Genomic DNA, 89,504 nt, shown 5'->3' on the forward strand with positions numbered 1-89,504 from the left:
CTCGGGATCATAGGCGAGTCCGGCGACGATGCCGATGCCCAGGCCAATCTCGACGTAGGTCTTGATCACGTCGGCGTCGATCGCTTCGAGCACGATGTCGGGCTGCAGCTGGCGCAGCTCGAAGGCCTTGTCGATCTTGGGCCGGCCGGCGAAATTCACGTCGTAGGTAATCAACGGGAAGGTCGCCAGGTCTTCCAGCGTCAGGTGTTTCTTTTCCAGCAGCGGATGATCGGGTGGCGTAATCACCATATGCTGCCATTGGTAACCGGGCAACGACACCAGCGCCTTGTCGCCGGAGATGCCCTCGGTGGCGATGCCGAGATCCGCCTGGTCGTGCAGGATCATGTCGGCAATCTGCGACGGGTTGCCCTGCTGAATCGACAAACGCACCTTGGGGTAACGCTTGGTGAACTCGGCGATCACGCGCGGCAACGCGTAGCGCGCCTGCGTGTGGGTGGTCGCAATCGTGAAATTGCCCTGGTCCTGCGCCGCGTAATCCTTGCCCACGCGCTTCAGGCTTTCCACCTCCTGCAGGATCTTCTCGACCGATGTCAGGATGCGACGACCCGGCTCGGTCAGGCTGCGGATCCGTTTGCCATGCCGCGTGAAGATATCGACACCCAGCTCTTCTTCCAGCTCGATGATGGCTTTTGAGACACCGGGTTGTGACGTATAAAGCGCTTTGGCGGCTTCTGTCAGGTTGAAGTTTTGCCTGACGGCCTCACGCACGAAGCGGAACTGGTGAAGATTCATATAACTTGGGCCGTATAAACAAACAACTTCTTATTAGTTTGAGATATGAGGCGAGTTTATTACGATTCTCGAACTTTGTTAAACGTTCGCCTGCCCGTATTGCGTCCGCGCCCGGCCTGAAAAGGTGAGGCCGGGCTCGCAGCGGCGCCGGGCGCAGTCGAGAAAAGCCCCCGCATGTCCCTTGCCTATACCGTTTCCGGTCTGCTGGTAGGCCTCCTGGTCGGTCTGACCGGCGTGGGCGGGGGGTCGCTCATGACGCCGTTGCTGACGCTGCTTTTCGGTTTTTCTCCGGCCACCGCCGTGGGCACCGATCTGGCGTTTGCGTCGATTACGAAGGGATTTGGCACGCTCGCGCACCGCGCGCACGGCCATGTGCAATGGCAAGTGGTGCGCCGCCTGTGCCTGGGCAGCCTGCCGGCCGCGCTGGCCGCGATCCTGGTGCTCAAGAGCGCCGGCGAGCTCGATGCGCGCTGGCTGCACGCGATCCGCCTGACGATCGGCGTGTCGGTGCTGCTGACGGTGGTGTCGTTGCTGTTCCGCAAGCAGATGCTGGCCTGGCTGGCGCGCAATCCGCGCTACCAGCTCGAAGGCCGCGCGCAGGTGGTGGCCACCGTGATCGTTGGCGCCGTGATCGGCGTGCTGGTGACGGTGTCGTCGATTGGCGCGGGCGCCGTCGGCGCGACGCTGATCCTGCTGCTGTATCCCCATATGAAGCCGGCCGAAGTGGCCGGCACCGATATCGCCTACGCCGTGCCCCTCACGGCGGTGGCCGGGCTGGGCCACGTGTGGCTTGGCACCGTTGACTGGAATTTGCTGCTGGCGCTGCTGGTGGGTTCGATCCCCGGCATCTGGCTCGGCGCGCAACTGTCGCGGGCGCTGCCCGAACGGCTGCTGCGCGCGGCGCTGGCGACGACGCTGACGCTCGTCGCCATCAAGCTCGTTTCGTGAGGTCGGCCATGGATGAACGTGTCGCCATGTCGTGTCGTCATACGGCCCTGCCGCGCTGACGGCTCATCCCTGACCCGCCTTCTCAACATTACCGAATACTGAACGGACCCACGCCATGTATCAGTACGATCAATACGACCAACGAATCGTCAACGAGCGCGTCGCGCAATTCCGCGACCAGGTACGCCGCCGCCTGTCCGACGAGCTGACCGAGGAAGAATTCCTGCCGCTGCGCCTGCAGAACGGCCTGTACATGCAGCGTCACGCCTACATGCTGCGCGTGGCGATTCCGTACGGCCTGCTGGCCTCGAAGCAGATGCGGATGCTGGCCCATATCGCGCGCGAATACGACCGCGGCTACGGCCACTTCTCGACGCGCCAGAACATCCAGTACAACTGGATGGAACTGGAGCGCGTGCCCGACGTGCTGGCCGATCTGGCCAGCGTGGAAATGCACGGCATCCAGACTTCCGGCAACTGCGTGCGCAATATCACGACCGACCAGTTTGCCGGCGTGGCGCCCGATGAAAGCGTCGATCCGCGCGTGCTGGCCGAACTGCTGCGCCAGTGGAGCACGTTCCAGCCGGAATTCGCGTTCCTGCCGCGCAAGTTCAAGATCGCGATCTCGGCATCGAAGGATGACCGCGCCGTGGTGCAGATGCACGACATCGGCATCTATGCCTACCGGAACGCGCAGGGCGAAACGCGCCTGCGCATCCTGGCCGGCGGCGGCCTGGGCCGCACCCCGATCCTCGGCACGGTCATCAAGGAAGACCTGCCGTGGCAGCACATGCTGACCTACGTCGAGTCGGCCATCCGCGTGTACAACCGCTACGGTCGCCGCGACAACAAGTACAAGGCGCGCATCAAGATCCTGGTGAAGGCCATCGGCGCCGAGAAGTTCGCCGCCGAAGTCGAGGAAGAGTGGCAGCACAGCAAGGACGGCCCGGGCACGCTGACGCAGGCCGAATTCGACCGCGTGGCGCAGTATTTCCAGCCGCCCGCCTATGAAAAGCTGGCCGATACCGACGCGACGTTCGAAACGCATCTGCTCGAGAGCAAGGCCTTTGCGCGCTGGGTCACCCGCAACGTGCATGCGCACAAGGTGCCCGGCTACGCCGCCGTGACGCTGTCGACCAAGCCGGGCCCCGCGTCGCCTCCGGGCGATGCCACGGCCGAGCAGATGGACGCGGTTGCAGACTTCGCCGACCGCTTCGGCTATGGCGAGCTGCGCGTCGCGCACGAGCAGAACCTGGTGCTGCCCGACGTCAAGAAGCGCGACCTGTTCGCGCTGTGGGAAGCTGCCCGCAAGGTGGGCCTGGCCACGGCCAACATCGGCCTGCTGACCGACATCATCGCGTGCCCGGGCGGCGATTTCTGCTCGCTGGCCAATGCCAAGTCCATCCCGATCGCGCTGGGCATCCAGCAGCGCTTCGACGATCTCGACTACGTCTACGACCTGGGCGAGATCTCGCTGAACATCTCCGGCTGCATCAACGCTTGCGGCCACCACCACGTCGGCAACATCGGCGTGCTGGGCGTCGATAAGGATGGCTCGGAGTGGTATCAGGTCACGTTGGGCGGCGCGCAGGGCAACGAGTCGGCGATCGGCAAGGTCATCGGCCCGTCGTTCAGCGCCGAGGAAATGCCCGATGTGGTGACCCGCATCATCGACACGTTCGTGGCCAACCGTGCTGGCGACGAGCGCTTTATCGACACGTTCGCCCGTATCGGCATGGCCCCGTTCAAGGAGCGCGTGTACGCCGACAAGCAGCGTGAAGAACGCGCCGAAGCCTGACGAACGAGAGAGACCGAACATGGCAAAGATCATTCAACTGCAACGCGACGCCGCCGACCAATTCCGTCCCGTCATCGTCGAAGACAACTGGACCGTGCTGCGCGCGACCGAAGCCGAGCCGCTCGACGAGGCACGCATTGCTGCCGCGGCGCAGGGCAGCGACGCGGTACTGTTTCCGCTGAGCGTGTGGAAGGCGCACGAGTCGCTGCTGGCCGGCCGCGACAAGGCGATCACCGGCGTGTGGCTGGCGCCCGAGGACGAGCCCGGCGACGCCGAAGCGCTGTTTGCGCGCGTCAGCGTGGTGGCCGTGGATTTCCCGGTGTTCCGCGACGGCCGCGGATTCTCGTCGGCCTACCTGCTGCGCACGCGCTATCACTGGGCCGGCCAGTTGCGCGCGATCGGCGATGTGCTGCGCGATCAGCTCAACTTCATGAAGCGCTGCGGCTTCGACGCATTCGCGGTGCGCGCCGACAAGAACATCGAAGACGCGATCAAGGGTTTCACCGAATTCACGGTGGCCTATCAGGCGTCGGTGGACGAGCCGCTGCCGCTGTTCCGCCGCGCGCGTGCCGATGTGACGGCAAGAGGCTCGGTATGAGCAGCGTGATCTCGGCAATCCCCGTGGTCGAGGAATCGGCCGCCGTGTCGTCACTGCGCCCCCCAGCGCTGTGGACCACGCCGGCGTACACGGGATCGATCGAAGCGCTCGAGGCGAAGGAGCGCGAGCTGGCCCAGCGCCTGGCCGGTATCGCCGCGCGCTTCTACCGCGCGCGGTTTGCCACGAGCCTGGCGGCCGAGGACATGGTGCTGACCGACGCGATCCTGCGCGGCGGCGAGGCGGTGCGCGCCGGCATCCGCGTATTCACGCTGAACACCGGCCGCCTGCATGCCGAAACGCTGGCGGTGCTCGACCAGGTGAATACGCACTATGGCTACACGATCGAGCAGTTCACGCCCGATCAGGAAGCCGTGGACAACTACATCCGCAACAACGGCCTGAACGCGATCTACGACAGCGTGGACCTGCGCAAGAGCTGCTGCGCGATCCGCAAGGTCGAGCCGCTGAACCGCGCGCTGTCGCACGCCGACGCCTGGATGACGGGCCAGCGCCGCGAACAGGCTGTGACGCGCGCCGAGCTGCCGTTCGAAGAACTGGATGAGGCGCGCGGCATTCCCAAGTTCAATCCGCTGGCGGACTGGACCGAGGCCGAAGTGTGGGCGTACCTGACGCGCCATGACGTGCCGGTCAACGCGCTGCATGCCAAGGGCTATCCGAGCATTGGCTGCGAGCCGTGCACGCGCGCCGTGAAGGCGGGCGAAGACCTGCGCGCCGGACGCTGGTGGTGGGAAGGCCGCGACACCAAGGAATGCGGACTCCACGAGCAGAACATCAAGCACTGAACAGAACAATCGAGCAGAACAATCGAGGCCAGAACGACATGGGCATCATGAACGACATCGCAGACGCAGGCGTGGCCGCCAACGTGGAACACCTGCTGCAGGTCCAGAACGATCATCTGGATCGGCTGGAAGCCGAATCGATCTACATCATTCGCGAAGTGGTGGCCGAGTGCCGCAACCCGGCGCTGCTGTTTTCCGGCGGCAAGGACTCGATCGTCATGCTCCATCTGGCGCTCAAGGCGTTCCGGCTGGGCGATCGCAAGGTGGAACTGCCGTTCCCGCTGGTGCATATCGACACGGGGCACAACTATCCCGAAGTGATCGCGTTCCGCGACCAGCGCGTGGCCGAACTGGGCGCTCGCCTGGTGGTGGGCCATGTGGAGGACTCGATCAAGCGCGGCACCGTGCGCCTGCGCAAGGAAACCGATTCGCGCAATGCGGCACAGGCCGTGACGCTGCTGGAGACCATCGAGGCGCACAAGTACGACGCGCTGATGGGCGGCGCGCGTCGCGACGAGGAAAAAGCGCGCGCCAAGGAACGCATCTTCTCGTTCCGCGACGAATTCGGCCAATGGGATCCGAAGGCGCAGCGTCCGGAACTGTGGAGCCTCTACAACGCACGCATGGGGCAAGGCGAGCAGATGCGCGTGTTCCCGATCTCGAACTGGACCGAGCTCGATGTATGGCAGTACATCGCGCGCGAAAACCTGGCGCTGCCGCCGATCTACTACGCGCACGAGCGCGAAGTGGTGCGCAAGAACGGCCTGCTGGTGCCGGTCACGCCGATCACGCCTAAGCAGGATGGCGATGTGAGCGAAGTGCTGTCGGTACGCTTCCGGACCGTTGGCGACATCAGCTGCACATGCCCGGTGGCCAGCACCGCGGCGTCGCCAGTCGAGATCATCGCCGAGACCGCCGTGACCGAAATCACCGAGCGCGGCGCCACGCGCATGGACGACCAGACCAGCGAGGCGTCGATGGAACGCCGCAAGAAGGAAGGCTACTTCTGACACCGGACGCATTCGCGGGCACAGCGCGCCGTGACGCGCGCGACCGCGTACCGATGCACACGTCGCCATCCCGCGCCTAGCGCTGTATCCCGTCTATGCGCCGGAACATGCGGCGTCGAGAATGAACAGGAAAGATCATATGTCTCACCAATCTCAACACCAGGGCCTGCTGCGTTTCATCACCGCGGGTTCCGTCGATGACGGCAAGAGCACGCTGATCGGCCGCCTGCTGTTCGATAGCAAAGCCGTGCTGTCCGACCAACTGACCGCGCTGGCCAACGCCAAGAACAAGCGCACCGCCGGCGAGCAGATCGACTTCTCGCTGTTGACCGACGGCCTTGAAGCCGAGCGCGAGCAGGGCATCACGATCGACGTGGCCTATCGCTACTTCTCGACTGCGCGCCGCAAGTTCATCATCGCCGATACGCCCGGGCACGAGCAGTACACGCGCAACATGGTCACCGGCGCGTCGACGGCCCACGCGGCCATCGTGCTGGTGGACGCCACGCGCGTCACTGTCGAGAACGGCCGCGCGCAGTTGCTGGCCCAGACCAAGCGTCACTCGGCCATCCTGAAGCTGCTGGAACTCCAGCACGTGATCGTCGCCGTGAACAAGATGGACCTGGTCGACTACAGCGAACAGCGCTTCAACGAGATCCGCACCGCGTACACCGAACTGGCCACGCAACTGGGCCTGAAGGATGTGACGTACGTGCCGGTGTCGGCGCTGCGTGGCGACAACATCGTCTACGCCAGCGACGCCATGCCGTGGTATCAAGGCGAGCCGCTGCTGCCGCTGCTGGAAGCGCTGCCGGTTGAGGACCCCGCACCCGAGGGCGACGCCGCGCTGCGTTTTCCGGTGCAACTGGTGGTTCGCCAGGATGGCGCGCAGTCGGACGATTTCCGCGGTTACGCGGGTCGCGTCGAGGCGGGCACCGTGCGCGTGGGGCAGAAGCTGCGCGTGCTGCCGGCCAATCGCGAGGCGGTCGTGGCCGAAGTGCTCACCCCCAACGGCGCGGCCGATTCGGCAAGCGCTGGCGATACGGTGACCGTGCGCCTGTCCGAAGATGTCGATGTGTCACGCGGTGACATGTTCGTGGCGTTCGACGCGGCCGCCACGGCGGCCAAAAAGCTGACCGCCGACCTGTGCTGGTTCGACGACGAATCGCTGAACCCGGCGCGCAAGTATGTGCTCAAGCACACTACGGCCAGCGTCTTCGCGCGGGTGTCCACGGTCGACCGCGTGCTCGACGTACACACGCTGTCGCAGGAAACCGGTCGCCGCGACATCCACCTGAACGATATCGGCTCGGTGCAGATTTCGCTGCAAAAGCCGATCGTTTGCGATACCTACGGCGATAATCCGGCCACGGGCGCATTCGTACTGATCGACGAGGCCACCAACCATACGGTGGCGGCGGGCATGATCCGTGCGTATGCCTGATATCGTCCCGAGCGGACAGCCAGCGCAATGGTGAGCGAGATGAATGGGCAGCAGGGCAAGTCGACAGGCAAGGTGTACCTGATTGGTGCGGGACCGGGCGCGGCCGACCTGATTACGGTGCGTGGCGCACGGCTGTTGGGTCAGGCGCAGGTCGTGCTGCACGACGCGCTGGTGTCGCCCGAGATGTTGTCCTGGTGCGCGCAGGCCGAACTGATCGAGGTGGGCAAGCGCTGCGGACAACGGTCCACGGCCCAGTTGTTCATCAACCGCCAGATCGTCGACCTCGCCACCAAGTATGAACGCGTGGTGCGCCTGAAAGGCGGCGATCCGATGCTGTTCGGCCGTGCCGACGAGGAGCTGCAGGCGCTGGAAGCGGCCGGTATCGAATACGAAGTGGTGCCGGGCATTACCGCGGCGCTGGCCGCGGCCAGCGCGATCGCCAGGCCGCTGACCAAGCGCGGCGTGTCGCGCAGCGTGGCCTTTGCCACCCAGGCCAAGGCGGCCGACGCGATCGACGTGCAGGCCGATGTAAAGGCCGACACGATCGTTTACTACATGGGCCGCGACCAGGCTGCGCATATCGCCGCGCAACTGATTGCGCACGGCAAGCCGGCCAGCACGCCGGCCTGGGTCGTCGAGGCGGCGACCACGCCCAATCAGCGCAGCCACCAGTTCACGCTGCGCCAGATGGCGGCAGGCGAGGCTTCGCGCTGGATGGATCCGGTGCAGCCAAGCCTGCTGATGATTGGCGAGGCGCTGGCGACGCGCGCCTCGGAATGCGCCGATGCTGGCGATCTGGACGACGCGGGCCCTGCTCACGAACGGGCCGCATAGAGACTGCGAAAGGCGCTGGGTGTAGGCGCCGGGTGTAAAGGCAAAAAGGCCAGAGTTCATCGCTCTGGCCTTTCTTTTTTCCGCATTCGGGCTGGATCCGGCCCTGCGAGTCCCGCGCGCCTTACCCGGACGCGGCCGGTGCCACCACTTGCACGCAGTACGCCGCGATCGCATCGAGCACGCTGTCCACTTCGCCCACCGCGGACGACACGCGGATGTCCAGCGATGGATGCCGTGCGCGGCATGCGTCGATCAGCAGCGGAAAATCGCGCCGCAGGTGTCCGCCCTGGCCAAAGAACACCGGGACCACGGTCACCACGCCAATCCCTTCGGCCGCCAGTTCGGCGATCGCATCGGCAAGCGTGGGCGGCATCAGTTCGAGAAACGCCAGACGTACTGCGCAGTCGGGCCGCAGCGCCGACAGCCGGGCGTGCAGGCGGTCGAATGGTTCGCGCCAGCGCGCATCGCGCGCGCCGTGGCCGAACAGGATGATGGCTTGAGTGGTTGTCATCGGCTCAGTGTCGATCCACCCAGCGCAGCGCCGACAGCGCCACCATCAGGTACAGCGTGCCGGGCACCAGCGCGGAAACGATCGGCGGCCACGTGTGCAGCAGCCCGACATGCGAAAACAGCGTGTTGGACAGGTGGAACGACAAGCCCAGCATGATCCCGCCAAACACCTTGACGCCAACCGCCCCGGCCCGCGCATGCAGGTATGCGAACGGCAGCGCCAGCGCCACCATCACGAACAGCGTGAGCGGATAGACCACCTTCTTCCAGAACGCGATCTCGTAGCGCTGCGTGTCCTGCTTGTTGTCGCGCAGATGGCGGATATAGCGGAACAGGTCAAGCGTCGACATTCGCTCGGGCGTGACCAGCAGCACCGACAGGATCTGCGGCGTCAGTTCCGAATGCATCACCATGTTCGGGAACAGAACCTGCTCGGCGCGGAAATCGGGCGCCAGCGCATCGCGCGCTGCGGCCACCTGCGCCGTCGTGCCGGCGGCCTCGCGCAGTTCGATGAAGCGGGTCTCGTTGACATCGTTGAGTTGCCATTGCTGCGCGCCCTGGTAGCGGCCTTCCTTGGCAACGCGGATCACGCGCAGGCGGTAGTCCTTGTCGAATTCGTAGATTGTGATGCCCTGGATCGACTGGTCTGCCTTCAGCCCCTGCACGTTGACAAAGCGCGTGATCTCGCCCGAATTGTCGCGATCCCGGTCCTTGACCCACACGCCGGAGCGGAATCCCGCCGAAACCGTCGCGCCCACCGCTTCGAGCTTGATCTTCTGCGCGTACTGTTCCGCGGCCGGGCCGATGAACTCGCCGAAGATAAACGTGGTGAGGGCCAGCGGCACCGCGAGCTTGAACAGCGAAAACAGCGCCTGCCGCGTATTCAGCCCGGCCACGCGGAAGATCGTGTATTCGGACTGGCTGGCCAGTTGGGAGAACACGTAGATCGCACTGATCAGCACCGCGATCGGCAGCACCTCATAGATGCGCGTGGGCGCCTGCAACATCACGTGGAAAAACGCCACCAGCGATGTGTAGTTGCCCTGTACGCTTTCCAGTTCGCTGAGCATGTCGAAGAACACGAACAGCGCCAGCACCGCAAACAGGATGAACGCGAAGACGCCGTAGATCAGGCGCGCGAAGTAACGCTCGTAGACCGACAGGATCCTCATGCCTTGCCCCCGGCCGCGCGCTTGCGGGGTCCCAGCCCGAATACCGCCCGCCAGCCGCCCAGGCTGCGGTTCTGCCGGTAACGGAACAGCATCAGCGCACAGATGAACACGATCACGTGGATCGGCCACAGCGCCATCCAGAACGAGAGCGAGCCGGATCGCACCCAGGCCTGCGCCAGATTGATCATGTTGCTGTAGGTCAGGTAGATCAGCACGGCGAAGACCAGCGGCGTATAGCGGCCCAGACGCGGATTCACATAGGCCAGCGGAATGGCGATCATCACGAAGTTGAAGGCGAGGATCGGCAGCGAGAGGCGCCAGAGCAGTTCGCCCAGGTTGTCGCGCGTGGGATTGCGGATCAGGTCGATGGTGTCGCGGCTCTTGGCGGGGAGGTCCGCCTCGGTCTCGGGCGGCTTGTTGTCGACCTTGACCGCATATTTATCGAATTCGAGGATGCGATAGTCGAGCTGGCCCGGCACGCCTGCGTAACGGCGGCCGTGCTCCATGACCACCAGGCGGTCGCCGTTGGGCTGGGTCTCGAACTGGCCTTGATGCGACAGCGCCACGCCGATCTTGCCCGCTTCGGCATTGGCGACGAACACGTTGCGCGCATGCTTCATGTCGGCGTCAATGCCTTCGATGAACAGCACGTAGTTGCCGTTGGCCGGCTCGATAAAACGCCCCGAGGCGATCATCGACAGCACGCCGCGCTGCTGGAAGCGGTCGCGGAACAGCGCACTCTGCTGGTTGGCCCACGGCCACGCGAACACGCCCAGCAGCAGCGCCATGACGAAGAACGGCGAGGCGAACTGCAGCACCGGCTTCACCAGGTCGCGCAGCGAGATGCCGGCCGAGAACCACACCACCATCTCGGAATCCTTGTACCAGCGCGTCAGTACGATCAAGGTCGAGATGAATAGCGTGGCCGACAGCAGGATCGACAGATAGCCGATGGTGGCCAGGCCGATCAGCATCAGCACGTCGTTGGGGCTGGCCTTGCCATTGGCGGCCATGCCCAGAATGCGGATCACGAGCGACGTGAGCATGAACGTCAGCATCACCAGGAACACCGCACCGGCGGTGTAGGCGAGTTCGCGTCGCAGGGCTTGTTGAAAGATCATGCGGGATCGCTTCCGGCTTCCGGCCGGAACGGGCGATGCGCCGGGGGCCGAGGGACTGGCAGGACCGCGGGCTGTCAGCTTGCAGGATCGGCGGCGGCAGATCGCGGATGAAAATCGCGGATAATGGGGGCTTTCTTTTCGACGAGCCCCTGGAAGGAAGCGCGATGGAATTTAGCACAAAAGCTCTGGATCTGAGCAAAGCCGGCCAAAATGGTTTCCTGGCCACGAAGACCGACTGCCTGGTGGTCGGCCTGTTCGAAGGCCAAAGCCTGGCCGGTGTGGCCAAGGTGCTGGACGTGGCCACCAAGGGGCTGGTGGCACGCCTGGTCAAGCAGGGCGACTTCGAAGGCAAGCGCGCAACGCAGCTGATGCTGCATGAAGTGGCCGGCATCGGCGCGGCCCGCGTGCTTCTGGTGGGCCTGGGCAAGGAAGCCGACTTCACCGACAAGGCGTTTGCGGAAGCGGTGCGCACCGCGATGCGTGCGCTGGGCGGCACGCGCGCCGCGTCGGCACTCTGGTGCCTGGCGCAGCAGCCGCCGCTGCAGCGCGACGTGGCCTGGGCGGTCATCACCACGATCTCGATCGTGCGCGACGCCGGCTATCGCCTGCTGGAACGCCATCCCGAACTCAAGCGCGCGCCCAAGGGCCCGGCCGCGGCCGACAAGCCCGCGCTGCGCAAGATCGTGCTGGCGGTGGACGCCAGCGACGCCAAGGCGGCCACGCAGGCTGTGGTGCGCGGCACCGCCATCGCCAACGGCATGGAGCTCGCGCGCGACCTGGGCAACCTGCCGTCCAACATCTGCACGCCGACCTACCTGGCCAACGCCGCGCGCGGCATCGCCAAGCGCCACAAGCTCAAGGCCGAGATCCTGGGCCGCAAGCAGATCGAGGCGCTCAACATGGGCGCCTTCCTGGCCGTGACCAAGGGCAGCGTCGAGCCGCCGCAGTTCATCGTACTGCGCTACGACGGCGCCAGCGCCAAGCAGGCGCCCGTGGTGCTGGTGGGCAAGGGCATCACGTTCGATACCGGCGGCATTTCGCTCAAGCCCGGCGAGGGCATGGACGAGATGAAGTACGACATGTGCGGCGCCGCGTCGGTGCTGGGCACGATCCAGGCCGTCGCCGAGATGGGCCTGAAGCTGAACGTGATCGCCGTGGTGCCCACCTGCGAGAACATGCCGGCTGGCAACGCCACCAAGCCGGGCGACGTGGTTGTGAGCATGTCGGGCCAGACCATCGAAATCCTCAACACGGACGCCGAGGGCCGCCTGATCCTGTGCGACGCGCTGACCTACGTGGAGCGCTTCAAGCCGGCCGCCGTGGTGGATGTGGCCACGCTGACCGGCGCCTGCATCATCGCCCTGGGCAACGTGAACAGCGGCCTCTACGCGCGCAGCGACATGCTGGCGGACCAACTGCTGGCCGCCGGCAAGACGGCCATGGACACCGCGTGGCGCATGCCGCTGGACGACGAATACCAGGAGCAGCTCAAGTCGAATTTCGCCGACATGGCGAATATCGGCGGGCGTCCGGCGGGCAGCGTGACGGCGGCGTGCTTCCTGGCCCGCTACACCGAAAAATACGACTGGGCCCACCTTGATATCGCCGGCACCGCCTGGAAGAGCGGCGCGGCCAAGGGCGCCACCGGCCGTCCGGTGCCGCTGCTGACGCAGTTTCTGATGGATCGCGCGTCGTAAACCGACCGCATCAAGGTAGCCAGCGATGACGCGAATCGACTTCCACAGCAACGTGCCGGACACCCTGGCCTACGTCTGCCGACTGGTCCGCAAGGCCTATGGGGCAGGGCAGAAGGTGGTGGTGTATGGCGCGCCGCAGCAGCTCTCGCAGCTTGACGCGCGGCTGTGGTCGTTTTCGCCGCTCGACTTCCTGCCGCATTGCGGGCTCGACAACCCCAATGCGGCAGTGACGCCGATCATCCTGGCCGCCACGCTCGAAGGCGTGCCGCATCACCAACTGCTGGTGAACATCGCACCGGAAGCGCCGCCGCAGTTTGCCAGTTTCGAGCGCCTGATCGAGGTGATCGGGGCCTCGCCGGACGCGCGCGAGGCCGGTCGCGAGCGCTATCGTTTCTATCGCGAGCGCGGTTATCCGCTCACGCACCATGACATCGGGCAGGCCAAAGGAGAATCGGCATGAGCGAACGCACGACATCGCGGGTGATCCCGCGGCTGGGCCCGCATGACAGCGTGCCGCTGCTGACCGAGGTCGTCGAGCTGCCTGACGAGGTGTTCGCGCCGACCCAGCCGCCCACGCAGTCACCCACGCAGCCACCCACTCAGGCGACTGCGCAACACGCGCAAGCGCAGCCGCCGCGCGCGGCAACGGTGATCGACACCGCGGACATGCCGGAGTCGGGCATGGTCACGTCAGTCGGCGATACGGAAGCGATGGCCGACATCGCAAATGTTGCCGACATCGGCGCGGCGGCCGATGTGCGCTCGCCGCAGGTCGACGCGGCCCCGTTCATGCCGGGCGAAGACGATTTGCGCGCGGTGCGCACGGAACTGCTGACGCGTGTGATGATGCGCTTTCGTACCGAATGGCCACAGGTGGTAGAAGCCCACACGGAGGCGACGCTGCAGTCGCGGCTTGCGCCGCTGACGGCGCAGTTGGCCAGCGAGCTGACGCAGGCGCTGGAGGCGCGACTGGTGGAATGGCTCGATGCAACGCTCGAGGAGATCGAGCGCGATCCGGGCGGCGTTTAGGCGGGGCGCGGCCGCGCTGCCGGTTTCTGAGACGCATAAGGCAAGGCCCGCACTGGTTGCGGGCCTTGTCATTTGCTGGCGTCGTTTGCGGACGTCGCTCGTGTGGCGTCGATTGCGCAGGCTCGCTCGGGCGGGCCTCGCGACGGTGGATCCCGTCGCGCATCCGCAATGTCAGTCCGTCACGGCGCCCTTGCTGGCGGTGGACGCCAGCTTGGCGAACTTCGCCAGCACGCCGCGCGTGTAACGCGCCGGCGGCTGGGTCCAGCTGGCGCGGCGCCTGGCCAGTTCCTCGTCCGGGACGTTCAGTTGCAGCAATAACTGATGGGCGTCGATCGTGATCGAATCGCCTTCCAGCACCAGCGCGATGTTGCCGCCCGCGTACGCTTCGGGCGCGACGTGGCCGACCACCATTCCCCAGGTGCCGCCCGAGAAGCGGCCGTCGGTGATGAAGCCGACCGATTCGCCAAGCCCCTTGCCGATGATGGCGGAGGTGGGCGCCAGCATTTCCGGCATGCCCGGTCCGCCCTTCGGGCCCAGATAGCGCAGCACAAGAATGTCGCCAGCGTTGATCTTGTCGCCAAGGATCGCCTCCATCGCGCTTTCCTCGTTTTCGAACACGCGGGCCGGGCCGGTGATGACCGGATTCTTCAGCCCGGTGATCTTGGCCACTGCACCTTCCTCGGCCAGGTTGCCCTTCAGGATCGCCAGGTGGCCTTGCTTGTACAGGGCCTTGTCGATCGGCATGATCACGTCCTGATCGGCGCGCGGCTGGTCCGGTACGTGTTCCAGTTCCTCCGCCAGCGTGCGGCCGGTGATGGTCAGGCAGTCGCCGTGCATCAGGCCCGCGTTGAGCAGGATCTTCATCACTTGCGGAATGCCGCCGGCGCGATGCAGGTCGGTGGCCACATACGCGCCCGACGGCTTCAGATTGCAGATCACCGGCACACGTCGGCGGATGCGCTCGAAATCGTCGATGGTCCATTCCACTTCGGCCGAGTGCGCGATGGCCAGGTAGTGCAGCACGGCGTTGGTCGATCCGCCGGTGGCCATGATCAGCGACACCGCATTCTCGATCGACTTGCGCGTGATGATGTCGCGCGGCTTGATGTCCTTCTTGACCGCTTCGACCAGTACACGGGCCGATTCGGCGGCGCTGTCGACCTTTTCCTGGTCGGGGTTCGCCATGGTCGACGAATACAGCAGCGACATCCCCAGCGCTTCGAACGACGAACTCATCGTGTTGGCCGTGTACATGCCGCCGCACGAACCGGTGCTCGGACACGCATTCCTTTCCACGCCTTCGAAATCTTCCTCGCTCATGCGTCCGGCCGTGAATTCGCCGACCGCTTCGAACGACGACACGATGGTCAGGTCCTTGCCCTTCCAGTTGCCGGGCTTGATGGTGCCGCCATAGACGTAGATGCCGGGCACGTTGGTGCGCGCCAGCGCAATCATGCCGCCGGGCATGTTCTTGTCGCAGCCGCCAATCACCACCACGCCGTCCATCCACTGGCCCTGGGTCGCGGTCTCGATGCAGTCGGCGATCACCTCGCGCGAAATCAGCGAGTACTTCATGCCTTCCGTGCCCATCGACATGCCGTCCGAGATGGTCGGCGTGCCGAAAATCTGCGGGTTGGCGCCAGAAGCCTTCACGGCATCGACCGCCGCATCGGCCAAGCGCTGCAGGCCGGCGTTGCACGGGGTGATGGTGGAATGACCATTGGCGATGCCGACCATCGGCTTGTCGAAGTCTTCCTTCCGATAGCCGAGCGCGTAATACATCGAACGATTGGGGGAGCGCGCCACGCCTTGCGTGATGTGCTGCGAACGCTTGTTGAATGCCATGGGTGTCTCCGGGGGAATTGTCGGCGCGCGGCACAACGGGGGGGCGCCGGGCGTGTTGTGCGGACAAGCATGCCGCTTGCGTTTTATCGTGTCAAATATATTATTTGAGGCCTATTGAGTCGAAAAACATATCAAAAGGACGGGTGCTTTACGGTGGATCTGCGCCAATTGCGTTACTTCGTCACGGTGGCCGAGGAGCTGCATTTCGGCCGGGCGGCGCGGCGGCTGGCGATGACCCAGCCGCCGTTGTCGCAGCAGATCCAGGCGCTTGAGGAGGAAATCGGCGTGCAGCTGTTTGTGCGCACGCGCCGCTCGGTGATGCTCACGCCTGCCGGCCAGCAATGGCTGCCCGAGGTGCGCCGTGTGCTCGGCGATGCCGCGGCGCTGCCGGGGCTCGCGCAGCGGCTGGCGCGTGGCGAGGTGGGATCGCTGGCGCTGGCGTTTGTCAGCACGGCCGACTACGGCATCCTGCCCGACCTGCTGCGGCACTTCCGCGCGCGCCATCCGGAAGTCCAGTTGCAGCTGCGGGAAGCCACCAGCGACGTCCAGCTCGAGGCGCTGGTCGAAGGTACGATCGACGCCGGACTGGTCATCCGTCCGCAACTGGCGGTGATGCCGCCAGGCTTGTCCTACCTGCCGCTGGTCCGCGAACCGCTGGTGCTGGCCGTGCCGGACGGGTGGCAACCGCCCGGCGGCGCACCGGCGTCGGCGCAATCATCGGCCCGGGGATCGGCACCGACCGCAGCGCCGACATCGGTGCTGCTGCGCGACGCCGCGCACGAACCGCTGATCATTTTTCCGCGCCGAAGCGCGCCAGCGTTTTATGACATCATTACGGGCTACTATGCGCGCGACGGGCTGACGCCGACGATTGCCCAGGAAGCGATCCAGATGCAGACGATCGTCAGCCTGGTGTCGGCGGGCATGGGCGTGGCGCTGGTGCCGGCATCGTTGTGCAACCTGCGCCGGACCGGCGTGTCATACCTGCCGTTGCGCGATGCCGCGCCGGAGATCGAAACCGGCCTGGTGTGGCGCAATGGCGGAGCGGGCGTGGCGCCGGTGCTGCGCTCGTTCATCGAGATCGCCAGCGGACTTGCGCAGGCCATCGGGCTTGCGCATGACGACGGCATCCACGCATGACGCGGCACCATCGCGCCGTATCCGCTGCAAGGTGGCCGTCGTCCGCCGACCGTTACGCCCGAATCGTCACGTATCACCCGTACACTGTGGGGCCGCCGCAGACCCGTCAGGGCCGCACCGGATCGCCATGACACATCGCGGCACGATGCCGCTCCAATCACCGACTACCGCAAACTTTTCGCTACGCCATGCTCGTTCATCCGCAATTCGACCCGGTCGCCATTCATCTGGGGCCGCTCGCCATCCGCTGGTACGGCCTGATGTATTTGGCTGGCTTCATCATGTTCCTGTGGTTTGGCCGCCTGCGCATCAAGCAGCCGCATATCGCCGCGCGCGGCTGGGTGTCGCGCGATCTCGACGATATGCTGTTCTATGGCGTGCTCGGCGTGATCCTGGGCGGTCGACTCGGCTATGTGCTGTTCTACAAGCCCACCTACTACCTGACGCATCCGCTCGAGATCTTCAAGGTATGGGAAGGCGGCATGGCGTTCCACGGCGGCTTTCTGGGCGTGCTGATCGCCATGTGGGTGTTCTCGAAGGTGCGGCGCCGTCATTGGACGGAAGTGACCGATTTCATTGCGCCGATGATTCCCTGCGGGCTGGCGGCTGGCCGCATCGGCAACTTCATCAACGGTGAACTGTGGGGACGTCCCACCGACCTGCCGTGGGGCATGATCTTTCCGCAGGCCGGCGACAACATCCCGCGCCATCCGTCGCAGCTGTATCAGTTTGCGGGCGAGGGCGTGGCGCTGTTCATCATCCTGTGGCTGTTTGCACGCAAGCCGCGGCCGATGGGCGCGGTGTCCGGCGTGTTCCTGATCGGCTATGGTGCATTCCGCTTCCTGGCCGAGTTCACGCGCGAACCCGACAGCTTCCTGGGTTTGCTCGCGCTGAAGCTGTCGATGGGCCAATGGCTGAGCCTGCCGATGATCCTGGCGGGCGTGCTGATGGTGGTGTGGGCGTATCGCCGGCAGGCGAACGGCGCCGCGGCGGGCGCCGCGCGCTGACATGTGTGGCGCTCTCCGGCAAGCCGGGGAGCTTCGTGTAGACATGGTGGCCGGCGGCATGGCGCCGCAGTCAGCGCGCCTGCTGCTGCCGGATCGCTTCGATGCGCTCGCGCGTCAGCGGGTGACTCGAAAAGAAGCTGGCTTCGTCGTCCTCGTCGGCGGCAGGCTTGCGCGCTTGTCCGCGACCATGCGCGTCTTCGAGTTGCTGGAGCGCGTCGGCAAATGCCGACACCGGCAGGTGATTGTCGCGCATGACCTCCACCGCGAACGCATCGGCTTCGCGCTCGTGCTCGCGTGAATAGCGCATCGACATCATCGCGGCCGGCACCGCGGCAAGCAGCGAAGACACGTCCCCCAGGAAATACGCCGCCAGCGCGCCCACCGCGGACGCCTGGAAGGCCTGTTGCAGGCCATGGCGCTGCGCCACATGCCCGGCCTCGTGCGCCAGCACGCCCATCATGCCCGGGCCGCTGCCGATCGCCTTCACCAGTTCGTCCGTGACGACGATGGTGCCGCCGGGCAGCGCCAGCGCATTGGCGCCCAGGCGCTTGCCCTGGCGAAACAGGATCTGGTAGTCGTGATCCGGATCTTCGGGGCGCCGCAGCGCGGCGAAGTCATTGCGAATGCGCTGCTGTTGCGCGCTGGGTAGCGTGCTCGGCGCGACCATGCCTTGGTCGAGGCTGTCGAGCGTGGCGCGTCCCAGTTCCGTTTCGATCGAGGCCGGTATCGTGCGCGCAACCAATGCGGCCGTCCAGGGCAGCAGGTACACATAAGAAAACACCAGGAACAGCAGCAGCCCCGCCAGCGCCAGGCCGGTGAGGCGCCAGCTGTTCTGCGCGCGCGACACCAGCCCTTCGCGATGACCGGTGGCCGCCAGGATCGCGTCGAAGGCGGCGTGGTCGGCGATTTCGCAGTACGCGCCGTCGTCGAACGTCACCAGCCGCGGGCCGCGCTTGATGCGCTCCGATACCCGCACCGACGACAGCGGTGCGCGGCGCAGCTCCAGGCCGTCCGCGCCTTGCAGGATCGCGTGCCCCTCGCGAACCGTGAGCATCACCGGATGCGCGCGCGACGAGCGCGTGTCGAAATATTGCGCGGCGACCATGGCAGATTCTCCGAGGCTCCCGATCAGAGTGCGATGTCGATGTCGTACCAGTCGACCGCCGCATCGCCGAGCGCACCCACGTGCTGCTGTTCGCCCGCCACGAAATCGTCGAGCTGGCCCACCGCGATCATCGTCATCGATTCCACGCGATAGCGCACCGACCGCACGCGCGCGAACGGATAGAAGAGCCCGAGCGTCAGCATCGTCAGGATCAGGTTGGTCAGCACAATCACGAACAGGCGGCCGGCGCGCACATCGCTGGCAAAGCGATGCGGCGCCAGCGTCGTATGGTTCCACAGGAGGTTTTGCATCTTGGCCTGGAAGTACGGTCCGATCAGCATCAGGCCCGCGTACATGCCAAACACCATCAGTGCAATGCCCAGCGCCACCGCACCTGTCGACGAGCCTGAAAACAGCCCGAGGGTGCTGCCGACGATGCCGCCGCCGATCAGCAACGCCAACACCATTCCCACCGTACGCAGATACACGCCATAGAACGCGCCGGCCGTGGCGTCGAATGCGAATGGCGCCGTGCCGAAGCGAGTGTTGCGGTGCTGGTATTGCTTGAAGCGCTGATGCGCGAACGGCGCCAGCAGATAGAGCGACAGCACCGTCAGGATCGGCCAGAGCAGAAAGACCAGATAGCCCTCGCTGTCCTTGCCGGTGAAGGCGAAGCGCAGTCCACGATAGCTGGAATTGGCCATCCGGAACCGCAGCGAGCGCACCAGCAAAAAGGGGAAAGTAGCCGCCGCGACCAGCGCGATCAGCGCGCCGAAGGCGGGGGATGCTGCCATCGCCGCCTGGTAGCCGAGGATCAGCACGAAGATGATCGCGCGACCCTTCAATATCGCCTTGGCGCTGCCGTGATAGTCGAAGCTGGCGCCATCGAGCGAGGTGTTCCGATAGAAGTACTGCAGCGTGCGGACCTTGGCCCACGCCGAATAGATGCCGAACGTGACGATGGTGAGCAGCGTGTTGACGATCCAGATCCGGAAGTATTCCGAGCCCGATCCCACGAAGGAAAACTTCAAGTGCCGCGGCGTGGCGTTGGCTTGACCGCCGAAGTCGGCGCTCAGGGTGAATCGATCTTCCCAGTCCATCAAATGACCTCTCCGTGTTTGGATTTGCTTGGCGCCTGTTCGGTTGGCTTTCGGCGCTTGTTTCACAATTGCAACCACTTGGTGCGTGGCGTTCATGCGCTGTGCGCCGCATTCTCGCATCGCAGCGTGAGGTTTTGGCCACAATCGGTGAGCTGACGGCGTCAGATGCCATTCGCAGCGTCCGCGAGGTCGTAACGACGAAGAAACATCCTGTTACATAAACCGTCATGTGTAACAAGTATAGAACCGTCCACGTCAATAAAATCAACGTCTTACAGACGATGGCACGGTCCTCGCTATAGATCCTGTTACAAGAAAGCGAGGCGGCAAGCAGCCGCTTGCGGCGATACCACAGGGTGAGCGCGCAGATAAAAGCGCGGGTGTCGCGGCAACCGACGAAAGCGAAAACGGGAAAAAGCGCGGGAAAATCTGCACCGGAAACGGTGCTTGAACGGGGCGGGCGCAGGGCAACGCCGGAAAACAATCTGACCCACATGCGTCCGGCGCGCCTGGCCCGACGCCAAAGAGATCGTCGCGGCTGTTCTTTCACGTGCGGGCAATTCTTCTGCAGGGAGGCAGGGGAATTGCCCGCCGCACCTCTGGCCACACGTCCCCTTTTTCGATTCCCCTTCATCACGGCCGCGGCGCGAGCGCTCATGTTCGATGGCCCGTCGCGCGCATGACGTCAGCACGCCACGGCAGTGCCCCGATTCCGCGGCGCAACATCGAAACCGCTTGCGGCGCGCAAGACCTTCTCCATAATTATGAATTATTGCGGCGAATGCGCCGCTCGGAGCAGGTATCTTCCGCCCAGGAGGCGTGATGCGAATCGTCCGGCAGGCGCTTTATCTGGAAGTGGCCGACAGGCTGCGCGCAATGATCGACGAGCGCGCGCTGATGCCGGGCGCATGGATCGACGAAGTCGCGCTCGCCGCCTCGCTCGGAACGTCGCGCACGCCAATGCGCGAAGCGCTCAAGGTGTTGGCCGCCGAAGGGCTGGTGCGGCTGGAGCCGCATCGCGGCTGCTTCGTCAATGCGCTGTCCGAACAGGATCTCGACGAGATCTTTCCGCTGATGGCCTTGCTCGAAGGGCGCTGCGCCTACGAGGCCGCCCGCAATGTCACGCCGGCCGATCTCGATGCGCTGGAAGGCTTGCACGCCGATCTGTCGCGATACGCGCAGGCCGGCGACATCGACGCGTACTACGAAACCAACTACCAGATCCACGAGGCCATCCAGCGCCTTGCCGGCAATCGCTGGCTGTCCGGCGTGGTCAGCGATCTGCGCAAGGTACTGCGGCTGTCGCGCCACAAGAGCCTGAAGTTGCCGGGCCGCATTCATGAATCGTGCGCCGAGCACCTGTCGGTATTTTCAGCCCTGAAAGCCCATGATCCGGAGGGCGCCGAGGCGCTCATGAAAACCCATGTGTTGCGCCAGCGCGGAGCGCTGCGCGCGCTCGACAGCGCCGAGCATGCCGGCGATGCCGCCACCGACGCCGCGCAACCGGGCGGCAACCATCTGCGCGTAGCCGGGCAGGGTTGAGCCTGCCGTCGATGCGAATTCCCGTTGCAGTTCTCACCGTCAACCGATTGAGCAGGATGCCCACATGATCGTCCTCGATCCCGCAGACCAACAAAAAGTGAGCGCACCGCTGGAAGCCAGCGAGCCCGTCAGCGATACGCTGTTCTCGCGATTTGGCCGGTGGTGGGGCCGTAAGGGCGACGATGCGCAAGCGCAGAAAGCGGCCAGGGTGGAGCCCGCGCCGACGTTGTCGACGCGCGCCGTCAAGCGCCAGCGCGATCAGTTGCGCCAGTGTTTCGATGCGAGATTGACCGATGGCGCCGCCAATGCCGCCGCGCAATCGTGGCAGGACGAATACCAGGCCGCCCCGGAGCCGTTGCGCCAGGCGATGCTTGGCGTACTGGCCGAAGTGGCCGCCGGGCGCGACGCCGCCGGGACACAGGGTGGCAGCGCTTCGGGCCTGTCGCAGGCGTTGTCGAACGCGCGCATCCGCTTTTTTAAGCGCTTTGCCGCGCAGCATGGACAACGCGGCGACAGCGCATGCGGCCTGCATTTCCTGATCCAGCTGCGGGCCGATATGCTGCGCTGGCACAAGCGCATTCCCGGTCTGCGAGAACTCGACGAGGACCTTGAGGCGCTGTTCTCCAACTGGTTCGACGTGGGACTGCTCGAATTGCAGCCGATCACGTGGGATTCCCCGGCGTCGTTGCTGGAAAAACTGATTCGTTACGAAGCGGTGCACGAAATATCGTCGTGGAACGACATGCGCAACCGACTCGATTCCGATCGCCGCTGTTACGCGTTCTTCCATCCGCGCATTCCGCGCGAGCCGCTGATCTTCGTCGAGGTGGCCTTCGTGCCCGAGATGGCGGCCAACGTGCAGGCGCTGCTCGACGAAGCCGCACCGCTGGAGGACCTGCGGCGCGTCAAGTGGGCGATCTTCTATTCGATCTCGAATACCCAGGCGGGCCTGCGCGGCGTCAGCTTCGGCAATTTCCTGCTCAAGCGCGTGATCGAGGAATTGCAGCGCGAATTTCCCAAGCTCAAGCAGTTTGCAACGCTGTCGCCGATTCCGGGGTTTGCCGATTGGCTGCGCAAGCAGGATGGCGAAACGATCGCCCGTATTCTCGGCGACAAGCGGCTGTCGCGCTGGCGCGAGCGACATGCCGACGCGCCGGCCGATGGCGCCGCGTGGCTCGCCGCCTTGCCTGCCGATGCGCAGGACCCGGTGATCCGCGATACGGCGCTGACGCTGGCCGCGCATTATCTGGTGCGCGCCGGCGACAAGGGCATGCCGACCGATCCGGTGGCGCGTTTCCATCTCGGCAACGGCGCGTGCGTCGAACGCTTGAACTGGGCGGCCGATCTGTCGCGAAAAGGCCGCGCGCAGGCGTGCGGCATGATGGTGAACTATCTTTACGTGCCGGATGCGCTGGACGACAATCTGGCTCGCCTTGGCGACGGCAATCCGCGCATCAGCCGGTCCGTCGCCAAGCTGCTGTGACCCCGGGGTCGGGCACAGCCGGCAGGCATGACAAGCCGGTGACACGATTCAAGCCGGCAGATGATTTTTTGTCGGGTGATAGTTGGGTGAAGTACTTCGATTGACTTTCCACGCAGTGAGTAGAGAGAGGAGACAGTACATGAATCGTCAGCGCAGTCTGACCGCGTTCGCGCGTGTCTTTGCAGTAGCCGGCCTGATTGCCGGCACCGGGGCAACCCTGCATGCGCCGGCCGCGCACGCCGCCGATCCGTGGCCGAACAAGCCGATCACCGTGATCGTGCCGTTCCCGGCTGGCGGCGGCACCGACGCGTTTGCGCGGCCGCTGACCGCGCAGCTTTCCAAGCAGCTCGGCAAGCAGTTCGTGATCGACAACCGCGGCGGCGCGGGCGGCACCGTCGGCGCCAGCATTGCGGCCAAGGCCGCGCCCGATGGCTACACGGTCTTCATTGGCGGTGCGCACCATGCCATCGCGCCGTCGTTCTACAAGAAGCTCGACTACGACATCGAGAAGGACTTCATCCCGATCACCGTGATCGCGCAACCGCCGCAGGTGCTGGTGGTGAATCCGACCAAGGTGCAGGCCACCACGGTCAAGGAACTGATTGCCTATGCCAAGGCGAATCCCGGCAAGCTGAACTACGCGTCGGCTGGCAACGGATCGTCGCACCATCTGGCCGGCGAGCTGTTCAAGCTGCAGACGCAGACCGATCTGACCCACGTGCCGTATAAGGGCGCCGGTCCCGCGCTGTCGGACCTGATCGCGGGCCAGGTGGACCTGATGTTCGATGGACTGGGATCGTCGGCGCAGCATATCCGCGCGGGCCGCATCCGGGCCCTGGCGGTGGCATCGAAGACGCGCTCGGCCGCATTCCCGAATGTGCCGACGGCTGCCGAAGCGGGCGTGCCGAACTACGAGGTCTCGACCTGGTACGCGCTGTGGGCGCCCAAGGGCACGCCCAAGGAAATCGTCGACAAGCTCTACGCCGAAACGGCCAAGGCGCTGCACAGCCCCGAGCTGAAGGCGGTATGGCTGCAGAATGGTTCGGACACGCCGCAGTTCACGCCCGAACAGTTCGCGCAATTCCAGCATGCCGAGATCAAGCGCTGGGCAGACGTGGTGCAGCGCTCGGGCGCGAAGATCGACTGATGGGCGGCACTGTCACGTTCGCGCGCGACGGGGCCACGGCCCTGGTCACGCTATCGCATCGGGGCAAGCTCAACGCGATTTCGGCCAGCATGTGGCACGCGCTGGCGACCGGCTTTGCCGAGCTGTCGGCCGATACGTCGCTGCGCTGCGTGGTGGTGCGCGGCGCCGATGGCAACTTTGCCGCGGGCGCCGATATTGCCGAATTCCCGACCGTGCGCGGCGACGAGGCCGCGGTGCGTCGCTATCACATGGAAACCATCGCGCCCGCGTTGCAGGCGATCGCCGAATGTCCGCATCCGACACTGGCGGCGATCGAAGGCGTATGCGTGGGCGGCGGCCTCGAAATCGCCTGCCATTGCGATCTGCGCATCGCCGCGTCGGGCAGCCGCTTCGGCGTGCCGATCAATCGGCTGGGATTTCCGATGGCGCCGGGCGAACTGCGCGGACTGCTGGCGCTGGCCGGGCGCGCGGTGGCGCTGGAAATCCTGCTGGAAGGCCGCGTGTTCGACGCCGACGAAGCCGCCCGCAAGGGACTGATGACGCGCGTGGTGCCCGAAACCGCGTTCCATGACGAGATCGCTGCGACCATCCAGCGTCTGTGCGCGGGCGCACCGCTGGCCGCGCGCATCAACAAGGCGACGATCCGCCGCCTGTCGCCCGAGCCGGCGCCGCTCACGCAGGCCGATCTCGACGCGCATTTCCGTTACGCCACGAGCCGCGACCATGCCGAAGGCGTGGCGGCCTTCCTGGCGCATCGTCCTCCGGATTTCACCGGGGAGTAATATCCCGGCCGGCCCGCTATCATGGCCGGCTGCCACCGACGCCGTTGCCTGGCGTCAGCCATCCTTGCCACATCGGGCACGCCATTTTTCTTGCCTTGCACCATGAACGCCAATCTGTTCGCCCTGTTCGAAAGCCGTTTTCCCGCCGACCGCAGCGCCTGCTGCATCGAGACCCATGACGGGCTCTACTACACTTGGGACGACCTCGACCGCGCTACCGCCAAGCTTGCCAATCTGCTCACGGCGCTGAAGCTGCCGGCCGGTGCGCGCGTGGCCGTCCAGGTGGAGAAATCGCCCGAAGCGCTGTTCCTGTACCTGGCCACGCTGCGCGCCGGCTATGTGTATCTGCCGCTGAACACCGCGTACCAGGAAGCCGAGATCGATTACTTTGTCGGCAATGCCGAGCCGTCGGTGGTGGTTTGCAGCAGCAGCAATTTCGGCTGGGTCTCCAAGGTTGCATTTGCGCATAACACCGCGCACGTGTTCACGCTCGACGAAAACCGTACGGGATCGCTGTTGCAGCGCGCCGCCGCGCAGCCGGACACGTTCGAGACCGCGCAGCGCGGCGACGACGATCTGGCCGCCATCCTGTACACGTCCGGCACCACAGGCCGCAGCAAGGGCGCGATGCTGACGCACCGCAACCTCGCATCGAACGCCCTGACGCTGCACGAGTACTGGGGCTGGCGCAGCGATGACGTGCTGCTGCACATGCTGCCGATCTTCCACGTGCACGGGCTGTTCGTCGCCTCGCATGGCGCGCTGCTGGCCGGCGCGAAGATGATCTGGGCGCCGCGACTGGACATGGCGCAGATCCTCAAGTTCATCCCGCGCGCCACGGTGATGATGGGCGTGCCGACGTACTACGTGCGCATGGTGCAGGAGCCGCGTTTCGACAAGGAGCTTTGCCGCAACATGCGCTTGTTCGTGTCCGGCTCGGCACCGCTGCTGCTGGAAACGTTCGATGCATTCCGCGAGCGGACGGGACACACGATCCTGGAGCGCTACGGCATGAGCGAAACCATCATGCTGGTTTCCAATCCGTACGATCCCGCGCAGGGCGAGCGCATCGGCGGCACCGTGGGCATGCCGCTGCCCGGCGTGTCGGTGCGGGTGGTCGATGGGGAAGGGCAGCCGTGCGATGCGGGGGCGATCGGCAATGTGGAAGTGAAGGGTCCGAACGTGTTCAAGGGCTACTGGCGCATGCCCGAAAAAACCGCCGAGGAGTTCACCGCGGATGGGTGGTTCAGGACCGGCGACGTCGGCCGTTTTGGCGGCGCGATCGTCAGTCAGGCGGGTGAGCGTCGTGTGCCGGACAACTATCTGACCATTGTCGGCCGTAGCAAGGACCTGATCATTTCCGGCGGCTATAACGTCTATCCGAAGGAAATTGAGAGCTTTATCGACGAGATGCCCGGCGTGGTGGAATCGGCCGTGATCGGCGTGCCCCATGCGGATTTCGGCGAGGCCGTGGTGGCCGTGGTGGTGCGCAAGCCCGGTGTCGAGATCGACGAGGCGGAGATGATCGGCACCCTCAAGGGCCGCATCGCCAATTTCAAGGTGCCCAAGCGCGTGCACGTGGTGGACGAACTGCCGCGCAATACGATGGGCAAGGTGCAGAAAAACGTGCTGCGCCAGCAATATTCCGCCCTGTAGGCAAAGCATTGGGCGCTGTCCTCGCCGATGACCGGCGCAGGACAGCGCGCGGCGCGCGTTACTTCGCCATTTGCACCGACCCGTTGACCGACACGGTCACCTGGGTCTTGCCGCCTTCCACCGGGATCGGCGCGCCGGCATCGGCGGCCATGGCCTTGGCCGCGTACATGCGCGGCATCGGCGGGATCATGCCACCCGATTCATTGATCGAGACTTCCCGGATCGTGTAGCTGCTGTAGCCGAACAGTGCCGTGCTGGCCTGCGCCTTGTCGCGGAACGCCGCTACGGCCTGGTCCGCCAGTTTCTTCTCGGCCGCAAGGCGCGCCTCGCGCGACAGCGAGAACGCGATGTTCTGCACCTGCATCTGGTTGGCAAGTTCGCCGGCGAGCTTGGAGACGGCGCCAAAATCCTTCGACTTCAGGATGATTTCGGAGCGGCCGCGCCACGTACTGATCTTGCCGTTGCGGTCGGTGTTCGGATGAATCGTGAATCCGCCCGATTGCGCTTCGACGCCCGCGGTGCGCTTGGCTTGCGCCAGTGCCGCCTGGGTGCGCGACGACAGCGCGTTGGAGATGGCGGATGGCTCGGCGCCTTCCTGCTCGGCAGCGAGCGTGAGCTGGACGACGTCGGTCGGCACTTCGGTGACTGCCTGCGCAGACAGCGACAACACGCCCGAGGGCGCCGGCACCGTCTGGGCGCCAGCGATTGCAGCGGTCGTGCCGAGCAGCGACGCAGCCAGAAATTTCTTCATGGAGTTCTCCCGATCAAATGTGATGGCTGTCAGACGCGTGCCCCTGCAAATCGTTCCCGTGCGGGAGGTTGCGCGCGCCGTGCGGGACATGCAACGCGGCATTGTGCGCGGCGCTGGCCCGGCACGGCGGTCCGGCTTACTTCATCAGTTTTTCGGTGATATAGCGCCACTCGGCCGGCGTCACCGGCGTGATCGACAGGCGGTTGCCGCGGCGTAGCACGACCATGTCGGCCAGCGCCTCGTGCTCGCGCAGCGTCGCCAGCGGAATCAGTGCGCTCTTCTTCACGAAGCGCACATCCACCAGCGACCAGCGCGGCTCTTCCTTTTTCGACGCCTTGTCGTAATAGCTGCTTTTGGGATCGAACTGCGTGGCGTCGGGATAGGGCTGCGAACATACCTCGGCAAGCCCGGCAATGCCGGGTTCGGGGCAGGACGAGTGATAGAACAGCACGCCGTCGCCGATGCGCATCTGATCGCGCATGAAGTTGCGTGCCTGGTAGTTCCGGACGCCGGTCCAGGGCAGGGTGCCCTGTTCGGCAAGATCGTCGATACTGGCCTCGTCCGGTTCGGACTTCATCAGCCAGTACTGGCGGGCGCGCTGGTCAGTCATGGATGACGAACGTGCTGGGTTGATCCGCGGCGATGCGCGGCAAATGCGGAAATGAAAAGGCGGTGGTTCGAACCACCGCCTCTTCACCACTTGAAGGGGTCCCCGCCTCGGCCGCTGGGTCGGCATCCTGAACCCAAGTGAGGTTCAGAGTGGCTGCGGAAGTCGTATTTCGGGTACATCGCCCACTCAGGGAGTCCAGGCTGGGCCCAGACTATGAATGCGGTAACGCGCTCGCCCACACGACATAATCCCGCACCATGCAATGCATATCGGTTCAAGGAGTTTATGACCCTCACGAACCAGGCAGGGAAACTGTCAAACGTCTGACGTTGGTTCCTGTGCGTGCAATACGCTTGGGATGTCAGACGTTTGCCGTTTCAAACTAGGATGGGATGGAAACGGCGGCCAGGCACGATAACCCGACCATCCAGCTGCTTCGGTCGCATGCACCGCGCAGTGGCTCCACTATACACCGCGACGTCAGGCATACCAAGTCGGACGTGCCGCGTCGTTACATTTTCCACAACGCCTGGCAACGCACCGCATGGCGCGCGGCACAGGCTTCACATGCACGTGATATGTGGCCATGGCCGCGCAATTCAAGCATGCGCCGACGTTTGCCCGCTGCAGCCGGCTAGCGCGTGCCGACGTGCGCGTATTGCCGCAGCGCCTCGTCGGCGCGCTCGTTCAGTTCGCGGATACGCGCGCGCACGGCGTCCACCGGGATCGCGCCGTCTTCGTCCTGCTTGCGGCGCATGGCCAGCAGATCAGACGCAATGCTGATGGCGGCCATCACCGCCACGCGCTCCACGCCCTTGGACGCGACGCCGCCCTTGAGCTTGTTCATCTTGTCGTCGACCAGCGCCACGGCTTCCAGCAGCGCGGCTTCGTTGTCCGCGGAGATCGCGAAGCGGTAGGGCTGGCCCGCGATGTTCACTTCCACTTGCTTGTTGCTCATGCATGTTCTCCAGGGGCTTGCTGCGAGCCTTCCGATGCGGCGCGCGGCGCGCGGTCGCCAAGCAGGTCCAGCTGGCGCGCATCGCTGGCGGTGGGCAGCTTGTCCAGGATGGACTGGATGCGCAGTTGCGCTTCCTCGATCTTGATGTTGAGCAGTTCGCGGTCGGCCGCCATGGCTTCGCGGTCCGCGCGCAACTGGCTCGCCTCGGCCTGCAGGCGGTCGATGTCCGCGCGCAGCCGCTGGTTCTCGGCAGCCAGGGTGTCTGCGTGATGCAGTACGCGCCCGATCTTGGCGGCCAGCTGTTCGAGTTCGTTGAGCATAGTGCCTGTCGTGTCCGGTAGGAGTAAGGGTCAGGTTTTGGGGATTCTAGCCGATGCTCGCGCAACGGCTACCGGCAACGCCGCCGGTTCGGACCGGCGTGTCGCCCCGAAGTTGCACGGATCTGCGGCGATTGGCGCAATTTCGCGCGTCAAACACGGTTATCGGCATACCGGACCTCCGCATTGACGATAACTTTGAAACTCCCTACACTCGCGCACGTTCCAGGTGCTCGCGGACCTTGCCCAGTCGGGGCCGCAGTTCAACGGGAAACAGGGAGCCGGCGCTCGACGTGGAGGTCGGGGCGGGCCAACCTGTGCTGCCCCCGCAACGGTAAGCGACCGCGGCCGCGCATCGAGCGCGTCCGCAGGGCCGGCCAATCGCCACTGATCTTCTCGTCACGATTCTTCAGTTCTGAGGTGTCGCGCGCCGATCGGGAAGGCGGCCAGCCTGATGTCGTCAGCCCGGATACCGGCCTGAAGAACGCGGGCGCCTGTCCCTTCGGGACGGCGCGCCACATCGCCATCTGGCCCGCGGGGGAACGGGCCCGGCCGTTCTCTTCCATCCTTGCTCATGCGTTCCACGCCATTGAGGTCGACCGTCGCGGCAATGCCGCCGGTTTGCCCGTCCACGCCCGCCATCCTGGCGGCCATCGCCGTATTGTCGTACCCGTTCTGCGCTGCATCGGCGCTGGCTCAAGGTGCCACCGCCGACGAGGCCACGGCCACCGCGCCGTCTCCAGCCACATCCTCGGCCGCGTCTGCCTCGACGCCAGCCACATCGTCGCCCGCGCTGACGCCAACGGTCGTCACCGCGTCGCGCACCGCGCAGCGTGTCACCGACGCGCTGCCCCACACGACGGTGGTCACGCACGAGGACATCGTCAATTCCCAGGCGCCCGACCTGCGCTCGCTGCTGCGCGGACAGGCCGGCGTCGAGTTCGCGGCAAATGGCGGCATGGGCGCCAACACCACGCTGTTCATGCGCGGCGCCAATTCCAACCAGGTGCTGATCCTCGTCGATGGCGTGCGCATTGCCGGCGCCAGCGGCGGCACGGCGCAACTTGCCAACATCCTGCCGGACCAGATCGACCATATCGAGGTGGTGCGCGGCAACGTGTCGGCGCTGTACGGATCGGACGCGATCGGTGGCGTGGTGCAGATCTTCACCAAGAATGGCGTCGGACAGGCGCCGGCGGCCAATGCGCAGATCGAATACGGCAGCAACAACACGCGCCAGGGCACGGTGGGTTACGGCGGCCAGGTGGGCGATACGTCATTCAACGTGACCGGATCGATCTTCAAGACCGATGGCTTTTCGTCGATCAACGCCGCGCAGTGGAATGCCGACAACCCGCGCAGCGTCGCGCGTGGCGTGGGTCCCAATCCCGGCGACAACCCGTACGAAAACAAGAGCGTGTCGGGGCAGGTGCGACACAAGATCACGCCGGACTGGGACGCCGGGTTCGCGGCGTATTACTCGAATAGCCAACTGTCGTACGACACCACCAGCGGCAAGCCGACCGACGACTATCGCATGGACAGCGAGCTGTACACGCTGTCCGCATTCACCAATGGCAAGGTGACGTCGAACTGGACCACGCATTTCAAGATCGCGCAGAGCCAGGACCGCAGCGAAGGCACCAAGAACGGCCTGTTCGACAGCCTGTTCAGCACGCGCACGCGCCAGTTCAACTGGCAAAACGAATACGCGTTGACTCCCGACCACAAGCTGCTGTTCGGCACCGACTGGCTGCAGCAGGCGCTGACATCGAGCGCCTACAACGCGCCGGTACGCAACGTGTTTTCGGTCTACGCCGGCTATGAGGGGCGCATCGGCCGCAACCAGCTGCAGCTCAACGCGCGCAACGACCACTATTCCGATTTCGGCAACCAGGGCAGCTTCTTTGCCGGTTACGGCTTCGACCTTACCGAACAGCTCAAGCTGATTGCCAACGTCAGCAACGCGTTCCGTGCGCCGACCTTCAATGAACTTTATTACCCCGGGTTCGGGCAGCCCAACCTGAAGCCCGAACGCGCGAAGTCCGCCGAGGTGGGCGTGCAGCTCGATACGGCCGGCGCCGGGCTGCTGCGCGTGACGGCATTCGAAACGCGTTACGACGACCTGATCGTTTCCACGCTGACCGCGCCGGGCCTATATCTGGCGCAGAACGTCAACAAGGCGCGGGTGCAGGGCGTCGAGGCGTCGTGGCGCGCGACAGTGTGGGGCACGGATCTCGGCGCGAACGTCACGTTCCAGAATCCGCTCGATGAAACCAACAACACGCAGTTGCTGCGCCGCGCGCGCCGTCATGCGTCGTTCGACGTCGGCCGCAACTTCGGCAACTGGCGTTTTGGGGGCGAATGGCTGATTTCTTCGTCGCGGCTCGACAGCGGCTCGCGCACGCTGGGTGGATACGGTATCGTCAACCTCAACGCCCGTTACAACATCGACAAGCAATGGTTTGTGGCCGCCCGCGTCGAAAACCTGTTCGACAAGAACTACATGCTCGCCTATCCGTACAACACGCAGGGCCGCGCCGGGTTCATCACGCTGGGGTGGCGGCAGAAATAAGCGATGAGTGAATTGCGCCGCGCGCTGATCGTCTGGAGCGTCCTGGCCCTGGCCGGGTTGGCGGTGTTCGCGCTGTCGCTGGCCGTGGGCAGCGTCGCGCTCGACGCGCGCCAGCTCTGGCAGGCGCTGACCGGCGCGGATACGGGCACGGCCGGCGCGATCGTGCGCGAACTGCGGCTGCCGCGCGCGGCGGCGGCATTCGCGTGCGGCGGGCTGCTGGCCCTGTCGGGCGCGCTGATGCAAGTGCTGCTGCGCAATCCGCTGGCCGAGCCCTATGTGCTGGGCGTATCCGGCGGCGCCTCCACGGGCGCGCTACTGGCGATGCTGCTGATGCTACCGCTGTGGCTGGTGCAGGCAGGCGCGGCCGGCGGCGCGCTGGTTTCCATGCTGCTGGTGGCCACGCTGGCGCGCCGCGATCTGCTGCATCCACAGGTGCAGGGCGGCCACCATGAAGCCGGCGCGCGGCTGCTGCTGACCGGCGTGATCCTCGCTGCGGGCTGGGGCGCGGTGATCACGCTGATCCTCGCGATCGCGCCGGAGTCACGCCTGCGCGGCATGCTGTTCTGGCTGACCGGCGACCTGAGCGGCACCGCCGTCTATGGCTGGGCGTTGGCCACGCTGATCGCGGCGCTGGCGCTGGCCATGCCGATGGCGCGCGCGCTCAACGTGATGCTGCTGGGCGAAACCGTGGCGCAATCGCTCGGCGTGCGTGTCGGGCGCGTGCGGCTGGCCACTTTCCTGATCGCGTCGCTATCGATTGCGGCGGCCATTACCACGGCCGGGTCGATCGGCTTTGTCGGCCTGGTCGTGCCGCATATGGTGCGTCTGGCGTGGGGCAACGACCAGCGCCTGTTGCTGCCGGCGTCCGTATTGCTCGGCGGGACGCTGCTGATGGCGGCCGACCTGATCGCGCGCACGATCATCGCCCCGGCGCAACTGCCGGTCGGTGTCATCACGGCATTGCTGGGTGTGCCGACATTTCTCTATCTGTTGCTGCGGAGGCCGCGATGAGCGATTGGTCCGAGCCGCTCGCGGCGTGTCCCGTGCTGGCGTTGCACGACGTGCGGCTGCGCACGCCCGGCCGCATGCTGGTCGATCGCCTGTCGATGTCGATTGGCGCGGGCCAGCTGTGGTGCATCGTGGGGCCGAACGGCGTGGGCAAGTCCACGCTGATGAACGTGCTGGCGGGCCTGCGCGCGCCCGACGACGGCGCGGTGGCGCTCGATGGCGCGGCCCTCGCGCATATTCCGCCGGCCGTGCTGGCGCGACAGCGCGCCTATCTGCCGCAGGCGGTGCACGACACGTTCTCGATGAGCGTCGAGGATGCGGTGCGCATTGGCCGACATCCGCATCTGAATGGCTGGGGATGGGGACGCCGCGATGACGACCGCATCGTGCGTGACGTCATCCACGAACTCGATCTCGACACGCTGGCGGAGCGCGATGTGCTGACACTGTCGGGGGGCGAGCGCCAGCGCGTCTCGCTGGCCGCCGTGCTGGCGCAGCAGGCGCCGCTGCTATTACTCGACGAACCCGTGGCGCATCTGGATCTGCGCCATCAGATCCAGGTGCTCGATTTGCTGCGTCGCCTGACGCAGGCCGGCCGCCACGCCGTCGTGGTGATCCTGCACGACCTGACGCTGGCGCTGCGTTACGCCACGCATGCGCTGCTGATGGCCGAAGACGACCACGCGCTGCATGGCCCGGCGCAAGATGTACTCACTCCCGCACAGTGTTCGCGAGCACTGCGTACCCCTATCATCCGCATCAGCGACGGTTCGCATGTCGCTCTGGTGCCTGACGGAAGCCATTCATGAGCGATATCGAATCCACACCGGCCGACGACGGCCGCGATGAACGCCACAAGACGCGCATGGTGCGCAAGAAGGAAGTGGTCGATGCCAAGATCGCCGCCGCGCAGACCGAACGCGGCGTGATTGTAATCACCACCGGCAACGGCAAGGGCAAGTCGAGTTCGGGCTTTGGCATGGTGATCCGGGCGATGGGGCACGGCATGCGTGCCGGCGTGGTGCAGTTCATCAAGGGCGCGATCCCGAGCGGCGAGGAAATGTTCCTGCAGCGCTTTCCCGATCAATGCGAGTTCCATGTGATGGGCGAGGGCTACACGTGGGAGACGCAGGATCGCGCGCGCGACGTTGCCAAGGCCGAAGCCGCATGGGAACTGGCGCGCCGCATGCTGCGCGACCCATCGATCGGGCTGGTGCTGCTCGACGAACTGAACATCGCCCTGAAGTTGCACTATCTTGATGTCGACGCCGTGATCGCCGATCTGCGCGCGCGCCCCGCCATGCAGCATGTGGTCATCACGGGCCGCGGCGCGCCGCCGGCGCTGGTGGAGGCGGCCGACACGGTCACTGACATGACGCCGGTAAAGCACGCATTCCAGCAAGGCATCAAGGCCCAGCGCGGCGTTGAAATGTAATCCGAACCTGTAGTCATGACCCATATTTCCGAATTCGCCCTTGCCCTGCCACCGATCGCACCGCTCGATGAATCGCTGCGCGCCGCGCTGCAGGCCGCCATCGACGACAAGACCAAGCCGCCCGGATCGCTGGGCCGCCTGGAATCGCTGGCGATGCAGATCGGCCTGATCCGCGGCGAAACCGTGCCCGAACTCGATCGTCCGGCCATCATCGTGTTTGCCGGCGACCACGGCGTGGCCGATGCTGGCGTCAGCGCATTCCCGCCCGAAGTCACCGCGCAGATGGTGCTGAATTTTCTCGGCGGCGGTGCGGCGATCAACGTCTTCACGCGGCTGCACGGCATGGCGCTGGAAGTGGTGGACGTTGGCGTGCGCGCGCCGCTGCCGGCGGCGCCGGGGCTGGTCAACTGCCGCGTGGCCAATGGCACGCGCAATTTTGTCGATCAGCCGGCCATGACGCCGGCCGAGGCGGGCGCGGCGATCAACGCCGGCATCGCCCGCGTGCTGCGCCACGCGCAGCAGGGCACCAACGTGATCGGCTTCGGCGAGATGGGCATTGCCAATACGTCGGCGGCCGCCTGCCTGATGAGCCGGCTTGTCGGCCTGCCGCTGGAGGCATGCATCGGTCGCGGCACGGGGCTGGACGATGCGGGCCTCGCGCGCAAGCGAGAGGTGTTGTCGCAGGCGCTGGCGCGTCATCCCGATGTGACCGATCCGCTCGATGTGCTGGCCACCTTCGGCGGCTTCGAGATCGCGGCGATGACGGGCGCCTATCTGGCCGCCGCCGCCAGCCGCATGGTGATTCTGGTCGACGGTTTCATCGCCTCGGCCGCTTTGCTGGTGGCCGCGCGCATTGACCCCAACGTGCTGCAGTACTGCGTGTTCTCGCATTGTTCGCACGAGCAGGGGCACCGCGCGTTGCTGGCCGAATTCAAGGCCGAGCCACTGCTGGCGCTCGACCTGCGTCTGGGCGAGGGCACTGGCGCGGCGCTGGCATGGCCGCTGGTGGCATCGGCCGTGGCGTTCCTGCGTGAAATGGCGACGTTCAGTGGCGCGGGCGTCAGCAACGCACCGGCATAGGCGACGACCATGGCTGACGAATTCCGTTTTTTCCTGACCGCCGTCGGCTACTTCACGCGAGTGCCGTTGCCGCGACGCCTGTCGGCATGGGTGGGATTCGAGCCGCATTATCTGAACGCCGCGGCGCGATATTTCGCGCTGGTGGGATTGCTGGTGGGCGCAGCAGGCGCGCTGGCAACCTGGGCGGCATGGCAGGTCTGGTCGCCGCCGGTCGCCGTGGTGCTGGGCATGGCCGCCACGCTGCTGCTGACTGGCGCATTCCATGAGGACGGCCTGGCCGATTGCGTGGATGCGTTCGGCGGCGGCTATCGGCGCGAAGACGTGCTGGCGATCATGCACGATTCGCGCGTGGGCGCGTTTGGCGCCATCGCCATCGTCATCGCGCTGTTGCTGAAATGGCAGTTGCTGGTCTCGATCGGCGAGGCACAGGGCGTGGAAGCCCTGCTCGCAGTGCTGATCGCGGCCCACGGCGCCAGCCGTGCGATGGCCATCACGTTCCTTGCCACGCACGACTATGTGCGGCCCGAAGGCAAGGCCAAGCCCGTGGCGCAGCGCTTGGCCGGCCCGGGCCTGCTGCTTGCGCTGGCGTGCGGCGTGCTGCCGCTGCTGTGGGTGTCGCCGCTGTTCGCCGGCGTGGCAATCCTGGTGCTGGCCGCGCTGCGCGCTGCGCTGGGCGCCTACTTCGTCCGACGCATCGGCGGCTACACCGGCGATTGCCTCGGCATGGCGCAGCAGCTGGCCGAACTATCGATTTACCTCGTGGCGGCCGCATGGAAGTGGTACTGATCCGCCACGCCGCGCCGGACGTGTCGCCCGGCATCTGCTACGGCAGTCTCGATGTGCCGCTGGCCTCGCCGATGTCTCCTGCGGCCGCGGAGATTGTCGCGAAGCTCGCACCCCCCGATCGCATCGTCGCCAGCCCGGCCGCGCGCGCCATGCAGACCGCGACGCGTCTGGTGGCCTGCATGGACAACGCGCCCGACATCGAGATCGAGCAGCGTCTACGCGAACTGCATTTCGGCGCTTGGGAAGGGCTGGCATGGGAGGCGATCGGGCGCGATGCGCTGGACCTCTGGGCCGCCGACCTGATGAACGCCCGCCCGCACGGCGGCGAAAGCGCGACGCAGGCGATGGGGCGTATCGGCGCATGGGCCGACTCGCTCGACGCAGCGTCTGACGAGCGCATATGGGTCATCACGCACGCGGGGCCGATGCGCATGCTGGCAGCCCGATGGCTGGAACTGCCGCTGGAAAAAACGCTCGGATGGCGCCTCGCATTTGGCGCGAGCTGCGGATTTCAGGTGACGCCTGCATCGGCGTCGTTGTCCTGGTGGAATTGCCGCTGAACCTGCGCCCAGCCCCGGTGCGGCCGACAGCGGCGCGTGCGCTTTACAGGCCCGGCGGCCGGGACGGAAAGCGAATGTCTATATAGGCCTTGGCGCAGACGTACACGGGGCGGTACGGCCAGACTTCCGCACCGTACAGCTTCGCCATATGTTCCAGTTCTTCGTTGATGATGGCTTGCGGCAGCGAAGACCGGCGCCGAAGCGCACGGCGTATCAGCGGCCGCGACGCGACCTTGCGATATCGAGATCCTTGCAGATCTCCTCGGCGCCTTTCACCACGCGCGGCCCGGCGCGATTGATCAGATCGCCGTCGATCACGAACAGGTTGTTGCGCGCCACGGCTGTCACCTGTTTCCACTTTTCCCACTGCGAAAAATCGGCCAGCGGCTTGTCGGGGCGCGTGGCGCCCATGCCGGCCGTCAGCATGACCTCCGGATTGCCGGCGATGACCGATTCCACCGTGACAGTCGGCACCAGCGGCGTTTCGCTGGCAAACAGGTTGCGGCCGCCGCACAGTGTCAGCAGATCGCTGACCAGATGCCGGCCATTCAGTGTCATCAACGGTTGCTGCCAGACCTGATAGAAAACCGTCACGGCGGGCCGCTGCGCATACGTCCTGCGCAGTGTCTCGACCTGCTGGCGAAACTCACCGGCGGCGCGATTGGCCACCGCTTCCGTGCCCATCAGCGTGCCGAGTTTTTCCAGGTTCTCCGGGATCGATTCGAGCTTGCGCGGCTCGCTGAAGAACAGCGGCATGCCAAGCGCGCGCAGCCGATCGGTCTGCTTTTGCGCATTGCCATGACGCCAGACCACGATCAGATCCGGTTTGAGCGCGGCGATACGTTCGAGGTCAAGCGCCTTGTTGTCGCCGACGCGCGGAATGTCGCGTGCTTGTGGCGGGTAGTCGCTGTAGCTGACGGTGCCCACGATGCGCTCGCCGCCGCCGGCCGCGTAGATCAGTTCGGTCACGTGCGGCGCCAGCGAAACGATGCGCCGGGCGGGCTGCGCAAGCGTGACGGTCTCCCCGGCATCGTCCACGACGGAGACGGCCGCGTGCGCGTGAACGGTGGCGAGCAGCGTGGCGAAAACCAGCAGGGCGGACGTGCACTTCATCGGATTCGGTTCAGGATGTGATCGAGCGCGGCGTCGAGCCGTTGCCACGCGTTCGGATGGTCGGGCGGTAGCCCGAAGCGAAGGCTGGCCGGGCAGTCGCCGGCCGCATCGAACAGGCGCGTCCAGACGCCCAGTCGTGCCAGTTCGTCGTGCAGCACCGATGCGCGATCGTCGGGCACCCAGCAAAACAGCGGTTGCGAAACGGTGCGCAGCCCGTGGCCGGTCAGCAGCGCGGCCAGGCGCTCGCCCTGTACGCGCAGCGCGGCACGCGTGGCAGTCTGCCAGGCATGGTCGGCCAGCGCGATGCGGGCGATGGCACGGGCCGGACCCGAAACGGTCCAGTGCCCAAGCCGCGCGGACAATGCGTCGAGCAGATCGGGCGCGGCCAGTACGAAGCCGCAGCGGATGCCGGCCAGGCCGTAGAACTTGCCGATCGAACGGAGCACGACCAGCCCCGGCTTGTCGCTGTGCGCTGCCAGCGATGCGGCGGCGGTGCAATCGATAAAAGCTTCGTCGACGATCAGCGTGGACAGTTGCGCATGCCAGCGCAGCAGGATGTCGGCCGACACGCAGCGCGCGGTGGGGTTGTTGGGATTGACCACGACAAGGTGATCGAGCCCTTGCGGCAAATCGGCGCGCGCGAAATCGGCTTCATCGAGCGGCACCACGGTGTGCCCGGCCTGTGCAAAGGCGGGGGCGTATTCGCTATAGCCCAACGCCGCGACCCCCACGCGCCCCGGGCGCAGCAGTGCCGGGAGCGTGCGGATCGCCGCCTGCGAGCCGGCTACCGGCAGGGCGCGCGGTGCGCCGTAGGCGAGCGCCGCGATTTCCGCCAGGCCGTCGTCGTCCTGCGGCAGCCGTTGCCATGCATCGACCGGAAGCGCTGGAATCGGATAGCAGGTGGGATTGATGCCGGTGGACAGGTCGATCCAGTCTTGCGCCGGACGGCCGTAGCGCTTCACGGCCGCCAGAAGATTGCCGCCATGGCGAATCGGTGTGGCGCCGTTCATGCCAGACCTCGCAGCGTCGCCAGCAGCGCAGGCCATTGTGATACCAGCGGCGCGCTCAGCATCGCCACGCCGAGCCAAAGCCACAAGGTGCGCTGCACCAGCCGCAGGCACGCGCGGACGTGCGCAGCGTTGGGGGGGGCGCCGATGCCCAGCGGCGGCCGCTCTTCCCATGCGCCGTGATAGTGCGCGCCGCCGCCCAGCGCCACGCCAATCGCCCCCGCGCCGGCAGCCATGACCGGTCCCGCGTTGGGACTCGACCACGCACGCGCCTGGACACGCCAGCAGCGCAATGCCGGCGCGGTGGCGCCCAGCAGCGCGTAGGACAGCGCCGTCAGACGCGCGGGGGCCAGGTTCAACGCGTCGTCGATGCGCGCGGCCGCCCAGCCGAACATTTCCCAGCGTGCAGTGCGATAGCCCCACATTGCATCGAGCGTATTGGCCAGCCGGAACACGATCACGGCGGGCGCGCCGCCCACCAGGAACCAGAACAGCGCGCCGAAGATCGCGTCGTTGCCGTTTTCCAGCGCCGATTCGCACGCGGCGCGCGCCAGCGCTTCGGCGTCGGCGTCGGCGGTGTCGCGCGAGACGATGCGCGCCGTCAGCCCGCGTGCGGCAGGCAGGTCGCCGCGCGCCAGCGCATCGGCGATCGGCGCGATGTGCTGGGTCAGGCTGCACGCGCCCAGCGCGCAGTACAGGGCCGCCACATGCAGCAGCCACGCCAGCGCGGGATGCAGCGCGGCGGCCATGGCGAGCAGCCAATACGCGGCCGCGGCAGGCACCAGCACCATCGACGCCCACGCGGCAAGACCGGCGATGCGCTGACGCGCCGCGCCGCTTGCGGGACGATTGAGTCGATTGGCCAGCGCCGTGGCAATGCGGCCGAATCCGACCAGCGGATGCCAGCGGCGCGGCTCGCCCAGCCAGCGGTCCAGCAGCACGCCGGCAAGCGCGGCCGCCACGCAGGCCGGCCAGGACAGCATGATCATCGTGTGTGACTGCCTCGCGGCGAGGGGTCCTTGATGGCCACCGGAATGCCTGCCACCAGCAGGCGCACGCGATCGGCGGCGGCGGCGAGCTTCTGGTTCAGGCGGCCCAGTTCGTCGACATAGAAGCGGGTGATCGCGCCCATCGGCACCACGCCAAAGCCGATCTCGTTCGAGACCAGGATCACATGGCCCGGCAGCATCGGCAGCGCCGTCATCAGCGCGTCGATTTCCTCGGTAAATGCGGGCGGCGGCGTGATGACGCCATGCTCGGGGTATTCGCGATGGTCGCCGAAAAGCAGGTTGTTGAGCCACAGCGTCACGCAGTCCACCAGGATGCAGCCGTCATGACGCGCGTGCGCGTACAGCGCGTCGGCCAGATGGACGGGCTCTTCGACCAGCGTCCAGTCCGCCGGACGCCTGGCGCGATGCAGGGCGATGCGCACTTCCATTTCCTCGTCGGCCGGCTCCGCATCGTGTCGCGCCGTGGCGATGTAGGTCACCGGGCCGCGCGTGGCGGCCGCATGATCGGTGGCCAACTGCTCGGCGAAATGGCTCTTGCCGGAGCGCGCGCCACCGAGCACCAGCGTCAGTTCGCGCGGCGTGGCGCTGCCGGTTTGCGGCTGCGGGGCGGGTGCCGTTTGCGGTTCGCTGGCCGTGGCGGCGCCGGTCGATGCGACGTCGGCGGCGGCTGCCAGATTGAGCGCCTGAGTGGAGGCCGTGGAGTTCATGCGGCGTATTGTAGCCGCCGCATCCGGCGCCCGCATGCATGGATCTTGCAGATTGGAACGCAGATAACAGCGCAGGTTGCGGCCGGGCGGCAGGCCGTGCTGCGATAATCGCGCGATGCAAAATGCCACCTCGAACCAGCCAGTCTTTCCGTATGCCGCGCGTGCGCTGCGCGGCACCCTGATGATCCAGGGCACCACCTCCGACGCCGGCAAGAGCACCGTCGTGGCGGGCCTGTGCCGCGTACTGGCGCGCGCGGGCGTGGCGGTCGCGCCATTCAAGCCGCAGAACATGGCGCTGAACAGCGCGGTGACGGTCGACGGCGGCGAGATCGGACGCGCGCAGGCATTGCAGGCGCAGGCGGCCGGGCTGCAGCCGCATACCGACATGAACCCGGTGCTGCTCAAGCCCAGCAGCGATATCGGCGCACAGGTGATCATCCACGGCCGCGCGCGCATGGATCTCGATGCGCGCGCCTATCACGCCTACAAGCCGCGCGCGATGGCCGCCGTGCTGGAAAGCCACGCGCGGCTGCAACAGGCGTACGGCGTGGTGGTGGTGGAGGGCGCCGGGAGTCCCGCCGAAATCAACCTGCGCGACCGCGACATCGCCAATATGGGTTTTGCCGAGCGCGCCGATTGCCCGGTGGTGCTGGTGGCCGACATCGATCGCGGCGGCGTATTCGCGCATCTGGTGGGCACGCTCGATTGCCTGTCCGACAGCGAGCGCGCTCGCGTGACCGGCTTCATCATCAATCGATTCCGCGGCGACATCGGCCTGTTGCAGCCAGGGCTGGACTGGCTCAGCGCCCGTACCGGCAAGCCCGTTTTCGGTGTGCTGCCCTACCTGCACGGGCTGCACCTCGATGCCGAGGACGCGATCGTCAGCGCCCAGGTCGCGCGCCGCGCCGGCGCAGAGGGAGAGCGTCTGCGCGTAATCGTGCCGGTGCTGCCGCGCATCTCGAACCACACCGACTTCGACGCGCTGCGCGCGCATCCCGATGTCGATCTGCAGTTCATTGGCCCGGGCATGCCGATTCCGCCCGCGGACCTGGTAATCCTGCCCGGCAGCAAGAGCGTGCGCGCCGATCTGGCATTCCTGCGCAGCCATGGCTGGGATCGCGCGCTGCTGCGCCATTTGCGTTACGGCGGCAAGCTGATCGGCATCTGCGGCGGCATGCAGATGCTGGGCCGTCGGGTGCATGATCCGGACGGCCGCGAGGGCCCTGCGGGCGCAAGCGAGGGGCTCGGCCTGCTCGATTTCGACACCACGCTGGCGCCCGACAAGCAGTTGCGGCGCGTGACGGGGCGCCTGGCGGTGGACATCGGGAGCGACGAAATCGATGTGGATCGGTTGGCGGGCGGCGCGGCGGTCGATGGCTATGAAATCCATCTCGGCGTGACCGCAGGGCCGGGGCTCGATCGTCCGGCGCTATGGCTCGACGACAACGGCGTCAGCCGGCCCGATGGCGCGGTATCCGACGACGGGCAGGTGCTGGCCACCTACGTCCACGGCGTGTTCGACAATCCCGCTGCGTGCGGCGCGCTATTGCGCTGGGCGGGGCTTTCCGGGGCCAATGGCGTGGATCTCGATGCGCTGCGCGAGGCGTCGATCGACCGGCTGGCCGACAGCATGACCGATCACCTCGACCTTCGGGCGATGTTCGCGCCGCTGCAGTCCCGCTAGAATCGCGTCCATCTGCTGGATGTCGGAGGACTTTCATGCCGGTCGTCGTCATCGCCAATCCCAAGGGCGGCGTGGGTAAAACCACGCTTGCCACCAATCTGGCCGGGTATTTCGCCCGCCACGGACACGCCGTGATGCTCGGCGACACCGATCGCCAGCAGTCGTCGCGCGCCTGGCTGGGCCTGCGCCCGGCATCGGCGCCGCCGATCCGCAGCTGGGACATCGACGCCGACCACATCGCCCGTCCGCCCAAGGGCACCACCCATGTGGTGCTCGATACACCAGCGGGCCTGCACGGCTGGCGTTATGGCGACGTGATGAAGCTGGCGCACCGCGTGGTGGTGCCGCTGCAGCCGTCGATGTTCGACATCCTGGCCACGCAGGACTTTCTGGAAAAACTGGCCGATGACAAGCGCGTCCGCCATGGCGAAGTCAGCGTGGGCGTGATCGGCATGCGGGTTGACATGCGCACGCGCGCCGCCGAGCAGTTACAGCGCTTTGTCGAGCAACTGGGCCTGCCGGTGCTGGGCTACCTGCGCGACACACAGAACTACGTCCAGCTGGCAGCGCACGGGCTGACGCTGTGGGATGTGGCGCCATCGCGCGTGGCGCGCGATTGGGAGCAGTGGCAGCCGATCCTGCGCTGGCTCGATGGCCATCCGCCCGCCGCAGCTACGGGCCCGGTGCCAGGCGGCTGACCAGCGCGTCGACGTCGTCCCACGTGACGCGACGGATCGCCACCATCAGGTCTGTGCCGGGAAACGGATCGTTGAAGCTGTCCGATTCCACCCCGCCGAGGCGCCGATAAAATTCGCGCGCTTGCGTATTGCCTTCCAGCACGTACAGAAACAGCGGCTTGCCCGGCCACTGGCTGGCCACGCGCGCCGCGCAATGGGCCATCAACTGCTTGCCATAGCCCTTGCCATGGTGCGTGTGGAGCACATGCAGATTGTCGACATAGACGCCGTAGCCGGGCTCGGCAAGCGGCATCAGGCATGAAAATCCCGCCGGCTGGCCGTCGATGCGCAGGATCGTGACGTCGAGCGGCGCTTCCGCTCCTTCCAGCATCCGGGCGCGCCAGGTGATGCGTCGTTCATTCGCGGCGTGGTGTTCGAGATATTCGGCGGGAATCAGGCCGGCGTAGGCATGACGCCAGCTATCGGCGTGCATGGCGGCAAGCAGGTCGGCGTCGGCAGGCGAGGCGGGAACCAGTTCGATCAGGGGCATGGCGGAAGCAGGCAGCGCGTGGGCGAAAGATGGCAGGGGGCGCGACTACGATCTTAACGTCACGCTGCTAGAATCGCGAATTCTTCGCATTTGCGTTTGCGTGTTGGCGCACAGATGTGATTTCCACGCCTGATGCGGCGCCGCAGCATCGCATCCCAAGAGAAAGTTTCCAAGCATGGTCACCGGTCGTCTACGCGCCGTCCTCGTCAAGCTGCACCTCTACATCGGCCTGGTGTTCGGCTTGCTGTTCATCCTGATGGGCCTGAGCGGAACGGCCATCTCGTGGCGCGACGAAATCGACCAGTGGCTCAATCCGGACCTGCTCCAGGCATCATCGGCCACGCGCATCCCGGTGGGCGCCGCGACGGTGGAATCGATCACCGGCAAGCTGATGGCCGATCCGCAGTATGGCAAGCCGAACCTGCTGATGCTGCCGATCGACCAGCACGACGTGTTCATCGCCTATTACCCAATCAAGGGCGAGCAGGCCGGCGCGGGACGTTTCCGGCAGGTGATGATCGATCCCATCACGCTGGCCGTGAAGGGCGAGCGTCTGTGGGGCGAGCCCGGCCTGTCGCGCCAGCAGATCATGCCGACCGTGTTCCACCTGCATCGCTATCTGCTGTCCGGCGACACTGGCAAGACGATTACCGGCATCACCGGGATGATGCTGCTGGTGGCCGTGCTGTTGGGCGTGGTGCTGTGGTGGCCCAAGCTCAAGCTGCGCGCGTTGAAGCAGTCGGTCCGCGTCGCGCATGGTGGCTCGTGGTCGCGCTTTGTCTATACGCTGCACCGCGCCGGCGGGATCTTCGTGGCGCCCGTGCTGGCGACCATCGCGTTTTCGGGCTGGTATCTGAATCTGCCGAAATGGGTCACGCCGATCATTGCCAGCGTGATGACCGTGAGCCCGCCTGCCAAGCACCAGTCCGATACGCCGCCGCCGGGCGTGCATGCGATCACGCCGGCGCAGGCCATGACGGCCGCGCAGCAACAGTTCCCGGGCGCGCTGGTGACGCGCGTCAGCCTGCCGCGCAAGCCGGGCGATGCGTACGAAGTGCGCTTGCGTCAGGAAGGCGAAGTGCGCGCCGACAGTGGCGCCACGCGGCTCTGGCTCGATGCCTACACGGGGCGCCCGCTCGGTGTGCGCGATCCGCACGATGCGCAGCCGGGCGACACATTGATCAACTGGCTGTTCCCGCTGCATACCGGCGAGGCATTCGGCGTGTGGGGACGCGCGTTCATCACCGTGTTCGGCCTGGTGCCGCTGGTGTTCGCGCTGACGGGCGTGCTGATCTGGTGGAAACGCCGCAGCGGCCACCGTCGTCATCTGGCGCGCGAAAAGGAGCGGTCGGCGCGCTCGGCGCGCGCCTGAGCGGCGCGCGATCGCCATCGCCAGAAACGACGAGGGCCGGAGAGAATCCGGCCCGTTTCATATGTGCGGCGCCGATCAGCGCCGATCAGCGCCGACCGGCGAGTCCACGGTCAGATTTCGAGATTGTCGATCAGTCGCGTATTGCCGAGCTTCGCGGCGCTTAGCACGACGAGCGGCTCGCCGGCGGCGAATTCTTCTCGCGTCGGCGCTTGCAGGTTGCTGCGCTTGCGGATCGACACATAATCCGGCTGCCAGCCGCGCGCCTGCAGGCGCGCCACGGCGTCGGCCTCCACCTTCAGCAGATCGAGGTTGCCATTGCCCAGCACGGTGTCGCGCACTTCGTGCAGCGTCTTGTAGAGCATCGGCGCCTCGGCGCGTTCGGCCTGCGCCAGATAGCGGTTGCGCGACGACAGCGCCAGGCCGTCGTCGGCGCGCACGGTCTCGGCCGGAATGATGTCCACGGGTAGCGCGAACTGGTTGGCCATGCGCCGCACGATCATCAACTGCTGGTAATCCTTCTTGCCGAACACGGCCACGCGCGGCTGCACGCAGCAGAACAGCTTCATCACCACCGTGCAGACGCCCTTGAAGAAGCCGGGACGGAACTCGCCTTCGAGGATGTCGCCCAGGTCGTGCGGCGGCTCGACGCGGTATTCCTGCGGCTCCGGGTACATATCCGCCTCGGTGGGCGCGAATAGCACGTACACGCCTTCTCTTTGCAGCTTTTCGATGTCGTCCTGCAGCGTGCGCGGATATTTGTCGAAATCCTCGTTCGGGCCGAACTGCAGGCGATTGACGAAGATCGACGCCACCACCGGGTCGCCATGCTGGCGCGCCAGACGCATCAGCGACAGATGGCCTTCATGCAGATTGCCCATGGTGGGGACGAACGCCACGCGGTTTTGCCCGCGCAACTGGTCCCGCAACTCCTGGATGGAAGAAATGACTTTCATGAATGTGGTGTGCGGTCGTGGTAGGAGCCTGCCCGCTGCCATGGGACAAGGCGGACGGCGCGCCGGACTCTATGAAAAGACGTTGGCCGGCTGTCGGCGGATTGTAGAGCATCCGCGCGGCTTCATGCCCGCCCGGGCGCCGGGAAATTGACCGCGATTGTCCGCCCTGCGGAACGATCAGGCCGGCGTGTACGCCAATCGCACATAAATCGGTGCGAACGGCTCGGCCTGCGTGATTTCCACCAGCGATTCGCGCGACAACTCCAGCATGGCAATGAAGTTCACCACCACCACGGGCACACCCTTGCCGGAGCGGATGGCGTCTTCGAAGAGTTCGCTGAACTCCATGAAGCGGGCGTGCTGCAGGCGCCGCAGGATCTGCGTCATGTGCTCGCGCACGGACAGTTCCTCGCGCGAGATCTTGTGGTGCTGGTTGAGCTTGGCGCGCTTGAGCACGTCGGCCCACGCCGATTGCAGGTCGATCGTCTCCACTTCGGGGAAACGCGGCGCCAGACTCTGCTCGATATAAACCTGCGAACGCAGGAAATCGCGGCCGAGTTGCGGCACGGTTTCCAGCCGCTGCGCTGCCAGCTTCATCTGCTCGTATTCCAGCAGGCGGCGCACCAGTTCGGCACGCGGATCCTCGGCTTCCTCGTCGCTGTCGGCTTTCTTCACCGGCAGCAGCATGCGCGACTTGATCTCGATAAGCATCGCCGCCATGAGCAGGTACTCGGCGGCCAGTTCCAGGTTGGTCCTGCGGATCTGATCGACGTACGAGAGATACTGGCGCGTCACCTGGGCCATCGGAATGTCCAGGACGTTGAAGTTTTGCTTGCGGATCAGGTACAGCAGCAGATCGAGCGGGCCCTCGAACGCTTCCAGAAACACTTCGAGCGCATCGGGCGGGATGTACAGGTCTTGCGGCAGCTTGAACAGCGGCTCGCCGTACAGGCGCGCGAACGCCATGCCGTCGACCATGTCGGCGGGATTGGTGCCGCCGCCGGCCGGCGCCACGCTGGGCAACGGTACCGGCAGGGTCAGCTTGTCCTGCGCGGCGGGCTCCAGCGGGTCGCTCGGGTGCATTGGGGAGTGTCCGGGAGGGCGGGGCGGGCGATCAGTTGTCGGACGAGTAGACGTACGGCTTCTGGGCCACGCGCGATGCGTTGGCGCGGGCGCGCTCTTCCAGGTCGATCGGGGCCTTGTCCCACAACAGGCCGCGGCCTTCGCGCTGTTCTTTCTCCAGCGACGGGCGCTCCTGCTTCAGTGTCTTCAAGAACTGCGTGATTTCGGATTCGTACATGGCCATGGTGAAACCTGTGCCCTGGGGGCGGCGTTGGGGATGACGGGTCAGGATTTTACCGTATCGGCAAGGCGAGCTGCGGGCGGTCGCCGGCGAATCCTGAATTTTGCTCGTGCGATGGCCTTGGGCCGTCGGTGGTGTGGTCAAATAGCGACTTGATTTTGGACCGCAAGGACGGATGACGATCGCTTTGGACCGCACGGCCGCACAGCTCGGCGCCGCCATGGCACACCGCATCGCGCTGGGTGTCGGACGGCTTGCGCGCGCCGGTCGGTTTGGCGCAGTCCGGGTCGTGGCGATCGCGCTGCTGGTGCCGCTGCTGATCGGCATGCCCGGCGCCCACGCGGCGAAGGCCGCCTACAAGGTCGAGATCGACGCCCCCAAGGCGCTCAAGGACATCCTCGAGGAACATCTCGATCTTGCGCGCTACGCCACGCGCACCGATATGTCCGAAGACCAGTTCCACTACATGGTGGAAACCGTCGGCGATCAGGTGCGCCAGTTCGCGTCGACCGAGGGCTGGTTCGATCCGACCACCAAGGCCACTGTGGAAGGCGAGGGCGCCGATCGCGTGGTGAAGATCGTGGTGGACGCCGGCGCGCGCACGCTGATCCGCCGCGTGGACGTCGGTGTAAGCGGTCCCGCCGCCACGCAGTCCCCCGAACAGGTGGCCGAGATGCGCACGAAGTGGGGGCTGCCCGAAGGCAATCCGTTCCGTCAGGCCGACTGGGACAAGGCCAAGGAAGACGCGCTGGTCCAGTTGCAGAGCAAAAGTTACTACGGCGCCAAACTGTCCTCCTCGCAGGCGCGCGTGGAGCCCGACGAGCGCGCGGCGGACCTGAGCGCAAAGTACGACAGCGGTCCGGCCTATGTGCTGGGGCCGGTCGAGATCGAAGGCACGCGCCGCTATCCGCAACGGATCATCGAGAACGTCAATCCGCTGCGCGAAGGCGAGCCCTATCGCGTGGAGCGGCTGCTCGAATTCCAGCGCGCGATCCAGAATCAGCCCTATTTTTCGAACGTCCAGGTCGATCTCGAGGAGCCGCCGCCCGCCGAGTCGGCCGAGGCCGCGGCGCAGCGGCAGACCGTCACCGCGCCCGTGCGCGTCAAGGTGCGCGAATATCCGACGCATCGGCTCAGTTCCGGCGTTGGCTACACCACCGATACCGGTGCGCAGGTGGAAGGCCGTTATTCGTACTACAACCTGTTCAATCGCGCGTGGGTGTTCGATTCCCAGGCGCGCATCGAGCAGAAGCGCCAGTATGCGTTTGTGGAAACCGCGATGCCGCCCGATTCGCGCACATTCCGCAACAGCCTCTACAGCAGCTATGAGCGGACCATCGATATCGAAAGCACCGATGTCACGAGCTACCGTGCCGGCCTGAAACGCTCCCGCTCGCGCGAGAAATACGATACGACGGTCTCGCTCGATTTCTACTACGACAAGCTGGTGCCCTACGGGCAGGCAGCGCAGTACTCGAAGGCGCTCGTGCCGGCATTTGCGTGGGCGCGGCGCGATGTCGACAACCCGGTGTTCCCGCGCCGCGGCAACGTCATCACCACGCAGATCGGCGTGGCCGGCAAGGGCCTGCTCAGCGATGCCACGTTCCTGCGCCTGTATGGGCGCATTCGGCAGTACGTTCCGGTCGGCAACCGCGACCTGTTCGTCGCGCGGCTGGAGCTTGGCGCCAACATCACGTCGAACGATCCGGCGTTGATTCCGGCGTCGCTGCGCTTTCGCGCCGGCGGCACCGACTCGATCCGCGGCTACAGCTACCAGTCGATCGGCACGCCCAACGGCGCCAGCGTGCTGCCCGCGCGATTCCTGGGCACCGGCAGCCTCGAATACCAGCACTGGTTCAAGCCCGAGTGGGGCGCGGCGGTGTTCTGGGACATGGGCACGGCCAGCAACAACCTCGACGGCGTGAAGATCTATCACGGCGTGGGCGTGGGCGCGCGCTGGCGCAGTCCGGTGGGGCCGGTGCAGCTCGACATCGGCTACGGCATCCAGCAAAAGCAGTTCCGCCCGCATATCTCGCTTGGGGTGGCGTTCTGATGAACATGCCCGATATGCCGCCGATGCCGCGCGAGAGCGGCGACACTCCGCGCCAGCCGCCGCGCAGGCGCCGCCGCGTGTGGAAGGCGCTGGCGTGGATTGTCGGCGTGATGCTGGTGCTGGTGATCGCGCTGGTCGTCACCGCCGTGGCCGCGCTGCGCACCGAATCCGGTACGCGGCACCTGTGGAATCTGGCGACGCGGCTGTCGGCCGGCACGCTGGCCGGCAAGCTCGACGGCGGCACCGTCGCCCACGGATTGCGGCTGCGCGATGTGGTGTTCGCCAGCGGCGACACGCATGTGACGATCGATCGCGTCGACGCTCGGTGGCAGATGTCTTGGTCGCCCACGCGGCTGCATGTGGAATGGCTGCGCCTGGGCAAGATCGACGCCAGGCTGCCGGCGTCGCCGCCGAGCACCGAGCCGGCGCGCATGCCGGCGTCGCTGGAGCTGCCGCTGGCCGTCGATGTCGATGTGCTGACGATTGCCGAATTGTCGTGGCTGCAGGGGCCGCCGGCGACCTCGAGTCCGATCGTGCTTTCGGACCTTTCCGGCGCGCTGCACAGCGATGGGCTGCGCCACCGCGTGGTGATCGACAAGCTGGCGACGCCCTACGGCAAGCTGCAGGCCAATGCGCAGATTGCTGGCCAGACGCCGTTTGCCCTGTCGGCAGAGGCATTGCTGGAGGGCCAATGGAAAGATGAGTCGTATGCGGTGTCGGCCACCGCCAGCGGATCGCTCGATGCGCTGCACGCCGCGCTCGAAGCCAACGGCGACCGGATCCGCGCGCGCGCCAATGCCGATGTCACACCGTTCGGCAAGGTGCCGTTCACGCATCTGGTCGTCGACGGTGAACGCATCAATCCGCGCTTGTTCAGCGCGTCGGCGCCCCAGGCCAACCTGACCGTGCACGCCGAATTACGGCCCGTCGATGCGGTGCCGCCGCCGCCCCGGGTGGCCGCGCCAAAGCCCGGCGAATCGACGGCCAGCGCGGTAGCTGCCGCATCGGCGGCCTCGGCTTCCGCGCCGGTGCCCAAGCCCGCCGCGCCGACGCAGCATCCGCTGGCCGTTGCCGGCGAGGTGATGGTGCGCAACCTCGATCCTGGTCCGATCGACAAGGAGCGCCTGCCCGTACATAGCGTGCAGGCACGCGTCGAATTGAGCGAGATGACCCAGACCGTGCGCGATCTGCGCATCGCCCTGCCGGGCAAGGCGGAGATCGTCGGGCAAGGCACCATGCAAGAAGGTCGCGGCGGATTCGATCTCGACGTGCGCCGCCTCGATGTGGCCGCGCTGTATACGAGTCTGGTGCCGACCAATCTGTCCGGGCCCGTCATCCTGAGGCTGGAACCGGGCCGCCAAAGCGTGGCGCTCGATGTGGCCGGTGGCGAGCTCAAGCTGTTTGCCGACGCCAGTGTCAACCAGGATGCGGTCACGCTGTCGGCACTGCGCGCGGGGCTCGGCAAGGGCACGTTGAATGCCGAAGGCAAGCTCGGGCTCAAGGACCAGCAGGCGTTCGATTTCAAGGGCAAGCTCGCCAACTTCGATCCGTCGCGACTGGCCAAGGTGGCGCCGGGCCGCATCAATGCCGATTTCTCGGCCCGCGGGTCGCTGGCGAAGGTGCTGCGCGTGGCGTTGGACTTCGCGTTGAATGAAAGCGAATACGCCGGATTGCCGATGACCGGCAACGGCAAGGTGCGCGTGGAGGGCGAGCGCCTGATGCCTAGCGAGGCGTCGCTGCTGATGGCGGGCAACCAGGTGAACCTGAAAGGCAGTTTTGGCGCGCGCGGCGATCGCCTCAAGGTGAACATCGACGCGCCGCAACTGGATCGGCTCAAATTCGGTGTGGGCGGTCGCGCCCGCGTCGATGCGGAGATTTCCGGCACGCTCAAGCGGCCCGAGGTGGTTGGCGACTACGCCGCGCAGGCGCTGGTGATCGGCCCGCACAAGGTGGCCAGCGCGTCCGGCCATGCGGAGCTGCGCGGCGGGCTGGACGGCACGCTGTCGGCGCAACTGTCGGCGCGCGACTACCAGGGGCCGCAGGCCAGCATCCGCACGCTTGATGCGACCCTGGCCGGCACGCAGGCCAATCACACCTTCGATGCCAAGGCGGCGGGCACCATGAACGGCCGGCCGTTGCAACTGGCGCTGGCAGGTCAGGGCGCGTGGCGCGGCGAGCAGGGCTGGAGCGGCACCATCCGCACGCTGGAAGAGCGCAGCACGGTGAATCTGCGGCTGGCCGCGCCGACGACGCTCACGGTAGCCAACCAGCGCATCCAGCTGGGCCAGGCGCGAATCGTGTTCGACCGCGCGAACATGACCATCGACGGCTTCGATTTCGATCACGGTCGCATCCGCACACAGGGCAATTTCAGCGGCGTACAGGTGCTGCATATCCTCGAATTGATGGAAACCGTGACCGGCGAGAAGCAGCCGGTGCGCTCTGATCTGGTGCTCGACGGCAACTGGAACCTGAATCTTGCCGAGACGGCAAGCGGGTTTGCCGAGATCCGCCGCCGCAGCGGGGACGCCTCGGTCAACGCCGGGCGCGGCTGGACATCGCTCGGCCTGGGCGACACCCGGCTGCGCGCCGAGTTCAGCGGCAATCGTGTCACGCTGCGCGGCGGCACGTCGGCGCAGCGAATCGGTAAGCTGGCAATCGATGCCTCGGCTGGGCTGATCAGTGAACAGGGCCTGCTGACGGTCGGGCCGGCGTCGACGCTAGGCGGCACCTTCAGCGCCGACATCCCGCAGTTGAAAGCGCTGGAAGCGCTGAGCGGGCCGCAATACGCGCTGGAAGGCAGGCTCGCGGCCCAGTTGCAGCTTGGCGGCACCGTTGGCAATCCGCTGCTGACCGGATCGATCGATGGCAGCGGCATCGGCGTCACGCTGTTCGACCTGGGCATCCGCCTGACCGACGGCGTGGTGCAGGTGGCGCTCGACCAGAACACCGTGGAACTGAAGCAGGTGCGCTTCCGCGGCGGCGATGGCACGCTGACGGCCACCGGTGCGGTCAAGCTTGGGGAGACCGATCCCAACATCACCGGCAAGATCGTGGCCGACAAGCTGCAATTGTTCGCGAGCCCCGAGCGCACGCTGGTGGTATCGGGCGAGGCCGGCATCGCCAACGAAAACCGCCAGATCGCCATCCGCGGCAAGTTCCGCGTCGATCGCGGCCTGTTCGATCTGCCCAAGGCCGGCGCGCCGGTGCTGGGCGACGACGTGGTGGTGGTACGCCGCAGCGACCAGCGCGAGGTCAAGACGGCGGCCACGCCCGTGGTGCCGGAATCCAAGCCGGCGAGCCGCTTCAGCCCGCTGATCGACGTCACGATCGACCTCGGCGACAACTTCCGCTTCCGCGGCGCGGGCGCCGATATCCTGTTGGCGGGCCAGCTCGGCATCAAGAGCGAGCCGCTGTCGCCGATGCGCGCGACGGGCACGGTGCGGGTGGTCGATGGCACCTACGAAGCGTTCGGCCGCAAGCTCGAGATCGAACGCGGCGTGATCAACTTCAACGGCCCGGTCGACAATCCCAACATGAATATCCGTGCCATGCGCCGCAATCAGGAAGTGGAAGCCGGCGTGGAAGTGACCGGCACCGTGCGGTTGCCGCGCGTGCGGCTGGTGTCGGAGCCGAACGTGCCCGATGAGGACAAGCTGTCGTGGCTGATGTTCGGTTATGGCGCCGAAAGCGCCGGATCGAGCCAGCAGCGTCAGCTCAGCGCAGGCGCGCTCGGCGGCGCGGCGCTGGGCATGATCGGCGGCAAGGCCGGCAAGAGCGTGGTGTCCCATTTCGGCATCGACGAGTTTTCGATCGGTCCCAGCACGGCGGGCCTGAATGACCAGCAGGTGGTCAGCATCGGCAAGGCCGTGTCGGACAAGATTTCCGTGGGCTACGAGCAAAGCCTGACGTCGGCATCGAACGTGGTGAAACTGACCTATGCGTTCTCGCGGCGCTGGTCGTTGATCGCCAAGGGCGGGTCGATCAACGGGCTTTCCGTGCTGTTCAACCGCCGATTCAACAACTGGAGTACGCTGTTTTCCAGCGGCCCGAACCGGCGTGCAAGCGACGGCGCTGGCGCAACCGCCGATGCCAGCGCGCCGGCCGGCGATCCGGTGGAGGCCATCAAGCGATGAAACCGATGTCGAACCGATTCAACCTGCGATTTACGGAAGCGTCCAGGAGACGCCTTGCTGCCATGGGAATGCTTGCAAGCCTGCTTGCGCTGTTCGGATGCGATCAGCAGAAAGTGGACGAAGCCATGAAGAAGGCCGGCAACGTCGCGCGCGATACGTGGAACAGCGTGAAGCCGGACAGCCAGCTGTTCAAGGGCATCGAGATCGGCAAGTCCACCGAGGACGATGTGCGACGCCAGGCCGGCAAGCCGGAAATCGTCTGGGAAGAGCCGGACGGCGGCCGGCGGCTCGAATATCCGCGCGGGCCGGAGGGCGCCACTACGTGGATGGTGACGACCAATGCGGACGGCACGGTGCGGACGATCGAGCAGGTGCTGACGGCCGAGAGTTTCGCCAAGGTGCGTCCGGGCATGAACAAGGACCAGATCCGCCGCATGCTGGGCAAGCCCACCAAGGTGGAAGCGTTCCGGCTCAAGCAGGAAGAGGTGTGGGGCTATCGCTGGTTCGAAAGCCCGACCGACCGGGCCTTTTTCAACGTGCATTTCAACAACGAAGGCATCGTCACGACCACCTCGCGCAGCGACGATCCGTCGAAACGGCAGGGCGGCTAGCCCCGCGGCGACGCATAAAAAAACGCCGGCGGCCATTGAGGCCCCGGCGTTTTTTGTGGGCGCAGGACGCTGCGATCAGCGGATGCGCATGCCCGGCACCGCACCGCTGTGCGGCTCCAGGATGTAGAGGCCCGGGTTGGCCTTTTCATCGGCGGCCGACGCGGCCAGCACCATGCCTTCGGACATGCCGAACTTCATCTTGCGCGGCGCCAGGTTGGCCACCACCACGGTCAGCTTGCCGACCAGCTGTTCGGGCGTGTAGGCCGACTGGATGCCCGAGAACACGTTGCGCGTCTTGCCTTCGCCCAGATCGAGCGTCAGTTGCAGCAGCTTGTTCGAGCCTTCCACCTTGTTGCAGGCGACGATCTTCGCCACGCGCAGGTCGATCTTCGCAAAGTCGTCGATCGTGATGGTTTCGCCGATCGGCTCGATCGATGCAGCCGCGCTGTCGCCGGCGGGCGCGGCGGCTTGCAGCGATTCCTTGTTGGCCGCCAGCAGCGCGTCGATCTGCTTGGTGTCCACGCGCGTCATCAAGTGCTGGTACGGCTGGATCGGACGGTCGGCGGACAGCTGGCGGTCGATGGCGCGCCAGTCGAACGGATCGACATTGAGGAAGCGCTCCACGCCGGCCGCAAGCTCCGGTACGACCGGCTTCAGATAGACGGTCAGTAGGCGGAACGCCTCGAGCGAAACCGAGCACGCCGCGTGCAGCGCATCGCGCTTGCTTTCGTCCTTGGCCAGTTCCCACGGCTTGTTGGTATCGACAAACGCGTTCACCGTGTCGGTCAGTTCCATCACCAGGCGCAGCGCCTTGCTGTATTCGCGGCCTTCGTAGAACGCGGCCACCTGCGGCGCGGCCTGGCGCAGTTGCTCCAGCAGCGGATGTGCCAGCGCCGCCTCGTTGACCTTGCCGTCGAAGCGCTTGACCAGAAAGCCTGCGGCGCGGCTGGCGATGTTCACATACTTGCCGATCAGGTCGCTGTTCACGCGGGCGACAAAGTCATCCAGGTTCAGGTCCAGATCTTCCATGCTCGCATTGAGCTTGGCCGCGAAGTAGTAGCGCAGCCATTCCGGATTCATGCCGGTGTCGATATAGCTCTGCGCGGTGATGAACGTGCCGCGCGATTTGCTCATCTTGGCGCCGTCGACGGTCAGGAAGCCGTGCGCAAACACGTTGGTCGGCGTGCGGTAGCCCGAGAACTTCAGCATCGCCGGCCAGAACAGCGTGTGGAAGTACAGGATGTCCTTGCCGATGAAGTGGTACTGCTCGGCGGTCGAATGCGGGCCTACCCAGGCGTCGAAATCGATGCCGCGTTTGGCCGCGAGGTTCTTGAAACTGGCGTAGTAGCCGATCGGCGCGTCGAGCCAGACATAGAAATACTTGCCCGGCGCGCCCGGGATCTCGAAGCCGAAGTACGGCGCATCGCGCGAGATGTCCCAGTCGGACAGCGTCGACGCTTCGCCCTCGGCGCCGAGCCATTCCTGCATCTTGTTGCTGGCTTCGGGCTGCGCCAGATCGCCGACCCATTCGCGCAGGAACGTTTCGCAGCGCGGATCGGACAGCTTGAAGAAGAAGTGCGTCGACGACTTGCGCACCGGCGTGGCGCCGGACACTACCGAATACGGGTTCTTCAGGTCGGTCGGCACGTAGGTGGTGCCGCACACTTCACACGAATCGCCGTACTGGTCCTTGGCGCCGCACTTCGGGCATTCGCCCTTGATGAAGCGGTCCGGCAGAAACATGTTCTTGACCGGATCGTAGAACTGTTCGACGTCGCGCTCGGCAATCAGGTCCTGATCCTTGAGCGCGAGGTAGATTTTTTCGCAGAGTTCGCGGTTTTCCTCGGCGTCGGTGCTGTAGTAGTTGTCGAAAGACACCAGAAAGCTGTCGAAATCGCGCTTGTGCTCGGTCCAGACACGGTCGATCAGTTGCTTCGGGGTGATGCCTTCCTTTTCCGCGCGCAGCATCACAGGCGTGCCATGGGTATCGTCAGCGCCGACGTAGTAGACCTCGTTGCCCATCATTCGCTGAAAACGAACCCAGATGTCGGTCTGGATGTATTCCACCAGATGGCCGATGTGGATCTGTCCGTTGGCGTACGGCAGGGCGGAGGTAACAAGAATGCGGCGTGCGGTCATGAAAAGAGCCGTTCAGAGGGTGGAATGCGGGCGGCGGCGGCGGCCGGCGCCAGGGGGAAACGGCTATTTTAGCAAGTGCACTCGCTGAGTGCTCGATTCGGGACCGAATGGGCCGCAATGTCGTCGAATTGGCGGCACGAAGCGTGCGATCGACGATCGATCGGCGGCAATTTGATGCAAATCGGCCAAAAAAAAGCGCCGGTTGGACACCGGCGCAGCTTTCCACAACGGAAAAGGAGGAGAAATCAGGCACCGCCCGGGAGGTCAGCCACCTATCGCGAGCCAGCAACGGTGGCAAGCGGTACCTGAACTCTATGACTGATCACCCCGAAATTGGTTTCAAGAAAATTTCAACGCGACGATTTTGGGCGCGTCCGGCCTCGGTGGCGTTGTCCGCCACGGGCTGCGTCTGGCCCCGGCCCTCGGCGCTCAGGCGGTTGCGTGCCACGCCGCGGTCACCCAGGTAACCGGCCACGCTCTGGGCGCGGCGCTGCGACAGTTGCATGTTGTAGCTCGGGTTGCCGGTGCTGTCGGTATGGCCTACCACGTTGGCCGAGACGTCCTGGTGCTGGCCCAGCGTCTGGGCGACTTGATCCAGCACGGTGCGGAACGACGGCTTGATCGTGGCGCTGTCGGTATCGAAAGTCACCTGGCTCGGGATGTTGACCTTGAGCGAGCCGTCCGGCTGCTCGGTGATCTGCGTGCCGGTGCCCGCCGTGTCCTTGTTCAGCTTGCCCCGGATCGCGTTCCAGTTGTAGCCGGCAGTGCCGCCCAGCGCGCCGCCCACGGCCGCGCCGACCAGCGTGCCAGTGGTGTTACCGCCGATCAGGTTGCCAAGGCCTGCGCCGACCGCCGCGCCAACGCCGGTACCGACTGCGGTATGGGTTTGCTGTTCGGTGGCGCAACCGGCCAGGGCCGCTGCGGCCACGATCGAGACGGTGACGAGCTTGAAGTTCATGCTTTCTCCTTGCGGTGAGACCCGTAAATGTTTTGCCAACGGCATGTCGCATGGTAACGCCAGCCGCACGTTGGCGGACAAGCTGCGACAAAGTTTCATGGTTACGTCTGAAAACGCTAAGTTCGACCCGTCAGATGACAGTTGCGATGACAGGTCGTCCGCGCTTGGCGCACTACAATATGGATATGGCGCTACGCGCACAAGCGCAAGAATGTGAGAAATGTAAATGTCTGTAATCACCCACTTGGCGTGGGGGCATCGGCGGCGAAGGCGGCGCACGGCGCGCCCGGCCTGCTACTGTGTTCGGACTTTGCTACATTACGCGCCTTGTCATCCCACACCCATTTCCGAAAGCGGAGTCTGTCTTGAGCCTCACCATTGAACAGGTAACCGAAGTGCTGCGCACCGTGATCGATCCCAACACGGGCAAGGACCTCGTGTCCACGCGCTCGGCGCGCAACGTGCGTGTGGACGGCGGTAACGTTTCCGTCGAAGTGGAGCTTGGTTATCCTGGCAAGAGCCAGTTCGACCTGATCCGCAACCTCGTGATCGACGCCGTGCGTCCGCTGGCGGGCGTGACCAACGTCAGCGTGGCCGTGACGATGAAGATCGTCGCTCACGCCGTGCAACGGGGCGTCAAGCTGCTGCCGGGCGTGCGCAACGTGATCGCCGTGGCGTCGGGCAAGGGCGGGGTCGGCAAGTCCACCACCGCGGTGAACCTGGCCCTGGCGCTGGCTGCCGAGGGCGCGCGCGTCGGCATGCTCGACGCCGACATCTACGGGCCGAGCCTGCCGATGATGCTTGGCATCAGCGGTCGTCCGGAGTCGACCGACGGCCAGACCATGGCGCCGCTGGAAGGCCACGGCCTGCAGGCCAATTCGATCGGCTTCCTGATCGAGCAGGACAACCCGATGGTGTGGCGCGGGCCGATGGTGACGTCGGCACTGGAACAACTGCTGCGCCAGACCAACTGGAACGACCTCGACTACCTGATCGTCGACATGCCGCCGGGCACCGGCGACATCCAGCTGACGCTATCGCAGAAGGTGCCCGTCACGGGCGCCGTGATCGTGACCACGCCACAGGACATCGCGCTGCTCGACGCGCGCAAGGGCCTGAAAATGTTCGAAAAGGTCGGCATCCCGATCCTCGGCATCGTCGAGAACATGGCCGTCTATTGCTGCCCGAACTGCGGCCATACCGAGCATATCTTCGGCGCCGGTGGGGCGCAGAAGATGAGCGCCGACTACCATGTGGACGTGTTGGGCAGCTTGCCGCTGAACCTGTCGATCCGCGAGCAGGCCGATTCCGGCCGGCCCACCGTGGTGGCCGATCCCGACGGCCCGATCGCCGCGATCTACCGCGAGATGGCGCGCAAGGTGGCGATCAAGGTCGCCGACAAGGCGCGCGACATGACCAACAAATTCCCGAGCATCGTGGTCCAGAACACCTGAGCCGGCGAAAAATCCGCACCTGTCCGACATTGCCGCAGTCGACACCTGACCTACAATCCCCACGGCAGGCGTCGCACTCACTCGCGTTCGCCGGCGCTCATCGAGCTGCGCCGGCGCTCACAAGCAAAAAAGGGAGGAATGGCATGAAACGTGTAACTTTCGGCCTGGCGGCCGTGGCAATGGGCGCCGCGGTCCTGACGGCGGGATGCGCGAACTGGGGCAAGCAGACAACCAGCGAGGCACCGGCCGGCGCCACGATGGCTGCCTCCGGCGCGACCAGGGCCACGGCTACGCTGGCGCCCAAGAGCGGGACCAGCACCGCGGGGCGCGTCACGTTCGAACAGCAATCGGGCGGCGTCATGGTGGTGGTTGCGGTTACGGGGCTGCCGCCGGGCACCCAGCATGGTTTCCACATCCATGAGAAGGGCGATTGCTCGGCCCCCGACGCGATGAGCGCGGGCGGTCATTTCAACCCGAGCGGCCGGCCGCATGGCCAGATGTCGATGCCGGACCACCATGCCGGCGACATGAACAACCTGACCGCCGATTCGGCCGGCAACGCGCGCGCGCAGTTCGTGATGCCGGACGTCACCGTTGGGCCGGGGGCGAACAGCGTGGTGGGCCGCGCCGTGGTGGTTCACAAGGATCCGGACGACTATCGCACCCAGCCAACCGGCAATTCTGGCGGACGCATCGCCTGCGGCGTGATCGCCGCGTCGTAGGCGGGGTCCTGCGGGCCGGGCTGTCGAGGCCGATGGAACAGCGGGAGCGAGTGCGCCGGGTCGATCCCTGTGCGCCGCCCCGACACTCGGCCGGCAGCGTGTCCCGCATCCGGCAACGGATTGCGCCCCAGATCCCGCATCGAATCCCAGGCCGCCACCCGCTTGTCCTCCCGCCATCCCGCACCGCGGCAACCACGCCGCCAACGGGCGCGGGCGCCGCGCGGATTGGTTGTACAATGCGCCCCAATCAAGCGGCGTGCCCGGTATGGCCGGCCAGCCGTCCGTCCATACTGCCACTCCTATATGAGCATCAAATCCGACAAGTGGATCCGCCGCATGGCGGAGCAGCACGGCATGATCGAACCGTTCGAGCCCGGCCAGGTACGGGAATCGGATGGCCGCAAGATCGTCTCGTATGGCACGTCGAGCTACGGCTACGATATCCGCTGCGCCGACGAATTCAAGATCTTTACGAATATCAACAGCACGATTGTCGATCCGAAGAATTTCGACGAGAAGTCGTTTGTCGATTTCAAGGGCGACGTCTGCATCATTCCGCCGAACTCGTTCGCGCTGGCCCGCACGATGGAGTACTTCCGTATTCCGCGCAGCGTGCTGACGATCTGCCTGGGCAAGAGCACCTACGCCCGTTGCGGCATCATCGTCAACGTGACGCCGTTCGAGCCCGAGTGGGAAGGCTACGTCACGCTGGAGTTTTCGAACACCACGCCGCTGCCCGCCAAGATCTACGCGGGCGAGGGCTGCGCGCAGGTGCTGTTCTTCGAGAGCGACGAGATCTGCGAAACCTCGTACGCGGACCGTGGCGGCAAATACCAGGGCCAGCACGGCGTCACGCTGCCCAAGACCTGACGATCTGTCATCGTCTCGCATTAGAATGCCGGCGTCTCAAGCACGCCGGCGGCGCGCCGGGGCCGACCCGGTCCGCGCCAGACCTGACGAACGAGCCACATGCCGCCGCTGCGGGGAACCTTCCGCCGGCCATGTGGCTCAAGTCTTTCCAAGCCTTCTCATCAAGGATGCCCGATGAAATTCCGCTTCCCTGTCATCATCATCGATGAAGACTTCCGCTCCGAGAACATTTCCGGCTCGGGCATTCGCGCGCTGGCCGAGGCCATCGAGCGCGAAGGCATGGAAGTGATGGGCCTGACCAGCTACGGCGATCTGACGTCGTTCGCCCAGCAGTCCAGCCGGGCCTCGACGTTCATTGTGTCGATCGACGACGACGAATTCGTGCGCGCCGACGACCAGCCCGAGGCAGCCGCCATCGAGAAACTGCGCGCGTTCGTCAACGAAGTGCGCCGCCGCAACTCGGATCTGCCGATCTTCCTGTACGGGGAGACGCGCACTTCGCGCCATATCCCGAACGACATCCTGCGCGAGCTGCACGGCTTCATCCACATGTTCGAGGACACGCCGGAATTTGTGGCGCGCCACATCATCCGCGAAGCCCGCGTCTATCTCGATTCGCTTGCGCCGCCGTTCTTCAAGGCGCTGATCGACTACGCGCAGGACAGCTCGTATTCGTGGCACTGCCCCGGCCACTCGGGCGGCGTGGCGTTCCTGAAGAGCCCGGTCGGACAGGTATTCCACCAGTTCTTCGGCGAAAACATGCTGCGCGCCGACGTCTGCAATGCGGTCGAGGAACTTGGCCAACTGCTGGACCATACCGGGCCGGTGGCTGCGTCAGAGCGCAACGCGGCGCGCATCTTCAATTCGGACCACATGTTCTTCGTGACCAACGGCACGTCGACGTCGAACAAGATGGTCTGGCACGCCAACGTGGCGCCGGGCGATATTGTGGTGGTGGACCGCAACTGCCACAAGTCGATCCTGCACGCGATCATGATGACCGGCGCGATTCCCGTGTTCCTGATGCCGACGCGCAACCATTACGGCATCATCGGCCCGATCCCCAAGAGCGAATTCGATCCCGAGACGATCCGCAGGAAGATCGCCGCGCATCCGTTCGCCAGCAAGGCGAAGAACCAGAAGCCGCGCATCCTGACGATTACGCAGGGCACGTACGACGGCGTGCTCTACAACGCCGAGCAGATCAAGGAAATGCTCGCGTCGGAAATCGACACGCTGCACTTCGATGAAGCATGGCTGCCGCACGCGGCGTTCCACGATTTCTATCGCAACATGCACGCGATCGGCCGCGATCGCCCGCGCAGCAAGGATGCGCTGGTGTTCGCCACGCAATCGACGCACAAGCTGCTGGCCGGCTTGTCGCAGGCGTCGCAGATTCTTGTGCAGGATTCCGAGACGCGCAAGCTGGATCGCTATCGTTTCAACGAGGCGTACCTGATGCACACCTCGACCAGCCCGCAGTACTCGATCATCGCCTCGTGCGACGTGGCCGCCGCGATGATGGAAGCGCCGGGCGGCACCGCGCTGGTCGAGGAAAGCATCCAGGAAGCGCTCGATTTCCGCCGCGCGGTGCGCAAGGTGGAAGCCGACTACGACGTGGCCAACAACGGCGACTGGTGGTTCAAGGTGTGGGGTCCGGACACGCTGGCCGAAGACGGCATGGGCGAGCGCGAGGACTGGATGCTCAAGGCCAACGAGCGCTGGCACGGCTTTGGCGATCTCGCCGATGGCTTCAACCTGCTGGACCCGATCAAGGCGACGCTGATCACGCCGGGACTCGATGTGGATGGCGAGTTCAGCGAACGCGGCATTCCGGCGGCCATCGTCACCAAATACCTGGCCGAGCACGGCATCATCATCGAGAAGACGGGCCTCTACTCGTTCTTCATCATGTTCACCATCGGCATCACCAAGGGCCGTTGGAATTCGCTGGTGACCGAGCTGCAGCAGTTCAAGGACGATTACGACCAGAACCAGCCGCTATGGCGCGTGCTGCCGGAATTCGTCGCCAAGTATCCGCAATACGAACGCATGGGCCTGCGCGATCTTTGCGATGCGATCCACAGCGTCTACAAGGCCAACGATGTGGCGCGCGTGACCACGGAGATGTATCTGTCCGACATGGAGCCGGCGATGAAGCCGTCCGATGCTTGGGCAATGATGGCGCACCGCGAGATCGAGCGCGTGCCCGTGGACGAACTGGAAGGCCGCGTCACCGCGATCCTGCTCACGCCGTATCCGCCGGGCATTCCGCTGCTGATTCCGGGCGAACGCTTCAACCGCACGATCGTGCAGTACCTGAAGTTCGCGCGCGAATTCAACAAGCTGTTCCCGGGCTTCGAGACCGACATCCACGGCCTGGTGGAAGACGAGATCGACGGCCAGTCGGCGTATTTCGTGGACTGCGTGAAGCAATAAACGGCGAGGGCGGCGTGCGGTGAATCCGCACCTCGCCGCGCATGGCAGAAGGGCACCCGATGGGTGCCCTTTTCGTTTGCCGGCGATCCTCCGCCTTACTTGCTCTTGTCGAACTGGAATTGCGGCGCGGCCGGCTCGCTCGATTCGGTGGCGCTGCCGGGCAGCTCCAGCGTGCCGGGGGTCGATGCCGGCCCCCCGGGCTTGCCGTCGCCGTCCTGCCCGCCAAGCGGGATGCTGACCTCCGCGGCGTTGCTGTGCTTGAGCGATCCCTTGTCGAGGAACGCCGTCACCATGCCCGGCCAGAACATCACCAACAGCACCATCACCAGTTGCAGGCCTACCCAGGGCAGCGCGCCCCAGTAGATGTCCGAACTTTTCACTTCCTTCGGCGCGATGCCGCGCAGGTAGAACAGCGCAAAGCCGAACGGCGGATGCATGAACGAGGTCTGCATGTTCACGCACAGCATCACGCCAAACCAGACCAGCGCAGCGGTGGCCGCGGCTTCCGGGTTGCCGCCCATCGAATCCGCCACCACCGGCGCCAGCACCTTGACCGCGACCGGCGCCAGCATCGGCACCACGATAAACGCGATCTCGAAGAAGTCCAGGAAGAACGCCAGGAAGAAGATGAACAGGTTCACCACGATCAGGAAGCCGATCCAGCCGCCCGGCAGCGAGGTGAACAGATGCTCCACCCACGCGCCGCCGTCGACGCCCTGGAACACCACCGAAAAACAGGTCGATCCGATCAGGATGAACACCACCATCGCGGTGATGCGTGCGGTGGACTGGTAGGCATCGACGATCAGCAGGCGCAGGTCGGTCAACTGGCCGGCGCGGATCAGCAGCCAGAGCACCACCAGATAGGCGACGGCCAGCGGAATGCGGAACAGGTGCGAACCGAACGCGAACACGCCGACCGCTGCGGCGATCAGCGTGGCAGCGATGCCGACGCGATAGATGTTGCGGTCGACCCGGTTGAAGCCCTTGTCGCGCAGGACCGCCAGCACCAGCGCGCCCACGGCGCCCATCGCGCCCGATTCGGTCGGCGTGGCGATGCCCAGCATGATCGTGCCCAGCACCAGGAAGATCAGCACCGCGCAAGGGATGATGCCGCGCAGGCATTTGGCCCACAACGCCCAGCCGCGCAGCGTGCGCGCCTCGGCCGGCACCGGCGGCAGCCAGTCGGGTTTGATGCGCGTCAGCACAAATGTGTACAGCGCGAACAGCGCGATCTGGACCACCGAGGGGCCCCACGCGCCGAGGTACATGCTGCCGACATCGGCACTGCCGGCCGGCGTCTTGAGCTGGTCGGCCAGCACCACCAGCACCAGCGACGGCGGCACCAGTTGCGTGATCGTGCCCGATGCGGCCAGCACGCCCGTGGCGTACTTCATGTTGTAGCGGTAGCGCATCATCACCGGCAGCGAGATCATCGCCATGGCAATCACCTGCGCGGCCACCGTGCCGGTGATCGCGCCCAGAATGAAGCCGACGATGATCACCGAATACCCGAGCCCGCCGCGCACGGGCCCGAACAGCTGGCCCATCGAGTCGAGCATGTCCTCGGCGAGCCCGCATTTTTCCAGGATCGCACCCATGAAGGTGAAGAACGGGATGGCCAGCAGCAACTCGTTAGCCAGCACGCTGCCGAACACGCGGCTGGGCACGGCCTGCAGGAACTGCATCGGGAAGTAGCCCCACTCGATGGCCAGGAAGCCGAAGGCGAGGCCCACCGCGGAGAGCGAGAACGCGACCGGAAAGCCGATCAGCATGAACACCACCAGGCCGCCGAACATCAGCGGCGGCATATATTCCAATGGAATCATTGCACCGGCCTTTCGTATTTCGATTCGATGCGCACCAGCCCCTTGAGGGCGGCAAAGCGCTTGATCAGTTCGGAAATCCCCTGCAACGTCAGCAGGGCAAAGCCGATGGGCACCACGAGCTTGATCGGATAGCGCGGCAGACCGCCCGAATTTCCCGATTGCTCAAGAATGCGCCACGAAGGCAGGAACAGCGATTCCCACGACAGCCATGTGAACAGGATCGTGGACGGCAGCAGGAAGACCACGATGCCGAAGATGTCGATCCAGTGCTGGGCGCGCTCGGACACGTTGCCGTAGATCAGGTCCACGCGCACGTGCTCGTTGCGCTGGAACGTGTACGACGCGCCAAACATCACCGCGATGGCAAACATGTACCACTGCAGTTCCAGCGGCCAGTTGTCGCTAAGGTTGAAGCCGTATCGAAGCAGGGCGTTGCCTGCGCTGATCAGGCACGACAGCAGGATCATGATGTTTGCAAGCCTGCCCGTGTGCTGATTCAACCTGTCGATCTGTCGTGACAGACCAAGCAAGTAGTTCATGGGTTGTCTCCCCCGTTTTTTGCGCCGATCAGTGTATCTGTAACAATTTTTATCGGCGCTAGGGGATTCTCCTAGCGGCACGGCAAATCGGCGCGATCCGGCCGAAGTTTCAAAGAAAAAGCCGCCAGGGCCGATGGCCTGGCGGCTTTTTTACGACATTGGCTTACGCGAAACTTACAGCGTCTTGCGGGCGGCGGCGATGGCGGCGCGCACCTGGTCGGGCGCCGTGCCGCCAATATGATTGCGCGATGCGACCGAACCCTCCAGCGTCAGCACGCTGTGCACGTCGTCGCCGATCAGCGCGGCCTTGTCGCCCAGACCCGATACCTCGCGCAGTTGTTCCACGCTCAGATCGGCCAGGTCGCACTGGCGGTCGTCGCAGGCGCGCACCGCATGGGCCACGGCTTCGTGGGCGTCGCGGAACGGCAGGCCGCGCTTGACCAGGTAGTCGGCCAGGTCGGTGGCCGTGGCGTAGCCTTGCAGCGCCGCGGCGCGCATGGCGTCGGGCTTGACGCTGATGCCGGGCACCATATCGGCGAAGATGCGCAGCGTGTCCACCACGGTGTCGACCGTGTCAAACAGCGGTTCCTTGTCTTCCTGGTTGTCCTTGTTGTACGCCAGCGGCTGGCCCTTCATCAGCGTCAAGAGGCCGGTCAGATGGCCGTACACGCGGCCGGTCTTGCCGCGCGCCAGCTCGGGGACGTCCGGGTTTTTCTTCTGCGGCATGATCGAGCTGCCCGTGCAGAAGCGGTCGGCGATGTCGATAAAGCCGACGCGCGGGCTCATCCAGATCACCAGTTCCTCGCTGAAACGCGACACGTGCGTCATGATCAGCGAGGCGGCGGCGACGAATTCGATGGCGAAGTCGCGATCGGACACGGCGTCGAGCGAATTGCGGCACACGCCGTCGAAGCCCAGTTGCTGGGCCACGAATTCGCGGTCGATCGGATAGCTGGTGCCGGCCAGCGCGGCGGCGCCCAGCGGCAGGCGATTGACGCGGCGACGACAGTCGGCCATGCGCTCGGCGTCGCGCGTGAACATTTCCACGTAGGCCATGAGATGGTGGCCAAACGTCACCGGCTGCGCCACTTGCAGATGCGTGAAGCCCGGCAGGATCGTCGCGGCGTTCTTTTCGGCCAGATCGAGCAGCGCACCGCGCAGATCGCCCAGCAGCCCGATGATGTTGTCGATTTCACTGCGCAGCCACAGGCGGATATCGGTTGCCACCTGGTCGTTGCGCGAGCGGCCCGTGTGCAGGCGCTTGCCCGCGTCGCCCACCAGCGCGGTCAGGCGGGCTTCGATATTGAGGTGGACATCTTCCAGATCGAGCTTCCACTCGAACCCGCCGGCTTCGATTTCGCCGCGGATCTGCGTCATGCCGCGCTCGATCTCGGCGCGGTCGGCCTCGGCGATGATGCCCTGCTTGGCCAGCATGGCCGCGTGGGCCAGAGAGCCCTGGATGTCGAACAGCGCCAGGCGCTTGTCGAAGAAGACCGACGCGGTGTAACGCTTCACCAGGTCGGACATCGGTTCGGAGAAGCGGGCGGACCAGGCTTCGCCTTTCTTGGCAAGTTGGGAGGTCATGACAGGGGCAGGGCGCAAAATCGGAAACGGCGATTATATCGCCTGGCGTCCCCGGCAAGCGCCGTTCGTCGTGCCCCGCCCGTCCGGCGCGCCGCGGATTTCCGGAGCAGCCCGGATGGCGCAGGCTGGGCGGCGCGGTGGCACGCGACCTGCCAGACCTCGCGCCCGGCCGCCACTGCGCCGGCGTTCGCCCCGCGTCCGCACAGGCGGGCAGGGAGCGAAACCACCGATCCGGCACAAATCAGCCGCTGTTGCGCAGCCCGGCCGCTACCCCGTTGATCGTCAAGTGGATGCCACGCCGCACGCGCACGTCGTCGGCGTCCTTGCCGGCGCGGTAGCGCTTGAGCAGTTCCACCTGCAAGTGGTTGAGCGGATCGAGGTAGGCGAAGCGGTTCTTGATCGAGCGCGCCAGCAACGGGTTGTCCGCCAGACGCTCGGCGCGGCCGGTGATCAGCGCCAGCATGTCGCAGGTCAGGTGCCATTCCGTGCTGATGCGCGAGAACACTGTCTTGCGCAGCGCGGCGTCCTCGCACAGTGCGGCGTAGCGCGATGCCACGGCGAGGTCGGTCTTGGCCAGCACCATGTCCATATTGGACAGCAGCGTGCGGAAGAACGGCCAGGTCTTGACCATGCGCTTGAGCGTAGCGATCGTGGCCTTGCGCGCCTTGTCGTCCGCGGCGTCGTTCAACAGCGCCTGTACCGCGCTGCCAAAGCCGAACCAGCCCGGTAGCAGCAGGCGGCACTGGCCCCAGGAAAAGCCCCACGGAATGGCGCGCAGATCCTCGATGCGGCGATGCTTCTTGTCCATCAGCTTGCGCGATGCCGGACGCGAGCCGAGGTTCAGGTCGGCAATCTCGGTGATCGGCGTGGTGGCGAAGAAGTAGTCCTTGAAGCCCGGGGTTTCATAGACGAGGTTGCGATACGCCAGGAAAGCGCGGTCCGACAGCTGCTGCATGATCGCCTCGAACCCGGCCAGCCCATCCGGCGCGTTCTGGGTGGGCAGCAGCGAGGCTTCCAGCGTGGCGGCGATCACCGTTTCGAGATTGCGCCGGCCGATTTCGGAATTGGCGAACTTGCTATTGATGATCTCGCCCTGTTCGGTCAGGCGGATCTGCCCGTTCACGGTGCCGGGCGGCTGCGACAGGATGGCGTCGTACGTCGGACCGCCGCCACGGCCGACCGTGCCGCCGCGGCCATGGAACAGCCGCAGCGTCACGCGGCGTTCCTCGAACAGCTTCACCAGCGCCAGTTCGGCCTTATAGAGCTCCCAGTTCGACGTCAGGAAGCCGCCGTCCTTGTTCGAATCCGAATAGCCGAGCATCACTTCCTGCTCGACGCCGTGATGTTTGATCACCGAGTCGAAACCGGGCAGGTCGAGCAACGACTGCATGATGCCCGCCGCGTTGCGCAAATCCTCGATGGTTTCGAACAGCGGGATGACCATCAGCTCCATGCGCGCCGGATCGGACTTGCTGCCCAGAGTTCCGCGCAGCATGCCGGCCTCTTTCTGCAGCAGCATCACCTCGACCAGATCGGAAAGTGTCTCCGTGTGCGAGATAATGTAGTTGCGCGCCACGCGGTTGCCGTAGCGGGCGCGCAGTTCGCGGGCCATGTTGAAGATCGCCAGTTCGCTGCGCGTCTGCTCGGAATAGTCGTGCCAGGGCAGCGACAGCAGGCGCGGCTGGCGCAGTTCGGCGAGCAGCAGTTCCAGCTTGCGGTCTTCGGTCAGCGCGGCGTAATCGGCTTCGATGCCGGCCGCCTTGAACAGTTCGGCCACCACGGCTTCGTGCACGTCGGATACCTGGCGCATGTCCACCGACGCCAGGTGAAAGCCGAAAATCGCGATGGCGCGGGCCAGCGCGTCGATGCGGCCGCGCGCCAGCGCATCGCCGTGGTGCGAGCGCAGCGAATCGATGACGATCTCCACGTCCGCGGCAAACGCTTCGGCATTTTCGTACGGCGCTACGTCGGCGACCGGATGGCGCTGCGCCACATGACCGGTCAGGCGCGCCGTGGTGGCGGCCAGGCGGGCGTAGATGCCGATCAGCGCGCGGCGATACGGTTCGTCGGCGCGGTGTTCGGAATGGTCGGGCGACGCCTCGGCCAGCGCCAGCAGTTCGGGGCTGGCGTCGACCATCAGCGACGACAGCGGCAGCTCGGCGCCCAGCGCGTGCACTTCGTCGAGATACCACTGCATGATCAGCGTCGACTGCTGCTGCGCCGCATGCTGCAGCGTGTCGGCCGTGACGTTGGGATTGCCGTCGCGGTCGCCGCCGATCCATGAACCCATCTGCAGGAACGGCGCCAGCGGCGCAGGCGCGGCACCGGCGCGCGACTTGCGCGGGAAAACCTCGGCGATGTCCTCTTCCATTTCGGCCATCAGGCGCGGGATGCCGTGCAGGAACGTGGTGCGGTAATAGGACAGCGCGTTTTCGATCTCGTCGACCACCATCAGCCGCGTGTTGCGCAGCATGCGCGTCTGCCACAGCGTGGTCACGCGGGCGCGCAGTTGCGCCGTGTTGTGGTCGCGCTCGCGCGTGGTCATCGGCAAGTCGCGCTCGGCCAGCAGGCGGGCGATCTCGCGCTCGGCGTCGAGAATCGACTTGCGCTGGACTTCGGTCGGATGCGCGGTCAGCACCGGCATGATCAGCGCCTTGTCCAGGAAATCGCGCAACTGCTTGCCGGTCACGCCGGCGGCGTCGATGGCCTGCAGCGCGCGCGCCAGGCTGCCCGGCTGCGGCGGCGATCCGGCCAGCGCGTGCACGCGGCGGCGGCGGTTGTGGTGCTGGTCTTCGGCGATATTGGCCAGGTGCGAGAAATAGCTGAACGCCCGCACCACGGAATTGGTCTGGTCGCGCGACAGCCGCTTGAGCAGGCGGTCGAGTTCCATGCCGGCGGCGCGGTCGTTCTCGCGGCGGAAGCGCACCGCGGTCTGGCGGATCGTTTCCACCAGTTCGAAGGCGGCGTCGCCTTCCTGTTCGCGCACGCAATCGCCGAGCAGACGGCCCAGGAAGCGGATGTCCTCACGCAGCGGCAGGTCCTTGTCGGCACTGCGGCGCGCCGGGGCGCTGCTGGCGGCGTCGGGCGACACCACGGTCAGCTTCGGCTTGCCGGAGGCGGGCTGTACGGACGGGTTGCGGGGGGACTTGGGGGTGGCGCCGGTGCTGTCTTGCTGGCCTGAGGCTGGCGAAACTGACTTGCTGCCGGCCGAACGGGCACGGCCGGTGGGGCGCGCAGCAGGCTGCGTCATCAACTATCTCCTCGTATCACTGCGTTTTGTAGGTATCGAACACCGCACAGGTTTCATATGGCGTCGACCGGCGTCAATACCGCGCCGGAACGGCTGCTGCGGGGCTGGCAATTCGGGCTGCCGGGGGCGTGAAGCACAAAAGGTGCGTGCTAACATGCGCGCATGCAAGCACCCGCCCAACCGTCTTCCTTGTCCGCTGCAGCCTCGCGCAGCATGCCACGCAAGCTGGTCATCGCCTCGCGCGAGAGTCGGCTGGCAATGTGGCAGGCTGAACATGTGCGTGCTGCGTTGCAACAATACTATCCCCAGTGCGAAGTGTCCATTCTCGGCATGACGACACGGGGTGATCAAATTCTCGATAAGACTCTGTCCAAAGTAGGCGGCAAAGGTCTGTTCGTGAAGGAGCTGGAAGTCGCGATGGCCGAAGGCCGCGCGGACCTGGCGGTGCATTCGCTCAAGGATGTGCCGATGGAGTTGCCCGCAGGCTTCGCGCTGGCGGCGGTGATGGAACGCGAGGACCCGCGCGACGCGCTGGTGTCGGCACAATATGCCGCGCTCGACGACATGCCGCCCGGCACCGTGGTGGGCACGTCGAGCCTGCGCCGCGAAGCCGCACTGCGCGGCCGCTATCCACATCTCGTGATCAAACCGTTGCGCGGCAACCTCGATACCCGTCTGGGCAAGCTCGATCGCGGCGAATACGGCGCGATCATCCTGGCGGCTGCCGGTCTCAAGCGCCTGGGCCTGGGCAAGCGCATCCGCGCGCTGATCGAACCGGAGATTTCGCTGCCAGCCGCCGGCCAGGGCGCGCTCGGCATCGAGATCCGTGCGGATCGACCCGAATTGGCCGAATGGCTCGCGCCGCTGAATCATCAGCCGACCCTGCTGGCGGTCTGCGCCGAACGCGCGGTGTCGCGTCGACTTGGCGGTTCGTGCCAATTGCCGCTGGCCGCGCACGCCCGCTGGCGTGCCGACGCGCTTCAGCTCGATGCCTTTGTCGCGTTGCCCGACGGCACGCGCAACGTGCGCGCCCACGCCACCGTGCCGGTTGCCTCGTTGGCCGCCGCCGAGCAACTGGGCGCCGCCGTGGCCGGCGATCTGCTCGCGCAAGGCGCGGACGCCGTGCTGGCACAGCTTTCCACCGCAGGTCCCGCCTGAGGAACGCGCGATGCCTCGCCCGACCGTCGTAGTCACGCGACCCGCCGGGCAATCCCGGCAACTGACCGAAGCACTGCATGCGGCGGGCCTGGATGTGCTTGGCTTTCCGCTGCTTGCGATCGGCCCCGCGTCCGATGACGCGCCGCTGCGCGCCGCGCTGAGCCATCTGTCCGACTATGCGCTGGTGGTGTTTGTCAGCCCCAACGCCGTGTCGTTCGCGCTCGATGCGCTGGCGCAGGTGCGCGAAGGCATGGATGGCCCGCGCTGGCCGCCCGAAGTCCCCGTCGCGGTAGTCGGGCCGTCCAGCGTGGCGGCGTTGGCCGAGCGCGGCATTGCGCCGCCCACGTACCGCGTGATCGCGCCGGCGGGCGCTGCGCCGGTTGGCGCGGATGCGGGCGACGAACCGTCGAACGGCGTGTCGACCGAAACCGAAATGTCGGCAGGGGCGCCGCGCTTCGATTCCGAGGCGCTCTGGTCCCAACTCGATACCACGCCGGGGGCCTTCGCCGGGCGCCGCGTGTTGATCATCCGCGGCAACGGCGGGCGCGACTGGCTTGGCGACCGCCTGCGCGAAGCAGGCGCTACGGTCGACGCCGTCGAGGCCTACAGCCGCACGCTGCCCGAGCCGACCGCCATGCAGTGGCAGGCCGTGCGCGACAGCCTCAAGCCGGGCGCGCCGCCCTACGCCTGGCTACTGACCAGTTCCGAAGCCGTTCGCAATCTCGATGCGCTGGCGCGTTTGCATCTGTCGCCGCAAGAATACGAGCGGCTCAAGCAGGTGCAGTGCATTGCGCCGCATGCGAGAATTGCGGCGCAGGCGCAGGCGTTGGGCTTTGCGCACGTGCAGCCGGCCGCGCCCGGCGATGCCGGTTTGCTGGCCGCCTGCACGCAATGGGGCAATGCCCATGCCGGGCCGGCAGCGCCAGCACCCGCGCCTGTTGAGGCCGCGGCGCCGGTCGCCGTGCCGGTCGCTGAGCGCAACGAGGCGCAGACCGACCGGCCCGCCGCTTCGGCGCAGCCCATCCATGAATCCACCGGGTCCCCGGGATCCACGACAACGAAGGCCGAACGCGTGACGCCAGACACCACGTCCCCCTCGTCGAGCAGTACTTCATCGGCCGGATCGACCGGCGCGCCATTCGCCATGCATCCCGCGCAGCCAGCCGCGCGCCGCATGAATCCGTGGTGGCCGGCGGCCATCGTGTTGCTGGTGGCCTTTGCGGGCGGATTCTGGTGGCTGCAGAACCGCGTCGATCATCTGACCCAGGAACTGGCGCGTCGCCAGCAGAGCAACGACGCGCTCGTGCAGGAAACGCGCGTGCTGTCCAAGGACGCGCAGGATACGGTCAAGGCGTTGCAGGCTAAGGTGGGCGCGCTGGACGGCCAACTGGTCGAGGCGCGCGACAAGCAGGCTGCGCTGGAGCAGGTGTATCAGGACCTGATGCGCAACCGCGACGATTGGGAGATCGCCGAAATCCAGCAGTTGCTGACCAATGCCGGGCAGCAACTGCAACTGACGGGCAACGTGCAGGTGGCGCTGGCGGCGCTGCAAAGTGCCGACGCGCGCCTGGGCCGTGCCGACAAGCCGCAGTACAACCAGTTGCGCCGCGCCATCGCCCGCGACATCGCGCGCATGAAATCCTTGCCGGATACGGACCTGACCGGCGCCGCCATCAAGCTGGACGAATCGATCAACCAGATCGATGCGCTGCCGCTGCTTTCAGGCGAACGCATGCTCGACAGGTCGGGCGCGGACGCCGTCCCGGGCGCCAAGGGCGCTGCGGGCGCGCGGGACGGTTCCGCGCCTGGGGCCGCCCAGCCCGGCGCCAACCCCGTGTCGCGCCTGTGGAACTATGTCCTCGACGAACTTGGCCAGGTGATCCGCGTGCGCAAGGTGGAAGACACCAACGCGCTGCTGTTGTCCGGCGAGCAGGGCTGGTTCCTGCGCGAAAACGTCAAGCTGCGCCTGCTGAACGCCAGGCTGGCGCTGTTGTCGCGCAATGAGCCGGTGTTCCGCAACGACCTCGCGGCCGCGCAGGCGATGATCGGGCGCTATTTCGATACGCGCTCGCGGCGCGTGCAGGGCGTGCTGACGCTGCTCAAGCAGGCGCAGGCAAGCGCCGTCACGGTGTCGCTGCCGACCATGGCCGAAAGCCTTGGCGCGCTGCACGCCCTGAAGAAGGAGTAGCGCCATGCGACTCCTTTTCTGGGTAGCCGTACTGTTTGGCGGCGCGGTTGGGCTGGCGCTCTTCACGCAGTTCAATCACAGCAACGTGGTGCTGTTCTATCCGCCGTATCGCGTCGAGATGTCGCTGAACCTGGCGCTGGCGCTGTTGCTGCTGATCTTCTTTGTGGTGTGGACCGTCATGTCCACCGTGCGCCATCTGTCCGAAATGCCGCTGCGGGCCGCGGCCTATCGTGAGCGCAGCCGCATGAGCAAGGCGCAGGCGGCAATGCGCGAATCGATCGAAAACCTGTTTGCCGGACGCTTTGCGCGTGCCGAGCGCGCCGCCAAGGAAGCGCAGGCCTGGCCCGAGCAGGCGCAGACCGCCGCGCTGGTTGGCGCCCGTGCGGCACACCGGATGCAGGAATCGGAGCGCCGCGACGCGTGGATGGCGCAGGTCACGGACCCTGACCGCGAACAGGCGCGCCTGGTGTCGATGGCCGAGTTGCTGGTCGACGCGCGCGATGCGGAAGGGGCGCTCGAGACCATCGCGCAGTTGCAGGAAAAGGGCGGACGGCAGATCCACGTGCAACGGATTGCGTTACGGGCGCACCAGCATCTGAAGAACTGGTCCGAAGTGCTGCGCCTGGCGCGATCGCTGGAAAAACGCAACGCGCTGCACCCGGTGCTGGCGCTGCGTTTGAAGCAGATGGCCGTGGAGGCGATGCTCGACGAGCGTCGCCATGACGCCGAATCGCTTTACCACTTCTGGCGCTCGCTGTCGCCCGACGAGCGCCACGCCGTGCGCATCGCGGAACAGGCGGCGCGATATTTCTCGGCGCTGAACGGGCAGAACGAGGCGCGCCGCATCATCGAGGATGCGCTCAAGGTCAATTGGGACAGCCGGTTGGTGCAGCGTTACGCTGATTGCGCGGAGGCGGGCAAGGCGCTGCCGCAGATCCAGCAGGCCGAGAAGTGGCTGGTCGATCATCCGAACGACGCCGATCTGTACTACACACTGGGCGTGCTGTGCTTGGGTGAGCAGTTGTGGGGCAAGGCGCAGTCGAATTTCGAGCGCGCACTGAAGTACGCAGACCGCGACGCGCAGCGTCGGATTTGCGTGCGATCCCACCTGGCGCTGGCACGCCTGTTCGAGGAAACGGATCGCCCCGAGGACGCCCAGAAGCACTATCGCGAGAGCGCGATGCTGGCGGCGTAGCGGGTCTCGGCTCGGCTTGCCGGCGGCGCATCGTCGCGTCGGCGGCGGGCGTTGCCAAACGGCTTTTACGCCCGGTCCGTCCCCGACCATCACCCGCCCGGCGTTTGCACAAGGCGCCGCACTGCGCGCCAGTCGCCCGTGCGCGGTGACGATGCGGCGCGCAGGCCGCTCATCACGGCCCGGTGGTTTTTGCCTTCGATTCCTTCACCGCCGCATAGCGCTGCAGGGTTTCCTTGCGCGCCACGTCGTGCTGCACGATCGGCCGCGGATAGTCTTCCCCAAGCTTTACACCGGCCGCGGCCAGCACATCGTCCGGCGCGGTCCACGGCGCATGGATGTACTTGTCCGGCAGTGCTGCGAGCATCGGCAGGTATTTGCGGATAAAGCGGCCCTGCGGGTCAAATTTCTGCGATTGCGTGACCGGATTGAAGATGCGGAAGTATGGCTGCGCATCGCAGCCGGTGGAGGCCGCCCACTGCCAGCCGCCGTTGTTGGCGGCGAGGTCGAAGTCATTGAGCTGATCGGCGAAATATTGCTCGCCACGGCGCCAATCCACGCCCAGGTCCTTCGAAAGAAAGCTCGCGGTGACCATGCGCAGGCGGTTGTGCATGTAGCCGCTTTGGCGAATCTGCAGCATCGCCGCGTCCACCAGTGGATAGCCGGTTTGCGCGTCGCACCACGCCTGGAAATAGCGCTCGCCATCGGCCGGTGCGGTCCAGCGCAGCGCATCGTATTCCGCATGAAACGATTTGCCTTCGGCCACGCGCGGATGGTGATGCAGGATCATGAAGTAGAAATCGCGCCAGATCAGCTCGGAAAGCCAGACCGCTGCGCCGGGGCCGGCCGCGCCGCCGCGCATGGCTGCGTCATTGGCGGCGCGCACCAGCGTGCGGATCGAGATCGTGCCGAATCGCAGATGCACGGACAGGTAGCTCGGGCCGCGCACGGCGGGGAAATCGCGGCGGTTGCCGTAATCGCCGATGCGGTCCAGAAATTCGTCGAACAGCGCCTGCGCGCCGTCGCTGCCGGTCGGCATGGCGATTTCCGCGAGATTGCTTGGCGCAAATCCCAGCGACGCCAGTGTCGGCATGGGTTGGCGGAGCGGTTCAGGGACCGGCGCCAGCGTCTTCAGGTATGGCTGGATCGGGTACGGACGGACGTCGAACGGCTGCAGCGCGCGCAGCCACGCGTTCTTGTACGGCGTAAAGACGCTGAACGGATGGCCTTGCGCGGTCAGGATTTCATCGGCCTCGAAAATCACCTGGTCCTTGAACGTGAACAGCAGCCGCGAGTCGGCGGCGAGCGCCTTTCGCACCGAGGCGTCGCGGTCGCGGGCGGCCGGTTCGTAGTCGTGATTGGCGAAGACGGCCTCGACATCGAGATCGGCGGCGAGTTTCGGGATGGCGTCGCGCGCGCTGTCATGCAGCACTATTAGTCCGCCACCGGCCGCCGCCAGCGCGTCTTGCAGCGGTTTCAGCGACTTCAGGATGAATTCGACGCGGCGGTCCGCCTTCAGGCCGCGCGCCAGCAGCGGGTCAAGGATTTGCCGATCCAGCACGAATACGCACCATACCTGCCGGCAGTGCTTGAGGGCATAATGCAGCGCCGCATGGTCGTCGGCGCGCAGGTCGCGCCGGAACCAGACCAGCCCGCGCGCGAAGTCGCGGTCGATCTGGTAGGGCCGGCGCCCGTTGGCGGCGACCGGTTCGGAATCTGGGGAAGGTGATCTACGCATCGCCGTAACCTAACATGACCATCAGGCAATCACTGGCTTCAATCAGACATTTTCATGGCAACTACCCTTGACCGCATCCTCCAATCCCAAGGCTTCGGCACCCGTCGCTATTGTGGCGACCTTGTCGAGGCGGGTCTCGTCGAGGTCGACGGCGTACTGTGCGAGGATCCCGGCGCGCGCTTCGAGGTGGATGGCCTGCGCCTGACCGTCGACGGCGAGCAATGGCTGGCCTGCACCAAGGCGTATCTGATGCTGAACAAGCCGGAAGGCTATGAATGTTCGCAACGTCCGCGCCACCATCCCAGCGTCTACAACCTGCTGCCTGTGCCGTTGCGCCAGCGCGAAGTGCAGGCGGTGGGGCGCCTGGATCATGACACCACGGGATTGCTGCTGCTGACCGATGACGGGCAGTTCATCCACGCCCAGACGTCGCCCAAGAAGCAGGTGCCCAAGGTCTACGAAGTGACGACCTTCGACCCCGTGACGCCAGAGCAGGTCGAAGCGCTGCGCACCGGCGTGAAGCTGGACGATGAGCCCGCCCCGATTGCCGCCGACGCCTGCGAGGCCACCGGCGAACGGAGCCTGCGCCTGACGCTGATGCAAGGCAAATATCACCAGGTCAAGCGGATGGTCGCGGCGACCGGCAATCATGTGACGGCGCTCCATCGCAGTGCGATCGGCGGCCTGCAGCTCGACCCGGCGCTCGCACCGGGCCAATGGCGCTGGCTGACGGCCGACGATCTGGCCGCGCTGAAGCCGTCCGCAGGGGCCTGAAACGGCCTGCGCCGCGGTGCGGCACGGTGCCTTCGGACACAGAAGTTTTACAGGAACCCGGGCGACGATTTGGTAGAATGCAAGCCATGGCGACGCCCGAAGCTTCCATCAATCTCACCAATCAGTTCCTGATTGCCATGCCCGGCATGGCCGATCCGACGTTTTCAGGTTCCGTTGTCTATCTCTGCGAGCATAACGAACGCGGCGCGCTTGGCCTGGTGATCAACCGGCCCATCGATATCGACATGGCGACGCTGTTCGACAAGATCGATCTCAAGCTCGAAATCCAGCCCGTTGCGCATCAGCCCGTGTATTTCGGCGGACCCGTCCAGACCGAGCGCGGCTTCGTGCTGCACGATCCCGTTGGCATCTATGTGTCGTCGCTGGCGGTGCCGGGCGGCCTGGAGATGACCACGTCCAAGGATGTGCTGGAAGCGGTTGCCAACGGTAGCGGGCCGCATCGCTTTCTGCTGACGCTCGGATACGCCGGTTGGGGTGCGGGCCAGCTCGAGGAAGAGTTGAGCCGCAACGGCTGGCTGACCGTCCAGGCCGATCCCGAAATCATTTTCAGTGTGCCGCCCGAAGAACGTTTCGCCGCGGCCGTGCGCCTGCTCGGCATCGATGTGGCGATGCTTTCAGGCGAGGCGGGGCATGCCTGATCAGCCGGGGCGCGAGGCGCCCCGCGACGGCACGGTGCTCGCCTTCGACTATGGCGAGAAAAAAATCGGCGTCGCGCTCGGCAATTTCATCACCCGGCAAGCGCGCGCCCTGACCATTCTTCCGAACGTGACGGTGGAAGGCCGCTTCCAGGCCGTGGCTGCGCTGATCCACGAATGGGCGCCGGTGCGCCTGGTGGTCGGCATGCCGGTCAATCCCGAGGCCGGCCCGGACGACGAGGAGCAGCCTTCCATGCGGCTTGCGCGCCGCTTCGGCAACCAGTTGAACGGCCGTTTCGATCTGCCGGTCGAGTGGGTGGACGAACGCTATTCCTCGCGCGCGGCGTCGATGGCCGGGGCCGCTCGCGGCGCGTTGGACGCCGAGGCCGCCCGGATCATCCTGCAACAGTATTTCGACGAATTCCCGCTATGACCCAGACCTCCACTCCCGACGCCGAGGCGCTGTACCACGCGCTGCGCGACCAGGCCCAGGCGCTGATGCCGGCCGACGACCGTGCCCGCTGGTCCGTGGCCGGCATCCATTCCGGCGGCGCCTGGATTGCAGAGCGCCTGGCGGCGGATCTGAAGCTCGGCCCCCACGGTGTGATCAACGTGGCATTCCATCGCGACGATTACGCCAAGAAGGGCTTGCACAGCCAGGCGCAGCCGACCACGCTGCCGTTCGATGTGGAGGATCGCAACGTCCTGCTGATCGACGACGTACTGGCGACCGGCCGCACGATCCGCGCGGCGGTCAACGAATTGTTCGACTATGGCCGCCCCGCGCGCGTGGCGCTGGCCGTGCTGGCGGACCGCGGTGGCCGCGAACTGCCGTTTTCGGCCGACTACGCCGCCGCCTCGATCGAACTGCCGCTCGACCAGACGCTGGTGCTGTCCCGCGAAGGCGAAGGCGCCGCCACGCGCTTCGCGTTCGCTACACAGCCGCGTGCCTGAATGTCAACCTGAAGCCCCGCCAAAACGTCAAGCCCAAGCCATACAAGACCGACCCGCGCCCGAACCACCTGCCATGACCAAGACGTTCCGAAACCCGCAGCTCACCAAGAACGGCGAACTGAAGCATCTGTTGTCGATCGAGGGCCTGTCGCGTGACATGATCACGCATATCCTCGATACCGCCAGCCAGTTCGTGTCGCTGTCCGACTCCGACCGCGACGTCAAGAAGGTGCCGCTGCTGCGCGGCAAGAGCGTGTTCAACCTGTTCTTCGAAAACTCGACGCGCACGCGCACCACGTTCGAGATCGCCGCCAAGCGGCTGTCGGCCGACGTGCTGAACCTGAACATCAACGCGTCGTCGACTAGCAAGGGCGAGTCTCTGCTCGACACGATCAACAACCTGTCGGCGATGTCGGCGGACATGTTCGTCGTCCGTCATGCCAGTTCCGGTGCGCCTTACCTGATCGCCGAACATGTCGCGCCACACGTGCATGTGATCAACGCGGGCGACGGTCGTCACGCCCACCCGACGCAGGGCCTGCTGGACATGTACACGATCCGGCATTTCAAGAAGGATTTCACCAACCTGACGGTGGCAATCGTTGGCGACATCCTGCACTCGCGTGTCGCGCGCTCCGACATTCACGCGCTGACTACGCTGGGCGTGCCCGAAGTGCGCGCCATCGGTCCGCGCACGCTGCTGCCGTCCGGCCTGGAACAGATGGGCGTGCGCGTCTTCCACAACATGGAAGAGGGTCTGAAAGGCGTCGACGTGGTGATCATGCTGCGCCTGCAGAACGAACGCATGAGCGGCGCGCTGCTGCCCTCCGCACAGGAATATTTCAAGGCCTACGGCCTGACGCCGGAGCGCCTGGCGCTGGCCAAGCCGGACGCGATCGTGATGCATCCGGGGCCGATGAACCGCGGCGTGGAAATCGACTCCGCCGTGGCCGACGGCTCGCAATCGGTGATCCTGAACCAGGTGACGTTCGGCATCGCGGTACGCATGGCCGTGATGGGCATCGTCGCCGGCAACAACGACTGAGAGTCACTATCAAATGATTCTGGCGTCGTTGCGCGACCTTGCTGTACCACTTGTACTGTCTGCGGCCGCGCGCCTAGCCAGAACCGCTTTGCTTCCTTTTGATAGCGCCTCCCAAGGCGGCAAACCAAAAACCGAATAGACGCCAGCGAACTAGACATGAAGATTCACATCCAGGGTGGCCGCCTGATCGATCCGGCCGCAAATGTCGACGCCGAACAGGACCTGTACATCGCCGCAGGCAAAATCGTCGGCGTGGGCAAGGCGCCCGCCGATTTCAACGCCAACAAGACCATCGACGCCAGGGGGCTGATCGTATGCCCGGGCCTGGTAGACCTATCCGCGCGGCTGCGCGAGCCGGGCTACGAATACAAGGCCACGCTCGAATCCGAACTGTCCGCCGCGACGGCCGGCGGCGTGACCAGCCTGGTTTGCCCGCCCGACACCGATCCGGTGCTCGACGAGCCGGGCCTGGTTGAAATGCTGAAGTTTCGCGCCCACAAGCTGAACCAGACGCACGTCTATCCGCTCGGCGCGCTTACGGTGGGTCTCAAGGGCGAAGCGCTGACCGAGATGGGGCAGCTTACCGAAGCCGGCTGCGTCGGCTTCAGCCAGGCCGAGGCGCCGATCAAGGACACCAAGGTGCTGCAGCGCGCGATGCAGTACGCGCAGACGTTTGGCTTCACGCTCTGGCTGCGCCCGGAAGACCCGTTCCTGGGCGGCGGCGTGGCGGCGAGCGGGGCGATCGCCTCGCGGCTGGGCCTGTCGGGCGTGTCGGTCATCGCTGAGACGGTGCGGCTGCACACCATCTTCGAATTGATCCGCGCCACGGGCGCGCGCGTGCACCTGTGCCGCCTGTCGTCGGCCGCCGGCCTGGAACTGGTGCGCCAGGCGCGCAAGGAAGGCTTGCCGGTGACGTGCGATGTGAACGTGCACCACGTGTCGCTGACCGACATGGACATCGGCTTCTTCAACAGCCAGATGCGTTTTACGCCGCCGCTGCGCAGCCCGCGCGACCGCGATGCCATCGTGGCAGCGCTTGCCGACGGCACCATCGATGCCCTCTGTTCCGACCACACGCCGGTCGACGATGACGAAAAGCTCCTGCCCTTCGACGAAGCCACGCCGGGCGCCACGGGCTTGGAACTGTTGCTTCCGTTGACGCTGCGCTGGGCCGCGGAACACAAGGTTCCGCTGGCCAAGGCGCTGGCACGCATTACCAGCGAGCCGGCGCGCGTGATCGGCCTGCATGCTGGGTCGCTGACGGCCGGCAGCGCCGCCGACGTCTGCGTATTCGATCCGAAGCAGATCTGGAAGGTTGAGCGCAGCGCCCTCAAGAGCCAGGGCAAGAACTCGCCATGGCTGGGCTACGAGATGCAAGGCCGCGTGCGCATGACACTGGTGGGCGGCCAGGTCGTGTTCGAGCAACGCTGAGCCGGCAGCTCGCCGATCGCGCCAAAGGCTACCGGGGGTCGAGATGATCTGGTTACGCAAGCTGCGGCTGTTCTTGCTACTGCTTCGTGGAATGCTCCTGTGCGCAACGGTCTTCCCGTGGGCGAGCACTCACCTGCGCGAGCGCATGATCCGCAGTTGGTCGCGCAAGCTGCTGGCCATCTGCGGGATCGAGGTGGAAGTGCAGGGCTTGGCCGAAGGACAGGCCGTGCCCAAGGGTGCGATGCTGGTGTCGAACCATATTTCATGGCTCGACATCTACGTCATCCATAGCTGGCAACCGGTGCGCTTCGTCGCCAAATCGGAAATCCGCAGTTGGCCGATCGTCGGCTGGCTGTGCGAAAAAACCGGCACGATCTTTATCGAACGTGCCCGCAAGCGCGACGCGCATCGCGTGCTGCATCACATCACCGAAGTGATGCAGCAAGGCGACCTGGTATGTGTCTTTCCGGAAGGCACGACCACCGATGGCAGCAAGGTCCTGCCGTTCCACGCCAATTTAATGCAGGCGCCAGTGGCCGGCGGTCTGCCTGTGCAACCGGTCGGCCTGCGCTATCTGGACGCGGCAACCGGCCAGCCAACCCTCGCGCCCGCGTATATCGACGATCTTTCGCTGCTCGATTGCCTCAATGCCATCCTGAAGTCGCCGCCGATCAAGGCGCGCTTGACGCTAGGGCCGCAGTTGCTGGCGGGTGGGGCGGGGCGGCGGGAGCTGGCGGAGGCGGCGCGGGAGGTGGTGACTCACCTCGCTGCCGGCGAAGGCGGCGCGGCCGCGCAGGTGGCGCACAATCTCAGCCTCGCACCGTCCGTCACGCCCGCCGAGGCTATGACTGCCACGTCCTGACAGATTCGTCCTCCCCGCCGGCGCGGGATATTCATTCCTATGCGAGCGGATCACAATACTGCGGGCAGTCGACCTGGATAATCGTGCGTTTGTCCGGTTCGCTCGCCAGCAAGGCAGCGGTCAGTTTGCCGCCCCAGACGCAGCCGGTATCGAGGGCCATCAGGTTGGGGCGTATGACCAGGCCGAGCGTTGACCAGTGTCCGCACACCACGGTGACATCCGCAGTGCGTCGACCCGGAACGTCGAACCAGGGCATGACGCCGGCCGGTGCCTCGCCCAGTCCTTCCTTGGTCTTGAGGTCCATCACGCCGTCTGCGGAGCAAAAACGCAGCCGGGTCAGCGCGTTGACGATGACCCGGTGCCGCTCGATGCCGCGCAGGCTGTCGTGCCAACGATCGGCAGCGTTGCCAAAAACGTCGGCGAGGAAGCCCTGCCAGTTCGATCCGCGCAATTCGGATTCCACTTCGCGCGCCAAGTCGATGACCTGGCTTGCGGTCCACTGGGGCAGGACGCCGGCGTGGGCGATCAGGAAGTCGTTCTCGCGGATGGCCAGCGGCTGATGGCGCAGGAAAGTGATTAATTCATCGCTATCAGGCGCGCTTAGGATGTCATCGAGCGTGTCTGACTTCCCCTTCTTGCGGACGCCCGCGGCTACGGCAAGAAGGTGAATGTCGTGGTTGCCCAGAACTGTGCGGGCGCGCGGACCAAGCGCAATGACCCGCCGCAGGGTTTCCAGCGACGCCGGGCCGCGGTTGATGAGGTCGCCGACGAAGTACAGGGATGCTTCTGGGGGCAACCGTTCCAGGAGCCCATCAAGAGAGGGGGCACAGCCTTGCAGGTCGCCGATGGCGAATGGGCGCTGAGTAGAATCGGTCGCGGTCATTGAGACGGTCGGCGGGATATCGGGGGATGGTCTATCAAATAGCAGCACTAAAAGTAACGCTGCCCACACACGTGTAGCTCCCATAATCGATTTGGTCAATCGTTACAAGACGCTACAAAAAGTTGGTATCACCCCAAAAGATGGGACCCGGGCTCAGATAGAATACCGCCACTTCCACAGGGACTTAAAAACTCTGCCAGCCTCCCACGGGCACAGGCGGGCGACCGGCTTTTGTCGGCAAATCGAAACATATCGAAAGCAGGGAGCAAGCGTTTTGTCGCACATTCTGGTTACGGGCGGGGCAGGTTTTATTGGCGCCAATTTCGTTCTCGACTGGCTCGCCCAGCCGGGCGCTGACACTATTGTGAATGTCGACAAGCTGACCTATGCCGGCAACCTGAAAACGCTCGCGGCGCTGGAAGGCAATCCTCGCCACGTGTTCTCGCAGACCGATATCTGCGACAGGGCCGCGCTCGACATGCTGCTCGAGACATACCGGCCCCGCGCCGTAGTGCACTTCGCTGCCGAAAGCCATGTGGACAGATCTATCCACGGTCCCGCCGAATTCATCCAGACCAACATCGTCGGCACGTTCACGCTGCTCGAGGCGGTGCGCGGCTGGTGGGGCGGTCTGGACGACCGCGCCCGTGCCGATTTCCGCTTCCTGCACGTATCCACCGACGAAGTGTTCGGCTCGCTCGGACCAAACGATCCGCAATTCTCCGAATCAACCGCCTACGCCCCGAACAGCCCGTATTCGGCGTCAAAGGCCGCCGCCGACCATCTGGTGCGCGCGTATCACCATACGTACGGCCTGCCGGTGGTGACCACCAACTGCTCGAACAACTACGGTCCGTATCATTTTCCCGAGAAGCTGATCCCTCTGATGATCACGAATGCCCTCGCGGGCAAGCCTCTGCCGGTTTACGGCGACGGACAGAACGTGCGCGACTGGCTCTACGTGGGGGACCATTGCAACGCCATTCGCGAGGTTCTCGCGCGTGGGCGGATCGGCGAGACCTATAACGTGGGCGGCTGGAACGAGAAGACCAATATCGACGTCGTCTACACCATCTGCGACCTGCTCGATGAGCTCAAGCCCAAGGCGGCTGGTTCGTACCGGGATCAGGTCACGTTCGTCAAGGATCGTCCCGGCCACGACCGCCGCTATGCGATCGACGCCGGCAAGCTGGAGCGGGAACTGGGTTGGCGACCGGCCGAGACATTTGAAACGGGCCTGCGCAAGACCGTTCAGTGGTACCTGAGCAACCAGGCCTGGGTGCAGGATGTGGTCTCGGGAGAATACCGGAACTGGGTGGCAAAGCAATATGCAGCGTAACGCTCTTCCCACCCCGTCCATTCTTGTAACAGGAAGCAACGGGCAAGTCGGGTTTGAGTTGCAACGCAGTCTGGCAAGCCTCGGCCCGGTGACGGCATTCGATCACGCGGCCTGCGATCTGGCCACGCCGGACGCCGTACGGGCAGTAATCAGGCGCTTGCGCCCGGACATCATCGTCAACGCGGCGGCTTATACAGCAGTGGACGGGGCAGAGTCGGATGTCGAGCAAGCCTTTGCGGTGAATGGCGTGGCGCCCGGCGTACTTGCGGAAGAGGCGCGCGCGCTGGGCAGCCTGCTGGTGCACTACTCCACGGACTATGTGTTCGATGGCGCCGGCGCAGCACCCTATCGCGAATCGGATGCGGCGCGGCCGCTGTCGGTCTACGGAAAAAGCAAGCTGGCCGGCGAGCAGGCCATTGCCGATGTGGGGGCTCAGGCAATCGTGCTGCGCACATCGTGGGTGGCCGGGCTGCATGGGCAGAATTTTGCACGGACCGTGCTTCGCTTGGCCCGTGAGCGCGATGCGCTGCAGGTGATCGACGACCAGATCGGTGCGCCGACGATGGCCGCGTTGGTGGCGGATGTCACGGCGCGCATCATCGACCGGGCATGGCTGCGAGAAGATCGCAGCGAGTTCCCGGCTGGCATCTATCATCTGGCCGCTCGCGGCCAGACGTCGTGGCACGGCTACGCTACCGAGGTGGTGCGCTACGCTGCCGCGTACGGCGCTGCATTGACACTCAAACCGGAGGCGATCGAGCCCGTGAGATCGGCCGAGTTTCCGCAGGTGGCGCCGCGCCCGGCCAATTCGTGTCTTGATACCAGCAAGCTGTGCGAGACGTTTGAAATCCATCTTCCGGAATGGCGCTCAGGTGTCCATCATCTGATCGACCAGTTCCTTTCCTGATACGACACATGCGTAAGGGCATTATCCTGGCCGGCGGTTCCGGCACGCGCCTCTACCCGATCACGCGATCGGTTTCGAAGCAGCTGCTGCCTGTCTACGACAAGCCGATGATCTATTACCCGCTGAGCACGCTGATGCTGGCGGGCATTCGCGACATCCTGATCATTTCCACGCCCGAAGACACGCCACGTTTTACTGAAATGCTCGGTGATGGCGCCAAGTGGGGCCTGAACCTGCAATACGCGGTTCAGCCATCGCCGGATGGTCTGGCGCAAGCCTTTATCATCGGCCGCGATTTTGTGGGTAACGATCCCTCCACGCTGATCCTGGGAGACAACATCTTCCATGGTCATGCATTGATCCGCCAATTGAAGGACACGTCGGCACGCCAGGGCGGCGCGACGGTATTTGCCTATCACGTGCACGATCCCGAGCGCTACGGGGTCGTAGAATTCGACGACGCATTCCGTGCGCTTTCTCTCGAGGAAAAGCCCCTCAAGCCGCGCTCCAACTACGCGGTGACGGGGCTGTATTTCTACGACAATCAGGTTTGCGATATTGCAGCCGACATTCGTCCTTCGCCGCGCGGAGAACTCGAGATTACCGACGTCAACAAGCGTTATCTGGAAATGGGTCAGCTGGAGGTGGAGGTCTTGGGTCGCGGCTATGCGTGGCTCGATACCGGCACCTACGATTCGCTGCTCGAGGCCGCCAGCTTTATCGCCACAGTGCAGAAGCGGCAGGGACTGATGGTGGCATGCCCCGAGGAAATCGCATTCCGCAATAAATGGATTGGCGCGGAAGCGGTGGAGGAAATGGCCAAGGCGCTGGCCAAGAATTCATATGGTCAATATCTGCACGGCCTCCTGTCGGATGGATATCGTTAAATGACCCACCCGCCGGGCCCGATGGCCACGCCCACCTCGATTGCCGATGTGCTGATTCTGGAGCCACGCGTATTCCGGGACGAGCGCGGCCATTTCCTGGAAAGCTTTAACCAGCGGATGTTCGAGAGCGTAACTGGCATTTCCCGCACGTTCGTGCAGGACAACGAGTCCAGGTCCGTGCGCAATGTGCTGCGGGGACTGCATTATCAGACACGTCGGCCGCAGGGAAAGCTCGTGCACGTGACCGCAGGTGAAATTTTCGATGTGGCGGTGGACCTGCGCACCGATTCAAAGACGTTTGGAAAATGGGTCGGCGTGACGTTGTCGGCCCGGAATTTCCGGCAACTGTGGATCCCGGAAGGTTTTGCCCATGGCTTCATGGTGATTTCCGAGTACGCGGACGTGCTTTACAAGATGACGGACTACTACGATCCGCAATTCGAATGCGCCATTGCCTGGAACGATCCGGACATCGGTATTGCCTGGCCGTCCTTGGAAGGCCTGATCCTGCATGCCCGCGACGCCGCCGCACCGAGGTTGCGCGATGTGGACTCTCCATTCCGGGTGGCCCAGTGACCCAGGATTGCTTGCGACAGCCCGGCGACGCCACGCGCACGTTTGCGCGCGATGGCGCGCGCGCCAGGACAGAGCGCCGCGCGATACTCTTCTGCGCCAACACCGCATGGTCGATGTACCGCTTCCGCCGTGGCATGCTGACCGCGCTGATCCACGACGGCTACGAGGTGCACGTCGTGGCGCCGGAAGACGCCGAGGCGGCGTCGCTGCGCGCCATGGGATGCATATTCCATCCGATGACGATGGCGGCGCAGGGACGCAATCCGTTTCAGGATCTGAAGCTGGTGGCATCGCTGCTGGCGCTGTACCGGCGTGTAAAGCCCGCGCTGATTTTCCATTACACGATCAAGCCGAATATCTATGGCTCGATCGCCGCGCGACTGGCGGGCATCCGGTCGATTGCCGTGACGACTGGGCTGGGCTATGTATTTATTAACAAGGGTCTGGTTTCCAGCCTGAGCAAGTTGCTGTATCGCATTTCGCTGCGGTTTTCCGGGCAGGTGTGGTTCCTCAACCAGGAGGATCGCCGCGCATTCGTGTCCGCGGGCCTCGTCGACGTGCGGAAATGCACGGTGCTGCCGGGCGAGGGCATCGACCTCGATTTTTTTGCCCCCGTACCGCAGCCTGTCAGTTCGGACCAGCAGTTCTGCTTCCTGCTGATCGCGCGAATGTTGTGGGACAAGGGTGTCGGCGAATACGTTGCCGCTGCGCGCGCCCTGAAGGCCAAGTACCAGCATGTGCGCTTCGTACTTGCCGGACCGGCCGGTGGGGAAAGCCCGAGCGCGATCCCGCAAAGCCAGGTCGAGGCATGGGTCAGAGAGGGCGTCGTCGAATATCTGGGAATGGTGCCCGATATTCGACCGATGATCGGCGCGGCAAATTGCGTAGTGTTGCCGTCCTACCGCGAAGGCATTCCGCGCGCCTTGCTGGAGGCCGCAGCGATGGAACGCCCGGTGGTCGCCACTGCCGTGCCCGGGTGCATGGATGTGGTGGACAACGGAGAAACCGGACTGCTGTGCAGGGAACGCGATCCGCGCGACCTGGCCTCGAAAATGGAAGAAATGGTGCTGCGTGACCGTGAAGGCATACGCCGGATGGGTGCGGCGGGGCGTGCCAAAATGCTGTCGATCTTCGATGAAAAGTTCGTGATCGAACATTACCGGAATGTGATTCACGCCCTGGTTTAGTTTCGGTGGAAAAGAATGGAATAAGCCGCGATTCATGTCTGCCAGATGGCCAACGGCATGCATCGCGAATGGAATTTGAATTGGCCGGACGCTGGAGCTTGCGATTTCTATGACTTTTGTTCCTGTGATTCTCTCGGGTGGAGCGGGTACCAGGCTGTGGCCTGTCTCGCGCGAGCTGCATCCCAAGCCCTTTATCCGGTTGGGGGGCTCGCACAGCCTGCTGCAGAAGACGTTCCTGCGCGCCGCGGCATTACCCGACGTTGCCGAAGTGCTGACGGTGACCAATCGTGAATTGTTCTTCAAGACCGAAGACGAATATCGCGAGGTCAACGAAGCTTGCCTGGCCACCTCCTATCTGCTGGAGCCCTTCGGTCGCAACACGGCCGCCGCGATTGCTGCCGCCGCGCTCGACGTGGCAGAACGCCATGGCGACGATGCGACGTTGCTGATTCTGGCTGCCGACCACGTCATCAAGGACCAGGCGGCCTTCGCCACCGCCATCGCGCAGGCGCGGGTGCTGGCCGGGCAGGGTCGGCTGGTGACGCTCGGCATTCGTCCGGACGGACCCGAAACGGGCTATGGGTATATCGAGGCGGACGGTTCGAACGTGCGCCGCTTCGTGGAAAAGCCGTCGCTGGAACGCGCAACCGAATATTGCGCCAGCGGTCGCCATTTCTGGAATGCGGGAATCTTCTGTTTCCGCGCGGGGACGCTGCTGAGTCAGCTCGAAATGCATGCGCCTGACGTGCTGGATGCCGCGCGCGCATGCATGGCGGCATCGAAGCCCCTTCGCGGCGATCGCGTGGTCCAGCGCACCCTGGACGCGCAGACTTTCGAGCAGGCGCCGAACATCTCCATCGACTATGCGCTGATGGAGAAATCGTCGGACGTCGCAGTGGTGCCATGCGAAATCGGCTGGAGCGATGTAGGTTCATGGAGCGCCATCAGCGACATGACCGACGCCGACGGCGGCGGCAACAAGGTGGAAGGCGAGGCATTGCTGCATGACGCGGCGAACTGCTACGTGCGCAGCGAAGACCGTCTGGTCACGCTGGTCGGCACCAACGACCTGATTGTGGTGGACACGGCCGACGCGCTGCTCATTGCCGACCGGTCGCGCGCCCAGGAGGTCAAGGAGATCGTTCGCCAGCTCAATTCCCAGGGGCACATGGCCAGCAAGATCCACCGCAAGGTGCATCGTCCCTGGGGGACATACACGGTGCTGGAGGGCGGTACGCGCTTCAAGATCAAGCGCATCGAGGTCAAACCGGGCGCCTCGCTTTCACTGCAGATGCATTACCACCGCAGCGAGCACTGGATCGTCGTCAGTGGCATGGCGAAGGTGATCAACGGTGAAAACGAACTACTCGTCAACACGAACGAGTCCACATACATTCCGGCTGGTAATCGCCACCGGCTTGAAAACCCGGGCAAGTTGCCACTGGTCATGATCGAAGTCCAGTGCGGGGATTATCTCGAAGAAGACGACATCGTCCGCTTCGAGGATTCCTACGGCAGAGCTTAAGAACAGGATATGCAATGAAAAAGGTCGCGCTTATTACAGGGATTACCGGTCAGGATGGAGCCTATCTCGCAGAATTCCTGCTGAACAAGGGCTACGAAGTGCATGGCATCAAACGCCGCGCTTCGCTTTTCAATACGGATCGTATTGACCATCTGTATCAGGACCCGCACGTCGATCACCGCAATTTCATCCTGCATTATGGTGATCTGACAGACTCCACCAACCTGATCCGCATCATCCAGCAGGTGCAGCCGGACGAGCTCTATAACCTGGGCGCGCAGTCACACGTGGCCGTGTCGTTCGACAGCCCCGAGTACACGGCCAACAGCGACGCACTGGGCGCGCTGCGCCTGCTCGAAGCGATTCGCATTCTGGGACTGGAAAAGAAGACGCGCTTCTATCAGGCTTCGACCTCGGAACTCTATGGCCTGGTACAAGAGATTCCGCAGAAGGAGACCACGCCTTTTTATCCGCGTTCGCCGTATGCCGTGGCCAAGTTGTATGGCTACTGTGACCTTGCCCCTGTTCCACGAATCCCATAACCGAGGGAATTAGGCAGCCCGGTGTTGCTGAGCTGCGGACCAGTTTTTCTCGAACGTCATGGGGCTGACGTAGCCCAGCGTCGAGTGGAGTCGGCT

At 65.3% G+C, this 89,504-nt stretch carries 77 protein-coding genes, 1 other RNA gene, 1 pseudogene and 1 riboswitch (1 of these 80 running past the window's edge); of the genes and pseudogenes, 51 read left to right on the plus strand and 28 right to left on the minus strand.

The genetic code is table 11. The annotated features are described in order from the left end of the window. Positions 1-753, minus strand: the 5' portion of a protein-coding gene (locus F7R19_RS05795; protein ID WP_061952789.1) for a CysB family HTH-type transcriptional regulator. Its footprint begins 189 nt before the window's first position; the window shows 753 of its 942 coding nt (coding positions 1-753); its start codon is at positions 751-753; its stop codon lies beyond the left edge, outside the window. A gap of 174 nt (positions 754-927) precedes the next feature. Between F7R19_RS05795 and F7R19_RS05800 the strand changes: the two genes are divergently transcribed. The 7 genes from F7R19_RS05800 (at position 928) to cobA (ending at position 8,188) form a co-directional block, all read left to right on the plus strand. Then, on the plus strand, positions 928-1,701 hold the full coding sequence (locus F7R19_RS05800; protein WP_150979625.1) for a sulfite exporter TauE/SafE family protein: 774 nt from the start codon (positions 928-930) through the stop codon (positions 1,699-1,701). Between the two features lie 115 nt (positions 1,702-1,816). After that, positions 1,817-3,499, plus strand: coding sequence for a nitrite/sulfite reductase (locus F7R19_RS05805; protein WP_061952785.1), 1,683 nt, complete (start codon positions 1,817-1,819; stop codon positions 3,497-3,499). 19 nt (positions 3,500-3,518) lie between these two features. Next, complete coding sequence (locus F7R19_RS05810) at positions 3,519-4,097, plus strand: DUF934 domain-containing protein (protein ID WP_150979626.1); 579 nt, start codon at positions 3,519-3,521, stop codon at positions 4,095-4,097. After that, complete coding sequence (locus tag F7R19_RS05815; protein WP_150979627.1) at positions 4,094-4,900, plus strand: phosphoadenylyl-sulfate reductase; 807 nt, start codon at positions 4,094-4,096, stop codon at positions 4,898-4,900. The genes F7R19_RS05810 and F7R19_RS05815 overlap by 4 nt, the downstream gene beginning before the upstream one ends. A gap of 38 nt (positions 4,901-4,938) precedes the next feature. Then, on the plus strand, positions 4,939-5,910 hold the full coding sequence (gene cysD, locus F7R19_RS05820) for a sulfate adenylyltransferase subunit CysD (RefSeq protein ID WP_150979628.1): 972 nt from the start codon (positions 4,939-4,941) through the stop codon (positions 5,908-5,910). A gap of 139 nt (positions 5,911-6,049) precedes the next feature. Next, positions 6,050-7,354 carry a sulfate adenylyltransferase subunit 1 gene (locus F7R19_RS05825; protein WP_061952777.1) on the plus strand — a complete coding sequence of 435 codons (1,305 nt, stop codon included), beginning with the start codon at positions 6,050-6,052 and terminating at the stop codon, positions 7,352-7,354. A 39-nt stretch (positions 7,355-7,393) separates the two neighbouring features. After that, entirely contained in the window at positions 7,394-8,188 is a 795-nt protein-coding gene (gene cobA / locus F7R19_RS05830; RefSeq protein ID WP_061952954.1) for a uroporphyrinogen-III C-methyltransferase, read from the plus strand. A gap of 121 nt (positions 8,189-8,309) precedes the next feature. On the opposite strand, the gene F7R19_RS05835 is transcribed toward cobA, so the two are convergent. From F7R19_RS05835 to lptF, 3 genes are read right to left on the minus strand one after another with little or no spacing between them, the layout of a single operon-like run. Continuing rightward, complete coding sequence (locus tag F7R19_RS05835; protein ID WP_061952775.1) at positions 8,310-8,699, minus strand: sirohydrochlorin chelatase; 390 nt, start codon at positions 8,697-8,699, stop codon at positions 8,310-8,312. Between the two features lie 4 nt (positions 8,700-8,703). Beyond that, positions 8,704-9,870 (minus strand): LPS export ABC transporter permease LptG, encoded by a 1,167-nt coding sequence (gene lptG, locus F7R19_RS05840; RefSeq protein ID WP_061952773.1) that lies wholly within the window; start codon positions 9,868-9,870, stop codon positions 8,704-8,706. After that, a complete protein-coding gene (gene lptF, locus F7R19_RS05845; RefSeq protein WP_150979629.1) occupies positions 9,867-10,991 on the minus strand; it encodes an LPS export ABC transporter permease LptF in 1,125 nt (374 codons plus the stop codon). The genes lptG and lptF overlap by 4 nt, the downstream gene beginning before the upstream one ends. A gap of 164 nt (positions 10,992-11,155) precedes the next feature. Between lptF and F7R19_RS05850 the strand changes: the two genes are divergently transcribed. Genes F7R19_RS05850 through F7R19_RS05860 form a run of 3 tightly spaced genes read left to right on the plus strand, consistent with a single transcriptional unit; the run spans position 11,156 to position 13,717 of the window. Continuing rightward, positions 11,156-12,688 (plus strand): leucyl aminopeptidase, encoded by a 1,533-nt coding sequence (locus F7R19_RS05850; protein WP_061952769.1) that lies wholly within the window; start codon positions 11,156-11,158, stop codon positions 12,686-12,688. Positions 12,689-12,713: 25 nt separating this feature from the next. Then, a complete protein-coding gene (locus F7R19_RS05855) occupies positions 12,714-13,148 on the plus strand; it encodes a DNA polymerase III subunit chi (protein ID WP_061952767.1) in 435 nt (144 codons plus the stop codon). After that, positions 13,145-13,717, plus strand: coding sequence for a hypothetical protein (locus F7R19_RS05860; RefSeq protein ID WP_061952765.1), 573 nt, complete (start codon positions 13,145-13,147; stop codon positions 13,715-13,717). Before F7R19_RS05855 ends, F7R19_RS05860 begins: the two co-directional genes overlap by 4 nt. A gap of 171 nt (positions 13,718-13,888) precedes the next feature. On the opposite strand, the gene ilvD is transcribed toward F7R19_RS05860, so the two are convergent. Further along, a complete protein-coding gene (gene ilvD / locus F7R19_RS05865) occupies positions 13,889-15,562 on the minus strand; it encodes a dihydroxy-acid dehydratase (protein ID WP_150979630.1) in 1,674 nt (557 codons plus the stop codon). A 153-nt stretch (positions 15,563-15,715) separates the two neighbouring features. On the opposite strand from ilvD, the gene F7R19_RS05870 reads away from it, so the two are divergent. Together F7R19_RS05870 and lgt are read left to right on the plus strand one after the other, a co-directional pair. Then, complete coding sequence (locus tag F7R19_RS05870; protein WP_150979631.1) at positions 15,716-16,702, plus strand: LysR family transcriptional regulator; 987 nt, start codon at positions 15,716-15,718, stop codon at positions 16,700-16,702. A gap of 188 nt (positions 16,703-16,890) precedes the next feature. Next, positions 16,891-17,709: a prolipoprotein diacylglyceryl transferase gene (lgt, locus tag F7R19_RS05875; protein ID WP_061952759.1), complete on the plus strand. Its 819-nt coding sequence runs from the start codon at positions 16,891-16,893 to the stop codon at positions 17,707-17,709. Positions 17,710-17,779: 70 nt separating this feature from the next. On the opposite strand, the gene F7R19_RS05880 is transcribed toward lgt, so the two are convergent. Further along, positions 17,780-18,814, minus strand: coding sequence for a M48 family metallopeptidase (locus F7R19_RS05880; RefSeq protein ID WP_150979632.1), 1,035 nt, complete (start codon positions 18,812-18,814; stop codon positions 17,780-17,782). A 23-nt stretch (positions 18,815-18,837) separates the two neighbouring features. After that, positions 18,838-19,914 carry a YjgN family protein gene (locus tag F7R19_RS05885; protein WP_150979633.1) on the minus strand — a complete coding sequence of 359 codons (1,077 nt, stop codon included), beginning with the start codon at positions 19,912-19,914 and terminating at the stop codon, positions 18,838-18,840. Between the two features lie 822 nt (positions 19,915-20,736). On the opposite strand from F7R19_RS05885, the gene F7R19_RS05890 reads away from it, so the two are divergent. From F7R19_RS05890 to F7R19_RS05910, 5 genes are all read left to right on the plus strand, one after another. After that, positions 20,737-21,456 (plus strand): GntR family transcriptional regulator, encoded by a 720-nt coding sequence (locus F7R19_RS05890; RefSeq protein WP_150979634.1) that lies wholly within the window; start codon positions 20,737-20,739, stop codon positions 21,454-21,456. A 64-nt stretch (positions 21,457-21,520) separates the two neighbouring features. After that, the gene (locus F7R19_RS05895; protein ID WP_150979635.1) at positions 21,521-22,939 is read left to right on the plus strand and encodes a malonyl-CoA decarboxylase domain-containing protein; all 1,419 of its coding nucleotides are present in this window, start codon (positions 21,521-21,523) and stop codon (positions 22,937-22,939) included. A gap of 139 nt (positions 22,940-23,078) precedes the next feature. Further along, positions 23,079-24,086, plus strand: a complete 1,008-nt coding sequence (locus tag F7R19_RS05900; RefSeq protein WP_061952749.1) for a Bug family tripartite tricarboxylate transporter substrate binding protein — start codon at positions 23,079-23,081, stop codon at positions 24,084-24,086. Continuing rightward, the gene (locus F7R19_RS05905) at positions 24,086-24,868 is read left to right on the plus strand and encodes an enoyl-CoA hydratase/isomerase family protein (RefSeq protein ID WP_150979636.1); all 783 of its coding nucleotides are present in this window, start codon (positions 24,086-24,088) and stop codon (positions 24,866-24,868) included. The genes F7R19_RS05900 and F7R19_RS05905 overlap by 1 nt, the downstream gene beginning before the upstream one ends. 102 nt (positions 24,869-24,970) lie before the next feature. After that, positions 24,971-26,524, plus strand: coding sequence for a malonate--CoA ligase (locus tag F7R19_RS05910; RefSeq protein WP_150979637.1), 1,554 nt, complete (start codon positions 24,971-24,973; stop codon positions 26,522-26,524). Positions 26,525-26,582: 58 nt separating this feature from the next. Here F7R19_RS05910 and F7R19_RS05915 read toward each other — a convergent pair whose 3' ends face one another. The 5 genes from F7R19_RS05915 to F7R19_RS05935 form a co-directional block, all read right to left on the minus strand. Further along, positions 26,583-27,275, minus strand: a complete 693-nt coding sequence (locus tag F7R19_RS05915) for an SIMPL domain-containing protein (protein ID WP_061952743.1) — start codon at positions 27,273-27,275, stop codon at positions 26,583-26,585. A gap of 136 nt (positions 27,276-27,411) precedes the next feature. Further along, entirely contained in the window at positions 27,412-27,885 is a 474-nt protein-coding gene (locus F7R19_RS05920) for an EVE domain-containing protein (RefSeq protein ID WP_061952741.1), read from the minus strand. Positions 27,886-27,980: 95 nt separating this feature from the next. Then, a non-coding RNA gene (gene ssrS, locus F7R19_RS05925) (6S RNA) lies at positions 27,981-28,198 on the minus strand. Between the two features lie 321 nt (positions 28,199-28,519). Continuing rightward, the gene (locus F7R19_RS05930; protein WP_061952739.1) at positions 28,520-28,843 is read right to left on the minus strand and encodes a cell division protein ZapA; all 324 of its coding nucleotides are present in this window, start codon (positions 28,841-28,843) and stop codon (positions 28,520-28,522) included. After that, entirely contained in the window at positions 28,840-29,163 is a 324-nt protein-coding gene (locus F7R19_RS05935; RefSeq protein WP_061952737.1) for a hypothetical protein, read from the minus strand. The genes F7R19_RS05930 and F7R19_RS05935 overlap by 4 nt, the downstream gene beginning before the upstream one ends. Positions 29,164-29,370: 207 nt before the next feature. Next, a riboswitch (cobalamin riboswitch) is annotated at positions 29,371-29,655 on the plus strand. A gap of 79 nt (positions 29,656-29,734) precedes the next feature. Between F7R19_RS05935 and F7R19_RS05940 the strand changes: the two genes are divergently transcribed. From F7R19_RS05940 to F7R19_RS05970, 7 genes are read left to right on the plus strand one after another with little or no spacing between them, the layout of a single operon-like run. Further along, a complete protein-coding gene (locus F7R19_RS05940) occupies positions 29,735-31,735 on the plus strand; it encodes a TonB-dependent receptor plug domain-containing protein (protein WP_150979638.1) in 2,001 nt (666 codons plus the stop codon). 3 nt (positions 31,736-31,738) lie between these two features. Further along, a complete protein-coding gene (locus tag F7R19_RS05945; protein WP_150979639.1) occupies positions 31,739-32,746 on the plus strand; it encodes a FecCD family ABC transporter permease in 1,008 nt (335 codons plus the stop codon). Then, positions 32,743-33,552, plus strand: coding sequence for an ABC transporter ATP-binding protein (locus F7R19_RS05950; protein WP_150979640.1), 810 nt, complete (start codon positions 32,743-32,745; stop codon positions 33,550-33,552). Before F7R19_RS05945 ends, F7R19_RS05950 begins: the two co-directional genes overlap by 4 nt. Beyond that, positions 33,549-34,178: a cob(I)yrinic acid a,c-diamide adenosyltransferase gene (gene cobO / locus F7R19_RS05955; protein ID WP_061952729.1), complete on the plus strand. Its 630-nt coding sequence runs from the start codon at positions 33,549-33,551 to the stop codon at positions 34,176-34,178. Before F7R19_RS05950 ends, cobO begins: the two co-directional genes overlap by 4 nt. A 15-nt stretch (positions 34,179-34,193) precedes the next feature. Beyond that, positions 34,194-35,258, plus strand: coding sequence for a nicotinate-nucleotide--dimethylbenzimidazole phosphoribosyltransferase (cobT, locus tag F7R19_RS05960; protein WP_061952727.1), 1,065 nt, complete (start codon positions 34,194-34,196; stop codon positions 35,256-35,258). A 9-nt stretch (positions 35,259-35,267) separates the two neighbouring features. Beyond that, entirely contained in the window at positions 35,268-36,044 is a 777-nt protein-coding gene (locus tag F7R19_RS05965; RefSeq protein ID WP_061952725.1) for an adenosylcobinamide-GDP ribazoletransferase, read from the plus strand. After that, a complete protein-coding gene (locus F7R19_RS05970) occupies positions 36,029-36,604 on the plus strand; it encodes a histidine phosphatase family protein (RefSeq protein ID WP_150979641.1) in 576 nt (191 codons plus the stop codon). Before F7R19_RS05965 ends, F7R19_RS05970 begins: the two co-directional genes overlap by 16 nt. A 213-nt stretch (positions 36,605-36,817) precedes the next feature. Here the strand turns inward: F7R19_RS05970 and F7R19_RS05975 are convergent, their stop codons facing one another. Genes F7R19_RS05975 through cobU form a run of 4 tightly spaced genes read right to left on the minus strand, consistent with a single transcriptional unit; the run spans position 36,818 to position 40,441 of the window. Next, the gene (locus tag F7R19_RS05975; RefSeq protein WP_061952721.1) at positions 36,818-37,717 is read right to left on the minus strand and encodes a cobalamin-binding protein; all 900 of its coding nucleotides are present in this window, start codon (positions 37,715-37,717) and stop codon (positions 36,818-36,820) included. Next, a complete protein-coding gene (gene cobD / locus F7R19_RS05980; RefSeq protein ID WP_150979642.1) occupies positions 37,714-38,727 on the minus strand; it encodes a threonine-phosphate decarboxylase CobD in 1,014 nt (337 codons plus the stop codon). Before cobD ends, F7R19_RS05975 begins: the two co-directional genes overlap by 4 nt. Further along, a complete protein-coding gene (locus F7R19_RS05985; protein ID WP_150979643.1) occupies positions 38,724-39,713 on the minus strand; it encodes a CobD/CbiB family cobalamin biosynthesis protein in 990 nt (329 codons plus the stop codon). Before F7R19_RS05985 ends, cobD begins: the two co-directional genes overlap by 4 nt. After that, positions 39,710-40,441, minus strand: a complete 732-nt coding sequence (gene cobU / locus F7R19_RS05990) for a bifunctional adenosylcobinamide kinase/adenosylcobinamide-phosphate guanylyltransferase (protein WP_150979644.1) — start codon at positions 40,439-40,441, stop codon at positions 39,710-39,712. The genes F7R19_RS05985 and cobU overlap by 4 nt, the downstream gene beginning before the upstream one ends. A gap of 181 nt (positions 40,442-40,622) precedes the next feature. Here cobU and F7R19_RS05995 point away from each other — a divergent pair, with 181 nt between their 5' ends. Next, the gene (locus F7R19_RS05995) at positions 40,623-42,125 is read left to right on the plus strand and encodes a cobyric acid synthase (RefSeq protein ID WP_150979676.1); all 1,503 of its coding nucleotides are present in this window, start codon (positions 40,623-40,625) and stop codon (positions 42,123-42,125) included. Between the two features lie 35 nt (positions 42,126-42,160). Further along, positions 42,161-42,823: a ParA family protein gene (locus F7R19_RS06000; protein ID WP_150979645.1), complete on the plus strand. Its 663-nt coding sequence runs from the start codon at positions 42,161-42,163 to the stop codon at positions 42,821-42,823. On the opposite strand, the gene F7R19_RS06005 is transcribed toward F7R19_RS06000, so the two are convergent. Then, complete coding sequence (locus F7R19_RS06005; RefSeq protein ID WP_061952713.1) at positions 42,798-43,352, minus strand: GNAT family N-acetyltransferase; 555 nt, start codon at positions 43,350-43,352, stop codon at positions 42,798-42,800. The genes F7R19_RS06000 and F7R19_RS06005 overlap by 26 nt on opposite strands. A 175-nt stretch (positions 43,353-43,527) precedes the next feature. On the opposite strand from F7R19_RS06005, the gene F7R19_RS06010 reads away from it, so the two are divergent. After that, positions 43,528-44,724, plus strand: a complete 1,197-nt coding sequence (locus F7R19_RS06010; protein WP_150979646.1) for a PepSY-associated TM helix domain-containing protein — start codon at positions 43,528-43,530, stop codon at positions 44,722-44,724. Positions 44,725-44,834: 110 nt separating this feature from the next. On the opposite strand, the gene panC is transcribed toward F7R19_RS06010, so the two are convergent. The 3 genes from panC to F7R19_RS06025 form a co-directional block, all read right to left on the minus strand. Then, on the minus strand, positions 44,835-45,677 hold the full coding sequence (panC, locus tag F7R19_RS06015; RefSeq protein WP_150979647.1) for a pantoate--beta-alanine ligase: 843 nt from the start codon (positions 45,675-45,677) through the stop codon (positions 44,835-44,837). A 177-nt stretch (positions 45,678-45,854) separates the two neighbouring features. Then, positions 45,855-46,760: a segregation and condensation protein A gene (locus F7R19_RS06020; RefSeq protein WP_150979648.1), complete on the minus strand. Its 906-nt coding sequence runs from the start codon at positions 46,758-46,760 to the stop codon at positions 45,855-45,857. A 31-nt stretch (positions 46,761-46,791) separates the two neighbouring features. Further along, on the minus strand, positions 46,792-46,983 hold the full coding sequence (locus tag F7R19_RS06025; protein WP_150979649.1) for a DUF3460 family protein: 192 nt from the start codon (positions 46,981-46,983) through the stop codon (positions 46,792-46,794). 217 nt (positions 46,984-47,200) lie between these two features. On the opposite strand from F7R19_RS06025, the gene F7R19_RS06030 reads away from it, so the two are divergent. The 3 genes from F7R19_RS06030 to bamE all read left to right on the plus strand — a co-directional run bounded on the left by F7R19_RS06030 (position 47,201) and on the right by bamE (position 53,780). Beyond that, positions 47,201-49,033: an autotransporter assembly complex protein TamA gene (locus F7R19_RS06030; protein ID WP_150979677.1), complete on the plus strand. Its 1,833-nt coding sequence runs from the start codon at positions 47,201-47,203 to the stop codon at positions 49,031-49,033. Beyond that, positions 49,033-53,169 carry a translocation/assembly module TamB domain-containing protein gene (locus F7R19_RS06035; RefSeq protein ID WP_150979650.1) on the plus strand — a complete coding sequence of 1,379 codons (4,137 nt, stop codon included), beginning with the start codon at positions 49,033-49,035 and terminating at the stop codon, positions 53,167-53,169. The genes F7R19_RS06030 and F7R19_RS06035 overlap by 1 nt, the downstream gene beginning before the upstream one ends. Positions 53,170-53,231: 62 nt before the next feature. Further along, positions 53,232-53,780, plus strand: a complete 549-nt coding sequence (bamE, locus tag F7R19_RS06040) for an outer membrane protein assembly factor BamE domain-containing protein (RefSeq protein WP_150979651.1) — start codon at positions 53,232-53,234, stop codon at positions 53,778-53,780. Between the two features lie 75 nt (positions 53,781-53,855). On the opposite strand, the gene metG is transcribed toward bamE, so the two are convergent. Beyond that, positions 53,856-55,919, minus strand: coding sequence for a methionine--tRNA ligase (gene metG, locus F7R19_RS06045; protein WP_150979652.1), 2,064 nt, complete (start codon positions 55,917-55,919; stop codon positions 53,856-53,858). A gap of 322 nt (positions 55,920-56,241) precedes the next feature. Then, entirely contained in the window at positions 56,242-56,877 is a 636-nt protein-coding gene (locus F7R19_RS06050; protein ID WP_061952689.1) for an OmpA family protein, read from the minus strand. Positions 56,878-57,242: 365 nt separating this feature from the next. Between F7R19_RS06050 and apbC the strand changes: the two genes are divergently transcribed. From apbC to F7R19_RS06070, 4 genes are all read left to right on the plus strand, one after another. After that, on the plus strand, positions 57,243-58,331 hold the full coding sequence (gene apbC, locus F7R19_RS06055; protein WP_061952687.1) for an iron-sulfur cluster carrier protein ApbC: 1,089 nt from the start codon (positions 57,243-57,245) through the stop codon (positions 58,329-58,331). Positions 58,332-58,474: 143 nt separating this feature from the next. Further along, the gene (locus F7R19_RS06060) at positions 58,475-59,053 is read left to right on the plus strand and encodes a superoxide dismutase family protein (protein WP_061952685.1); all 579 of its coding nucleotides are present in this window, start codon (positions 58,475-58,477) and stop codon (positions 59,051-59,053) included. Between the two features lie 303 nt (positions 59,054-59,356). After that, the gene (gene dcd / locus F7R19_RS06065; RefSeq protein ID WP_061952683.1) at positions 59,357-59,923 is read left to right on the plus strand and encodes a dCTP deaminase; all 567 of its coding nucleotides are present in this window, start codon (positions 59,357-59,359) and stop codon (positions 59,921-59,923) included. A 174-nt stretch (positions 59,924-60,097) separates the two neighbouring features. Next, positions 60,098-62,362 (plus strand): arginine/lysine/ornithine decarboxylase, encoded by a 2,265-nt coding sequence (locus F7R19_RS06070; RefSeq protein ID WP_061952681.1) that lies wholly within the window; start codon positions 60,098-60,100, stop codon positions 62,360-62,362. Between the two features lie 95 nt (positions 62,363-62,457). On the opposite strand, the gene F7R19_RS06075 is transcribed toward F7R19_RS06070, so the two are convergent. The 4 genes from F7R19_RS06075 to ppc form a co-directional block, all read right to left on the minus strand. Continuing rightward, positions 62,458-64,191, minus strand: coding sequence for a TRAP transporter large permease (locus F7R19_RS06075; RefSeq protein ID WP_061952679.1), 1,734 nt, complete (start codon positions 64,189-64,191; stop codon positions 62,458-62,460). Then, positions 64,188-64,730 (minus strand): TRAP transporter small permease subunit, encoded by a 543-nt coding sequence (locus F7R19_RS06080; RefSeq protein WP_061952677.1) that lies wholly within the window; start codon positions 64,728-64,730, stop codon positions 64,188-64,190. Before F7R19_RS06080 ends, F7R19_RS06075 begins: the two co-directional genes overlap by 4 nt. 174 nt (positions 64,731-64,904) lie before the next feature. Beyond that, positions 64,905-66,314 (minus strand): argininosuccinate lyase, encoded by a 1,410-nt coding sequence (gene argH / locus F7R19_RS06085; RefSeq protein ID WP_061952675.1) that lies wholly within the window; start codon positions 66,312-66,314, stop codon positions 64,905-64,907. A 241-nt stretch (positions 66,315-66,555) separates the two neighbouring features. Then, positions 66,556-69,564, minus strand: coding sequence for a phosphoenolpyruvate carboxylase (ppc, locus tag F7R19_RS06090; RefSeq protein ID WP_150979653.1), 3,009 nt, complete (start codon positions 69,562-69,564; stop codon positions 66,556-66,558). A gap of 162 nt (positions 69,565-69,726) precedes the next feature. Between ppc and hemC the strand changes: the two genes are divergently transcribed. From hemC to F7R19_RS06105, 3 genes are read left to right on the plus strand one after another with little or no spacing between them, the layout of a single operon-like run. Further along, positions 69,727-70,722 (plus strand): hydroxymethylbilane synthase, encoded by a 996-nt coding sequence (hemC, locus tag F7R19_RS06095; protein ID WP_150979654.1) that lies wholly within the window; start codon positions 69,727-69,729, stop codon positions 70,720-70,722. Between the two features lie 10 nt (positions 70,723-70,732). Continuing rightward, positions 70,733-72,910, plus strand: a complete 2,178-nt coding sequence (gene hemDX / locus F7R19_RS06100) for a fused uroporphyrinogen-III synthase HemD/membrane protein HemX (protein ID WP_150979655.1) — start codon at positions 70,733-70,735, stop codon at positions 72,908-72,910. A 4-nt stretch (positions 72,911-72,914) separates the two neighbouring features. Beyond that, positions 72,915-74,105: a heme biosynthesis protein HemY gene (locus F7R19_RS06105; RefSeq protein ID WP_150979656.1), complete on the plus strand. Its 1,191-nt coding sequence runs from the start codon at positions 72,915-72,917 to the stop codon at positions 74,103-74,105. A 172-nt stretch (positions 74,106-74,277) separates the two neighbouring features. On the opposite strand, the gene F7R19_RS06110 is transcribed toward F7R19_RS06105, so the two are convergent. Continuing rightward, a complete protein-coding gene (locus F7R19_RS06110; RefSeq protein WP_061952665.1) occupies positions 74,278-75,840 on the minus strand; it encodes a cryptochrome/photolyase family protein in 1,563 nt (520 codons plus the stop codon). Positions 75,841-75,894: 54 nt separating this feature from the next. On the opposite strand from F7R19_RS06110, the gene F7R19_RS06115 reads away from it, so the two are divergent. The 7 genes from F7R19_RS06115 to F7R19_RS06145 all read left to right on the plus strand — a co-directional run bounded on the left by F7R19_RS06115 (position 75,895) and on the right by F7R19_RS06145 (position 81,562). Beyond that, positions 75,895-76,614: a pseudouridine synthase gene (locus tag F7R19_RS06115; RefSeq protein WP_061952663.1), complete on the plus strand. Its 720-nt coding sequence runs from the start codon at positions 75,895-75,897 to the stop codon at positions 76,612-76,614. 86 nt (positions 76,615-76,700) lie between these two features. Then, entirely contained in the window at positions 76,701-77,273 is a 573-nt protein-coding gene (locus F7R19_RS06120; protein ID WP_061952702.1) for a YqgE/AlgH family protein, read from the plus strand. Beyond that, positions 77,266-77,703, plus strand: a complete 438-nt coding sequence (ruvX, locus tag F7R19_RS06125) for a Holliday junction resolvase RuvX (RefSeq protein ID WP_061952661.1) — start codon at positions 77,266-77,268, stop codon at positions 77,701-77,703. The genes F7R19_RS06120 and ruvX overlap by 8 nt, the downstream gene beginning before the upstream one ends. Beyond that, on the plus strand, positions 77,700-78,224 hold the full coding sequence (gene pyrR / locus F7R19_RS06130) for a bifunctional pyr operon transcriptional regulator/uracil phosphoribosyltransferase PyrR (protein WP_150979657.1): 525 nt from the start codon (positions 77,700-77,702) through the stop codon (positions 78,222-78,224). The genes ruvX and pyrR overlap by 4 nt, the downstream gene beginning before the upstream one ends. 73 nt (positions 78,225-78,297) lie before the next feature. After that, on the plus strand, positions 78,298-79,269 hold the full coding sequence (locus F7R19_RS06135) for an aspartate carbamoyltransferase catalytic subunit (RefSeq protein WP_061952657.1): 972 nt from the start codon (positions 78,298-78,300) through the stop codon (positions 79,267-79,269). Positions 79,270-79,425: 156 nt separating this feature from the next. Then, positions 79,426-80,700 (plus strand): dihydroorotase, encoded by a 1,275-nt coding sequence (locus F7R19_RS06140; RefSeq protein ID WP_150979658.1) that lies wholly within the window; start codon positions 79,426-79,428, stop codon positions 80,698-80,700. 43 nt (positions 80,701-80,743) lie between these two features. Beyond that, positions 80,744-81,562: a lysophospholipid acyltransferase family protein gene (locus tag F7R19_RS06145; RefSeq protein ID WP_150979659.1), complete on the plus strand. Its 819-nt coding sequence runs from the start codon at positions 80,744-80,746 to the stop codon at positions 81,560-81,562. 37 nt (positions 81,563-81,599) lie between these two features. Here the strand turns inward: F7R19_RS06145 and F7R19_RS06150 are convergent, their stop codons facing one another. Beyond that, entirely contained in the window at positions 81,600-82,445 is an 846-nt protein-coding gene (locus tag F7R19_RS06150; protein WP_150979660.1) for a symmetrical bis(5'-nucleosyl)-tetraphosphatase, read from the minus strand. A gap of 274 nt (positions 82,446-82,719) precedes the next feature. Here F7R19_RS06150 and rfbB point away from each other — a divergent pair, with 274 nt between their 5' ends. From rfbB to F7R19_RS06185, 7 genes and pseudogenes are all read left to right on the plus strand, one after another. Then, complete coding sequence (gene rfbB / locus F7R19_RS06155) at positions 82,720-83,784, plus strand: dTDP-glucose 4,6-dehydratase (protein WP_150979661.1); 1,065 nt, start codon at positions 82,720-82,722, stop codon at positions 83,782-83,784. Continuing rightward, positions 83,774-84,691 (plus strand): dTDP-4-dehydrorhamnose reductase, encoded by a 918-nt coding sequence (gene rfbD, locus F7R19_RS06160; RefSeq protein ID WP_150979662.1) that lies wholly within the window; start codon positions 83,774-83,776, stop codon positions 84,689-84,691. The genes rfbB and rfbD overlap by 11 nt, the downstream gene beginning before the upstream one ends. Positions 84,692-84,699: 8 nt before the next feature. Continuing rightward, positions 84,700-85,578: a glucose-1-phosphate thymidylyltransferase RfbA gene (rfbA, locus tag F7R19_RS06165; RefSeq protein WP_150979663.1), complete on the plus strand. Its 879-nt coding sequence runs from the start codon at positions 84,700-84,702 to the stop codon at positions 85,576-85,578. A gap of 21 nt (positions 85,579-85,599) precedes the next feature. Continuing rightward, positions 85,600-86,154 (plus strand): dTDP-4-dehydrorhamnose 3,5-epimerase, encoded by a 555-nt coding sequence (gene rfbC / locus F7R19_RS06170; RefSeq protein WP_150979664.1) that lies wholly within the window; start codon positions 85,600-85,602, stop codon positions 86,152-86,154. An 11-nt stretch (positions 86,155-86,165) separates the two neighbouring features. Then, complete coding sequence (locus F7R19_RS06175) at positions 86,166-87,341, plus strand: glycosyltransferase family 4 protein (RefSeq protein ID WP_170292555.1); 1,176 nt, start codon at positions 86,166-86,168, stop codon at positions 87,339-87,341. 109 nt (positions 87,342-87,450) lie between these two features. After that, the gene (locus F7R19_RS06180) at positions 87,451-88,866 is read left to right on the plus strand and encodes a mannose-1-phosphate guanylyltransferase/mannose-6-phosphate isomerase (protein WP_150979666.1); all 1,416 of its coding nucleotides are present in this window, start codon (positions 87,451-87,453) and stop codon (positions 88,864-88,866) included. A 14-nt stretch (positions 88,867-88,880) separates the two neighbouring features. Then, positions 88,881-89,375, plus strand: a pseudogene (locus F7R19_RS06185) (GDP-mannose 4,6-dehydratase); the annotation flags it as partial. Between the last annotated feature and the right edge of the window lie 129 nt (positions 89,376-89,504).

This window comes from Cupriavidus pauculus, assembly GCF_008801835.1.
GTDB lineage: Bacteria > Pseudomonadota > Gammaproteobacteria > Burkholderiales > Burkholderiaceae > Cupriavidus > Cupriavidus pauculus.

Coding starts and splice junctions, on each gene's coding strand:
- F7R19_RS05800 (WP_150979625.1), top strand. CDS start 928: ATGTCCCTTGCCTATACCGTTTCCGGTCTGCTGGTAGGCCTCCTGGTC.
- F7R19_RS05805 (WP_061952785.1), top strand. CDS start 1,817: ATGTATCAGTACGATCAATACGACCAACGAATCGTCAACGAGCGCGTC.
- F7R19_RS05810 (WP_150979626.1), top strand. CDS start 3,519: ATGGCAAAGATCATTCAACTGCAACGCGACGCCGCCGACCAATTCCGT.
- F7R19_RS05815 (WP_150979627.1), top strand. CDS start 4,094: ATGAGCAGCGTGATCTCGGCAATCCCCGTGGTCGAGGAATCGGCCGCC.
- cysD (WP_150979628.1), top strand. CDS start 4,939: ATGGGCATCATGAACGACATCGCAGACGCAGGCGTGGCCGCCAACGTG.
- F7R19_RS05825 (WP_061952777.1), top strand. CDS start 6,050: ATGTCTCACCAATCTCAACACCAGGGCCTGCTGCGTTTCATCACCGCG.
- cobA (WP_061952954.1), top strand. CDS start 7,394: ATGAATGGGCAGCAGGGCAAGTCGACAGGCAAGGTGTACCTGATTGGT.
- F7R19_RS05835 (WP_061952775.1), bottom strand. CDS start 8,699: ATGACAACCACTCAAGCCATCATCCTGTTCGGCCACGGCGCGCGCGAT.
- lptG (WP_061952773.1), bottom strand. CDS start 9,870: ATGAGGATCCTGTCGGTCTACGAGCGTTACTTCGCGCGCCTGATCTAC.
- lptF (WP_150979629.1), bottom strand. CDS start 10,991: ATGATCTTTCAACAAGCCCTGCGACGCGAACTCGCCTACACCGCCGGT.
- F7R19_RS05850 (WP_061952769.1), top strand. CDS start 11,156: ATGGAATTTAGCACAAAAGCTCTGGATCTGAGCAAAGCCGGCCAAAAT.
- F7R19_RS05855 (WP_061952767.1), top strand. CDS start 12,714: ATGACGCGAATCGACTTCCACAGCAACGTGCCGGACACCCTGGCCTAC.
- F7R19_RS05860 (WP_061952765.1), top strand. CDS start 13,145: ATGAGCGAACGCACGACATCGCGGGTGATCCCGCGGCTGGGCCCGCAT.
- ilvD (WP_150979630.1), bottom strand. CDS start 15,562: ATGGCATTCAACAAGCGTTCGCAGCACATCACGCAAGGCGTGGCGCGC.
- lgt (WP_061952759.1), top strand. CDS start 16,891: ATGCTCGTTCATCCGCAATTCGACCCGGTCGCCATTCATCTGGGGCCG.
- F7R19_RS05880 (WP_150979632.1), bottom strand. CDS start 18,814: ATGGTCGCCGCGCAATATTTCGACACGCGCTCGTCGCGCGCGCATCCG.
- F7R19_RS05885 (WP_150979633.1), bottom strand. CDS start 19,914: ATGGACTGGGAAGATCGATTCACCCTGAGCGCCGACTTCGGCGGTCAA.
- F7R19_RS05890 (WP_150979634.1), top strand. CDS start 20,737: ATGCGAATCGTCCGGCAGGCGCTTTATCTGGAAGTGGCCGACAGGCTG.
- F7R19_RS05895 (WP_150979635.1), top strand. CDS start 21,521: ATGATCGTCCTCGATCCCGCAGACCAACAAAAAGTGAGCGCACCGCTG.
- F7R19_RS05900 (WP_061952749.1), top strand. CDS start 23,079: ATGAATCGTCAGCGCAGTCTGACCGCGTTCGCGCGTGTCTTTGCAGTA.
- F7R19_RS05905 (WP_150979636.1), top strand. CDS start 24,086: ATGGGCGGCACTGTCACGTTCGCGCGCGACGGGGCCACGGCCCTGGTC.
- F7R19_RS05910 (WP_150979637.1), top strand. CDS start 24,971: ATGAACGCCAATCTGTTCGCCCTGTTCGAAAGCCGTTTTCCCGCCGAC.
- F7R19_RS05915 (WP_061952743.1), bottom strand. CDS start 27,275: ATGAAGAAATTTCTGGCTGCGTCGCTGCTCGGCACGACCGCTGCAATC.
- F7R19_RS05920 (WP_061952741.1), bottom strand. CDS start 27,885: ATGACTGACCAGCGCGCCCGCCAGTACTGGCTGATGAAGTCCGAACCG.
- F7R19_RS05930 (WP_061952739.1), bottom strand. CDS start 28,843: ATGAGCAACAAGCAAGTGGAAGTGAACATCGCGGGCCAGCCCTACCGC.
- F7R19_RS05935 (WP_061952737.1), bottom strand. CDS start 29,163: ATGCTCAACGAACTCGAACAGCTGGCCGCCAAGATCGGGCGCGTACTG.
- F7R19_RS05940 (WP_150979638.1), top strand. CDS start 29,735: ATGCGTTCCACGCCATTGAGGTCGACCGTCGCGGCAATGCCGCCGGTT.
- F7R19_RS05945 (WP_150979639.1), top strand. CDS start 31,739: ATGAGTGAATTGCGCCGCGCGCTGATCGTCTGGAGCGTCCTGGCCCTG.
- F7R19_RS05950 (WP_150979640.1), top strand. CDS start 32,743: ATGAGCGATTGGTCCGAGCCGCTCGCGGCGTGTCCCGTGCTGGCGTTG.
- cobO (WP_061952729.1), top strand. CDS start 33,549: ATGAGCGATATCGAATCCACACCGGCCGACGACGGCCGCGATGAACGC.
- cobT (WP_061952727.1), top strand. CDS start 34,194: ATGACCCATATTTCCGAATTCGCCCTTGCCCTGCCACCGATCGCACCG.
- F7R19_RS05965 (WP_061952725.1), top strand. CDS start 35,268: ATGGCTGACGAATTCCGTTTTTTCCTGACCGCCGTCGGCTACTTCACG.
- F7R19_RS05970 (WP_150979641.1), top strand. CDS start 36,029: ATGGAAGTGGTACTGATCCGCCACGCCGCGCCGGACGTGTCGCCCGGC.
- F7R19_RS05975 (WP_061952721.1), bottom strand. CDS start 37,717: ATGAAGTGCACGTCCGCCCTGCTGGTTTTCGCCACGCTGCTCGCCACC.
- cobD (WP_150979642.1), bottom strand. CDS start 38,727: ATGAACGGCGCCACACCGATTCGCCATGGCGGCAATCTTCTGGCGGCC.
- F7R19_RS05985 (WP_150979643.1), bottom strand. CDS start 39,713: ATGATCATGCTGTCCTGGCCGGCCTGCGTGGCGGCCGCGCTTGCCGGC.
- cobU (WP_150979644.1), bottom strand. CDS start 40,441: ATGAACTCCACGGCCTCCACTCAGGCGCTCAATCTGGCAGCCGCCGCC.
- F7R19_RS05995 (WP_150979676.1), top strand. CDS start 40,623: ATGATCCAGGGCACCACCTCCGACGCCGGCAAGAGCACCGTCGTGGCG.
- F7R19_RS06000 (WP_150979645.1), top strand. CDS start 42,161: ATGCCGGTCGTCGTCATCGCCAATCCCAAGGGCGGCGTGGGTAAAACC.
- F7R19_RS06005 (WP_061952713.1), bottom strand. CDS start 43,352: ATGCCCCTGATCGAACTGGTTCCCGCCTCGCCTGCCGACGCCGACCTG.
- F7R19_RS06010 (WP_150979646.1), top strand. CDS start 43,528: ATGGTCACCGGTCGTCTACGCGCCGTCCTCGTCAAGCTGCACCTCTAC.
- panC (WP_150979647.1), bottom strand. CDS start 45,677: ATGAAAGTCATTTCTTCCATCCAGGAGTTGCGGGACCAGTTGCGCGGG.
- F7R19_RS06020 (WP_150979648.1), bottom strand. CDS start 46,760: ATGCACCCGAGCGACCCGCTGGAGCCCGCCGCGCAGGACAAGCTGACC.
- F7R19_RS06025 (WP_150979649.1), bottom strand. CDS start 46,983: ATGGCCATGTACGAATCCGAAATCACGCAGTTCTTGAAGACACTGAAG.
- F7R19_RS06030 (WP_150979677.1), top strand. CDS start 47,201: ATGGCACACCGCATCGCGCTGGGTGTCGGACGGCTTGCGCGCGCCGGT.
- F7R19_RS06035 (WP_150979650.1), top strand. CDS start 49,033: ATGAACATGCCCGATATGCCGCCGATGCCGCGCGAGAGCGGCGACACT.
- bamE (WP_150979651.1), top strand. CDS start 53,232: ATGGGAATGCTTGCAAGCCTGCTTGCGCTGTTCGGATGCGATCAGCAG.
- metG (WP_150979652.1), bottom strand. CDS start 55,919: ATGACCGCACGCCGCATTCTTGTTACCTCCGCCCTGCCGTACGCCAAC.
- F7R19_RS06050 (WP_061952689.1), bottom strand. CDS start 56,877: ATGAACTTCAAGCTCGTCACCGTCTCGATCGTGGCCGCAGCGGCCCTG.
- F7R19_RS06060 (WP_061952685.1), top strand. CDS start 58,475: ATGAAACGTGTAACTTTCGGCCTGGCGGCCGTGGCAATGGGCGCCGCG.
- dcd (WP_061952683.1), top strand. CDS start 59,357: ATGAGCATCAAATCCGACAAGTGGATCCGCCGCATGGCGGAGCAGCAC.
- F7R19_RS06070 (WP_061952681.1), top strand. CDS start 60,098: ATGAAATTCCGCTTCCCTGTCATCATCATCGATGAAGACTTCCGCTCC.
- F7R19_RS06075 (WP_061952679.1), bottom strand. CDS start 64,191: ATGATTCCATTGGAATATATGCCGCCGCTGATGTTCGGCGGCCTGGTG.
- F7R19_RS06080 (WP_061952677.1), bottom strand. CDS start 64,730: ATGAACTACTTGCTTGGTCTGTCACGACAGATCGACAGGTTGAATCAG.
- argH (WP_061952675.1), bottom strand. CDS start 66,314: ATGACCTCCCAACTTGCCAAGAAAGGCGAAGCCTGGTCCGCCCGCTTC.
- ppc (WP_150979653.1), bottom strand. CDS start 69,564: ATGACGCAGCCTGCTGCGCGCCCCACCGGCCGTGCCCGTTCGGCCGGC.
- hemC (WP_150979654.1), top strand. CDS start 69,727: ATGCAAGCACCCGCCCAACCGTCTTCCTTGTCCGCTGCAGCCTCGCGC.
- hemDX (WP_150979655.1), top strand. CDS start 70,733: ATGCCTCGCCCGACCGTCGTAGTCACGCGACCCGCCGGGCAATCCCGG.
- F7R19_RS06105 (WP_150979656.1), top strand. CDS start 72,915: ATGCGACTCCTTTTCTGGGTAGCCGTACTGTTTGGCGGCGCGGTTGGG.
- F7R19_RS06110 (WP_061952665.1), bottom strand. CDS start 75,840: ATGCGTAGATCACCTTCCCCAGATTCCGAACCGGTCGCCGCCAACGGG.
- F7R19_RS06115 (WP_061952663.1), top strand. CDS start 75,895: ATGGCAACTACCCTTGACCGCATCCTCCAATCCCAAGGCTTCGGCACC.
- F7R19_RS06120 (WP_061952702.1), top strand. CDS start 76,701: ATGGCGACGCCCGAAGCTTCCATCAATCTCACCAATCAGTTCCTGATT.
- ruvX (WP_061952661.1), top strand. CDS start 77,266: ATGCCTGATCAGCCGGGGCGCGAGGCGCCCCGCGACGGCACGGTGCTC.
- pyrR (WP_150979657.1), top strand. CDS start 77,700: ATGACCCAGACCTCCACTCCCGACGCCGAGGCGCTGTACCACGCGCTG.
- F7R19_RS06135 (WP_061952657.1), top strand. CDS start 78,298: ATGACCAAGACGTTCCGAAACCCGCAGCTCACCAAGAACGGCGAACTG.
- F7R19_RS06140 (WP_150979658.1), top strand. CDS start 79,426: ATGAAGATTCACATCCAGGGTGGCCGCCTGATCGATCCGGCCGCAAAT.
- F7R19_RS06145 (WP_150979659.1), top strand. CDS start 80,744: ATGATCTGGTTACGCAAGCTGCGGCTGTTCTTGCTACTGCTTCGTGGA.
- F7R19_RS06150 (WP_150979660.1), bottom strand. CDS start 82,445: ATGACCGCGACCGATTCTACTCAGCGCCCATTCGCCATCGGCGACCTG.
- rfbD (WP_150979662.1), top strand. CDS start 83,774: ATGCAGCGTAACGCTCTTCCCACCCCGTCCATTCTTGTAACAGGAAGC.
- rfbA (WP_150979663.1), top strand. CDS start 84,700: ATGCGTAAGGGCATTATCCTGGCCGGCGGTTCCGGCACGCGCCTCTAC.
- rfbC (WP_150979664.1), top strand. CDS start 85,600: ATGGCCACGCCCACCTCGATTGCCGATGTGCTGATTCTGGAGCCACGC.
- F7R19_RS06180 (WP_150979666.1), top strand. CDS start 87,451: ATGACTTTTGTTCCTGTGATTCTCTCGGGTGGAGCGGGTACCAGGCTG.